110 protein-coding genes and 4 pseudogenes (1 of these 114 only partly in view) are annotated in these 113,682 nt (G+C 63.6%); 51 read left to right on the top strand and 63 right to left on the bottom strand.

All coding sequences use genetic code 11. From position 1 onward, the window contains the following. Nucleotides 1–498: the 5' portion of an MBL fold metallo-hydrolase gene (locus DCY11_RS13125; RefSeq protein WP_108683257.1), read on the bottom strand. The gene continues 246 nt to the left of window position 1, outside the view; only the first 498 of its 744 coding nucleotides appear in the window; its start codon is at nt 496–498; its stop codon lies beyond the left edge, outside the window. Nucleotides 499–762: 264 nt separating this feature from the next. Here DCY11_RS13125 and DCY11_RS13120 point away from each other — a divergent pair, with 264 nt between their 5' ends. The 9 genes from DCY11_RS13120 to DCY11_RS13085 all read left to right on the top strand — a co-directional run bounded on the left by DCY11_RS13120 (nt 763) and on the right by DCY11_RS13085 (nt 8,482). Beyond that, complete coding sequence (locus DCY11_RS13120; RefSeq protein WP_159080020.1) at nt 763–2,109, top strand: HAMP domain-containing sensor histidine kinase; 1,347 nt, start codon at nt 763–765, stop codon at nt 2,107–2,109. Nucleotides 2,110–2,147: 38 nt separating this feature from the next. Further along, a complete protein-coding gene (locus DCY11_RS15620; RefSeq protein ID WP_159080019.1) occupies nt 2,148–2,288 on the top strand; it encodes a hypothetical protein in 141 nt (46 codons plus the stop codon). Between the two features lie 88 nt (nt 2,289–2,376). Then, nucleotides 2,377–2,571, top strand: a complete 195-nt coding sequence (locus DCY11_RS13115; protein ID WP_108683845.1) for a DUF1289 domain-containing protein — start codon at nt 2,377–2,379, stop codon at nt 2,569–2,571. Next, nucleotides 2,568–3,269, top strand: coding sequence for a TIGR02281 family clan AA aspartic protease (locus DCY11_RS13110; protein ID WP_108683255.1), 702 nt, complete (start codon nt 2,568–2,570; stop codon nt 3,267–3,269). Before DCY11_RS13115 ends, DCY11_RS13110 begins: the two co-directional genes overlap by 4 nt. A gap of 65 nt (nt 3,270–3,334) precedes the next feature. Further along, complete coding sequence (locus DCY11_RS13105; RefSeq protein WP_108683254.1) at nt 3,335–3,889, top strand: TIGR02281 family clan AA aspartic protease; 555 nt, start codon at nt 3,335–3,337, stop codon at nt 3,887–3,889. A 144-nt stretch (nt 3,890–4,033) separates the two neighbouring features. Beyond that, nucleotides 4,034–5,536 (top strand): phosphomannomutase/phosphoglucomutase, encoded by a 1,503-nt coding sequence (locus tag DCY11_RS13100; protein ID WP_108683253.1) that lies wholly within the window; start codon nt 4,034–4,036, stop codon nt 5,534–5,536. 84 nt (nt 5,537–5,620) lie between these two features. Further along, nucleotides 5,621–6,244 carry an isoprenylcysteine carboxylmethyltransferase family protein gene (locus DCY11_RS13095; RefSeq protein ID WP_108683252.1) on the top strand — a complete coding sequence of 208 codons (624 nt, stop codon included), beginning with the start codon at nt 5,621–5,623 and terminating at the stop codon, nt 6,242–6,244. A gap of 242 nt (nt 6,245–6,486) precedes the next feature. Further along, nucleotides 6,487–7,425 (top strand): LysR substrate-binding domain-containing protein, encoded by a 939-nt coding sequence (locus DCY11_RS13090; RefSeq protein ID WP_159080018.1) that lies wholly within the window; start codon nt 6,487–6,489, stop codon nt 7,423–7,425. Nucleotides 7,426–7,462: 37 nt separating this feature from the next. Further along, on the top strand, nt 7,463–8,482 hold the full coding sequence (locus tag DCY11_RS13085; RefSeq protein ID WP_108683250.1) for a TerC family protein: 1,020 nt from the start codon (nt 7,463–7,465) through the stop codon (nt 8,480–8,482). Between the two features lie 39 nt (nt 8,483–8,521). Here the strand turns inward: DCY11_RS13085 and dusA are convergent, their stop codons facing one another. From dusA to DCY11_RS13060, 5 genes are all read right to left on the bottom strand, one after another. Continuing rightward, nucleotides 8,522–9,541 carry a tRNA dihydrouridine(20/20a) synthase DusA gene (gene dusA, locus DCY11_RS13080; RefSeq protein ID WP_108683249.1) on the bottom strand — a complete coding sequence of 340 codons (1,020 nt, stop codon included), beginning with the start codon at nt 9,539–9,541 and terminating at the stop codon, nt 8,522–8,524. 109 nt (nt 9,542–9,650) lie between these two features. Then, a complete protein-coding gene (gene arsH / locus DCY11_RS13075) occupies nt 9,651–10,328 on the bottom strand; it encodes an arsenical resistance protein ArsH (protein ID WP_108683844.1) in 678 nt (225 codons plus the stop codon). Between the two features lie 54 nt (nt 10,329–10,382). Continuing rightward, nucleotides 10,383–10,793, bottom strand: coding sequence for an arsenate reductase (glutaredoxin) (gene arsC, locus DCY11_RS13070; protein WP_045367977.1), 411 nt, complete (start codon nt 10,791–10,793; stop codon nt 10,383–10,385). Next, nucleotides 10,790–11,143 carry a helix-turn-helix transcriptional regulator gene (locus DCY11_RS13065; RefSeq protein ID WP_108683248.1) on the bottom strand — a complete coding sequence of 118 codons (354 nt, stop codon included), beginning with the start codon at nt 11,141–11,143 and terminating at the stop codon, nt 10,790–10,792. Before DCY11_RS13065 ends, arsC begins: the two co-directional genes overlap by 4 nt. Before the next feature lie 86 nt (nt 11,144–11,229). Beyond that, a complete protein-coding gene (locus tag DCY11_RS13060) occupies nt 11,230–12,186 on the bottom strand; it encodes a c-type cytochrome (protein WP_159080017.1) in 957 nt (318 codons plus the stop codon). A gap of 119 nt (nt 12,187–12,305) precedes the next feature. Between DCY11_RS13060 and DCY11_RS13055 the strand changes: the two genes are divergently transcribed. From DCY11_RS13055 to DCY11_RS13045, 3 genes are all read left to right on the top strand, one after another. Further along, nucleotides 12,306–14,636, top strand: coding sequence for a heavy metal translocating P-type ATPase (locus tag DCY11_RS13055; RefSeq protein WP_108683246.1), 2,331 nt, complete (start codon nt 12,306–12,308; stop codon nt 14,634–14,636). Between the two features lie 15 nt (nt 14,637–14,651). Then, entirely contained in the window at nt 14,652–17,303 is a 2,652-nt protein-coding gene (pepN, locus tag DCY11_RS13050) for an aminopeptidase N (protein WP_108683245.1), read from the top strand. A 256-nt stretch (nt 17,304–17,559) separates the two neighbouring features. Next, a complete protein-coding gene (locus tag DCY11_RS13045) occupies nt 17,560–19,743 on the top strand; it encodes a PAS domain-containing sensor histidine kinase (protein WP_159080016.1) in 2,184 nt (727 codons plus the stop codon). A gap of 7 nt (nt 19,744–19,750) precedes the next feature. Here the strand turns inward: DCY11_RS13045 and DCY11_RS13040 are convergent, their stop codons facing one another. The 22 genes and pseudogenes from DCY11_RS13040 to DCY11_RS12940 form a co-directional block, all read right to left on the bottom strand. After that, nucleotides 19,751–22,657, bottom strand: coding sequence for a bifunctional [glutamine synthetase] adenylyltransferase/[glutamine synthetase]-adenylyl-L-tyrosine phosphorylase (locus DCY11_RS13040; RefSeq protein ID WP_108683243.1), 2,907 nt, complete (start codon nt 22,655–22,657; stop codon nt 19,751–19,753). Continuing rightward, nucleotides 22,654–24,111, bottom strand: coding sequence for a HAMP domain-containing sensor histidine kinase (locus tag DCY11_RS13035; protein ID WP_108683242.1), 1,458 nt, complete (start codon nt 24,109–24,111; stop codon nt 22,654–22,656). Before DCY11_RS13035 ends, DCY11_RS13040 begins: the two co-directional genes overlap by 4 nt. Next, nucleotides 24,095–24,774: pseudogene (locus DCY11_RS13030) on the bottom strand (response regulator transcription factor). The gene DCY11_RS13035 and the pseudogene DCY11_RS13030 overlap by 17 nt, the downstream one beginning before the upstream one ends. Nucleotides 24,775–24,888: 114 nt before the next feature. After that, complete coding sequence (locus DCY11_RS13025) at nt 24,889–26,454, bottom strand: Do family serine endopeptidase (protein ID WP_108683241.1); 1,566 nt, start codon at nt 26,452–26,454, stop codon at nt 24,889–24,891. 168 nt (nt 26,455–26,622) lie between these two features. After that, nucleotides 26,623–27,120 carry a cytochrome c-type biogenesis protein gene (locus DCY11_RS13020; protein ID WP_108683240.1) on the bottom strand — a complete coding sequence of 166 codons (498 nt, stop codon included), beginning with the start codon at nt 27,118–27,120 and terminating at the stop codon, nt 26,623–26,625. 2 nt (nt 27,121–27,122) lie between these two features. Beyond that, the gene (locus tag DCY11_RS13015; protein WP_108683239.1) at nt 27,123–29,111 is read right to left on the bottom strand and encodes a heme lyase CcmF/NrfE family subunit; all 1,989 of its coding nucleotides are present in this window, start codon (nt 29,109–29,111) and stop codon (nt 27,123–27,125) included. Then, nucleotides 29,108–29,590: a cytochrome c maturation protein CcmE gene (gene ccmE, locus DCY11_RS13010; protein ID WP_108683238.1), complete on the bottom strand. Its 483-nt coding sequence runs from the start codon at nt 29,588–29,590 to the stop codon at nt 29,108–29,110. The genes DCY11_RS13015 and ccmE overlap by 4 nt, the downstream gene beginning before the upstream one ends. After that, nucleotides 29,587–30,738 carry a c-type cytochrome biogenesis protein CcmI gene (ccmI, locus tag DCY11_RS13005; RefSeq protein ID WP_159080014.1) on the bottom strand — a complete coding sequence of 384 codons (1,152 nt, stop codon included), beginning with the start codon at nt 30,736–30,738 and terminating at the stop codon, nt 29,587–29,589. Before ccmI ends, ccmE begins: the two co-directional genes overlap by 4 nt. 119 nt (nt 30,739–30,857) lie before the next feature. Continuing rightward, nucleotides 30,858–31,229 (bottom strand): hypothetical protein, encoded by a 372-nt coding sequence (locus DCY11_RS13000; protein WP_141702102.1) that lies wholly within the window; start codon nt 31,227–31,229, stop codon nt 30,858–30,860. A gap of 132 nt (nt 31,230–31,361) precedes the next feature. Next, nucleotides 31,362–32,726: an ATP-binding protein gene (locus tag DCY11_RS12995; RefSeq protein ID WP_108683236.1), complete on the bottom strand. Its 1,365-nt coding sequence runs from the start codon at nt 32,724–32,726 to the stop codon at nt 31,362–31,364. 4 nt (nt 32,727–32,730) lie between these two features. Next, the gene (locus DCY11_RS12990; RefSeq protein WP_108683235.1) at nt 32,731–33,402 is read right to left on the bottom strand and encodes a response regulator transcription factor; all 672 of its coding nucleotides are present in this window, start codon (nt 33,400–33,402) and stop codon (nt 32,731–32,733) included. Between the two features lie 107 nt (nt 33,403–33,509). Next, nucleotides 33,510–33,788 carry a PepSY domain-containing protein gene (locus DCY11_RS12985; protein WP_159080013.1) on the bottom strand — a complete coding sequence of 93 codons (279 nt, stop codon included), beginning with the start codon at nt 33,786–33,788 and terminating at the stop codon, nt 33,510–33,512. A gap of 90 nt (nt 33,789–33,878) precedes the next feature. Beyond that, entirely contained in the window at nt 33,879–34,130 is a 252-nt protein-coding gene (locus tag DCY11_RS12980; protein WP_108683233.1) for a hypothetical protein, read from the bottom strand. Between the two features lie 91 nt (nt 34,131–34,221). Then, entirely contained in the window at nt 34,222–34,524 is a 303-nt protein-coding gene (locus tag DCY11_RS12975) for a hypothetical protein (protein ID WP_159080012.1), read from the bottom strand. Nucleotides 34,525–34,558: 34 nt separating this feature from the next. Further along, nucleotides 34,559–34,732: a hypothetical protein gene (locus tag DCY11_RS15715; protein ID WP_174202123.1), complete on the bottom strand. Its 174-nt coding sequence runs from the start codon at nt 34,730–34,732 to the stop codon at nt 34,559–34,561. A 40-nt stretch (nt 34,733–34,772) separates the two neighbouring features. Next, a pseudogene (locus DCY11_RS16215) lies at nt 34,773–34,835 on the bottom strand (phage major tail protein, TP901-1 family); the annotation flags it as partial. 99 nt (nt 34,836–34,934) lie between these two features. Beyond that, a complete protein-coding gene (locus tag DCY11_RS12965; protein WP_108683231.1) occupies nt 34,935–35,399 on the bottom strand; it encodes a TerB family tellurite resistance protein in 465 nt (154 codons plus the stop codon). Between the two features lie 127 nt (nt 35,400–35,526). Further along, nucleotides 35,527–35,949, bottom strand: coding sequence for a DUF3168 domain-containing protein (locus tag DCY11_RS12960; RefSeq protein ID WP_108683843.1), 423 nt, complete (start codon nt 35,947–35,949; stop codon nt 35,527–35,529). A gap of 64 nt (nt 35,950–36,013) precedes the next feature. Then, complete coding sequence (locus DCY11_RS16210) at nt 36,014–36,364, bottom strand: HK97-gp10 family putative phage morphogenesis protein (protein WP_159080011.1); 351 nt, start codon at nt 36,362–36,364, stop codon at nt 36,014–36,016. Then, a complete protein-coding gene (locus DCY11_RS12950) occupies nt 36,361–36,684 on the bottom strand; it encodes a phage head closure protein (protein ID WP_108683230.1) in 324 nt (107 codons plus the stop codon). The genes DCY11_RS16210 and DCY11_RS12950 overlap by 4 nt, the downstream gene beginning before the upstream one ends. Then, entirely contained in the window at nt 36,681–37,286 is a 606-nt protein-coding gene (locus DCY11_RS12945) for a head-tail connector protein (RefSeq protein ID WP_159080010.1), read from the bottom strand. The genes DCY11_RS12950 and DCY11_RS12945 overlap by 4 nt, the downstream gene beginning before the upstream one ends. 303 nt (nt 37,287–37,589) lie before the next feature. Further along, entirely contained in the window at nt 37,590–38,870 is a 1,281-nt protein-coding gene (locus tag DCY11_RS12940) for a phage major capsid protein (RefSeq protein ID WP_108683841.1), read from the bottom strand. A 446-nt stretch (nt 38,871–39,316) separates the two neighbouring features. On the opposite strand from DCY11_RS12940, the gene DCY11_RS15615 reads away from it, so the two are divergent. The 3 genes from DCY11_RS15615 to DCY11_RS12930 all read left to right on the top strand — a co-directional run bounded on the left by DCY11_RS15615 (nt 39,317) and on the right by DCY11_RS12930 (nt 42,283). Further along, entirely contained in the window at nt 39,317–39,847 is a 531-nt protein-coding gene (locus DCY11_RS15615) for a hypothetical protein (RefSeq protein WP_159080009.1), read from the top strand. A gap of 843 nt (nt 39,848–40,690) precedes the next feature. After that, entirely contained in the window at nt 40,691–41,221 is a 531-nt protein-coding gene (locus DCY11_RS12935; protein WP_108683228.1) for a hypothetical protein, read from the top strand. Between the two features lie 171 nt (nt 41,222–41,392). After that, a complete protein-coding gene (locus tag DCY11_RS12930) occupies nt 41,393–42,283 on the top strand; it encodes a cation diffusion facilitator family transporter (RefSeq protein WP_108683840.1) in 891 nt (296 codons plus the stop codon). 33 nt (nt 42,284–42,316) lie between these two features. On the opposite strand, the gene DCY11_RS12925 is transcribed toward DCY11_RS12930, so the two are convergent. The 9 genes from DCY11_RS12925 to DCY11_RS12885 all read right to left on the bottom strand — a co-directional run bounded on the left by DCY11_RS12925 (nt 42,317) and on the right by DCY11_RS12885 (nt 50,061). Then, nucleotides 42,317–43,081, bottom strand: coding sequence for an SDR family NAD(P)-dependent oxidoreductase (locus DCY11_RS12925; RefSeq protein WP_108683227.1), 765 nt, complete (start codon nt 43,079–43,081; stop codon nt 42,317–42,319). A gap of 67 nt (nt 43,082–43,148) precedes the next feature. Beyond that, on the bottom strand, nt 43,149–43,745 hold the full coding sequence (locus DCY11_RS12920) for an HK97 family phage prohead protease (protein ID WP_108683226.1): 597 nt from the start codon (nt 43,743–43,745) through the stop codon (nt 43,149–43,151). 82 nt (nt 43,746–43,827) lie between these two features. Then, complete coding sequence (locus tag DCY11_RS12915) at nt 43,828–44,028, bottom strand: hypothetical protein (protein ID WP_108683225.1); 201 nt, start codon at nt 44,026–44,028, stop codon at nt 43,828–43,830. Between the two features lie 70 nt (nt 44,029–44,098). Next, on the bottom strand, nt 44,099–45,316 hold the full coding sequence (locus tag DCY11_RS12910; protein WP_108683224.1) for a phage portal protein: 1,218 nt from the start codon (nt 45,314–45,316) through the stop codon (nt 44,099–44,101). Nucleotides 45,317–45,427: 111 nt separating this feature from the next. Then, nucleotides 45,428–46,774, bottom strand: a complete 1,347-nt coding sequence (locus tag DCY11_RS12905) for a DNA-packaging protein (RefSeq protein ID WP_108683223.1) — start codon at nt 46,772–46,774, stop codon at nt 45,428–45,430. Continuing rightward, nucleotides 46,710–47,318: a hypothetical protein gene (locus tag DCY11_RS12900; RefSeq protein ID WP_108683222.1), complete on the bottom strand. Its 609-nt coding sequence runs from the start codon at nt 47,316–47,318 to the stop codon at nt 46,710–46,712. The genes DCY11_RS12905 and DCY11_RS12900 overlap by 65 nt, the downstream gene beginning before the upstream one ends. A gap of 228 nt (nt 47,319–47,546) precedes the next feature. Then, nucleotides 47,547–48,926: a hypothetical protein gene (locus DCY11_RS12895; protein WP_108683221.1), complete on the bottom strand. Its 1,380-nt coding sequence runs from the start codon at nt 48,924–48,926 to the stop codon at nt 47,547–47,549. Next, nucleotides 48,923–49,144 (bottom strand): RNA-binding protein, encoded by a 222-nt coding sequence (locus tag DCY11_RS12890; RefSeq protein WP_108683220.1) that lies wholly within the window; start codon nt 49,142–49,144, stop codon nt 48,923–48,925. The genes DCY11_RS12895 and DCY11_RS12890 overlap by 4 nt, the downstream gene beginning before the upstream one ends. A 539-nt stretch (nt 49,145–49,683) precedes the next feature. Beyond that, nucleotides 49,684–50,061 carry a hypothetical protein gene (locus tag DCY11_RS12885; RefSeq protein ID WP_108683219.1) on the bottom strand — a complete coding sequence of 126 codons (378 nt, stop codon included), beginning with the start codon at nt 50,059–50,061 and terminating at the stop codon, nt 49,684–49,686. A 539-nt stretch (nt 50,062–50,600) separates the two neighbouring features. Here DCY11_RS12885 and DCY11_RS12880 point away from each other — a divergent pair. The 4 genes from DCY11_RS12880 to DCY11_RS12865 all read left to right on the top strand — a co-directional run bounded on the left by DCY11_RS12880 (nt 50,601) and on the right by DCY11_RS12865 (nt 54,655). Then, nucleotides 50,601–50,885, top strand: coding sequence for a hypothetical protein (locus tag DCY11_RS12880; RefSeq protein WP_159080008.1), 285 nt, complete (start codon nt 50,601–50,603; stop codon nt 50,883–50,885). A gap of 186 nt (nt 50,886–51,071) precedes the next feature. Beyond that, complete coding sequence (locus DCY11_RS12875; RefSeq protein ID WP_245409371.1) at nt 51,072–53,342, top strand: transglycosylase domain-containing protein; 2,271 nt, start codon at nt 51,072–51,074, stop codon at nt 53,340–53,342. Nucleotides 53,343–53,381: 39 nt separating this feature from the next. Then, a complete protein-coding gene (locus DCY11_RS12870) occupies nt 53,382–54,050 on the top strand; it encodes a DUF1214 domain-containing protein (protein WP_159080007.1) in 669 nt (222 codons plus the stop codon). Further along, nucleotides 54,041–54,655 (top strand): DUF1254 domain-containing protein, encoded by a 615-nt coding sequence (locus DCY11_RS12865; protein ID WP_108683216.1) that lies wholly within the window; start codon nt 54,041–54,043, stop codon nt 54,653–54,655. The genes DCY11_RS12870 and DCY11_RS12865 overlap by 10 nt, the downstream gene beginning before the upstream one ends. On the opposite strand, the gene DCY11_RS12860 is transcribed toward DCY11_RS12865, so the two are convergent. The 4 genes from DCY11_RS12860 to DCY11_RS12845 form a co-directional block, all read right to left on the bottom strand. After that, nucleotides 54,644–54,835, bottom strand: a complete 192-nt coding sequence (locus tag DCY11_RS12860; protein ID WP_108683215.1) for a hypothetical protein — start codon at nt 54,833–54,835, stop codon at nt 54,644–54,646. The two genes, DCY11_RS12865 and DCY11_RS12860, sit on opposite strands and share 12 nt — an antisense overlap. Before the next feature lie 115 nt (nt 54,836–54,950). After that, nucleotides 54,951–55,298: a DUF1491 family protein gene (locus DCY11_RS12855; protein WP_108683214.1), complete on the bottom strand. Its 348-nt coding sequence runs from the start codon at nt 55,296–55,298 to the stop codon at nt 54,951–54,953. A gap of 41 nt (nt 55,299–55,339) precedes the next feature. Continuing rightward, on the bottom strand, nt 55,340–56,089 hold the full coding sequence (locus DCY11_RS12850; protein WP_108683213.1) for a peptidoglycan-binding domain-containing protein: 750 nt from the start codon (nt 56,087–56,089) through the stop codon (nt 55,340–55,342). Between the two features lie 117 nt (nt 56,090–56,206). Next, nucleotides 56,207–57,976 carry a PAS domain-containing sensor histidine kinase gene (locus DCY11_RS12845; RefSeq protein WP_159080005.1) on the bottom strand — a complete coding sequence of 590 codons (1,770 nt, stop codon included), beginning with the start codon at nt 57,974–57,976 and terminating at the stop codon, nt 56,207–56,209. 392 nt (nt 57,977–58,368) lie between these two features. Here DCY11_RS12845 and DCY11_RS12840 point away from each other — a divergent pair, with 392 nt between their 5' ends. Beyond that, nucleotides 58,369–58,812, top strand: a complete 444-nt coding sequence (locus DCY11_RS12840; protein WP_108683211.1) for a DUF5330 domain-containing protein — start codon at nt 58,369–58,371, stop codon at nt 58,810–58,812. A gap of 183 nt (nt 58,813–58,995) precedes the next feature. Next, entirely contained in the window at nt 58,996–59,445 is a 450-nt protein-coding gene (locus DCY11_RS12835) for a SufE family protein (RefSeq protein WP_108683210.1), read from the top strand. 15 nt (nt 59,446–59,460) lie between these two features. On the opposite strand, the gene DCY11_RS12830 is transcribed toward DCY11_RS12835, so the two are convergent. The 4 genes from DCY11_RS12830 to DCY11_RS12815 form a co-directional block, all read right to left on the bottom strand. Further along, nucleotides 59,461–60,321 carry a DUF6456 domain-containing protein gene (locus tag DCY11_RS12830; RefSeq protein WP_108683209.1) on the bottom strand — a complete coding sequence of 287 codons (861 nt, stop codon included), beginning with the start codon at nt 60,319–60,321 and terminating at the stop codon, nt 59,461–59,463. Beyond that, nucleotides 60,318–60,707 carry a helix-turn-helix domain-containing protein gene (locus DCY11_RS12825; RefSeq protein ID WP_108683838.1) on the bottom strand — a complete coding sequence of 130 codons (390 nt, stop codon included), beginning with the start codon at nt 60,705–60,707 and terminating at the stop codon, nt 60,318–60,320. The genes DCY11_RS12830 and DCY11_RS12825 overlap by 4 nt, the downstream gene beginning before the upstream one ends. A 161-nt stretch (nt 60,708–60,868) precedes the next feature. Continuing rightward, nucleotides 60,869–61,399, bottom strand: a complete 531-nt coding sequence (locus DCY11_RS12820; RefSeq protein WP_108683208.1) for a PAS domain-containing protein — start codon at nt 61,397–61,399, stop codon at nt 60,869–60,871. Between the two features lie 260 nt (nt 61,400–61,659). Continuing rightward, a complete protein-coding gene (locus DCY11_RS12815; RefSeq protein WP_069443399.1) occupies nt 61,660–62,067 on the bottom strand; it encodes a MucR family transcriptional regulator in 408 nt (135 codons plus the stop codon). Nucleotides 62,068–62,520: 453 nt separating this feature from the next. Between DCY11_RS12815 and msrB the strand changes: the two genes are divergently transcribed. The 6 genes from msrB to yecR all read left to right on the top strand — a co-directional run bounded on the left by msrB (nt 62,521) and on the right by yecR (nt 68,025). Further along, nucleotides 62,521–62,976: a peptide-methionine (R)-S-oxide reductase MsrB gene (gene msrB, locus DCY11_RS12810; RefSeq protein WP_108683207.1), complete on the top strand. Its 456-nt coding sequence runs from the start codon at nt 62,521–62,523 to the stop codon at nt 62,974–62,976. 82 nt (nt 62,977–63,058) lie between these two features. After that, the gene (locus tag DCY11_RS12805) at nt 63,059–65,149 is read left to right on the top strand and encodes a S9 family peptidase (protein WP_108683206.1); all 2,091 of its coding nucleotides are present in this window, start codon (nt 63,059–63,061) and stop codon (nt 65,147–65,149) included. Nucleotides 65,150–65,215: 66 nt separating this feature from the next. Beyond that, on the top strand, nt 65,216–65,926 hold the full coding sequence (locus DCY11_RS12800) for a DUF599 domain-containing protein (RefSeq protein ID WP_108683205.1): 711 nt from the start codon (nt 65,216–65,218) through the stop codon (nt 65,924–65,926). 73 nt (nt 65,927–65,999) lie between these two features. Then, nucleotides 66,000–66,554, top strand: coding sequence for an isochorismatase family protein (locus DCY11_RS12795; protein ID WP_108683204.1), 555 nt, complete (start codon nt 66,000–66,002; stop codon nt 66,552–66,554). Between the two features lie 333 nt (nt 66,555–66,887). After that, nucleotides 66,888–67,493 carry a superoxide dismutase gene (locus DCY11_RS12790; RefSeq protein WP_069443394.1) on the top strand — a complete coding sequence of 202 codons (606 nt, stop codon included), beginning with the start codon at nt 66,888–66,890 and terminating at the stop codon, nt 67,491–67,493. A gap of 205 nt (nt 67,494–67,698) precedes the next feature. Further along, the gene (gene yecR / locus DCY11_RS16205; RefSeq protein WP_108683203.1) at nt 67,699–68,025 is read left to right on the top strand and encodes a YecR family lipoprotein; all 327 of its coding nucleotides are present in this window, start codon (nt 67,699–67,701) and stop codon (nt 68,023–68,025) included. A gap of 93 nt (nt 68,026–68,118) precedes the next feature. On the opposite strand, the gene DCY11_RS12780 is transcribed toward yecR, so the two are convergent. Beyond that, nucleotides 68,119–70,023: an ABC-F family ATP-binding cassette domain-containing protein gene (locus DCY11_RS12780; RefSeq protein ID WP_108683202.1), complete on the bottom strand. Its 1,905-nt coding sequence runs from the start codon at nt 70,021–70,023 to the stop codon at nt 68,119–68,121. Between the two features lie 68 nt (nt 70,024–70,091). Continuing rightward, on the bottom strand, nt 70,092–71,672 hold the full coding sequence (locus DCY11_RS12775; protein ID WP_108683201.1) for a helicase HerA-like domain-containing protein: 1,581 nt from the start codon (nt 71,670–71,672) through the stop codon (nt 70,092–70,094). A gap of 186 nt (nt 71,673–71,858) precedes the next feature. Between DCY11_RS12775 and DCY11_RS12770 the strand changes: the two genes are divergently transcribed. From DCY11_RS12770 to DCY11_RS12750, 5 genes are all read left to right on the top strand, one after another. Beyond that, on the top strand, nt 71,859–73,694 hold the full coding sequence (locus DCY11_RS12770; RefSeq protein WP_108683200.1) for a methylmalonyl-CoA mutase family protein: 1,836 nt from the start codon (nt 71,859–71,861) through the stop codon (nt 73,692–73,694). Continuing rightward, the gene (scpA, locus tag DCY11_RS12765) at nt 73,695–75,845 is read left to right on the top strand and encodes a methylmalonyl-CoA mutase (RefSeq protein WP_108683199.1); all 2,151 of its coding nucleotides are present in this window, start codon (nt 73,695–73,697) and stop codon (nt 75,843–75,845) included. Between the two features lie 33 nt (nt 75,846–75,878). Next, nucleotides 75,879–76,880 carry a methylmalonyl Co-A mutase-associated GTPase MeaB gene (meaB, locus tag DCY11_RS12760; RefSeq protein WP_245409370.1) on the top strand — a complete coding sequence of 334 codons (1,002 nt, stop codon included), beginning with the start codon at nt 75,879–75,881 and terminating at the stop codon, nt 76,878–76,880. An 84-nt stretch (nt 76,881–76,964) separates the two neighbouring features. Continuing rightward, complete coding sequence (locus tag DCY11_RS12755; RefSeq protein WP_108683197.1) at nt 76,965–77,645, top strand: pyroglutamyl-peptidase I; 681 nt, start codon at nt 76,965–76,967, stop codon at nt 77,643–77,645. Continuing rightward, nucleotides 77,642–79,018, top strand: a complete 1,377-nt coding sequence (locus DCY11_RS12750) for a TIGR03808 family TAT-translocated repetitive protein (RefSeq protein ID WP_108683196.1) — start codon at nt 77,642–77,644, stop codon at nt 79,016–79,018. Before DCY11_RS12755 ends, DCY11_RS12750 begins: the two co-directional genes overlap by 4 nt. Here DCY11_RS12750 and DCY11_RS12745 read toward each other — a convergent pair. Then, nucleotides 79,015–79,524 carry an Lrp/AsnC family transcriptional regulator gene (locus tag DCY11_RS12745; protein ID WP_108683195.1) on the bottom strand — a complete coding sequence of 170 codons (510 nt, stop codon included), beginning with the start codon at nt 79,522–79,524 and terminating at the stop codon, nt 79,015–79,017. The two genes, DCY11_RS12750 and DCY11_RS12745, sit on opposite strands and share 4 nt — an antisense overlap. Before the next feature lie 177 nt (nt 79,525–79,701). Between DCY11_RS12745 and DCY11_RS12740 the strand changes: the two genes are divergently transcribed. Then, nucleotides 79,702–80,667 carry a mitochondrial fission ELM1 family protein gene (locus DCY11_RS12740; protein ID WP_108683194.1) on the top strand — a complete coding sequence of 322 codons (966 nt, stop codon included), beginning with the start codon at nt 79,702–79,704 and terminating at the stop codon, nt 80,665–80,667. Between the two features lie 102 nt (nt 80,668–80,769). After that, the gene (gene trxB, locus DCY11_RS12735; RefSeq protein ID WP_108683193.1) at nt 80,770–81,732 is read left to right on the top strand and encodes a thioredoxin-disulfide reductase; all 963 of its coding nucleotides are present in this window, start codon (nt 80,770–80,772) and stop codon (nt 81,730–81,732) included. 16 nt (nt 81,733–81,748) lie between these two features. Here trxB and DCY11_RS12730 read toward each other — a convergent pair whose 3' ends face one another. Further along, nucleotides 81,749–83,506: an OPT family oligopeptide transporter gene (locus DCY11_RS12730; protein ID WP_108683192.1), complete on the bottom strand. Its 1,758-nt coding sequence runs from the start codon at nt 83,504–83,506 to the stop codon at nt 81,749–81,751. Between the two features lie 218 nt (nt 83,507–83,724). Between DCY11_RS12730 and DCY11_RS12725 the strand changes: the two genes are divergently transcribed. The 3 genes from DCY11_RS12725 to DCY11_RS12715 all read left to right on the top strand — a co-directional run bounded on the left by DCY11_RS12725 (nt 83,725) and on the right by DCY11_RS12715 (nt 85,827). Further along, nucleotides 83,725–84,108, top strand: a complete 384-nt coding sequence (locus tag DCY11_RS12725; protein WP_069443387.1) for a phasin family protein — start codon at nt 83,725–83,727, stop codon at nt 84,106–84,108. A 310-nt stretch (nt 84,109–84,418) separates the two neighbouring features. Continuing rightward, the gene (locus tag DCY11_RS12720) at nt 84,419–85,225 is read left to right on the top strand and encodes a lytic transglycosylase domain-containing protein (protein ID WP_108683190.1); all 807 of its coding nucleotides are present in this window, start codon (nt 84,419–84,421) and stop codon (nt 85,223–85,225) included. 62 nt (nt 85,226–85,287) lie between these two features. Then, nucleotides 85,288–85,827 carry a thermonuclease family protein gene (locus tag DCY11_RS12715; protein ID WP_245409369.1) on the top strand — a complete coding sequence of 180 codons (540 nt, stop codon included), beginning with the start codon at nt 85,288–85,290 and terminating at the stop codon, nt 85,825–85,827. A gap of 33 nt (nt 85,828–85,860) precedes the next feature. Here the strand turns inward: DCY11_RS12715 and DCY11_RS12710 are convergent, their stop codons facing one another. The 3 genes from DCY11_RS12710 to DCY11_RS12700 all read right to left on the bottom strand — a co-directional run bounded on the left by DCY11_RS12710 (nt 85,861) and on the right by DCY11_RS12700 (nt 91,363). Then, a complete protein-coding gene (locus DCY11_RS12710) occupies nt 85,861–87,879 on the bottom strand; it encodes an alpha/beta fold hydrolase (protein ID WP_108683189.1) in 2,019 nt (672 codons plus the stop codon). Between the two features lie 42 nt (nt 87,880–87,921). Then, nucleotides 87,922–89,151, bottom strand: coding sequence for an aminotransferase class V-fold PLP-dependent enzyme (locus tag DCY11_RS12705; RefSeq protein ID WP_069443384.1), 1,230 nt, complete (start codon nt 89,149–89,151; stop codon nt 87,922–87,924). Nucleotides 89,152–89,314: 163 nt separating this feature from the next. Next, a complete protein-coding gene (locus DCY11_RS12700) occupies nt 89,315–91,363 on the bottom strand; it encodes an elongation factor G (RefSeq protein WP_108683188.1) in 2,049 nt (682 codons plus the stop codon). Nucleotides 91,364–91,566: 203 nt separating this feature from the next. Here DCY11_RS12700 and DCY11_RS12695 point away from each other — a divergent pair, with 203 nt between their 5' ends. Further along, the gene (locus tag DCY11_RS12695) at nt 91,567–92,115 is read left to right on the top strand and encodes a hypothetical protein (protein ID WP_108683187.1); all 549 of its coding nucleotides are present in this window, start codon (nt 91,567–91,569) and stop codon (nt 92,113–92,115) included. 4 nt (nt 92,116–92,119) lie between these two features. Here the strand turns inward: DCY11_RS12695 and DCY11_RS12690 are convergent, their stop codons facing one another. From DCY11_RS12690 to DCY11_RS12675, 4 genes are all read right to left on the bottom strand, one after another. Next, nucleotides 92,120–92,539, bottom strand: coding sequence for a VOC family protein (locus DCY11_RS12690; protein WP_108683186.1), 420 nt, complete (start codon nt 92,537–92,539; stop codon nt 92,120–92,122). Nucleotides 92,540–92,587: 48 nt separating this feature from the next. Then, nucleotides 92,588–93,526 carry an alpha/beta fold hydrolase gene (locus tag DCY11_RS12685; RefSeq protein WP_108683185.1) on the bottom strand — a complete coding sequence of 313 codons (939 nt, stop codon included), beginning with the start codon at nt 93,524–93,526 and terminating at the stop codon, nt 92,588–92,590. A gap of 104 nt (nt 93,527–93,630) precedes the next feature. Then, on the bottom strand, nt 93,631–93,867 hold the full coding sequence (locus DCY11_RS12680) for a molybdopterin-binding protein (RefSeq protein ID WP_208430469.1): 237 nt from the start codon (nt 93,865–93,867) through the stop codon (nt 93,631–93,633). A 46-nt stretch (nt 93,868–93,913) separates the two neighbouring features. Beyond that, nucleotides 93,914–95,116 (bottom strand): pyridoxal phosphate-dependent aminotransferase, encoded by a 1,203-nt coding sequence (locus DCY11_RS12675; RefSeq protein WP_108683183.1) that lies wholly within the window; start codon nt 95,114–95,116, stop codon nt 93,914–93,916. 602 nt (nt 95,117–95,718) lie between these two features. On the opposite strand from DCY11_RS12675, the gene DCY11_RS12670 reads away from it, so the two are divergent. Further along, complete coding sequence (locus DCY11_RS12670; RefSeq protein ID WP_159080003.1) at nt 95,719–96,375, top strand: hypothetical protein; 657 nt, start codon at nt 95,719–95,721, stop codon at nt 96,373–96,375. Nucleotides 96,376–96,462: 87 nt separating this feature from the next. Here DCY11_RS12670 and DCY11_RS12665 read toward each other — a convergent pair whose 3' ends face one another. Continuing rightward, entirely contained in the window at nt 96,463–97,146 is a 684-nt protein-coding gene (locus DCY11_RS12665; protein ID WP_108683181.1) for an SRPBCC family protein, read from the bottom strand. Between the two features lie 135 nt (nt 97,147–97,281). Between DCY11_RS12665 and DCY11_RS15710 the strand changes: the two genes are divergently transcribed. Then, nucleotides 97,282–97,452 (top strand): hypothetical protein, encoded by a 171-nt coding sequence (locus DCY11_RS15710; protein ID WP_174202122.1) that lies wholly within the window; start codon nt 97,282–97,284, stop codon nt 97,450–97,452. Between the two features lie 266 nt (nt 97,453–97,718). Continuing rightward, a pseudogene (locus DCY11_RS16200) lies at nt 97,719–98,273 on the top strand (hypothetical protein); the annotation flags it as partial. Between the two features lie 242 nt (nt 98,274–98,515). On the opposite strand, the pseudogene DCY11_RS16195 reads toward DCY11_RS16200, so the two are convergent. After that, nucleotides 98,516–98,878 (bottom strand): annotated as a pseudogene (locus DCY11_RS16195) (histone H1-like repetitive region-containing protein); the annotation flags it as partial. 372 nt (nt 98,879–99,250) lie between these two features. Continuing rightward, the gene (locus tag DCY11_RS12650; RefSeq protein ID WP_159080001.1) at nt 99,251–100,051 is read right to left on the bottom strand and encodes a DUF4239 domain-containing protein; all 801 of its coding nucleotides are present in this window, start codon (nt 100,049–100,051) and stop codon (nt 99,251–99,253) included. Between the two features lie 94 nt (nt 100,052–100,145). Between DCY11_RS12650 and DCY11_RS12645 the strand changes: the two genes are divergently transcribed. The 3 genes from DCY11_RS12645 (at nt 100,146) to DCY11_RS12635 (ending at nt 102,649) form a co-directional block, all read left to right on the top strand. Then, nucleotides 100,146–100,994: a formate/nitrite transporter family protein gene (locus tag DCY11_RS12645; RefSeq protein ID WP_108683178.1), complete on the top strand. Its 849-nt coding sequence runs from the start codon at nt 100,146–100,148 to the stop codon at nt 100,992–100,994. Nucleotides 100,995–101,193: 199 nt separating this feature from the next. Continuing rightward, nucleotides 101,194–102,102, top strand: a complete 909-nt coding sequence (locus DCY11_RS12640; RefSeq protein ID WP_108683177.1) for a 2Fe-2S iron-sulfur cluster-binding protein — start codon at nt 101,194–101,196, stop codon at nt 102,100–102,102. Between the two features lie 52 nt (nt 102,103–102,154). Beyond that, nucleotides 102,155–102,649, top strand: coding sequence for a ferritin family protein (locus tag DCY11_RS12635; RefSeq protein WP_069443428.1), 495 nt, complete (start codon nt 102,155–102,157; stop codon nt 102,647–102,649). Between the two features lie 42 nt (nt 102,650–102,691). Here DCY11_RS12635 and DCY11_RS12630 read toward each other — a convergent pair whose 3' ends face one another. Then, nucleotides 102,692–103,150 carry a hypothetical protein gene (locus DCY11_RS12630; protein ID WP_159080000.1) on the bottom strand — a complete coding sequence of 153 codons (459 nt, stop codon included), beginning with the start codon at nt 103,148–103,150 and terminating at the stop codon, nt 102,692–102,694. Between the two features lie 193 nt (nt 103,151–103,343). On the opposite strand from DCY11_RS12630, the gene uvrB reads away from it, so the two are divergent. After that, the gene (uvrB, locus tag DCY11_RS12625; protein ID WP_108683175.1) at nt 103,344–105,749 is read left to right on the top strand and encodes an excinuclease ABC subunit UvrB; all 2,406 of its coding nucleotides are present in this window, start codon (nt 103,344–103,346) and stop codon (nt 105,747–105,749) included. 740 nt (nt 105,750–106,489) lie between these two features. Continuing rightward, on the top strand, nt 106,490–106,927 hold the full coding sequence (locus DCY11_RS12620; RefSeq protein WP_208430468.1) for a DoxX family protein: 438 nt from the start codon (nt 106,490–106,492) through the stop codon (nt 106,925–106,927). Between the two features lie 45 nt (nt 106,928–106,972). Here the strand turns inward: DCY11_RS12620 and DCY11_RS12615 are convergent, their stop codons facing one another. Together DCY11_RS12615 and DCY11_RS12610 are read right to left on the bottom strand one after the other, a co-directional pair. Then, a complete protein-coding gene (locus tag DCY11_RS12615) occupies nt 106,973–108,205 on the bottom strand; it encodes a lytic murein transglycosylase (protein WP_108683174.1) in 1,233 nt (410 codons plus the stop codon). Between the two features lie 189 nt (nt 108,206–108,394). Beyond that, complete coding sequence (locus DCY11_RS12610) at nt 108,395–108,583, bottom strand: DUF3072 domain-containing protein (protein ID WP_245409368.1); 189 nt, start codon at nt 108,581–108,583, stop codon at nt 108,395–108,397. A gap of 496 nt (nt 108,584–109,079) precedes the next feature. Here DCY11_RS12610 and DCY11_RS12605 point away from each other — a divergent pair, with 496 nt between their 5' ends. The 5 genes from DCY11_RS12605 to DCY11_RS12585 all read left to right on the top strand — a co-directional run bounded on the left by DCY11_RS12605 (nt 109,080) and on the right by DCY11_RS12585 (nt 112,731). Continuing rightward, nucleotides 109,080–109,439, top strand: coding sequence for a septal ring lytic transglycosylase RlpA family protein (locus DCY11_RS12605; RefSeq protein WP_108683172.1), 360 nt, complete (start codon nt 109,080–109,082; stop codon nt 109,437–109,439). 286 nt (nt 109,440–109,725) lie between these two features. Then, complete coding sequence (locus DCY11_RS12600; protein WP_069443367.1) at nt 109,726–110,025, top strand: hypothetical protein; 300 nt, start codon at nt 109,726–109,728, stop codon at nt 110,023–110,025. Nucleotides 110,026–110,251: 226 nt separating this feature from the next. Next, nucleotides 110,252–110,467 carry a cold-shock protein gene (locus DCY11_RS12595; RefSeq protein WP_045368101.1) on the top strand — a complete coding sequence of 72 codons (216 nt, stop codon included), beginning with the start codon at nt 110,252–110,254 and terminating at the stop codon, nt 110,465–110,467. 121 nt (nt 110,468–110,588) lie between these two features. Then, nucleotides 110,589–112,037, top strand: coding sequence for a M20/M25/M40 family metallo-hydrolase (locus DCY11_RS12590; RefSeq protein WP_108683835.1), 1,449 nt, complete (start codon nt 110,589–110,591; stop codon nt 112,035–112,037). Beyond that, complete coding sequence (locus DCY11_RS12585) at nt 112,024–112,731, top strand: ribonuclease T (protein ID WP_159079999.1); 708 nt, start codon at nt 112,024–112,026, stop codon at nt 112,729–112,731. Before DCY11_RS12590 ends, DCY11_RS12585 begins: the two co-directional genes overlap by 14 nt. Here DCY11_RS12585 and DCY11_RS12580 read toward each other — a convergent pair. After that, entirely contained in the window at nt 112,715–113,401 is a 687-nt protein-coding gene (locus DCY11_RS12580; RefSeq protein WP_108683170.1) for an outer membrane protein, read from the bottom strand. The two genes, DCY11_RS12585 and DCY11_RS12580, sit on opposite strands and share 17 nt — an antisense overlap. Between the last annotated feature and the right edge of the window lie 281 nt (nt 113,402–113,682).

Here is a 113,682-nt window from a genome sequence, read left to right as displayed (position 1 = left end):
ATCGCCGGTAAAGGACACGGTCTTACCGTCGATGCCGAACCGCATCGCGTAAGGCGGCGCACCGGAGGGATGGTGCACTTCGAACGGCGTGACCGAGACGCCATTCATTTCTACAGGGACTTGTTCTTCATGCTCGACGAAAACGAGATCGAAGTTGACACCGCTGGCCAGCGTGCCGGGATAGACAGCTTCGGTCAGCGTGATGAAACGCTCTTCCGTCGTCTTGGGGCCGACGATCACAAGGGGCCGCGTTCGCAAGCCGACATACTTGGCATGGATCAGGAGCCACGGAAGGCCGCCGATGTGATCTCCGTGCAGATGTGACACATACACTGTGTCAATATCGTTCGGCGACAAGCCCAGCCGGCTCAGACCGATCAGCGTCGTCGCACCACAGTCGATCAGAAAAGTCGACGTTTCCGAGCGGACAAAATAACAGGTTTGCAGCCGGTTTCCGGCGCCAAACGCATCGCCGCACCCGACCACGGTCAGTTGCATCGTGTTCCCATTTGCTCCCCCTCCCCCAGCCTGGGGTATCGGTTTCATGTGGTCTCTCAATCCTCCACTTCAAGACCGGTGCCAGGGCGGTGCGGGGGTAAACGGCTCATTAGGATTTTCGACAGATACTACTTGTTAAGCCTAACGTCGGGGGACGGGGTGGATGCGGTCGCGCATCCACGGGACCCCCCGTGTGTGTTCTTGTTTGCGGTCAGGGTGCGGGTTCCTGAAGAAATGTTGAGTGGTGCGTCAGTGGAAGCCCCCGTGGCTGGTCCTAGCTCGTTGAGCGGGCAGAAGCGGCGTGCATTCCGGAGCGTCCAAGAAGCGCGCGAAAAACTCTCCTACAAATCCGCCGGCAAGCCCGAGTTCGACTACGAACTCCTGATGATGTTCGTCAGGAACGAACTGTCGGCCGCCATCACCACGCCGCTGCTTGCCGTCGTCGTCGCCATGGGCGCGATGTTCTGGTCTTCACCCCGCCAACTGCTCCTTTGGCTGTGCTGCATCTTCGTCACCAAGGGCATCCTCGTAGGGATCTGCCGGCAATTCTCCAAGGAACCGCGAGACGGGATGAACGTCGCATCGTGGCGGTCGAAAATCACTGCCGCGGAATTCCTGTACGGGGTCACTTGGGCATCGGTAGTTTTCGTCAGCCCACTGACGGAAGACATTGCCGGCTACACGTTCATTTTCGCGGCCGTGCTGGTCGTGATTTCGATGCGCATGCTGTTCGCCTCGACCGTCATGCCCATCGTCTACGCGGGCACTTTGCCGATGACGGCGGCGATCGTCATCCGCTTCGCGCTGCTCAACGATCCGTTCTATTGGGCCATGGCCATGATGGCCGTGGCGGTCCACCTCTACTTCCTGTGGCTGATGAACGGCTTCAACAGCACCGTGGTCTCCATGCTGGAGTTCCGCGCGGAAAAAGATGCGTTGATCGGCGAGCTCGAGCAATCGAAGGCGATTTCCGACGAAGCGCGATTGCGCGCTGAAGAAGCCAACCTCGCCAAGTCGCGTTTCCTGGCCACGATGAGCCATGAACTGAGAACGCCTCTCAACGCCATTCTCGGCTTCTCCGAGATCATGCGCGACGAGGCTTTCGGTCCGCATGCCAATCCCACGTACAAAGAGTACGCGAGCGACATCCACGACAGTGGCCAGCACCTTCTGACCCTCATCGACGAAATTCTCGACATCAGCCGCATCGAGGCGGGCCGCTACGAGCTCCACGAAGCCCCCATCTCGCTGACCGCCATCGCCGAGGAGTGCCACCACTTGATGCGCGTCCGGGCCGACAACAAGGGGCTGAAGATCAACCAGACCTTCGAGGAAAACCTGCCGAACGTCTGGGCGGACGAGCGCGCGATGCGGCAGATTTGCCTCAACCTCCTCTCCAACGCGATCAAGTTCACGCCCTCCAACGGGACCATCACACTGAAAGTGGCGCGGTCGAGCGCGGGCGGGCTGGCCCTCACCGTCAAGGACACAGGCCCCGGCATTCCGGACGACGAGATACCCCGTGTCCTGCGCAGTTTCGGGCAAGGCTCGCTGGCGCATCAGACGGCGGAAGGCGGAACCGGCCTGGGCCTTCCATCACGAAGGGACTGACCGAGCTCCACGGCGGCAGCTTCGAGCTCAAGAGCAAGTTGCGTTACGGGACCGAAGTCACCGTGACGCTGCCCCCGGGCCGCATCATGGAGGCTTTGCCGAGGCTCGCCGAGCCGGGCGAACAGGAGCCGGAAGAGAAGTCCAAGACTCAGGCCCTTTGGGAGAAACGGGCGAGCTAGCCCCAAAGGTGCGGCGACCTGCGCCGATTGCCCTCCCACACCCCAGGGACTACATAGAAAGCTCGTGCTTCAAAACAGCGAGGGCCGCTTGGAAACGCCTTGCATCAATGTCTGCATGCTCGACGATAAGTCGGGCCTTTGCGTCGGCTGCGGCCGCAGCGGAGACGAAATCGCCGCCTGGGTCGATATGAGTCCCGCCGAACGGCGCGCCATCATGGCGGCGCTGCCTGAGCGGCTGCTACAGCTGGAGCGTGAGACCGCAGAGGGCGAGACCGCGTCATGACCACCTGGGTCGCCCTGTTCGTCCTCGCACTCGGCGGCATGCTGCTCGTCGGCAACGACTCGGGGATGATCGCAGGGGTCGACGAGACCACGTTCGGCTACGGCGTTTTCCTGCTGGCGCTGCTCATCTACCTGGGCGGTGGAGTGCTCGGCCGCTATGGCGGAGGCGCGGCAACGATCGCCCGCGACGCGGTCACCTGGCTCGCGCTCGGCCTCGGCCTCGTGACGATCTATGCCTACAAGGATGAATTGACGCCGATCGCCGCGCGCGTTGTCGGCGAGCTTCTGCCCGGTACCGCCATGACCGTCGAGACGAGCACGGGCGGTCTCACCGAGGTCAAACTCAGGAAGCGCCTGAACGGCCACTTCACGGCCAATGTCGAGATCAACGGCGAGCCGGTTTCCATGATCGTGGATACCGGCGCCTCCTCGATCGTCCTGAGACCGGAAGATGCCCAGGCCGCGGGCATCGATGTCGAGGAGATGACCTTCCGGGTGCCTGTCCTGACCGCTAATGGCCGCACCATGGCCGCGCGGGTCTGGCTCGACGATGTCTCGGTCGGCCCCCTGGATCGCACCAGGGTCGAGGCGCTCATCGCCCAGCCGGGGGCGCTGTCCCAGAGCCTGCTCGGTATGAGTTTCTTAAGCCGCCTGCGCTCCTATGAATTCTCCGGGGACTACCTGACCTTGCGCGGCTGACTTGACCGGCCCGCAAGGCCCGCTGACAGCCCCCGGACCGGAGATCCGAGACGGCGAGGCGCGTTGTGCGGTCGGCGAACAAACACCTGCTACAAGAGGCGGCCCAGTGGATCCTGGTCGCTGCAGCCCTCTTTGTCGTCATCTATTTCTTTGAAGACATCAAGGCCTTGGTCGTCGCGTCCGATGGCGAGATGCCCCGCATCCTCACGTCGCGATCCGAGCCCGACGAGAAGACCGATACGGGATTTTCGGGCGTTGTCCGGCTGAAGGCAGACCGGCGCGGTCACTTCGTCTTCACGGGCAAGGTGGACGGACGCCCGGTGACGTTCATGGCCGATACCGGCGCGTCCATCGTCGCGCTGACCTATGAGGATGCGCGGCGTGCTGGCCTCTCGCCGGCTAATCTCGATTTCAGTGCGCGCGTTTCCACGGCCAACGGCATCGCCAAGGTCGCCCCGGTGACCCTGTCGCGGGTCCGCGTCGGAAGCATCACGCTCCGCGACGTCCCTGCCGCCGTCGCGGAGAAAGGCGCGCTCGACGTCAACTTGCTCGGCATGAGCTTTCTCGGGCGCCTGGAGAGCTTCAACCTGAGCGGCGACGAACTGGTTCTCAACCAATAGCCTTGAACCCACGGCCTTAGGTCCTTCCCGCGCACCGTCCCCCTCGGGACTGGTGGATGCAGGGGAAATTCTGCTATTGCCTTCCCAACCGGCCCGGTCACCAAGCCGCGCGCCCCCAAGCCCCATCATCCGCGAGGAGACAGAATGTTCCCGAAGCCACGCCAGGATCTCGTCCCCAACACCGCCGCGTTCGAGCGTCTTCCCCTCGTCAAAGCCACGGGCTTTCGGGAATACGACGCGCGCTGGCTCTTTCCGGATGAAATCAATCTCCTCGGCATGGAAGCGGTCGGGCTCGGGCTCACGACGCTGATGCGCGAACGGGGCGTCCCCTTGCGAATCGTCGTCGGCCACGACTTCAGGTCCTATTCGTCGGCCATCAAGGCCGCGCTCATGACAGGGCTCCTGGCCGGCGGGGCGGAAGTCCACGACATCGGCCTAGCGCTATCGCCGATGGCCTATTTCGCCCAGTTCGAGCTCGACGTGGAAGGCGTCGCCATGGTCACCGCCAGCCACAACGACAATGGCTGGACCGGCATCAAGATGGGCATAGACCGCCCGCTGACCTTCTCGCCGGATGATATGACCCGGCTGAAAGAGATCGTGATGAATGCCGAATTCGGCGAGTACGACGGAGGCGGACGGTACATCTACGTGCCCGATCTGCCGGAACGCTACATGGCCGATCTGCTGAAGCACCCCACATACACGCGCAAAATGAAGGTGGTCGTCTCGTGCGGCAACGGCACGGCGGCGGCCTTCGCGCCTGAGGTGCTGTCTAAGCTCGGCTGCGAGGTGATCCCGCTCAATTGCGAACTCGATCACAGCTTTCCGGCGCACAATCCCAACCCGGAAGACCTCGCAATGCTGAACGCCACGCGCGACGCGGTCCTGGAACACAAAGCCGATCTCGCCCTCGTCTTCGACGGCGACGGCGACCGCTGCGGTGTTGTCGACAATACGGGCGAGGCCATCTTCGCCGACAAGGTGGGCGTGATGCTCGCGCGGGATATTTCTGCGCTCCACAAGGACGCCCATTTCGTCGTCGACGTGAAATCCACCGGCCTGTTCAAGACCGACCCTGTTCTCCTCGAGAACGGGGCGCATACGGCCTATTGGAAAACCGGTCACTCCTACATCAAGCGCTACAGCCACGAGAACGGAGCGTTGGTCGGCTTTGAGAAGTCCGGGCACTTCTTCTTCAACAAGCCGATCGGGCGCGGCTACGACGACGGGCTGGTTTCAGCCATGGCGGTGCTCGACATGCTCGAGCGCAATCCCGGCAAGACTCTCGCTGAGTTGAAGGACGCCCTTCCCCGCACGTGGCAGTCTCCCACCATGTCGCCGCACTGCGCCGACGAGACCAAATACGGCGTGGTCGATGAGGTCGTGAAGCACTTCGAGGATGTCGCGGAACGCGGTGAAACGCTGGCGGGCCAGAAAATCCGTGAACTGATTACCGTGAACGGAATTCGCATCGTGCTCGAAGACGGCACGTGGGGACTTGTGCGCGCTTCATCGAACAAGCCCGAGCTCGTGGTCGTGGTCGAAAGCCCCACGTCGGAAGCCAACATGCGGGCCATCTTCGCCGAGATCGACAAGGAACTCGCCAATCATCCGGAAGTAGGCGAATATAATCAGAAGATCTAGAAAACGACCGCACGACAACGCAACAAAACCGTTAGCTGACTGTCGCAAATCTGCAATCCGACTCTGGTCTGGTCCGCGCTTGTCATGATCGATTTCAGTTACACACACGCCGTTTTCGTTGTGGGCCTCATCGTCGGCATCACGCTGAACTTCCTGATGCTGCGGACCCTGTTCTTCCCGCCCTTCCGGGTTTGGCCGACGCCCGGCCCGGGGACTTGGCAGAGTGTAACCTTCTGGACGTTGTTCCGCGCCGGCATGGTGCTGACCTTCGTCATGGGTATTCTGGATTGGAATAGCGCAGGCCTGGTCGATCTCAGTCGCCTCATCATTGGCCTTCCGCTGTTCCTTGTTGGCTTCGGCATCACGGTATTCGGCTACTTCAATCTCGGCCTCGGCAACACGTATTGCGGCGAGGACGGATTGATTAGCCACGGCCTCTACCGTTTCAGCCGCAACCCGCAATATGCCTCATCGATTCTCGGCCTGATCGGCACGGTCATCATGGCCGACTCCTGGCTCACTGTTCCCTTGGCCTTCTCTGCCAGCTGCGTCTACGTGCTGATGGCGCTGACCGAGGAGCAATGGCTCGAGGATCGCTACGGCGCGACCTATCTTGAGTACAAGAACCGCACGGCGCGTTTCTTCGACCTGCCGGGGTTCATCCAGTACCTAGTCGAGAAAACGCAGCCGTCCCGCCGCACCGGCTAGTCGGTGCCACCAAAAAACCGACTGTCTCCACCTAGAGTTCGGCTGATCGAGACTTCGTTGCCGACACTCGCACTGCAGTTTGCAGCGGTGCACCCGGACCCGCCCCAAAGGCCGAGTTTGCTTGTCTCAATGGCCGCCCGGGGTGGTCGATAGGAATTACACATCGTATCGATAGGAATTTCCTATGATTATTGCATAGGAAACGCAGTACCCTACATCGCAGTATGGAAGGGGAATCTGCCATGCCCACACTGAGACAATTGGAATATTTGGTTGCCGTCGCCGACAACCGTCACTTCGGACGGGCCGCGGAACGGGTCAATGTCACCCAACCGACGCTGAGCGAGCAGCTTCGCACGCTGGAGCAGCGACTGGGCGTCGAGCTTGTCGAGCGGTCCCGATCGAATGTGGTGGTCACTCCCCTCGGTTTTGAGGTCGTCGAGATCGCGCGCCGTATGCTCCAAGACGCTCAGCGCATCGTCGATATCACGGGGCATGCGGGCTCGGGCATCGCAGGCGTCGTGCGCCTCGGGCTGCCCTCCACGATCGGACCCTATCTTCTCCCGCGCGTCGACCCCACCCTTCACGCGACCTACCCCAAGCTCAAGCTCTACGCCCGCGAGGAGTTGCCTCATGCCCTTCCGCGGGAGCTGGCCGAGGGTATTCACGACGTGATCATAGCCCCCCTGCCCGTGAACCAGAACGGCCTGAAGGAGGCTGTCCTTTTTGAGGAACCGCTTTATCTCGCCGTCCCGATCGACCACGAGTTGGCCAACCGGTCCAGCATCAAGGCGGCCGACCTCGAGGGGGTCGACCTTCTGGCCCTTGGACCGGGCCACCAGCTCCGCGAACTGGTTGTGAACCTCGCGGCGGAATGCGGCGCGAATCTGCGCTACGACTACGAGGGCACCAGCCTGGATACGCTGCGTGAAATGATGGCCACGGGCCTCGGCGTGAGCCTGATGCCCGGGCTTTACGTCCGCAGCGTCGTCAGCAAAGACCCCCGTTTCAAGACCTTCGACATCGGCAGCCGTGGGTTGAGCCGGACCATTGGCATGCTCTGGCGCAAGACAAAGAACCCACAACATAATTTCGACAATCTAGCCGTATTGATCCGGAACATCGTAAAAGATGAATTCGGCTCCAGCCGTGTTAAGACACGGGCGGAGTCAGTCGCCTAGCGGCGCCACCACCACGATTTTCCGGAGTTTTTCTTACATGGCGTTCATCGACACCCTGGTCATGGGCAAGCCCGCTTGGATGTGGGCAATCTTCATGACCATCGTGGTCATTCTGCTTGCGGTCGATCTTGGACTGTTTCACCGCAAAGCCCGGGAAATCGGCGTCCGGGAAAGCCTGCTTCTCAGCGCCTTCTACATCACGATCGGCCTCGCCTTCGGCGCATGGGTCTGGATCAATATCGGGCCCACCAGCGGCAAGGAATACCTCACCGGGTTCCTCGTGGAGAAGACGTTGTCCATGGACAACATCTTCGTCATGTCGCTGATTTTCACCTATTTCGGAATTCCCCGGATTTATCAGCACCGGGTGCTGTTCTACGGCATCCTTGGGGTGATCCTGCTGCGCGGCATCGTCATCGCGTTGGGCGCCTGGCTCGTCGCGAGCTTCCACTGGGTCCTGTACATCTTCGCGCTGCTGCTGATCTTCACCGGCATCAAGATGCTGCTTCCAGGAGACGATGAGCCGGACATCGAAGAGAACTTCGCCCTGAGAATTATGCGGCGATTCTTGCGCATCACGCCCAAGCTGCACGGACAGCGCTTCTTCATCCGGCAGCCGGACGAGAAGACGGGCAAGATCCTCACATGGGTTACGCCGCTCTTCGTCGCGATGATCCTGATCGAGATCGTCGACGTGATCTTTGCCCTCGACAGCATTCCCGCCATCTTCGCGATTACCACGGACACGTTCGTGGTCTACACGTCCAACATCTTCGCGATCCTTGGCTTGCGCGCGCTCTATTTCGCGCTCGCCGCCGTGATCGATCGATTTTCCTACCTCAAGCCTGCCCTCGCCATGATCTTGGTGTTCATCGGCTCGAAAATATTCGTCGCCGACCTCGCAGGCTGGGAGAAGTTCCCCTCCTCGGTATCACTCAGCGTGACGATCGCGTTGATCGCCGGCGGGATCCTCTACTCGCTCTGGCGCACGCAACGCGATGACGAGCCGCCGAGCTCGAACAACAAGGTCCAGAACGCAAAACCTGGGGATGTCTAGGAGCGCCGTGGTCCGGCGCGACGAGCGGCTGCCGGACGCCTATGCGGCGGATCTGCTCTCTGCCGTCCGAATTTCCGGCGCCGCACCGCTGACAATGTCGCGGGCCTGCTCAAGCACCTCGTTGCCGGCGCCAGGCAAGTGCGCATTCTCGGCGATATGCCGCCGGAAGGCGCGCGCCCGCGGCTGTCCATGGAACAGGCCGAGGACATGCCGGGTCATCGCATTCAACCGCACACCGCGGTCGAGCTCGCCCCCGACATAATCGATAAAGCGGTCAAGCACCTCAAGGCGCGTGAGCGGCGCTTCCGCCTCGCCGTAGAGCGTCTGGTCCACGGCGGCCAGGAGATACGGATCCGCGTAAGCCGCGCGGCCCAGCATCACACCGTCCACGTGAACGAGATGCGGCGCCGCATGCGGCAGCGAGCCAAGACCGCCATTGATGACGATGGCAAGATCGCTGCGCCGGGTCTTCAGGCGATGCACACGGTCGTAGTCCAGAGGCGGAACGTCTCGGTTCTCTTTCGGGCTCAATCCGTCGAGCCAGGCCTTGCGCGCATGAACGATGAACATCATGCAGCCGGCATCCGCGACCGTATCGACAAACCGGTCGAGGCTTTCTTCCGTATCTTGATCGTCGATACCGATCCGGCATTTGACCGTCACCGGAACGTCGACGGCGTCCCTCATCGCGCTGACGCACTCCGCGACAAGTTTCGGCTCCGCCATGAGACAGGCGCCGAACCGGCCGGACTGCACCCGGTCCGACGGGCAGCCAATGTTCAGATTGATTTCGTCGTAACCCCAGTCGGCGCCGATCCGCGCGGCCTCGGCGAGACCTGCGGGATCGCTACCGCCGAGCTGCAGGCCGACGGGATGTTCGGCAGCGTTGAACCCAAGCACGCGAACGCGATCGCCATGGAGCACCGCATCGGCCGTCACCATCTCGGTGTACAGAAAGGCGCGCGCCGAAATCAGCCGCAAGAAGGTGCGGCAGTGGCGGTCGGTCCATTCCATCATCGGCGCGACGCAGAAACGGTGCGAATCTGGTTTCAAAGACATCTGCTCAACTTTGGGATTAGCCCTTAGTAAGTGGTGGCACAGTGCGGCAATCGCAAGGCGGTAATGAGCCACCGCCCGGCTATATGCGCAAGCCCATGCGAAGAACGTATTAAAGACTGCGCTGATTGACCCGTTTCGACAGTTCTTCCGCGCTCTCGACGCGTTCCGAATAACGATCGACGAGCGGCGCCGCGCGGCTGCGCACCATATAGGTGAACTTCACGAGCTCTTCGATAACATCCACGACCCGGTTGTAATAGGCCGAGGGCTTCATGCGATCATTGTCGTCGAACTCGAGAAAAGCTTTCGCCACGGAAGACTGGTTTGGGATCGTCACCATCCGCATCCAGCGTCCAAGCACGCGCATCTGGTTGACGGTGTTGAAGCTCTGCGAACCGCCGCAGACCTGCATCACGGCAAGCGTCTTGCCCTGTGTCGGACGCACGGCGCCGAGCGCCAGCGGAATCCAGTCGATCTGCGCTTTCATGATGCCGGACATCGCACCGTGCCGCTCCGGCGAAACCCAGACCATTCCTTCCGACCACGCCGCAAGCTCCCGCAACTCCTGAACCTTGGGGTGATCGATTTCCTCCGCGTCCGGCAACGGCAACCCGCGCGGATCGAAGATGCGGGTTTCGCAGCCATGCCACTTCAAGAGGCGCTCCGCCTCCAGAGCTAAAAGCTTCGAGAAGGAACGCGCCCGCAACGAACCATAGAGGATGAGAATGCGCGGCTTGTGATCCGGATCGTCGGGGCCGGCATAGTAGGCAGCATCGACCGGCTGCATGCACGCGAAGTCGATATTGGGAAGATCGTGTCCGTTCTGGTGGTCCGCCAAGCCTTACGCCCTCCCCGTGTCGATCTGCTCGCCGTCTTCCTTGGTGAAGACGCCGAAATGCGGATTCTCGAGGAGATCGAGCACAAGCTCGCTCGGACGGCACAGGCGAATGCCCTTGGGCGTCACGACGATCGGCCGATTGACCAGGATGGGATGCTCCAGCATGGCATCGAGGATTGCGTCATCGGATACAGACGGGTCGGTCAGCCCCAACTCTTCGGCCGGCGATTTGCTCACCCGCAACGCCGTGCGCGGCGTAAGCGACGCGCCCGCAAACAGGGCAATCAGCTGCGGCCGTGTCCATCCCGTTTCGAGATACTCGATGACACGGACGTCCTCGCCAGACGCTTCGATCATCTTGAGCGTGTTGCGCGACGTGCCGCAGTTGGGATTGTGGTGGATGACGGCGGTCACGATGCTCTTTCTCCTTCTCCGCACTCGCAGGCGATTTCGTCGAGAACGGTCTTGCACAGCTCGGCATTGCCGCCGCAGCAGTCTTCCATCAGGAACGCGAGCAGGCCCCGGATGCCGTCGATATTTGCGTAATAGCGGATGGTTCGGCCCTCGCGCACGTTGCGGATCAGACCTGCGCGCACGAGCACACTCAAATTGGCCGACATCGTGTTTTGCCGGACATTCAAGGCGTCGCTGATTTCTCCGGCTTGCATGCCGCGATCGCCGGCCCGGATCAGAAGTCGAAAGACCTCCAGCCGCGTCTCCTGGCCAAGCGCCGAGAGCGCGATCAGGCTCTGATTAAAATCCATATATCGAGAATAATGGAAGTATACGCAGGCGCAAGGTCTTGCGACTACCCACGCGCCGTATGCGACATCGAGCCGCTGCGTAAATGCTAAGGCGCGCGGGGCGGGGGCGGCGGAGCGGTGAGGTCGGGCACGAGTTCCTGCCCCGGCAGGGCCGCATTGGCATCCGCCGGCGCCGGAATCGGAAGCTCTTCGATGATCATCGGCGCGACGGGCTGCCGTGCCGGCGCCATCGGCCGCGGATGCACGATCATGTAGGCCGCAACGTCCCAGGCATCCTGCACGCTCAGGACCGGGTTCTCGTGGTCCACCCCGATGGGCATGTTGGCGCGGATATACGAGGCGGCATACGCGATCTGGCCCATGCCCGCCCCGCCATTGAAGCTGTCCTCACCCCAAAGCGGCGGCACGTAGTAGCCGACCTCGGGCGGCAGCCTCGGCGCGCCCTGCCCGTCCTGGCCGTGACAACTCAGGCAGTGCTGCGCATAAACCGTCTCGCCGCGCCGGGCACTCGGCACGTCGCGGGGAACCGCAATCGGCATCAATCCCGAGCCCGGCAGGCGCACGCCCTCCGGCGTGTCCTTGCCCACGAATTCGAGATAGGCGATCAAGGCCAACATCTCGCGGCTGTCCTCCGGCAACGGCTTCCCGTTCAGTCCGAGCCTCATGCACGAGTTGATGCGATCGGGCAGCGTGATGACCTTGTTGTCCACAAGCATCGGGAATGTCGCGGCGGTCGAGACGAAGGGCGCGGCGAAGGGCTTCAGTCCAGCATTCAAATGGCAACTCTGGCAGGACAAATTGTTGCCGCCAAAGGCCATTGCGGGATTCTGTGCACTCTTGCCAATGAAACGCGGCGTGTCTTCGACAAGATCCCGGCCATACCGGATCAGGTCGGTCTTGGGCCCTGGGTCCAGCGCGTCGATCTTTTGCGGCACGTTCGAAGGATAACGAACCGTGGTGCCGCCTTCCGTGAGCAGGTACCCTGCGCCAACCCCCGCAACCGCCGCCAAGGCGATGCACAATTCCCATGCAACTGTTCTCAAGCCGAATGGTCCCCTCTCACCCCGAATGACCAGCGCGTCGCATCCTCACTTCCGCGTAGCAGATGCGAAGCAGCGCGTGAACGAGTATATGAGCCTAACGTGATCACGATCCTGAAAGCATGACAGACAAAACGCTCCAGCCTTCCGAAACCGCCGTCGACCCTGTCTGCGGCATGACCGTCGACCTCACCGCCGGCAAGCCGAGCACGGTGCACGACGGCAAAGACTATCACTTCTGCTCGAAGGGCTGCCTCGCGAAGTTTACCGCCGATCCCGAGCGCTACCTGAACGGCGCCCCCGAGCCGGAGCCCGCCCCGCCGGGCACGCTCTACACGTGCCCCATGCACCCGGAGATTGTCCAAGAGGGCCCCGGCGCATGCCCCATCTGCGGCATGGCCTTGGAGCCCATGGGGATCCCGGCGGAGGACGCGCCTAACGAAGAACTCATCGATTTCACGCGGCGCCTCTGGATCGCGGCGCCGCTCGCGCTGATCGTGGCCGCTATCGAGATGAGCGGGCATCTGTTCGGGCTCGACGTGTTGCCGTTCCTGGAGCCGCACGCCAAGCAATGGCTCCTGTTCGCCCTGGCGACACCCGTGGTGCTGTGGTGCGGCTGGCCGTTCTTCATGCGCGGTGTGCAGTCCTTACGCACCGGCCATCTCAACATGTTCACCCTGATCGGCCTCGGCACGGGCGCAGCCTATCTCTACAGCGTCGTCGGGACGTTCGCGCCGGGCCTCTTTCCCGAATCCATGCGCGACGCACATGGGCTGGTCCCGGTCTATTTCGAGGCGGCAGCTGTCATCGTCGCGCTGGTGCTGCTCGGGCAAGTCCTCGAGCTGCGCGCCCGCGAAAAGACCGGCGGCGCCATCCGCGCCTTGCTCGACCTTGCGCCCAAGACGGCGTTGCGCGTTGGTGCCGACGGCGACACCGAGACCATCCCGCTCGCCGACGTGCAGGTCGGCGACATCCTGCGGGTTCGTCCGGGGGATCAGGTTCCCATCGACGGCACCGTCATCGACGGGCGAAGCCAAGTCGACGAGTCGATGTTGACCGGCGAACCCGTCCCCGTCACCAAGGGGCAGAACGACACGGTCACGGGCGGCACCCTCAACGGCACGGGGTCGTTCGACATGCGCGTGGACCGAACGGGCGCCGAAACGACGCTGTCCCAGGTCGTGCACATGGTCGCCGAGGCGCAACGCTCCCGCGCGCCGATCCAGCGTCTTGCCGATAGCGTCGCGGGCTACTTCGTCCCCGCCGTCATTGCCGTCGCCGTGATCGCCTTCATCGCTTGGCTGCTCGTCGGCCCGGCCCCGCAGCTTGCTTATGCTCTCGTGGCCGCGGTCAGCGTGTTGATCATCGCTTGCCCCTGCGCACTGGGTCTTGCGACGCCGATCTCGATCATGGTCGCGACGGGCCGCGGCGCACAGGCCGGCGTCCTTATTCGCAATGCCGCCGGGCTGGAGCGCCTCGCCAAGGTCGACACCATCGTCGTGGACAAGACCGGCACCCTCACCGAGGGCAAACCCGCCCTGACTGACATCGAGGCCGTGAACGGCTTTACCGACGCCAAGGTGCTCGGCATTGCCGCCGCGCTCGAGAGCGGCAGCGAACACCCTCTCGCCGTCGCGATCCTGAAAGGCGCGTCCGACAAAGGCGTGAAGGTCGAGAAGGCGCGGGACTTCGAGGCAGTGACCGGACAAGGCGTCATCGGCCGGGTCGGCGGGAACATCGGCGGGCACGCGGCGCGGCTGGGCAACAGCCAGTTGATGGACGAACACCGGATCAACATCCTCGACGTCAAGGATACGGTGACGCGGCTCCGCAAGGAGGGAAAGACCGTCGTCTATCTCGCGGTCGACAACCGGCTGGCCGGCATCGTCGCCGTGGCCGATCCCATCCGGGAGAGCGCAAAGGACTCCATCGCCACCCTTCACGGCTTGGGCTTGCGCATCGTGATGGCGACCGGCGACAACATCACGACTGCCAGGTCGGTCGCCGACCAGCTCGGGGTCGACGAGGTTCACGCCGGCATGACGCCGGGCGAGAAGCTGGAACTCGTGGAAGAGCTCGAGAAGCAGGGCGCGGTCGTGGCCATGGCGGGCGACGGCATCAACGACGCGCCCGCGCTTGCCAAGGCCGACGTCGGCATCGCCATGGGCACGGGCGCGGACGTCGCTGTCGAGAGCGCGGATATGACCCTGCTCAAGAGCGATCTGCGCGGCGTCGCGCGCGGCGTGAAACTGGCGCGCGCCACCATGCGCAATATCAAGCAGAACCTGTTCTTCGCGTTCTGCTACAACGCGATTGGCGTCCCCATCGCGGCCGGCGTGCTCTACCCTGTCGCCGGAATCGTGCTGTCGCCCATGATCGCGGCCGCGGCCATGAGCCTGTCGTCCGTTTCCGTCGTCGGGAACGCGCTACGCCTGCGCCGTGTTGACCTGTAACCGGAGGCCCCAAGGATGAACGACCAGAGCCGCACCACGAAGTTCCTCAAGGACTATGCGCCGCCGGAGTACCTGATCAAGGACGTCGCGCTCGACGTAGACCTGGCGCCGAAGGGTGCACGCGTCTCCTCGAGGCTCTCCATCGAACCCAACGCGGGAACCGTGGCCGGAACTCCGCTGGTTCTGGATGGCGAGGCGCTGACACTCGAAAGCATCGCGCTCAACGGCCAGGAGCTCGAGGCCGGCCGCTACACACTGTCGCCCGGCAAACTCACCATCGCCAACCCGCCCGTCGGATCCTTCATTCTCGACATCGTCACGCGGTGCGATCCGGAAGCGAACTTGGAACTGTCGGGACTGTACCTTTCCAGCGGCACCTATTGCACGCAGTGCGAGCCAGAAGGCTTCCGGCGCATCACGTATTTCATCGACCGTCCCGATGTGCTCGCGACATACACCGTGCGCCTCGAGGCGGACCGCAAGTCCGTGCCTGTACTGCTGTCGAACGGCAACCCCGTAGATTCGGGAGAGATCGAAGGGACCGGGCGGCACTACGCCATCTGGCACGATCCCCATCCGAAGCCCTCCTATCTCTTCGCGCTGGTCGGCGGGAACCTTGCGTCGATCCACGACACCTTCACCACCGCCTCGGGCCGCGAGGTCGCGCTCGGCATCTATGTCGAGCCCGGTAAGGAGGACCGCTGCGACTGGGCGATGGAGTCGCTGAAGCGCGCGATGCGCTGGGACGAGGAACGCTTCGGCCTCGAATACGATCTCGATGTGTTCAACATCGTCGCCGTGTCCGACTTCAACATGGGCGCGATGGAGAACAAGGGCCTCAATATCTTCAACGACAAGCTTGTGCTCGCCCGGCCCGATACGGCGAGCGACGCGGACTACACCTCTATCGAGAGCGTGATCGCGCACGAGTATTTCCACAACTGGACCGGCAACCGGGTCACCTGCCGGGACTGGTTCCAGCTTTGCCTGAAAGAAGGTCTGACGGTCTTCCGCGATCAGGAGTTCACGGACGATGTCCGCATGGGACCTGTCATGCGCATTCTCACCGCGCGTCTCCTCAAGGCTCGTCAGTTCCCGGAGGATGCCGGCCCCCTCGCCCATCCGGTGCGCCCCGCCTCCTACATCGAGATCAATAATTTCTACACGGCGACGGTCTACGAGAAGGGCGCGGAACTCTGCCGGATGCTGCAAACACTTATCGGCAAAGACGCCTTCCGCCAGGGCATCGCGCTGTACTTCGAGCGCAATGACGGCACCGCGGCGACCGTCGAAGACTTCGTCTCGGCCATGGCCGATGCCTCCGGCCGCGACCTCACCCAGTTCATGCGCTGGTATACGCAGAGCGGAACGCCGGAGATCGCGTGTAGCCTCGACTACGATCCGCACGCCAAGACGGCGCGGCTGAAAGTGAACCAGGTCGTCCCGCCGACGCCGGGCCAAAGCAGCAAGGAGCCGATGCATATCCCGCTCAAAGTGGGTCTGATCGGCGCCAATGGCGACGAACTGCCCCTCAAGCTCAACGGCGAAACCGTACCGGGCGGCTTACTCGAAGTCACCGAACGGGAACAGGTCTTCGAGTTCGAGGACATCCCTGCCCCGCCCACGCCCTCGATCTTGCGTGATTTCTCCGCGCCGGTGCGGGTAACCACCAGCCTGAAGCCGGAGCAGATCGAGTTCCTGATGATCCACGATGCCGATCCGTTCAACCGCTGGCAGGCTGCCCAGACCTACGCCACGGATCTGATTGCCACGGCGGCGCGTGACGGGCTCGACCTTGGACCCGTCAGCGGACCACAGGCCGCACGACTTGCGCAGGCACTGGAACCGGGCCTGCGCGACGAGACCTTGGCGCCGACCTATCGCGCGGAAACGCTGAAGCTGCCGAGCGAGTCCGACATCGCCCGCGAGCTCGGGCGCAACGTCGACACGGATGCGATCTTGGCGGCCCGCGACACGCTGCGGAAGACTCTCAGCGAGGCCATGGCAGACACGTTGTCGGCAATCTACGAGGCCACCGCGACGGACGAGGACTTCTCACCCGATCCGGACAGCGCCGGACGGCGCGCGCTCCGCAATGCCGCGCTCGATTTGATGACGGCCACGGGCACGCAAGAAGCCATCGATCGCGCCCTGCGGCACTATCGCAACGCCACCAACATGACCGACTCCATCATGGCCCTGTCGGTCCTGTCGCATATCCCTTCGGACGAGTGCGACGAAGCGCTCGACGACTTCTACACGCGCTGGCAGGGCGATGCGCTTGTGCTCGACAAATGGTTCGCGGTGCAGGCGCGCGCCGCAAGACCTGACTCGGTCGCTACCGTGCACCGTCTACTCGGCCATCCGAAGTTCTCTTTGAAGAACCCGAACCGCGTTCGGGCGCTGATCGGCTCATTCGCCATGGGCAATCCGTCCGGCTTCAACCGGGCCGATGGCGCCGGCTACGCGTTCCTCGCCGAGCAAGCCCTCAAGATCGATGGCTTCAACCCGCATGTCGCCGCGCGCCTGCTCGGCGCTTTCGAGAGCTGGAAAACTCTCGAGCCTGGGCGGCAAGCCCATGCCAAGAAAGCCCTTCAGGGCCTCGCCGATGCAGAGCTTTCCACGGACGCCTACGAGATCGTCACCAAGACGCTGGGCAGCGCCTAGAATCGGCCTTCTCCTGTCAACGACTTGTTAACGTAATTTCCACAGGTTTTTACTAGACAGAAGCTTCAGTCAACGATTCCATGGACTGAAGCGATTCGGAGATGCGGCAACTTCTCCGGGACGGTGACTAGGAGAAGAGGGGGACCGAATGGCGCGGGCTCGTCCTGCGCGAGGTGCGGGAATCTATTCCATCGCGGGGCCACGATGGCAGGACATCCGCTCGCTCGTTGACCAATACCTCCCATCGCCGGAGAGGTTGAGGCAGCTTGTCCCGGTTTTCCTCGTCGGTTTCGTGATCGTCGCCGCCCTCGGCTTCTATTATCAAATCAGCGCCGGAAAAGAGTCGGACCTGACCTCGGCCCGGCGGCAGCTGGCCCTGAACGCCGATGTCGCTTCTCTGAAGCTTAGCGCCGACGTCTTGGCCTCCAGCGCGGACTGGCAAGGAGAGTTGGCGCGCAGCATGCCCCTCAGCGCCACGCGCGAGGGCCGCGTCGTGCTGCTGTCCGATGCCGAAGGCAGCATCCAGGCCCGTGTGCCCATCGGCAGCGACTACCAAGGAAATCTGCTGACCGTTCTCGGCCCCGGACAGCCCCTGACCATCATGGGCGCCGACGCCGGCGTCATGCGCGTCACGCTGAACGACGGCACCGATGCTCTGGTGACCGTGCGCAACGTGCCGCGGACCGATGCGCAACTGACCCTCATTCAGCCCGTCGCCAGCGCGCTTGCCGGATGGCGCAGCAGTGCCGTGATCGAAATAGTCCTGCTCGTTTGTGGCGGACTGGTTCTCGCACTGTTCGCGGGTGCGTTCTGGTATCTGACCCCGTTTGGGAAAACACGGGACTCGGACTCGCTCACGCGCGAACTGACCCAAGCCCTCCCCGGCTGCGGTGTCTGGCGCTGGAATCTGGCGCGCGGCCACGTGCAATGGTCCCCGCCAATGTATGCCCTCTTAGGCCTGGAGCCTTCGTCCGAGATTGTCTCCTACGGGATGCTCGCCGAACGGCTGCATCGAGAGGATGACCTGCGCGCCGAACTCGACCGTCTCATGCGCGAGGGCATCGACCTGTTCGACCAGTGCTTCCGGCTCCGCCATGCCGACGGCCACTGGGCAACGATCCGCCTGCGCGGCCACATCACCCGCGATACAGCAACTGGCGAGCCCTACCTCACGGGCATGGCGGTGCTTGCCGATCCGAACGCCGTCCCGGGCGCTGCCGATGCGAACGCGCGCCTGCGCGACGCCGTCGAGACCATCTCCGAAGCCTTTGTGCTGTGGGACAATCACAACAAGCTGGTGATGTGCAACACCAAATACCAGCAGTTCCACGGACTTGCCGACGACATCGTGCAGCCGGGCAGTTCCTACGACGAGGTCATCGCCTCGGCCTCCGAGCCCATCGTCTCCAAACGCTATGCCGTGGCGGGCAGAAACGACCGCCAGTCCCGCACCTACGAAGCTCAGCTGGAAGACGGCCGCTGGCTGCGCATCAATGAGCGCCGCACCCGCGATGGCGGCTATGTGAGCGTCGGTACGGACATCACCGACCTCAAGCAGAGCCAAACCAAGAATGCGGAGAGCGAGCAACAGCTTCGCGCCTCCGTCGCCGAACTGCGCCTATCGCGGCGCGAACTTGAGCATCAGAAGCAGCAGCTCGTCGACTTGGCTGAAAAATACGCATTGGAGAAGAACCGCGCGGAAGCAGCGAACCGGGCCAAATCCGAATTCCTCGCCAATATCAGCCACGAATTGCGGACTCCGCTGAACGCGATCATCGGATTCTCGGAAGTCATGCAGCAATCGCTGTTCGGTCCGCTCGGACACGAGAAGTATGGGGAGTATGCGCGCGACATCTATTCAAGCGGCGCCTACCTTCTCGAGGTCATCAACGACATTCTCGACATGTCGAAGATCGAGGCGGGGCGCATGACCCTCGACCTCGGCAGTGTGGATGTCGCCGAGATCGTCGAAGACAGCATGAAGGTCGTGAGCCAGGCCGCGGCCGAACGCGACATCGCGCTCGAACGTCACGGGCCGGAGCGCTTCCCCATCCAGGCCGACCGCCGCTACCTGAAACAGGTCTTCCTCAATCTGCTGTCCAACGCCGTGAAGTTTTCGCGCGACGGCGGCCGCGTCGACGTCAAGCTGACGCGCAGTAACGGCCAGCTGAGGATCGCCATCAAGGATACGGGGATCGGCATCGCCGAAGCCCACATCACGAAACTCGGCACGCCCTTCGAGCAGGTCGAGAACCAGTTCTCCAAGAGCCATCAAGGCAGCGGCCTAGGCCTTGCCATCTCCCGCGCGTTGGTGGAGCTCCATGGGGGCACGCTCGAGATCAAGAGTCGCGAAGGCTACGGCACGACGGTGACATGTTCTTTGCCGATCCGCACACCACGTCCGGCCGATGTTGAGGAACCGCTGGCGCAGAGCGCCTGAGCTGACCTCACGACACGAGCCGGTTGAACGCGCCTTGCACACGCGCCAGCGTATCCTTCAGCGTCGCTTCCAACATCGAGAAATCCGGCATGTCGGCAGACCGCGCCAACAGATCCCGCAAAGCTTGCGGCGCGTCGTGGGCGGTGAAGGTCTCGTCGAGACAGAGCCGCAGGATCTGCGTGAGCGATTGATAGAGCCGCGCCGCCGGAATGAGAAGTTCCGCGTCCGCAGGCTCCAGAATCCCCGCGGCCGCAAGCTTGGACAAGGCTCCCTCGGTGTTCTGATCCAGCACGTCGGGCCGTTCGGCCGCGCTGACGAGCTGGAGGAACTGCGTGATGAACTCCAGATCCACGATGCCGCCCCGGACCTGTTTCAGATTCCAGATGTCCGTCGTCCCCTTCTCTGCGGCAATCTTCCGGCGCATCTCGTGGACTTCGCCAGCAACAGCCGCGCGGTCGCGCGGTCTGGTCAACACCTCGCGGATCGTCGTCTCGATCGTCTCGCGCATTGAATCGGGGCCCGACACCACCCGGGCACGGGTCAGCGCCAAATGCTCCCAGACCCACGCGGAGTGCTCTTGATAGTCGATGAAGCCCGAGAGCTTGGTGGAGACTGGACCTTGGCTGCCGGACGGGCGCAAACGCATGTCGACTTCGTAGAGAGCCCCCTCCGCCGTCTGCGCCGATAGCGCCGAGATCAGCCGCTGCGTGAACCGCGTGTAGTATTGAGGACCGGGAAGGCTTCGGGCGCCATCGGACTTCGCATCGTCGCCCGCATAGTCGTAGACGGTGATGAGGTCGAGATCGGACGCGGCGGTCATCTCCTGGCCCCCGAGCTTACCCATTGCCAGCACCGCGATCATGCCGTCCGGCAGAAGGCCGTGCTGCGCGACAAGTTCTTCGCCGACGCGGTCCGACAACGCCTGGATCAGCGTGTCCGCAAGCACAGCATAGGCCTCGCCCGCGAGTTCCGCCGAGATCGTGCCGGATATCACCCGAACGCCGATGAGGAAGCTCTGCTCACGGCCCACGATCCGCGCGCGGTCGAGCGCGTCCTCGTAGTCTGTCGCAAGCGCCAACGTGCTGCCCACGACGTCCTTGAGCTGCGCCGTGGTGGGCACATCGCCGAAGAACCCGGGGTCGAGCACCGCGTCCAAGAGCAGAGGACGGCGCGCGAGGATCTTTGCGAGGCGAGGCGCCGTCCCCATGATGTCGGCGACGAGACGCAACAGGCTGGGATTGGCGGCGAGAAGCGAAAAGAGCTGCAACCCCGCCGGCATGTTGGCCATCACCTTGTCGAAGGTCGACAGGGCGAGATCGGGCTGAGCAGTGCGGCTGAAGGCTTCGAGAAGGTTGGGGAGGAAGTCGGTGAGACGCTCGCGCGCCTTGGCGCTGCGCGTGGCCGGATAGCGGCCGGCCTGCCAGGCCTTGATCGCTTCGATGGCCGCGCCCGGATTCTCGAAACCAAGCTCCTGGAGCGCGGAGACGGATTCCGGTTCGGCCTCGTCCCCGACGAGAAGTCCGGAAACCGAGGATGGCGGCTGGGGAAGCTTCTCGAACAAGGCGCCGTAATGCTTTTCGACACACGTGAACCGCGCGATCAGCGCATCGCCAAAGGCGTCCGTGTCGGCGAAACCGCACAGCCTCGCGAGCCTCTCGAGTTCTTGCGGATCGGCGGGAATGATATGCGTCTGCTGATCGCCCACCATCTGAATTCGGTTTTCGACCCGGCGCAGGAAAAGATAGGCCTCGGAGAGTTCCTGTGCAGCCCCGGGATCGATCCATGCACCTTCGGCAAGCCGGGCAAGCGTCTGCAGTGTCCCGCGCGTCCGCAGTTCCGGATGGCGTCCGCCCGCGATCAGCTGCTGTGTCTGGGTAAAGAACTCGATGTCCCTGATTCCGCCCCGCCCCAGCTTGATGTCGTGGCCGCTTACCGCAATGGCCCCGTGCCCTTTGAAGGCATGCACCCGGCGCTTCATGGCGTGGATGTCGGCCACGGCGGCGAAGTCCAGATATTTCCGCCAAATGAACGGCGAAAGCTGCTCGAGAAAGTCCTGCCCGAGCGTCTCGTCTCCGGCAGCAATGCGCGCCTTGATCAGCGCCGCCCGCTCCCAATTCTGACCGAAGCTCTCGTAGTAGGTCAGCCCTGCGTCGATCGAGAGCGCGATCTGCGTCGCACCTGGATCGGGACGGAGCCGCAAGTCCGTCCGGTACACATAGCCGTCCTTGGTCTGTTCCTGCAGCAGCCGCACCACGTCGCGCGTCAGCTTCACGAAGAAAGCCGACGGTTCTGTTGTCTCGGCCAGATGCGCCCGCTCGGGATCGTAGAACACGATGAAGTCGACGTCGGAGGAATAGTTCAACTCCATGGCGCCGAGCTTGCCCATGGCGATCAGGAAATAGCCGTCCGTGTCTGCCGATGTCAGCTTGCCGGCCTCATGCGCCTTGCGGAACAGATAGCGGACGGCGGTCCGGACTGAAATGTCGGCCGCATCGCTCAAGCCGGTCAGGGTCTCGGCCGTCGTCCAAACACCACCGAGATCGGCGAGCGCCGTCAGCAATGCGCTCCGCTTCTTGAAGCCGCGCAGCAGGGCCAAGGCTTCGCCTTCGGACGCGGCCTCCGCCATGCCGGCCTCGAGGTCCGCGCCGGCCCGGGACAGATGAACGTCGGGGTCCTCCGTCAGACACGCCGCAAGGAGGTCCGGGTTGCGTTCCGACAGCGCTGCAAGAAAAGGCGAACCGGAGAAGACGGCCGTGAGAAACGCAGCCACCTGCGGCGAGTCCAGAAACTCGACCGCGCGCGCAGCACTTGGGTCTTCGGCCAAGGCTTTCCGCACCGACGCAAGAACGTCGGCGCCGCGCTTGGCATCGAAGACTTCCGGGCTTTCGCAAATCCGCTCGGCGAACGCCGTCACGTCGGCCTCAGTTCTCCTCCTGGCGACGGTCTATCAGCCGTCTTCGCTCCCTGCGCGCCGTTCTCCAGCGGAAGGCTGAGAATAACGCGGAGGCCGGGTTCGTTGTCCTCGAGCCTCAGGGTCCCACCATGCAGTCTTGCCACCGCCGCGACAAGGCTCAATCCAAGACCGCTGCCCGGTTCCGAACGGCTGGCCTCGAGGCGCACGAAACGACTCAACACGCGTTCCCGTTCGGACTCCGGAACGCCCGGCCCGCGGTCGCACACGGCGATCTCCGCGAGCCCGTCATGGGCCGACGTGCGGACGACAACTTCCGAAGCGTGACCATTGGCTTGGGATGGAGGGACCAGACCGTATTTCAGCGCATTGTCGATGAGATTGGCGATGGCCTGCCCCAGAAGCTGCCGGTTTCCGCGCACGGGAACGTTGTCCGCCAAATCCACCTTGAGGGCGATGCCCCGTTCCTCCGCCACGGGCTCGTAGAGCTCGGCCGCGTCGCCCACGACCGCCGACAGATCGAGGCTGTCGCGATCGTCACCACCCGCGCCCGCTTCGAGCCGCGCGATGGAGAGCAGCGCGTTGAACGTCTTCATGAGGCCGTCGGCTTCTTCGATCGTTCGTTCCAGGGCCGCGCGATAAGTTGTCTCGTCGGGCGGCTCGCGCAGCGCTTCCTCCACGCGGTTGCGCAGCCGGTTGAGAGGCGTCTTCAGATCGTGCGCGATGTTGTCCGAGACTTCGCGCATGCCGGCCATGAGCTGCTCGATCCGTCCGAGCATCGAGTTGAGACTTTGCGCCAAGCGATCCAGCTCGTCGCCCGATCCACTCACGGGGAGCCGCCTAGAGAGATCGCCCGCCATGATCGTACGGGTGGTGGCCGAGAGATTGTCGACACGCGCAAGCAATCGCCGGCTGACCCAGTAGCCACCGCCGATGCCCACCAGCGCCATGACGCCGAGACCCCACAACATCGTCGAGCGGATCAGCCGCGACAGCTCCCGGCGGTCCTCGATGTCACGGCCGACGATCAGGCGATCGCCGCCCGGGAGCCGGAACACATTCGCGAAGGCCAGCCGTTGCTCCATACCGCCGGGCGCGGGCCGGCTATAGAAAAACTCGACAGGGCCGACGCTGTCCCAAAGCTGCGGCGAGACGGCACTGAGATTGCCGGCGAGCTGCTTTTCGTTCCGGTCGGCGACGAGGTAGAGGCTATTGCCCGGCGTGCGGCTGCGCTGCGCGACGATCCTGACAAGCTGATCGCGCCCGCCTGCCCGGTACTGCTCCGCAAGTCCCTTGAGCTCCGCATCGATCGTCTGGTTGAGCTGACGCGACAGCAGAACCGTCGTGTTCCAGTAGAGGTAGACGATGGCGATGATGGCGGCCGCACTGAACAGCGCGAAATAAGTCAGCGACAGGCGGAATGTCGTCGTGCGGAAGAGTTTAGTGAGCGCTGTCACGGATCGTGTAACCGGCGCCGCGAACCGTATGAAGGAGCGGCTGTTCGAAGTTCTTATCGATCTTCGACCGGAGCCTCGAAATGTGGACGTCAATGACATTGGTCTGTGGGTCGAAATGATAGTCCCACACGTTCTCGAGCAGCATGGTGCGTGTGACCACCTGCCCCGCGTGCTTCATCAAATATTCGAGCAGGCGAAACTCCCGCGGCTGCAGCAAGATGGCCTCGCCCGCGCGCGTCACCTTGTGGGACAGACGGTCCAACACCAGATCGCCGACCGAAAGCCGCGTCGCCCCCTCTTCGGGAGAGGTGCGCCGTGCCAGCACCTCAATGCGGGCCAGGAGCTCGCTGAAGGCATAGGGCTTGGTGAGATAATCGTCGCCGCCGGCCCGCAATCCTTTGACCCGGTCGTCGACCTCCCCAGCGCCGACAGGATCAGCGCCGGCGTATGGATTTCGTCCGTCCGCAGCGCCCTGATGACATCGAGGCCGTCCAGTTTCGGCAGCATGCGGTCGACGATGAGCACGTCATAGGCATTGGCTTTGGCGAACTCGAGGCCGGCCTCGCCATCGGCGGCATGCTCGGCCATATGTCCCGACTCTTTGAGCGCCCGCTTGAGAAAGGCCGCCGTTTCTTGGTCGTCCTCGATAACCAGGACCCGCATATCGCCTCAGCTCGTTGTTCGCCGCGGAAAGACTTAAGAGAGAATACTCAAAAAAAGGCGGGCGGCGCAGTTTGGGGGGAAAACCGCACCGCCCTCCGACAGAAGAAGGAGACGTTATCCCTTCTTCTGGGTAAGCGCGACAAAGCGGGACTGGTCGCCGGTCTTGACCTGCATCAGGACCTTGACCTTGTCCTTGTCTCCTTTGGCGGACTCGGTCGCCTTGGCGAGGCCTTTCGCGACATCGCCCGGCGTCGAGACGTCCACGCCTGCGACCTGAAGAATGATGTCGCCCGGCTTCAAGCCCTTGTCGGCGGCATCGCTGTCGGAGTCGACCTCCGTAATCACGACACCCTCCTTGCCCGCACCCGGAATGGTGGCTGCCGGTGCGAGCGATAGGCCGAGCTTCTCCATCTGCTCGCTCTGATCGGCGGGCTCTTCCTTCTGGAGCGAGGCCAGCTTCTTGGCGCTCGGGAACGAGCCAAGCGTCATGTCGACTTCACGCTTGTCGCCGTAACGGACGATCGCGAGTTTCACGCTGGAGTCGGGTTCGAGATCAGCGATCTTGCGGGCGAGGTCGCGCGAGTCCTTCACCTCGCTGCCATTCACTTCGATGATGACGTCGCCGGCCTTGATGTCCTCCTTGGACGCAGGACCGTCTTCGGTCACCTTGGTGATCATGGCGCCCTTCGGCTCAGTCAGTCCGACCGAGTCCGCAATGTCGTCGTTCACGTTCTGAATAACGACACCGAGCCAGCCGCGATCGACGCTGCCGTCGTCCTGCAGATCTTGGACCACCTGCTTCACGAGAGCGGCCGGAACGGCAAACGCAATACCAACATTGCCGCCGGACGGCGAGAAGATCGCCGTGTTCACACCGATCACATTGCCATCGAGGTCGAAGCTCGGGCCTCCGGAATTGCCGCGGTTCACGGCGGCATCGATCTGGAGGTAATCATACGGCCCCGAACCGATGTCGCGGTTGTGCGCCGAGATAATGCCGGCCGTCACAGTGCCGCCAAGGCCAAACGGATTGCCGACCGCAAGCACCCAATCGCCAACGCGCGGATCCTTCTCGGACAGATTGACGTAAGGGAACTTCTTGTCCGTATCCTCCGTCACCTTGACGAGTGCAAGGTCCGTGCGCGGATCGGTTCCGATCAGCTTCGCTTCGAACTTTTCGCCGTCTTCCATCGTGACGGTGATGTCGTCGGCATCCTCGACAACGTGATTGTTGGTGACGATGAAACCGTCCTCGGAAATGAAGAAGCCGGAACCCTGAGCAAGGCTCGGGCTATGCTTGGACGGCGGCTTCGGCATGCCCTTGCGGAACTGATTGAAGAAGTCGTGCAAAGGATTGTCTTCCGGCACGTCCGGAAGGCCGGGAATGGGGGAATCGTCGTTATCCGCGGTGGTGATCTCGCCCTTCACGTTGATGCTGACAACGGCGGGCTTCACCTTCTGCACGAGATCGGCAAAGGAGAGCGGCGCCCGGCCATAGGGCGTCTCGATCGTCTGCTGCGTCTGAGCGGTCTCTGCAACCGCCAGCGGCACACTCGGGTTGAACGAAAGGCCGATCGCCCCTGCGGCGACCAGCGCGGTTGCGGCGAGGAGCACAGGCCTCCGAGCGAGTTTCCGCGGCCGCTTGCTCTCGTTCGCTGCTGGGTTCGTATCAGGTGTCATTCGTTTCCCCTCTCCTGGGACGGCAAAAGTGTTCGGGCGATGCTCGGACAGGCCGAAGCGATCATGTGAGAGTCGGAATATAGGGAGCCGCCAATTACGCCGCGGTTTCGACGGCATTAAATTTCCGTAAGGTGCAGGCCCGCCGGCAGGCCTTGAAAACCAAGGCGGTTACGGCTTATCGGCCGCTTTCGGTGCGTCCGCATCCAGGAGCCGGTCCAACTGCTCCTGCTCGCTCTTGGTCAGGTCCGGCGGCGCGGCCGACGTCGTGGCCCGGCGGATGTAGCCGTAGAGGATCCCGACGATGGCGAGGAGCAGCACAAACGGCGTCGCGAGCCACAACAGCCAGGTGTGAGGCGTGAAGCGGGGTTTCAGCAGCACGAACTCACCGTAACGCGACACCACGAAGGCGATGATCTCGTCATCGCTGTCTCCCGCCTTGAGCCGTTCGCGCACCAGCACGCGAAGATCCTTGGCCAAGGGCGCATCGGAATCGTCGATCGACTGATTCTGGCAGACGAGGCAGCGCAAGCCTGCCGACAGCGCCCGCGCCCGCGCTTCCAGTGCCGGATCGTCGAGAACCTCGTCTGGCTGCACCGCGTGGAGGCTCGGCACGCCCAGTGCGAAAAGGGCGAAGAACGCGGCAAGCAAAGAGGCCCGGAAACGCATCGTCACTCGCCCGCCGCCACGGCCGGCCCTGTCTTCGCCTTGGCCCGTTTCGGAGCCCCGACACGCAAGCGGCGGTCAGACAGCGAGACGCCACCGCCGAAGAACATCAACAAGGAGCCGAGCCAGATCAGCCGAACCATCGGATTGAAATAGACGCGCACGCTGAACGCGCCGTCCTTCAGCGGATCACCGAGCACCAGATAGAGATCGCCACGCCAGCTATTGTGGATACCGGCTTCCGTCGTCGCGCTCTTCTCGACCGCGTAGGCCCGCTTGGAGGGGATCAGCGTCGTGACGGGCTCCCCGCCCCGCGTCACCTGAAACACGCCGACGAGTTCCGAATAGTTCGGCCCCTGCCGTTCCTTGACGCCCTCGAAGGCGAGCGAATAGCCGGCGATCTCCACGGTGTCACCGGGCGCCAGTGCCTCGATGCGCTCGCTGCGCCACGCCGTCGTCGCGACGAGCCCGAGCACCATCACGCCCAGCCCCGCATGAGCGAGCGCCGTGCCATAGGCAGCGCGCGGCAGGTTGCGCATGCGCCGCCAGCTTTCGGACCAGCGCGCTTCGAAGAGCTTCGAGCGCGTGGCGATTTCAGTCGCGGCGCCGACGATGAGCCACAACCCAAGGCCGATCCCAAGCGGCGCGAGCCACGGCCCGCTTTGGTGCATGGCAAGCACGATGATGATCGCGGCAACGCTGACGATGGCCGCGACCATGAGCCGTTGCGCGGCGGCCAGCAGGTCCCCGCGTTTCCAGGCAAGCAGCGGCCCGAACGGCACGGCGATGAGGAGCGGCACGATCAGCGGCACGAAGGTCAAGTTGAAGAACGGCGCGCCGACGGAAATCTTCTCGCCGGTGACCGATTCCAAGGCGAGCGGATAGAGCGTGCCGACGAACACGGCCGCGCAGGCCACGGTCAGCAGAAGGTTGTTGAGGACTAGCGCGCCTTCGCGGCTGATCGGCGCGAACAATCCGCCTTGCGACAGAAGCGGCGCGCGCCAGGCGAACAGCGCGAACGACCCGCCGATGAAGATCGCCATGATGCCGAGGATGAAAACGCCGCGCGCGGGGTCCACCGCGAAGGCGTGGACGGATGTCAGCACGCCCGACCGCACCAGGAACGTGCCCATGAGGCTCAAGGAGAAGGTGATGATGGCCAACAGGACCGTCCAGACCTTCAGCGCGTCACGCTTTTCCATTACCAGCGCGGAGTGCAACAGCGCGGTGCCGGCAAGCCAAGGCATGAAGGACGCATTCTCGACCGGGTCCCAGAACCAGAACCCGCCCCAGCCCAGTTCGTAATACGCCCACCACGAACCCATCGCGATCCCGAGCGTCAGGCACATCCAGGCTGCGAGGGTCCACGGCCGCACCCAGCGCGCCCAGGCCGCATCGATACGCCCGTCGATGAGCGCGGCGACCGCAAACGAGAACGCCATCGAGAACCCGACATAGCCCGCGTAGAGGAACGGCGGATGGAAGGCGAGCGCGGGATCCTGCAGGACAGGGTTCAATCCGTTGCCGTCGAACGGCGCGGGATCGACCCGCAGGAATGGATTCGACGTCGTGACGATGAAGAGCAGGAAGGCCACGGCGATCGAGCCCTGCACCGCAAGCACGTTCGCCTGCAACCGGCGGGGAAGATTCGAGCCGAAGGTGGCGACCGCGGCACCGAACAGGGCCAGGATCAGGACCCACAGGACCATCGAGCCTTCGTGGTTCCCCCACACGCCCGAGATCTTGTAGAGCATCGGCTTGGCCGAATGCGAATTCTGCCACACGTTCAGGACCGAAAAGTCGGACGTGACATACGCGGTCGTCAGGGCCGCGAAGGCGATGCAGACGAGCAGAAACTGGATCTGCGCTGCGGGGACGGAAACCGCGGCTAGGCGTGGATCATTCAAACGCGTGCCGATGACCGGCAATACCATCTGAACGATGGCGACGCCGAGCGCGAGAATGAGAGCGTAATGTCCTGTCTCCGCGATCATTGCGTCGTCACCTTCCCACTGCCGGTCCCATTGGCAGCGCCGGCATCGCCCTCCCGCCAGACACCTTGTTCTTTCAGCTTCGCGGCGACCTCGGGCGGCATGTAGTTCTCGTCATGCTTGGCGAGCACGTTGTCGGCCTTGAAGGTTCCATCCGGCTGAACCCAGCCTTCGGTCACGACACCCTGGCCTTCGCGAAACAGGTCCGGCAGCACGCCGGTATAGGTCACGGGCATGACCTTGGCGCCGTCCGTCACGGAGAAATGGACCGTCGTGCCCTGGTCCCGTTTCACGCTCCCGGTTTCCACGAGTCCGCCGAGCCGGATGCGCTGGCCCGGTCCGATCTCCATCTTCGTGATGTCACTCGGGCTGTAGAAGAAAACGATCGAGTCCCGCATGGCGTACAGCACGAGCCCCACGGCCACACCCAGGACCACAAGGCACGTTCCGATCAAAACACCTCTGCGCTGTTTCCGCGTCATGACGTCAATCCTAGATCCGCTGCGAGCGTGTCGAGTTTCTCGATCGCTTGCTCATTGCCCGCGAACTGTTTCTTGGCCCGGGCCAAGGCTTCCTTCGCATCATCGCTTCTCCCGAGGACCGTATACGCCCGCACCAGACGGAGCCAGCCGGGCAAATCGTCTCCGTTCTCCTCGAGCCGCGCCGCGAGCCGCGTGACCATCTGATCGACCATGGCTTGGCGCTCGTCGGGGCTCATGCTCTGCGCGGCGGCGATATCGGCCGCCGACGGTCCCGGCTGTGGTACAGGCTTGGCCTCGGCGACAGGCGCCTCACCGGACAGTCGGGCTTGCGCGCGCGCGATCCGGTCCTCGATCATGGACGTCCAGCGCGCATCGTCTTTTCTGACCTCCAGCAGGCCCTGCCAATCCGCAAGCGCGCCTTCGAAATTGCCGTCCTGCTCCTTTGCGATCGCGAGGAGAATGCGCGGCTCGACCAGGGTTGCGTCGCGCTTCACCGCCTCATCGAGGGCAAGGCGCGCGGGCTCGGTGACGAGCCCCTTCTGCTCGAGGACAAGCGCTTGTCCAAGACCCGAAAGACGTTTCGCCGACGGTCCCAAGATGCGGATGGCCTGACGATAGGCCTCGGCGGCATCCGCATAGCGCTGGCCGCCGAGATAGATCGGCGCGATCGCATCCCACCCCGCGCCCTCCTCCGGATGCGCACGCAGACGCGCTTCGACGCGGGCGACGAGAACACCGACGTCTTTTTCCTTGGCGGGATCGGTGAGCCGCGCGGTCAAAGGCTGGTCCGGCAGGCGCGGTGAACCGTAGAAGAGATAGGCGCCCAGCACCGCCAGCGGCAGGCAGGCGGCGACTACGATAAGGGCTGCGCGCGGCAAGGCATTGCGCGATTGCGCTTCGGCGGCATCCGCAGCTTTTTCGTCGGCCGCGAGCAACCGGCGGGCGACTTCCAGCCGCGCGGCCTCGGCCTCCGCCTCGCCGATCAGCCCGCGCGCGCGATCCGCCTCGATCTCATCGAGCTGATCCCGATAGACCGCGGCATCGAACGCGTCGCGCTCGTCCACGTCCTCGCGTCCGCCGACAAGCGGGTACAGCAAGAAGGACAAGACGACGGCGGTGAGAGCCGCCAGGATGACCCAAAGCAGCACGAACAGGTCCCTAACCTTCAGAATTCAAACGGTCGCTAGGCATAGGACAAGGGTGCTTGCCAGAGCAAGGCGAAGGCGCTGCAGAAAGATGAAATCGCGGCAATGTTTCGCCGGCAGGCCTAGCCCACCTGGTTCCAGCGCCCGTCGGGCTGCCGGCAGGCCGTCCCGTTGGTGGTCTGAGGCGCACCGTTGATGAACATGGTGTGGGTGAACGGCCGGCAGAAGGAACTGCCCTTCTTGTAGGGCGTACCGGGCACGATCTGCCCGTTGTGCTGGTTGGCCGGGTTGCTCCACGACGTCGCTTGACCGGCTTGACCGAATTCCAAAGCCTTTTGCTGCGCTTCCGCGGCGAGCTGCTGGTCCTGCTGATCGAGCCCCGGACCGGAATTACCCGTCATCGAGCCCCAAAGAGCGTCGGTGCCAAGATTTCCTCCGGTTCCGCAGGCAGCAAGCCCAAGCGGCAACAAGGCAATTGCAAGAATGGATCTCATCGGTCCTTCCCCAGCTCAGAAGGACCTGACCGTCCCCCTGCGAGAGGCTGATACATAAGTGTAACCTCTCATCGGAGTGTTAAGAATAGAAAATCGGGCCAAATTAGGTTGCCCGTCTGTCGGACAAAAAACTTAAGCCGCTGGAAGAGTTAGCCTCGCGCTGAGCCCGCCGTCGCGCGCATCCTCCAGCGTGAAGTGCCCTTTGTAGAGATGGGCCAAATCCGCGACGATGGACAGGCCAAGACCCGACCCCGGCTTGCTCTCATCGAGGCGCTGACCCCGTTGTACGGCCTTCTCGCGCTCGGCCCGCGTGAGACCGGGCCCGTCGTCGTCGACCATGACGGAAAGTGTGTCCTCGCTCAAACGCCTTGCCGTGACGGTCACCGAGCGCTTGGCCCATTTGCAGGCATTGTCGATCAGATTGCCGGTCATTTCCTCGAAATCCTGCTTTTCGCCTTGGAATTTGAGGCCGGGATCGATGGAGACGGTCAGGGAAATCCCCTTCTCCCCATAGATGCGGTCCAGCGCTCGTTTCAAAGCCATCAGCGTCGGCTCGACCTCGGTCACACCGCCGACGACCCCGGAACGGGCGGCCACCCGCGCCCGGTCGAGATGGTGCGTGATCTGGGTCCGCATGAGTTCGGCCTGCTCGATGACCTTGCCGGAGAGCGCCCCGTCATGGGCGCGGGCTTCGTTGCTGATGACGCTGAGCGGCGTCTTCAACGCATGAGCCAGGTTGCCCACATGGGTTCTGGCCCGCTCCACCACGTCGCGATTGGACTGAATGAGGGCGTTGAGTTCGGTCTGCAGGGGCTGGATCTCGTCGGGAAGTTCCCCCTCCAGCTTCTCCGCGTCGCCCGAGCGGATGGCCGCCAGGTCGTGGCGGATCGCGCGTAAGGGCAGAAGCCCGAACCGGACCTGGAAGAAGGTCGCGACGGTGAGGCCCACGCCGAGAATGACCAACGCCAGCACCAGCATCGTCGTGAATTGGGCGAGATCGTCGTCGATCTCCGCCGCATTACCGCCGACGGCGTAGGAATAGGCCGTGTCACCGTCGTGGCCCGGCCTGATCTCCCGCTCCTCGATGCGCAGGTTCTCGTCGTCCGGACCGGTCACATAGCTGCGCCGGGTCAACGTCTCGTCCGCAGGGACGTCGTCCTTGCTCGGGAGGTCCAGCTCTTGATCGAGGAGCGAGCCGGACACGAACAGCGGACGTTCTTGTCCACCGTCCAAAGCCTTGATCTGCCAGTACCAACCGGAGAATGGAATATCGAAAATCGGGGCGCCGAGACTCTCGGGCGATTCCGGCGTATCGCCGCCTTCGGCCGTGCTCGCCGCGATCAGGCTCGTCATGTAGACGTTGAGCCGCGCGTCGAAATTGCGTTCGATGCTCTGGCGGTAGAGCGACGTCAGCAATATCGCGGCGATCGGAATCACCACGAGCACCCATGCCGCGGCGGAGACGAACAGTCGGAAGGCGAGTGATTTCGGCCCCATCGGGCTAGGCCCCGTCGGGATTGTCCGTGAGACGATAGCCGAGGCCGCGCACGGTCTTGATCAGATCCACGGGCAGCTTCTTGCGCAAGCGTCCGATGAACACTTCGACGGTGTTCGAATCCCGGTCGAAGTCCTGCTCATACAGATGCTCGACCAGTTCGGTTCGGGACACGACCCGGTCGCGCTGCATCATCAGATAGTGCAGCACGCGATATTCGTGCGAGGTGAGTTTGATGGCTTGCCCATCGACCGTGACGCGTGCCGCTTTCGTATCGAGAACGAGCGGTCCGCAGGTGAGATCGTTGCTGGCATGTCCCGCCGAGCGGCGCAGGAGAGCCCGCAAGCGCGCCAGCACCTCCTCCATGTGGAAGGGTTTGGCGACATAGTCGTCGGCGCCCGCATCCATGCCTGCGACCTTGTCGCTCCAGCGTTCGCGGGCGGTCAGGATGAGCACCGGCATCTTGCGGTCGTCGCGCCGCCATTCTTCGAGCACGGAAAGCCCGTCCTTCTTCGGCAGGCCAATGTCCAGGACGACGGCGTCGTAAGGCTCCGTGTCACCGAGGAAATGACCTTCCTCGCCATCGAAAGCGGTATCGACCGCGTAGCCTGCCTCGCCAAGCGCGGTGGCAAGCTGCCGGTTCAGATCTGGATCGTCCTCGACGACGAGTAGCCTCAAAGAACTGCCCTCCCTTGGCGTCTTCGTTGCAGCAATGTCAGTAACGTGTGCATCCGAGTCGTGGCGATTCTTGGAACGGCTGCATCCCTGCCATTCGGACGAAAGCGCTACTGCCCCGTCTTGGCATTCACCGTGACGTTCTTGACGTCACCCTTGTTGCTGAGGACGGTGGCCCGATAGACAAAACTGTTTCCGTTCTGGCAAAGCACAATCTTGATCACTTTGCCGCCGCCCTTGGCCTGGGCCTTGTTCACCGCAGCTTTTCCCGGGATCAGCCCGTTCTTCGAAATCAGCCCGCCGGCCGAGCCCAACGGCATGCATCCCGCATAGGCCGGCGCCACTGCCGCCACGCTGGCGAACGCGGCAATGCCAATGGCCGCGACCATTTTGAACCCATGACAGGTCATGTCAGCCCCACAGTTCTCATCATGGACGCCACCCTATGGCAGTGCCCATGAACGGCGCCTGAACGCTGCCTAGGCCGGCCCGCGGGTTTCGCGATCGTCCGGGTGCGGCGCGCTCTTCGCGGTAGCATCGTCCACCTTGGCACCGAGCGCCGCAAGCCCCAAGCCGCCCAGAATCACCGGAATCTCGCTGAGAAGCTGGGCCAAGGTCAGATCTCCGACGGCCCAGAGCCCTACGGCCGAGAGAGCAGCCGTGATCCCCAGAATCTGCGTGCGGTAGCCTTTGGCGAAACCGCCCATCAGCAGCCAAGCGAAAGTGGTCATGTGTGGTCTCCTTTTGTCAGTGGGTGGCGTTTGGATCTGTTGAAACAGGGGTGCGCGAACGCGCGGACCAGAGCCGATACGGAAACGGCGATCAGAAGGGCCGCGATGGAGCGGGACGAAGAGCGGACTTGGAGGGGCGCTGATCCAACTTGGCTTCGATGCGCTGGAGGATGCGGCGCACCTCGCGCATCTCGGCTTCGAGACTGATGACCCGATCGCCGGCATCGATGGACCGGACAGCCTTCGTCTCCAGCTCGGAGACGCGGCTCGTCAGCGCGCCGACCCACATGAACAGCCCGGCGGACTGGAGCACGATGGACAGGATGAGCGCCACGGGAACGCGCCGGTCCAGCGTCCAATGAGAGCTGCTGTCTGCTGGGGTCATCTCCGTCACCGTACCTCTCCGCCGATCCATGCGAGGACCGGCGCTAACTTCCCATCGCCATCCAGTAACCGCCGAGCCCGGACGCCGCGCCGGTACTCGCGATGGTCGTCTCAATCGTGAAGCCCGCATTCGTCACCGAGACGGGCACCGCGAGACGGTCCGCCACGCGGGCGGACACCGTGACCGAGTAGACGGCCGTGGGGAAGACCAGCGGCATTGAAGGCGAGCGATCGCGCCCGCAAGCCGCCCACGGTGACGAACGTGCCGCCGCCGTCCGAGTCCACTTTCAATAAGAGGTCCTTGCCCTTCTGCGCCGTCATGGTCGTTCCTCGTGTTGAGACAAACAAAAAGAGCGGCCCCGAAGGACCGCTCTTGAAAAGCTTCGTGCAGTTGGTGGTGCTCCGCGCTAGCTCGCCCTATCAGCCCGCTATGCGCGCCTCGACCATCTTGCGCAGGACCACGCGGTCACGGGTGGAGACGCCGATCAGCTCGGCGACGCGCCAGACGAGATTGGATTCGAACTCGTCCACGACACCGTCGGCCATGACCACTTCCCACAGCATCTCGACGATGCGCTTGCGGCCATCTTGATCGAGCTCGCGGCACAGCACCTTGGTGAAACGATAGAGATCCACCGCGTCGCGCTCTTCCGCACTCGCCTCTTGGAACAGTTGCTTCAGCTCGTCGGGCTTGAGGTCGAAGCGCCGCTGGAGCAGCGCCTTCACCTTCTGCTTCTCGTTGCTGTCGAACTTGCCGTCGATACTGCCGGCGTTGATCAGCAGCGCGGCCGAGGCGATGCGCAGCTCCTCCTCGTGGAGATCCTTGAGTTGCGTCTCCTCGTCGACCCCTTCGACGAAATTCACCAGCTTGGTCCAAAGCGACATACAAATCCCTTCCGGCCAGATCCTTTTCCGGCCCCCTCCGGGGGCGCATTCCGTTCCCGCACACCCCTAATAAACAACAATGGCCGGGACAAGCCCGGCCATTTCGGAATTCATGTGATTGTGAAGTCTACGCGGCGGCCTGCTGCTGCGGCTCCGTCACGGCGCGGTAGCGCACGATGCCGTGCATGGTCTCGCCGTCCGGATCGATCCGCGCCTCGGCGAACTCGTGGCGCAGATTGACCAGATAGTGATCGTCGAGGCTGAGCGGCTGATCGTGCAGGAGCGCCCTCACCGCCTCCATGATCTCTTGGACCTCTTCGGCGCTGTCCGCGCGGGTCCAGACATGGAGTGTCAGATCGTGCTCGGTGCCGGGTTCGGTGCCGGTGCTCCAGTCCAGGGTCACCGTCTGACCGAGCGTGATGTAGGGCAGCGCCTGACCCTGCGGCGCCTTGCTGTAAATCCGGTCTCCGCCGAGCCGGTCCGTCAGAGCGGTCGCGCTGGAAAGGGTCTGATAAATGCTGCGTTGGAGAGCCCAACTCGCGGCTGCCATGCTGTCCTCCACCAAAACGTTGACGGGCATTTAGGGACGCCGGCGCCGAATGCAATGGAATGCCTCAGTGCTTGGCCCAACGCGCCCGTAGAGTATTTGTGAGTTCTTGCTTAACGCGGGGTAAACGCGCGCGGAAAACCGGCCAAAGAAAAGGCCTTGCGCGCATTTTCCGCGTCCCGAATTCCAGGAACCGCGCGGCCCTGTGCCGCGTCCCGATGGCGAAGAGCGGCCGGTCGCCGGCGCTCTCGTCGAGCGTCTCGAGGGTTCCGCCGAGACTGCCGGGGGCGCCTCGCGCCGCCTCGGCTCGAATAGCCTCCGCCTGGCCGGCCAGGGTCTTGCGAACCTCTCGCTCGAGCCCCCTCGCCGCCAAGCGCCGGCGCAGGGCTTCGAGGCCTTTGACACTCGCCGCGATCACAGGTCGCGCTCCTCGCACAGACAGCGCAGCCAGCAGCGGCGCTCGCCGACGTCTACAGCGGTCAGGATCTCGAAAACACGTGTGCCGAAGACAAAGCGCATGGCCGGACGGACGCCGTCCCGGTAGCGCAGCATGACCTCGTAGGCGCGCTTGCCCGCGAGCCGCCCGGCTTCGACCCCCTCGGACCCGCCGACCGGCGTCGCTTGCGCCCACACATGGGCCACGTCGGCCCAACTCGTCGTCGCGCCGCCTGCCCCGTCGCTGACACGCTGCACCTCCTGCAGCGTCAAACGGTGGCGCAGATCACCCGCGGCCGTCACAACCGCACCCGGCGATAGGGTTGCAACAGCCCCGCCGCGATGGCCGGGACGCCCTGCGGACCGGAGCCGAGCTCCACCGGCTCGCGCCGCTCAAACCAATGGGCCACCAGCAGGAGAAGCGCCTGGCGGATCGGCTGCGGGACATCCGCGGCCGCATCGCCGAAGCCGGCAACGAACGCGATCTCGAACCCGTTGAAGGGCCGCAAACCCGCCGACGGCACCAATGCGGTCAGCACGACGCGGGCAGGATCGGACAGTACGTCGATATCGTAACTTCCCGCATCGACCGTGGACGTGCCGCCGTCGCCGTCATGCAGCCTCACCGCGCCCACCGACTGCACCGGCCCGAGTGGCAGGGCCACGCAACCACGCTGCGGCACCGCATCCAGGAAGTGCGACCACTCTTGCGTGATCAGCGCGAGACCCAGCGAGCGCTCGACGAGCATCCGCGCCGCGACGATGAGCGAGGAGATTAGCGTGTCCTCGTCGTCCGTATCGACGCGCAGATGCGCCTTGGCCTCGGCCAGGCTGATGGGCTCGGCGGCGGGCACCGCCGTCAACACATGCACCATGAGATGTCCTTCGAAGAATCCAGCCCTCAAGCAGGCCGCTAGGCGATAGGGCACAGAAAGAGTGGCGGCCGCTCACGCGAGGGAGGGGGTGGGCGCGCGAAGCGGCCGCCGGCCCGGCCGGGCACAACTGAGATCAGCGATGAAACGAGGCGCGCCGCCCCGTGTTGGTTAACGCGGCGCCTCGAAACCACAACATGTCGTAGGGAACAGCACGCGAAGATTTACGAACCCCTGATTCGTCGTCGCTCTGTTCACGGTGCGGCCTCGCGCGAAGCGCCCATGGCGCGGCCTCCTACACAAGATGTGGGAGGCCGCACCGATCGCTGGCGGAGCCTAAGACGTTCCGAACTTCAGAAGCTTGATGGCGTCGAAGTCCTGCACGCCGCCGCCCACGCGCTTGGTCGTGTAGAACAGCACGTAGGGCTTGGCCGAGAAGGGATCGCGCAGCACGCGAATGCCGGCCCGGTCGACCACGAGATAGCCGCGGCCGAAGTCGCCGAAGGCAACCGCGAAGCTGTCCGTGTCGATGTCGGGCATGTCTTCACTCTCGGCAATCGGATAGTTCATCAGCGTGGGCGACAGGTCCGCGCGCTCCGGCGGCTGCCAGAGATAGTTGCCGTCCGCGTCCTTGAACTTGCGGATCGTCGCCTGCGTGGCGCGGTTCATGACCCAATGGGCGTTGGCGCGATACTCGGACTTCAGCGTGTAGATGAAGTCGATCAGGTCGTCGCTCGGGTGCGAGGCGTCGAACGCGCCGTCATTGCCCGTGGCCACGTAGCCGATCTTGTCCCAGGCCCAGGAGCCGTTCTCGACCTTGGTGTAGTCGAGAAAGCCGCGGGGCTTGTTGTTGCCATCGCCGGACACGAAGGCCGCGCCTTCCTGTTGCGCGAAGGCCACCTGGATTTCCTCGGCCAGCCATTCGTCGATATTGACCGCAGAGTCGTCGAGCAGGCTCTGGGTTGCCGACGGCATTGCGTAGATCTCCATGGTCGGGAAGGTCAGCTCGGCCAGCGTCGGCGAATTGGTCTCGTCCCGCGTCGTGGTCTCGGCCACCCAGCCGGTCGCAGGACCCGTGACGGAGAACGGCTTCTTGTAGACGGATGCACTCACCGTGCGGTTGCCGGCAATGGCGCGAAGGGGCGAGATCTCCTTCACGCCGCGAAGCACTGCGGCCTCGACCTCCGACGGCACCAGATAGCCGCCGTCCGCGCCGTCATTGGTGCTGATCGCCAAGGCCTTCTGCTCGAGCGACAGAAGCCCCGACGTTTCGCCCCGGCGCATGTACCCGTCGAAGGCGGCCTTGTGCTGCAGGCCCGCGCTCGATGCATAGAGCGGCGAGGACGACAGGCGCGGCCGCGCGCCCTTCAGGGTCAGCCGATCCACAAGCGCCTTCTGCTCGTCCAGCGCCTGGTTGATGCGGTCGATCTTGTCGGTGGTGACGACGTCGACGGGCATGCCCTGCTGAAGCGCCCGGATCTTGTCGTCGTTCTCCTGCTTGAAGAGCTCGAAGTTCTGCAGGAATTGTTCGAAGGCGAGCGCCACGTCGTCGCCGGTGCCGCCCGGCGTCGTGGTCAACACGGTCGTGGCCGGCACGCCAGGGTCGACGCCATCCATCTTGCCGTAGCGGGCCTTTGTTTCGAGTTCATCGGGCGCAGTCGTATCGTGCTGTTCGTCCATCGTCAGTCCTCTGTTCTTTAGGGGCGGGAAAGCGCCCCATTGTTCGTTCAGGGGCGGAAGTACGCCCCATGCGGCAACGCCACGGCGCGATGCGCGCCACGGGCGAAACCGTCAGGGGCTGGTGGAAAGGAGCGTGCTTAAGCGGCGTGAAGTGCGCTGGGGCAAACAAGTAAGAATGCCCGGCTCAGGGCCGAGGAATACCTGTCGAGGCCCGCTGGATCGTATTGGGAGCTATTTACCGCTGAAATTTCGCCGCTTCGAGGTCAGCCACTCAACCCATGCATGGATCGGGCTTAGTTACTTGGTTCCTCGACTGCCAAGACACAATTGTCGTCAGATTAGCACAAGAGTGTTATCTTCGCGTGTTGGTTGAGCGAGGGGTTATGTACTGGCCTAAAGTCACCATTGACGGAACTGAGTATGACCTCAGCCATCTTGATCCTTACTCAATTGAAGTATCTCCAGCTGCTCCCGACGCTCCCACCTTCAAGGTCGGAGTTTCCTTTGGCTGCCATACTTTCACTAGGGAGAGGCAGGACGGCGACCCAATTAGCCACCATTTTGAGCATCGCGGTGACGTACGGACCTTTTGCCCAAAACGGTATGAACTATCCAAGCTATTGCCTGAACTCATCGGCAATCAGATAGGGCGTGTCTACTTTAGTCACGACAGCTATCTTATTGCGTATGCACTTGATGGATTGGCTTACCCATACGTGGTCGTTTTTAAGATGAGCAAAGCCAAAATCCCGGATCTCGATACAAGGATGTTTGTTACGACCGCCCATGAAAAGTCATCCATGGCCTCAAAGAGTCCCGCGATCACCTTCGCCACGCTCGTCGACAGTACGGCGAAAGGGCGCCGCATCACGCAGCCAAGAGAGCGAAGATCAATAACTTTGATAAAGAAATAGCCCCCTCCCAGAGGGGGCTATTTGAGAAAATGTGCGAGACTCCGTTACCTCCGCAATCCGCGAAACCCATCTCTGGGCGGCATCACCCTATTACACTCGCCTGTGGTGACAGCCCATACATAACAATCGAGCGTGAAAGTTTCAATAACGTATCGCGTCGACACAAACAAAACACGAACAAACAGCCCCCCTGAACGGCCCACGGCTGATCCTGCCGCATTGGGCGTGCTAGTCAAAAATCAACTGCGCAAAACATTATCAAGATAAAAGGTCAGTGAAATCAGCCTAAATTCTTGAGTTACTACTCGAAATATGCCAAAATGAGAGCTATTCGAACAGCATCGCGATTAGGAGCTTGGAGATGTCGTATAAGAAGTTTGCCAAAAGACCTACAAAGACTGAGAAAAATACTTTCTTTGTGAAGGCAACGTTGTTGCAGCGTAACGAAGAACTCGAAGGCAACCAACGCTGCAACAACGTTGCCTCGTAACACATTTCGCAATACTATTCAATACTCTCTGGTTCTTTCCTAACAATGGGCATTCCTGCTCCCACAACGTAGTTGACCGTCAGCACCGAGGCCGCCGCAGGGCGCGCCTCGTCGGAGGCGAGATAGAGCGTCGCCCCGACCTATACAGCCGACATGCCCAAGATGAATTTCGTAGCCAAGCTCGCGCTCGCGAGCGTTCCCGCGGCGATGTCTTCGGGACGTCCGAGCCGCTAGAAGGGCAGCCAGCGAAGCTGGCAAAAGTCCTACGGAACATGGCCATGCGCAGGCGTGCGCCGCCATGCCAAGCTCCGCACGCGCCAGCGAACCAGGCGCGGAAAGAGAGTGCATCCCGAATGGCTTCCCGAAGAACGCTGATCGTCGGCCTGGCAATTGCCGGCGCCGTCACCGCTGTTCTTGCGACTGCATACTGGGCGACTCAAGAAAGCCCGCCCCCGCCGGACCCGGAACATGTGGCGGCGCCGGCAGCGCCACCGCAGCTTCAATGTGTTTTCATCGGCTATACGGGCGCGCCGCGCGTGGCCTTCCTATTCGACATGAGCCGGGACGGAAACGAACCGCGGTTCGAGCAAACCTCTCTTACCGAGATCAGCGGCACGGGCCGCACGACCAAGAAGCCGCCCTTTCCGAAATGGCGCCTCGACACCGGCGTGGAGCCCGCGCGGCTGGAATCGGAGATCACCGTCATCGACAATACGGCAGCAGGCAAACACATCGAGCAGATCGCAATCGAGCTCTACAAATACAGCCCCGAGGGGAGCAACCCGGGCTTCATCGAAGCCGGCTTGAAGAACATCCACTATCAGAACCTGTCCGGCTCCTGTCAGCAGTCGCGTAGCCTACCGCTGACCGTTTCGAGCAATTAATGGAGTGAAATGCCCGGCGCCATGGCCACGTGCGGTTCGTCCCTCATCGCTCGTCTCCTCTAGATGCGAACCGTTGGCGGCTTGGGCGGGAGCGGGTTTGACCCGGCTAGCCCCGTGCGTTAGCGAAGGCGCCAGCGCCGCCGCAAACCCGATTCAGCCGACATGCCCAAGATGAAATTCGTAGCCAAGCTCGCCCTCGCGAGCATCGCCGTTGGGCTTCTCGTCCTCGGGTTGAAATGGGCTGCCTACCTTGTGACCGGCAGCATCGCGCTTTACTCCGACGCGCTCGAAAGCGTGATCAATGTCGCCACGGCGATCGCGGCGTTCCTCGCCGTCCGCCTCAGCGCCGTGCCGCCGGATGCGAACCACCCTTACGGCCACCAAAAGGTCGAGTATCTGTCCGCCGTCGTCGAGGGCGTCCTGATCGTGGTCGCCGCGCTGGCCATCCTCCGGAAAGCCTATTTCGGCCTGATGGACCCGCATCCATTCTCGGCCCCGCTGCCGGGCCTTGCCCTGAACGTCTTCGCAAGCGTCATCAATGCCGCCTGGTGCTTCGTGCTCATGCGCTACGGGCGCCGGCATCGCTCGCCCGCGCTCGTGGCCGACGCCAAGCACCTGCTCTCCGACGTGATCACGTCGGTCGGCGTCGTGGCCGGCGTCATTCTCGTGGTGCTGACCGGCTGGACCCCGCTCGATTCGATCGTCGCCGCCCTCGTCGCCCTCAACATCCTGTGGTGGGGCTGGTCGCTCATGCGCGAGTCCGTGGGCGGCTTGATGGATGAAGCGGTCTCGAACGAGATCCTGTCCGATATTCGCCTCGTGATCTCGCGCGAAGCCGAAGGCGCGATCGAAGCCCACGATCTGCGGACGCGCACCGCGGGCCCCACGGTGTTCATCGACTTCCACCTTGTCGTTCCCGGCTCGATGAGCGTCGAGGAGTCTCACGACATCTGCGACCGCATCGAAGCCGCGCTCAAGGAAGAGATGAACCACGCGGTCATCACGATCCACGTCGAGCCGGAAGACAAAGCCAAAATGGGCTCAGGCGTGCCGGTCCTCTAGAAGAGGCCCCCCAGACAACGACAGCCGCCGCCCCTACTGCGCGGTCCAGCCGCCGTCGACGGTCAGCACCGAGCCGACCGCGAAGCGCGCCTCGTCGGAAGCAAGATAGAGCGTCGCCGCCGCGATCTCCTCGGGCTTGCCCAGCCGCTTGATGGGCAGCCAGCCTTCGGCGTCCTTCCGACTCACTTTGTGATCGTCGATCCAGCGCAAAAACATGTCGTTCGGTATGTCGAAGGCGCAGGTCGCAATCGCGTTGATCGAGATGTTCTCGGCCGCCACTTGCAGCGCGGCGGATTTGGTCAGCCCGATGATGCCGCCCTTGGTCGCCGCATACAGGCCGTTGTCGGGGACGCCGGTCATGCTGCTGGTCACCGAGGCCTGGTTGACGATGGCCCCGCCGCCGTTCTTGCGCATCTGCGCGACCTCGTGCTTCAGGCAGTAATAGGTGCCCTTCAGATTGGTGTCGATCACCGTGCCGAAATCCTCCGACGGCAGATCGAGTGTCGGGCCGGAGATCTCCTTCGACGCATTGTTGATGGCGATGTCGAGCCGGCCGAAGCTCGTGACGGTCTCGGCCACGAAACGCGCCACATCGGCTTCGCTCGAAATGTCGGCGTGGCTGTAGAAGCCGTCGGCACCGATCGTCTTGACCGAGGCCAGCGTCTCCTCGCCGCCGGAATCGTTGATGTCGCACAAAGCGAGCTTCGCGCCACGCTCGGCGAAGGCCTCCGCCAGCACGCGACCGAAGCCTTGCGCCGCACCGGTGATCAAGACGACCTTGTCTTTGAAATCGAACATATCGTGTTGCGCCCTCTCCTTGTGCGGCGGTCGCATAGCGATAGCACAACTCTAGCGCGCTTTGGCGTTAGGATCCGCGCAAGCGCTTTGCCCCACGCCGCAAGGCCCGGGCGAAGGCGGGCAGATTGTCGGGCGCCCTAAACTGCGGACGCGCATCACGTGGGACAGCCGCTTGCCGTTTCACGGCGCTCACGCGCGCGTCCGGCAGCATGGGAAACGTCACCACGGAGATTTCCCACAGATCGATCTTGTCGAGACGGCGCACGCCGCTCGCCGGGTCCGTGCGCCCCTGCACGGTGCGGAAGCCTATGGAAAGCCCGTCGAGCGCGCCGGCCCGCATCAAGGACAGCACCTCGCGGGCGCGCGTCACCTCGGGCACCAAGCGGCCCTTGGCGAACAGACCGCGCGCATCCTCGGCCAGCTCCAGCCACACGCCGATGGGCTCGTTGGGATCGTGCTGAAACAGCAGCTTGACCCCACGGGCGCCGCGCGTGGCGAGGCTCTCCCGGAACGCGCGCGGCATGACGAGATCCTGGCCGAGATCCACCTGGCCGAACACGCTCGCATAGCCGGAGAACGTGCCGTCCGCTTCGACGGTCTGCAGGTTGACGGGCGCGAACTTGACCTCGCGCTCCGGCGCGAGCTCGCCAAAGCGTTGCAGCATCGTGATGGTCTTTCCCGTTGGGCACGGCCGCCCAAAGGGTTAGCCCGAAAAGGGAAACCTGAGGGGGACACGTGTGCTGGCGTCAGACGCCCTTCATCGCCACGCCCACGGTCAGCATGCCCCAACCGAGGATGGCTGCCCAAAACGCGAAATGCGAAATGGACGCGAAGCCACCGTCGATCACGCCGAGCACGCCGAGCAGATACAGCACAAGCGCGACGACCACGCAGACGATGGATAGATAGAAGACGTTCTTGGTCGGTGGTGTCAGACGAATTGCCATAGCCCCTCTCCTTGCCGATTCTCTTCAGGTCCCGGCGGAAGGCTAGCATGGGGCACGGCAACCGCCCAGCTTAGGGCGGCGGCGCGCCGGACAACGTATCGCCACCTTCGATGGCGCCATAGCCGACGGCCGCGCGCTTTTCGTTGACGGTCAAAAAGTCTGAGGCTTGCACGCGCGCCCACAGGGCCTCGCGTTCCGTGGAGAGCGCCTCCACCGCGTCGAGATCTGGCTTCAGTTCCAGCGCCGGCGCGTCCGGTCCAGCTGCAAGGTCGAAGCCCGGCGCGAGCCAGGCCGACAGGGCCTTCGCCGTCCGGGCCACCAGCGGCAGCACGGTCTGGCGCCAGAAGGAGCGGTTGGCCTCCGCATAGTTCGCATAGGTGTTATCGCCGGGAATGCCGAGCAGCATGGGCGGCACACCCAGTGCCAGGGCCACCTCCCGCGCGGCCACGTGCTTCGCCGAGATGAAATCCATGTCACGGGGACTGAGCCCCATGGCCTTCCAGTCAAGCCCGCCTTCCAGCAGTAACGGCCGGCCGGCATTGGCCGCGCCGGCGAAACCGTCCTCGAGTTCGGTCTTCAGCCGCTCGTATTGCTCCGGTGAAAGCTGCCCGTCTTTGGCGGTATAGACCAGCGCGCCCGAGGGGCAGGCGGAGTTGTCGAGCAGCGCCTTGTTCCAGACGCCGGCGGCGTTGTGCAGATCGAGACCGACAGCGGCAGGTTCCAGCGGGCTCATGCCGTAATGGTCGTTGAGCGGATGGAACAGCGCCATGTGCAGGATGGGCCGAACGCGCGAACCATCCTGGTCGAAACGCATGGTCTGCCCCGAGACGGCGTATTCATACGCCTCGGGCCAGCCGTTCGGACCCGGCACCACCTTCATGCGGTCGGGGCGGAGCGCGTGCAGCTCGCGCACGGTACCGTCCACCGCCACGGCCTCCAGATATGCGTTCCCCGCCACGATCAGATGGCCGAAGAAGGACTCGAGCAGATCGGGCCCGCACTCCATCGGGTTTGGCCGCTGCAGAAGCGCCAGCAGCGGATGCTCGTCGATCTCCTTCGCCCCGTCGAAAAGGTAGAGCGGCACGGAGGCCGCAGCCTCGGCGATCATGCGCACGGAGCGATAGACGATCGGGTTCTTCGTGAAGCCTTCGCGCGCCAGGCTCGCATAGTCGCGCGGGGTCCACACGGGATGCCCGCCCGTGGCCCAGGCGATCAGCTTCGCCGTCTGGCTCGCCTTGGCTTCGAGGCCGAACAATCGCCTCAACTGAGCCCGTAAACCCGTTGTCATGAATCACCTTTCACGAGTCGCAGAAGAGTCATAGGAACCGCGCTCAAGCAGGCCACCGCCCTCAAGTAGGCCGAAGGCCGGTAGGGCAAACAAGACGGCCGGTAGCGCAAACTAGAGAGTGCGAACGCGAGGCTCAGCGCTGCCGCGCAAACACAGATCCGTCAGGGCCCAGACCAGCGCGTCGACCCGGTCGGGACTTTCCCCGCCGGACAAGCCATCGAGGCCGAAGTCACACATCTCGTCTTCGAGCGCGGGCAGCGCGCCGACATGAGACACGCATGCGCGCTCGTAAAGAGCGGCCACAGGCTCGGCGCGCAGTACCTTGCCGCGCATGGCGCGCACGCTCCGCACCGGTACGGCCGGGTCCACCTGCCGCAACACAGTCTCGACCAGTTCGCCGCCCTGATTCACCTCGGCAACGATGCGGTCCGCCTCGAAGCGGCGGAAGGCGGCGATGACAGCGCGCGCCCAGTCGAGAGGCCGCACGCCCTGCACGGTCGCGTCCGCCAGCACATAAGCGCGTCCGTCTTCTCCGAGACCGGCGACGACGATCCCGCACGCATCGGCGCGCGGGCCGGAACTGGCCGGTGGATCAACCGCCACGACGACACGGGATAGCGGCGGCGGCGTGCCAACACGGTGCCGCTCGATGATCTCACGCGGCCACAGCGCGTCCGGCCGGTCTTCCAGCAGTTCCGCCTCGAGCTCTTGCCGCCCAAGCCGCGTGCCGCGATAGCGTCCGACAATGGTCTCCAAAAACGATGGCGCCAGGTTCGCGGCGTTGGCCGCGGTCGCGACGCGCGTGACGATCGCGCGCGCGTCCACGAGCAGCGCCTTGATCAACGGGATCGGCCGCGGCGTGGTGGTCACCAGCTGCCGGGGGGCCTCCCCCAGACGCAAACCGAACTGCAGCATGTCCCAGGTCTCTTGCGGCCGCCGCCACTTGGCGAGCTCGTCGCACCAGGCCGCGCTGAATTGCGGCCCGCGCAAACTCTCCGGGTCCTCCGCCGAGAAGAGCTGCGCCACGGCGCCACTCTCCCAGCGCACTTGCCGCTTGGACGGTTCGAACACGGGCCGGGCGCCCGGCGGATGCACCGCCAGCAGACCCGAGACGCCTTCGACCATCACGGCGCGGGCATCCGACAACGTTTCCCCGACGAGGGCGATGCGTGCATCGGATGCGCGGCGGGCTTGAGCGCGCACCCATTCGGCGCCCGCCCGAGTCTTGCCGGCCCCGCGCCCGCCCAGCATCAGCCAGGTGGTCCAAGACGATCCGCCCTCTGTCACTCCGTCATCGGAGGACACAGGCGGCAGCTGATCGTCCCGCGCCCAGACCTCGAAATCGTAGTGCAGCGCCGTTAGCTCATCCGGCGAAAGCCTTGAAAGGAATCGCTCAATCGTCTCCGGGCTGGATGCGCGCAAGGCGGCCCGCAAGGTCGCGGCGGAGTCTGTCCGCATCGGCACCGTCCTGTGTCTTCTTCCGGTCTTTGCCGCCGCGCGCGCCCTTGTCTTGCGCTGCTTTGGCCTCGTCCATCTCGACGAGCTTCGCGTAGAGCCGCGCCAGCGAATTGAGGTTACGCGCCTCGCGCTCCGCTTCGGCGGCGCTTTGGGGGCGCCCGTCGTTCTCGGCCATGCGCGTCTCGATCTCGCTCATCTTCGCATCCAGCAGATTGTAGAGCCGCTTTACGATCCGCCCACGGCGCTTCTCGGTGGGTGTGGGCGGCAAACCATTTCCAAGCGGCCGCCGACGCGTTGGCAGACGTACGAGCGGGGCCACGCGTTCCCAGCCCCGATCGTCCCGGCGCTTGGCGATATTGGCCGGCGTCGTCCCGTGTTTATCGGCGATCCGGCGCAGCGCCATCCCGCTGTGAAGAAAGTCGTGGTGCACCGCCTCCCAGTCGATGGTCGACGCGACGCGGTCGCCACGGAACGTGGGCGGGCTCACGCCGCTCCCATCAGCGCGCGCGGTCTCGCCGCGCTCGTCCGTGTCGGGCAGCGTCATGGGCACCTTGTCGATTGTGTTGAGGTGTGGAGACCGAGCGCCTCCTAGTGCGTCATGCCCGCGAAGGCGGGCATCCATCTGGACTCTCGGTGTCTCGGAGCCCTCAGCAACTTACCGTCAAGCCAAGTTTTTTACTTTATGACTTTTGCAGCTTCCCAAGTCAGTTTGCCAGCCTCAATTGCAGCGCGCATTCGTTCGCGTGTCTTTTCAACTGCCAACTCTAAGGCCCTATTGGCTGTTTTCGGCGCTTTTTCTTGTCTGGCCTCTCTTTCGAGCTGGCTTTCCTTTTCGAGGATTCCGACCATTGGCTTTTCTCCCTTGGCTTCGCATCCGTTCTGCCAGGCGCTCTCCATATCTCGGGTTAAACTCGGCTTCAAAATAATGCTTTCTTTTTATCCAAATAAAACCTTCCGATCGAGAAATAACTGCAACGTCAATTGGCTCACGAACTGTTTCCATCCCGCGTGATACACGCCTCTTTATGGACGTTAATTCCACTAATGCCTCAGCCATCCTCGCAACCTCAGGCTTTGGCATAAACTCTACGATGTCCTCGATTGCCTGCTTTGATTTATCTCTAATAGCCTTAAAGGCATCGGCCTTCAGGCCAGACACGAACTCGTCTTCCGCCCCTTTCACACTAGACGCAAACTGCTCCGCGCCATCGTCCGTAGCAAACTCCAGGTTAGGTCGAATAGTGTCTCCAATTGTTGAGATCGTTCTGCGCGCAAAACTAGTGATCTCGTCCACTATTTCATCGTCAAGACCGTACAAAAACCGATCGACCATTTCCTTTTGAGCAAATGGAATAACAGATGCTCGTTCGCCATCCCTATCAATGTCGCATCTATGGATGCTCTTTTTTTTGATGCGTCCGAGGGCAACTCCATCAACCTCGTAAGCAACTAATGTAGGAAATACGTCTTTGGTTCCAAAACCTGAGACCACTATGCCAGTGAGAGAACTAGATAGATAATCCGATAGAAGAACCTCCCTAAAAAGTCCAAGTATCTTATCTTTTTGCGCAGGCTTTAGGTTGCCAAAGTATTCATTAATGCCCGTAAGAACCTGTTTCTTGTGTTCATTTGTAAAATTGGGAGCGCCGTTGCCTACAAACTCTCCAGGTTGTGAGTTCTGCACGGCCGTTTCAAATGTGCGGACAACATCATCGAACGCTCGGTCCAAAATCTCGTCTGGCTCGACTTCTTTTTCCTCCAACAAATAACGTCGTATGGCCTCCTTGAACCGTTCGTCCATACGTTCGAGTAACGGGTCTATCACGCGCCTAAGGCTTGTTTCCTGAACGCGCGAGCTTGAAGTTCGGCCTAGTTCGTCCAGATATTGAAGGAACAAATCGGCTGCCTGCTCAACGTGGTCTACAGCAGTGCATTTATCTCGGAAGTCTTTTATAATTATTGGCAGCGGTATTTCGGCGAACTGTAGGTCGTTGTAGATCATGACACCAATTGGGTTTGCGCACGACAACTCGAATAGTTTATCGCCCGAATCGAAGATCTTCTCTTCTGTCTGACCAGCCGATATCGTGATCGCACTATCTGTGGCAAGCGCGACTGCGGTCTTGTTGAGGATTGCAATCTCAGCGGTCATACTTGGACCACCTCGCGGCACCGCCTCGCCTTAAGCTCTCTACCCTGTTCGAGTGTGAAGCAGCAAGCACGTGCTATGCCGCCCTTCTGCACATGCTCGCCTGAAAGCGTAGCCGCGTCGACGGCCTCAGCAAGCTCGCCGATCGCTATCTTCAGGACGGTGACACCAGCGCCAATGGTGCCGGCTGGTCTCTTCTCGCGTCTGGGCTCCTTTGGCATTCGATTCGCTCCTGCTTGCCGCTGAGCATACAGGAGACACGCCAAGCGTGTGCTGAAAAAGCGAACACGTGAGGATTAGCAAGCTGAGAGAGCCGCCAGATGTAGTTTCACTGCCCAAAGGGCCCCAAGGGTCGAGCGCGGGTACTAGAACAACAATGCGTCGCCGCGCTTGATTAGCCCTTCGATCAGCAAAGCGGTTGGGGCAAACCAAATGGCAGGTAGCACGAACAAACATGCGCTCAAGCAGGCCGCTAGGCCGATAGCGCAAATAAGAAAGCCCTCAAGCAGCCGCTAGGCGATAGGCCAACAAGAACTCTCCCCCTGAAACCAACAACGCCGCCCCATTTCTGGAAGCGGCGTTCTAAACGCGATCAGCGACTCGGAACTAGGAGGGAACGTCCCCCTCAAGGGGCCGTGCCCCTCGCCCAACTGTCGCGTTGTAGAGAAAACCTAGCCCATGAGCGTTACGCTGTCAAGGACTATTTTCCTATATTTTCGTCTTTGGGCTCAACTTTCCGACTCTGTGCGGGGCGGGCGCCTTACTCCGCCTTGGACTTGCAGGGAATGCCGTCGGCGAAGCACTTCGAATACAGCCCCTGGACGGCGCAGCTGAGATTGGAGTCCTTGGCGAGATCGAAATCCAACTCCGTGTCCGGGAAAACCTTCGCGGCCTTCTCCATCCAATTCTCGATGGCCACGGTCTCGGCCTCATCGCGGTCGGCCGTGAAGCCCGGACCGCTGCCGCTGAGCATCTCGGTGCCGCATTCGAGGTCGGCAAACTCATCGGCTCCCGCTCCGGCCTCCGGCTTCGGCACGGACAGATCGAACGCATCGTCTTGGGCGAACGCCAAGCTGCCCAGCGTCATCAGCCCTATCGCGGCGATCGCCCCAATCGTCTTCACGGCAAAGCTCTGCATGGCCGGCACACTCCCTCCCGGTGACCCATTGTTCTTTTGGATGTCTCTTCTGCGCAGGACTGTCTCGTTTTGGATGGTTCGTTGTCCCTCAGATGGAGGAGGCTTGCGTCGGATAGAAGAGACCTGCAGTCGGTGACGCCATTCTTTCCGGCCTTTCCGGGAGATTCAAGGTCGCCCGCACCCAGGCGCGCCAGCGCCCGGCAATGCCCGGGTCTCGCCCGCGCGCCTCACACAACTGTGATGGGCGAAGCCGGCAGCCGCCCGAGCCTGAGGCATTGGGACGCGCATATGTCCTTGATAACGCCTTTCTTTGCCGCAAATGTTGTTGGATAGGGTGGCGCTCGGGGGACTCGCCTGACACTAGATTGCTGTGGGCTCACGCCAAGAGGGCGGCTCTCCAGCCGCACCGGCATTAAGGCTGCGGGCTTTGAGAGACTTGCCGCCGGCGGGGTCGTTCAGGCAACGTGGCCGGCAGGTTCGTGGTTGCGTTAGGCGTGCGGCGTGTCCCGTGCGGAACGCCGAAGAGGGAATGTAGGATCGTGACGAGGCTTTGCGGGGCATTGTTGGTCACTGCCGTCGTGGCGCTGGCGCTTGGCGCCTGCAGCCGCAAGGGCCCGGCCCCCGACGTATCCTTTCTGCCGACCGCCGCCGTCGAGGCCGAGGACAAGAAGGCGGCCTTCGAGGCGGCCAAAGCCGTCTGCCTCGAGCAGGCGCAGCGCAAAGGGATATCCTCGGTAACCCGTATTCTTCTGTTCAAGGGCAAGGTCTCCGAATCCGACTACGTGGATTGCATGGAGGCAAAGGGCTTCGCGGAGCTCGAATAGGCTTGGGCAAGCCCTGAGGCGCCGGCGCCAGGCCCAGAGCAAGCCGCGCCGGATTTTCTGCCGTACACCCCGGCAAACCTCTATAAATGGCCGTATTCGGTGTATACTCAAGAATTCGGGTCGTCTCCCTTGGGGCGGCCAGCTTTTGTGTGGGCAGATCGCACTCTCTCAAGAGGTCCAAAGTCGTTGCGGGATATCCAGGGCAATAATCGCGGCAAGCTGATTGATTGGCTGAAGATCGATTCGTGGATCGATTCGGGCCTTTATTCCGCGCTGACCGGCTTCCGCGATTGGTGGGGCGCCTACTCGTCCTTTTTCGGCCGCTTCGAGATCAAGGGGTTCTGGCGGGCCTGCAACGAGTTGGTTTGCGACGGCCTCACGCTGAGCGTGGCCGGCCTGCTCGTGGTCCTTGCCTTTGCGCTGCCCTCGTTCGAAATCGCCCAGGGCAAGATCAACCTGTCGGACGAGTTCAGCGTCACCTTCCTCGACCGCTACGGCAACGAGATCGGCAAGCGCGGCCTCCTGCGCGACGACTCCGTGCCGCTCGAGGAAATCCCCGATCACATGATCAAGGCGACCCTCGCCACCGAGGACCGGCGCTTCTTCGATCATTTCGGCATCGACATCATGGGCACCTCACGTGCCCTGATCCAAAACGCCCGCGCCGACACGGTCGTCCAGGGTGGTAGTTCGCTCACCCAGCAGCTCGCCAAGAACATGTTCCTGTCGCCTGAGCGCGCCATCACGAGAAAGATCAAAGAGGCGTTCATCGCCATCTACCTCGAGAACCACTACACCAAGCCGGAACTGCTCAAGCTCTATTTCGACCGCGCCTATCTCGGCGGCGGTTCCTATGGCGTCGAGGCTGCGGCGCAGTACTACTTCAACAAGTCCATCCGCGACGTCACCTTGGCGGAGTCGGCCATGCTCGCGGGCATGTTCAAGGCGCCTACCCGCTATGCGCCCCATGTCAATCTCGCCGCCTCGCGCGCGCGCGCCAACGAAGTGCTGAGCAACATGGTCGAAGCCGGCTATCTCAGCGAGGGGCAGGTCTATGGCGCCCGGCTGAACCCGGCACGCATCGTCGAGCGCGGCGACTCGAACACGCCGGACTACTTCCTCGACTGGGCCTTCGAGGAGGTCCAGCGGATCATGGGCGGACGCCCTAACCGCATCGTCGTGGCACGTACGACGGTTGACCTGGGACTTCAGAAAACGGCCGAGACAGCCGTCGAAGACACGATCTCGAAATTCGGCCGCTCCCGGAACTTCAACGCCGGCGCCCTCGTCTCCATGGAGACCAACGGCGCCGTGCGCGCCATGGTCGGCGGCAAGGACTATGGCGTCAGCCAGTTCAACCGCGCGGCGCATGCCTATCGGCAGCCGGGTTCCTCATTCAAACCTTACGTCTACTTGAGCGCGATCGAGCATCTCGGCTACACGCCCAACAGAAGGGTGGTCGACGGCTATGTGAGCTGCGGCCGCTGGTCGCCGAAGAACTATTCCGGCGGTTACCGTGGCGCCATGACCTTGCGGACGGCGCTCGCGAAGTCGATCAATACGGTGGCCGTGAAGCTCTCGCTGGAAGTGGACCGCCAGACAGTGCTCGATGATCTCGCCAAGATGGGCGTCAAGCATTTGAAGAAGACCTGCTCGATGGCGCTCGGCGACAACGGCATGACGCCGCTTGAGCATGTGGGCGCCTGGGGTGTCTTCGCATCCGGCGGGCTGTCCATTCGCCCGTACGGCATCGAAGAAATCAGCACCATCGGCGGTCAGCTTCTTTACAACCACGACCGGGACGATCCAAAGCCGACCCAGATCTTCAAGCCTGAGGCTGTCGCAACGCTCAACAACATGCTGCAGACGGTCGTCGATGCGGGAACCGGCCGCCGCGCACGGCTCGACTACACCAATGCCGCCGGCAAGACCGGAACGAGCTCCAACTATCGCGATGCGTGGTTCATGGGTTTCACCGGCAAGTACGTCACCGGCGTTTGGTACGGCAACGACAACTTCTCGCCCATGGGCCGCGTGACAGGCGGCAGCTTCCCTGCCCAGACCTGGAAGACGTTCATGGACGCCGCCTATGATGGCGACAACATCCCCACGGCCCCGGGCGTCACGCCGCATCCGCGGCAGATCGCCGAGCGACAGCGGATTGCCGCGGTCATGTCGCAAAACACCTCCGCCGACCTGCCGGTGCCGCCGCCGGTCGACACGTCCAAGGACATGTCGAAAGCGACACGCCAGGTTCTTGGCAATATCGCGACGCTTCTGCAAAAGGCTCCTGCCGTGTCGCCGAACGGTGCCGATCGTCAAAGCCGGGCGACCCAGCCCGTCGGCAACAAGCCAAAATCGAACGTAGCGTCGGCCGAGGGTACAGGCGTCCCGCAGGCGGTCTCTAATCGTAATGCGGAGCGGGCGGCGCGCACAGCCAGCACCGACCGTCAGTAAGTCGCCCGCGTTGCGCCTAGATCGAAAGACGATGCTCGCGTGACAGCACTCCCCGACATGCCGCTCTCCGGAGCGCCGACGCATAACAGCCTTTGGCGCGACGAAGGCGGCACGTCCATGCGTGCGCTGGGCTACTTCATCGGCGCCTTTGCCGTCGCCCTGCTCTTAGGCATCGGATCGGCCTGGTACATGATCGAGCGTGGCTCCATGCTCACCACCACGCGCGTAGGACCGTGGACGAGTTGGCTCAGCGAAGGAAATCCCAACGCGGATCCGTACACGCGGGCCCATCTCGCCAGAAGCGGCCGCCTGCCACTGACGTCGACGGCGGCCCGGTATTTCGTGGCCCGCACGGACTCCGGTGGCAGCCACCTAAGTCCCCAATGCGAGTACCGCATCTCGGGCGGTCCCTTGAATGCCCGCTGGTGGTCGCTTGCGCTTTACGACTCGCAAGGGTCCATCATCCCCAATCCGTCCAACCGCTACAGCTTCAACAGTGAAGAAGCGATCCGCCGATCGGACGGGAGCTACGAAATTTATCTTTCGAAGAGCGCCCGCCCCGGCAACTGGCTGCCGAGCGGGACCGATCCGTACAGAGACCTCAAACTCCTGCTGCGCGTCTACGGCCCCCGCGAAACGGACGCCAACGGCATCGGGCAGATCCCCGATGAGAGCCTTCCAACGATCGAGCGTGTGCGATGCGAGTAAGATTGCCGGGACTGTATATCGCCTTGGCCGTCGTGCTCGCCGGCCTCATTCACGTGGTCGCCGTACTGACGTTGCCCGTACTTGCGCCGCGCGACGCCCATGCCCGGCTTGCCGCTCTCGGTCCCACCAACACCATCATTCAGCTTCCGCCGCTGAAGCCCGGACAACAGGTCATGCCGAACATGGCGCCGGACGTGCGCTACGCCATGTGCCTCTTCGATCTTTCCGACGGGCCCGTGCACCTGCGCGCGAACATTCCCGACGAGCTCTGGCTCATCGCCTTCTACACGCCGATCGGCGAGAATTTCTATACGGTGGTTGGTGCCGACATGAAGCGCGGCAATGTGGACCTCGTCGTCACGACCGGTGATCAATCCGTCGCGGACGCGACGGGCGATTCCCCGGAGGCCCTCGAGAACCTGTTGGTGGTCAATTCACCGGCGAACAAGGGCATTGCCTTGATCCGCGCACCGTTGGCCGGTCCAAGCCGCAGCTTCGAAGCCCAGCGCGCCCTTGAGGCTGCCTATTGCGGACAGCAGAGGGCCACGGCGGCACCCCCCGCAGCGGCAACGCCCCTACCCGCACCGGCGCCTTCAGGCCTGTGACTTTGTCCGGGCCTGCGCCGAATGCTCTACAGCGGCGGTAGACAGTGTCTGGTCGTGAGCACCATGGCGCTCGATACGCACACCCGGAAAGATGATGATCTCACCGAGCGCCCCGTCGGCCGGCGCTTCCTTTCGGGCGCCGTCGTGCTCCGTCACGCGGAATTCCAATATGGTCGCCATCTTAAGGTCTCCACGGCTTGCCTCACGCGATGCGCAAACAAAACCCGCGCGCAACGCGCCTTTCCCGGATTAGGACCCCGTTAAGGTTAACGAACCCCTAATGGATCTTTGACACTTAGGCTGCGATCAGGGCATCGCCGAGGAAGTGCCGCCCCTCTTTGTCCTCGACCGCGATCACCCAGAGGTCGGGGTCGAACTCCTGCTGTCGCTCAAGATAGGCGGCGACGGTGGGCGCATCCGCGGCGTCGCCTCCGAGACACGCCACCCAGAAGCGCTCGGCCTCCGTCGCGGACAGTCCGGCCGGCGCCGGCCCGTAAAGATTGAGCGTACCGTCCAGCCTGTCGACTTCAATGAAGATGGCGCCGGCTTCCTCGTGGCCACGTTTGACCACGACCGCCGGAACATTCTCGACGGCGCATCGGCGCAAGTAGGCGCTGACCCAGATCCCGCTCTTCAAACGCATGAGACGGCCTTCTTCATCGGGTCGAGGATACGGTGATCGGGCTAACGGTTGCTAGCCGCCGTTCTGGTGAGGTCGCGTCCCGTCACGCGCTGAAGCTCGGCGAGAAGTTCCGGCGTGATCGAGCCGGTGACGGCCATATTGCGGTCCTGCTGAAACGCACTGACGGCATCGGCAGTATTTTCGCCCCATTGGCCGTCAATGATCCCCGGTGCGTAACCGAGTTCGGCAAGCACTTGCTGCACGCGCAAGACGGTGCTGTCGTCGGCCGATTGCGCGGCAATGCTGTCGGCCGGCGGTACCGAGCCGGTCGCATCGGAGTTGGCGATCGTATCGCCGAGGAGAATCTGGCGCAGGACGTCGTCGCTCGGCAGGCCGGTGATGGCGAGCCCTTCGCGCATCTGAAACGCGGAAATGGCTTTGCGGGTCTTGTCCGACAATTGACCGTCGACGGTGCCCACGTCGTAGCCGCGCAACGAAAGCTCCCGCTGGATAGCCCGCACGACCAGCAGCGATTCCCCATCTCCGGGCGGCTGCGCCGGCAGGTCGGTCACGACCGGTGCCACGCCCCCACCGGAGTCCGGCGTCTTCTCGTACGTGCTGGCTGAGCTGTCGGCACTCACATTCGGGCTCGGTGGCTCGACGCCGATCACACGGGTGGTGCCGGAGCCCGCTGATCTCGCATCGGCCATGCCGTGCGGCGCGTGCTCCTGCAGGTAGAGAGCGTTGTAAATGATGGTCGCGGTCATGCCCAAAAAGGCCAAAAACAGAAGCCGCGCTGTGACTACGCCCATTATTCCCACAAATCGATTGTTGAGGTCTCGCCCACTCAAATCGAGAAGGACATCACGCCCCTCCCCTAACGCATCTTGGCGGCGGAAGCTAAAGAGTTACTAAACGCCGATCCGCGCTTAGGCAGCTGCCACCGATGCCCCGTGCTCTTCGTTGGCCGGGGGTTCTGCCTCAACTTCGAGGGGCAGAACGATACGCACGGTCGTGCCCTGGCCCAGCGTACTTTCGAGGTCCAGCGATCCCCCATGCAGCTGCGCGAGCCCCCGCACGACGGACAGGCCAAGGCCCGCGCCCTCGTAGCTGCGGTCATAAGAACTCGCGGCCTGCACGAATGGGTTGCCAAGGCGCGGCAGATCCTTCTCGGCGATGCCGATGCCGTTGTCGGACACGGCAAACACCATGTTCCCGTCCTCGACGGAGGCGGCAACTCTGACCCAACCGCCTTTCTCGGTGAACTTGACGGCATTCGAGATCACGTTGAGCAGCATTTGCTTGCAGGCGCGCTTGTCCGCTGCAAGTTCCGGCAAGCCGTCCGCGACCTGGGTCGTAAGCGTCAGCCCCTTGGTCTCGGCGGTATGACGCAGAACGTCGCAGCACGACTTCACCAAGTCGCCCACGCAGAAGGGCTCCCGCACGATGGAGAACTTGCCCGCTTCGATCTTCGACATGTCGAGGATGCCGTTGACCACACCCAGCAGGTGCTCACCGCTTTCATGGATCAGGCGCGCGTAATCGCGATAGCGCTTCTCACCCAGCTTGCCGAACAGCTCCCGCTCCAAAATCTCGGAGAAACCGATGATGGCGTTGAGCGGCGTCCGCAGCTCATGGCTCATGCTGGCGAGGAACTGGCTCTTCGCACGGCTCGCGCCTTCGGCCTCGCCGCGCGCCCGCAGGAGATTCGCCTCGTATTCCTTGTGTTGCGAGATGTCGCGCGTGATGGCAACGACAGCGGACTGGTCGAAGCCGTCGGTCTGGGGCATCGGCCGGCAGCGCATCTCAACCCAGGCGTAATAGGCATTGTCGCTCGAGCCGCCCCGGCGCAGGCGGAATTCGACCGATATCGGTTCATTGTTCGCACGGCACCGGTTGAGCGCCGAGAGAAAGGCCGGGCGATCGCCGACATGGACATGTTCGAAGAGGCCGTCGCCGAGCACGGCCGGCGCCGTGGCCCCGAGCAGCTGCCGCGCGGCTTGCGACGCGAACACCACACGTCCGCGGTGGTCATGCAGCGTGATCATGTCGTTCACGTTCTCGGCGAGCAGACGATAGCGCTCCTCGCTGGCTTCGATGGCGTATTCGGATTGCCGGTGAACGAGTTGAAGCGTCACGACCAGACCGGCCGCATAGGCCATCGCGCTCAAGGCGCCGATAAAGGCAAAGGCCGCTGGCGGGATCGGCAGGGTGAACGGCGTCGGGTCGATACCTCCGGCACCCAGCATCGCGAGCGCGACAAGTCCCGTGCCGGCGGCGCCGACGGCCCACGCAACGCTGCGCCTGTCAGTGCTGAGACCCGCCTCGAGCGGTACGGCGACGAGCCACGGCAACAGCGCCGAGGCGAGACCGCCGGTCAACCAGGCGCAATAGGTGACGAGACCGGCAAAATTGACCGCGGAGATCCGATGGGCCACGGCAAACCGGCCAGCCCGCGACAGATAGATCGCAATCGCGATCGGCGACATCAGCCAGAGAAAGGCGAAGGCGCTCAACAAAGAGGGCTTGCCCCCGACAACCAGATAGATGGGGAACACGCATAGCGCCAAGGCGCCGCCCAGGAGCCGCGAGGCAATAAAGGTCTGGTGCCGCGCCAAGGTCAGCGCGTCGCCGCGCGCCGACTCGTGGACAAGCGACCGGAAATAGGCTGACAGGCCGCGGATACTCTCTCGACTCAACACTCGCAACTCGGAGCGGCACGGGACCGCTGCGTCCTAGAATCCTCAGTTAGCGGTCCATTATTCCCGAGGCTCACTTAAAGAAAGCATAAGGCCGCGACACTTACCGCCGCCCCGATGGGACTTCGCTCCGTGTGGTGCGCCAAACTTCCAGCCGATTCCATTAAAACTTTAGTCAAGTTTCTTTCAAATGCATTTACAGAGATAAACAGTGTGTTTATTCGGCGCGCCGGGAAAAACCGTTAGAGGAGGTTGAGAGTTCGAGTAAAAATTTACAGGGTTTCGGGAAAGGACGTTATTTTCTTGAGCGTATAGTTCCCTCATCTGCGAAAAATCGCGGAGCACAGAGCGGCGAAAAAAACGGGGCCGCCATCGACAGAGAGGGCAGACAAATGATGTTCCTGATTAGATCGGCCTTTTGGCTGGTGGTGCTCATCCTCCTGATTCCGACGGACGGGGAGCAACAGAAGAAGATTTACGGCATGGCGCAGACGGCTGTGGCCGACATTCGCAGTTTCTGCGTGCGCAACCCCGAAACCTGCGATTCGGGCCAGTTCGCGATCAATGTGCTCGTGCAGAAGGCGCAGTATGGCGCCCACATGGTTCAGAGCCTCGTCAACGATCAGACGGGCACCTTCGCCCCGGCACGATATCCGGGTAACAGCCAACAGGCCGCTGCCAATCGGCCGTCGGCGCACCAAGCACCCGTCGACAACTCGGTGATGCCGGTACCGTCGGCCGTGCCGATCGAGCCGACGCCCTGGATCGACAGCGGCTCGCAGAACACGCTGAGCCCGGACGACCTCAAGACGGAGTGGAGCGGCCCGAACGTCTAACCGTCGGCTGCTTGCAGCGACGCAGGTTATCCGAACGCACTGAAGTTTCCCCGGCAGCCCCCCGCCTGCCACCAGACGCGCAAGCGGCCGGTCTCTCCCCTCGGGACCGTCCCTTGCGCGTTCCTTTGCCGCTCCCGGCCCTAAGCTCTCGCAGCCGGCAGCGAGCGGGCCTATAATCGGGCAATGGATACCGCAACAACCACAGACCGCCCCTCGTTCGAGGAGATCCTCGCCGACTTCGAACTGCTCGATGACTGGGAGGACCGCTACCGCTACGTCATCGAACTCGGCAAGAAACTGGACCCGCTGCCCGACGAGCTCCGCAACGCCGACACCAAGGTTCAAGGCTGCGTCAGCCAGGTCTGGCTTTCCACGACGGTCCATCCCGACGGCGTCCCGCGCCTCACTTTCGTCGGCGACAGCGATGCGCACATCGTCCGCGGGCTCGTCGCGATCCTGTTCGCCATCTATTCCGGTAAGACCGCCAGCGAGATTCTCGACATCGACGCCGCCAAGACCTTGGGCGAGCTGCACCTCAACGAGCACCTCACGCCGCAACGGTCCAACGGGCTGATGGCGATGGTGACGCGCATTCGCACCGACGCGGAGAAGGCGCGCACCGGCGCGGCCTAGGTCGCCCCTCAACCATCAGGCCTGATCGGCCCCGTCTGCACCGCCGTCGATGCGCGGCCGATAGCCGGGCCGACCCCATTTCCGGAGCTTGCGTTTGCGGTCATTGCCATCGGCGATGAGACCGTAGTGCTTCGCCAGACGTGTGAGGGCGATCTGGAGCACCACCTTGCCGGCGCGCTGCGGCCAGCCATTCTCCTTCTCGGCCTCCTCGAGCCCCTTCAGCTCGCAACAAATATCGACGAGAACACCGGAGATCTCGGGGCCCACGGCGGCCAGCGCGCGCATGGCCCGCTCTTTTGCCGCCAGGACCTCATCGCGAAGCGCCGCCGGGTCAGCTGGTGCCCCGCGCCGAGAACGGCTCGCAGGCTCCACCGAGGACCAATTGGCCGTCACGCGCGGGTTCATCTGTGCAAACCAATAGTCCGCCCGTAAACGCTCCCCGGCTTCGAATTGCTCCTGGCCGATCAGTGGCCGACCGGCACGATCCTTCCGGCTGCGAAGCCACCCCAGCGGACTTTCGCCGTCGTTCAAGAGTACCGGCTGACGGATGCCGCCGACCTCACGTACGTCTTGGCTTCGGCGTTCATGCTGCGCCCGGAACGGCTCTAGACCTTCGGCACCGCTTCGCCGGACACGCGCGTGACCCGCGTCGCTCAGTACCAAGCCGCGATCGGTGCGCTCCAGGAGGTCGGCAGCGAGGCACGCCATGACCACATCACGGTCCACGGATTTGAAGACGATGCGGCCCGCCTCCCTCAGAGCGAAGCCTCCCTTGTCGTCTTCGACGAGCACCGCACCGCCGGCGAGGCGCTGCAAGAGCCGTCTGTTTGACGTGGCAGTCGCCGTGTCCGGCCCGCGCAAGCGCCGCGCGCTCACTGGCCCCTCCCGCGCCACGAGAGCGCCCCGATCACCGCCGCGATGGCGCATTCGAGCCGTTCAACGCGGCCGTCCAGTTCGGGGTCGTCGCGCCGGTCCTCGACGACCTCGCAGGCATGGGCAACCGTCGTCCGGTCGCGCGAGAAGAGCGCTCCCACTTCCGTCATGCTCAACCCGCAGACGACATGCGTGAGATACATGGCCACCTGGCGGGCGAACGCCGCCCGCGGGGACCGGCGTGTCGCGGCGCCAAGCTCCATTGGGTCGACCTCGAACACCAGCGCCACGGCAGGATCGATGACCTGGCGCAGCGCACCCCGAGCGCCATGGCACTGCCCAATCCGCTCCCGCGTATCCTGAAACCGCTCACTCCCCAACGCACACATGAACTCGCTCCTCAGAACTCGATATAGGAATACTGTCCTATATACTCTAAGAGCGAACGCAATGACGGGGATAGAGAAGCTGCCCGGGAACGCGCTGAAAGAGCCCTTGTTCCCGCGAACCACCCGGCCTCGGAGGAACGGCCTGCGTTGAAGCCGGGACGCTACGCGCGCAGGGCCGCAGGTCCGTGCTGGCCGGAGCAATAGGCCGTGAATTCAGCGGTTTGGTCGGCCTCCGTGTCGGGACACCGGGTGTCATGGCAGAGGATGCGATCGACCCGGATGCCGTCATCGGAGAACGGTAACCGCAGCCAGTATAGCACCACATGATCCCGGCCCTCGGCGGGGCCATGGGCAATGCCTTGGGCGCATACGGCTTCCGTCGCGATCCTCGAATGAACAGCGTGCCACGGCTCGGCGCGGCGGCCCGAGAACACCTCCGGCAGAGTCAGACCCGTGATCTCGCGTCCGTAGATCTCCCGCAAGCGCGTGCCCGCCAAGCGGAAATGGCCGCGTTCGAAACCATCGCGCAAGTCGATCAAACCGAGATTCGGGAGGAGTTCGGGGAACTTGAGCGGATCAAAATCCGCGCGGGCCGGCATCGGTCGCCCACGAGCGATGTCGCTCCAGTAGTCGAAAAGCACACGCTGTTCCGGCAGCGCCAACTGTGCCCTGAAGGCGCAATCGGACAGCATCACATCCCCTCGCAAAATCGAATCGGCCCGCACCCCGACTATGGGGGTTTCACGCCGTCACATTCAAGAGAGGTGCGAAGTTTTGCCTGATATCACAAGGGGTTGTGTCGATACGGCAAGCGCACACCGGATATTGCGCTTGCAGCCAGGCGGTGCAGTCTGACCGCCGGATGCCGGCACCAACGATGGTGGTGAAAATGACGGACACGCAGCCCAAAATGCGGTGTCCGTGAGCGGGCCAGCGCCCGCTTGCGCGTGCCTTAGCGGCGGCGCTGTCCGAGACCCATGCGCTTCGCAAGATCCGACCGGGCCGCGGCGTAGTTCGGCGCAACCATCGGGTAGTCGTGCGGCAGGCCCCACTTCTCGCGGTACTCTTCCGGCGACAAGTCGTAATGAGTCCGCAGATGGCGCTTGAGCGACTTGAACTTTTTGCCGTCCTCCAAGCAGATGATGTATTCGGACGTCACGGACTTCTTGACCGGAACCGCGGGCCGAAGCTCTTCCTTGGCCGGCTGCGCACCGGTACTGGAGGCCTTCTTCAGCGCGTCGAATACGTTGTTGATCAGGGCCGGCAGATCCGTGGCCACAACAGTGTTGTTGGTGACATAGGCCGAAACGATCTCAGCCGTCAGTTCAACAAGCTCGTCCTTTTCCACCACTGCGTCCATGATTTGGCTCCTTTAGCCGCGAGCGTTTCTATTCGAACGCTGGAAACGGCGATTCAGCGACTCAATTCGCATTCCACATAATCTAGCGCCCTTGAAAGTCATCAAATTGCGCCGTTTTTGTGGCTTGAAACTATCGAACTTTGGAAACTAACAGCCTTTGAGTACGTTTAGTTCCATCAATTTGCTTCGTATAGCACCCTGCGACGGAATCGCAACGCACTTCTGCTCGCGAAGACTGTGGAAAACGGACGTGGGCTCTGTTGGTTCTCGATTTTCTCTGCGTTGAAACATCGCAGAGTTTATCTGCATTGCCGGAAATCTCTCGTTTACCGAGCAGAAGCGAGATCACGGTTGTACGTTGCTGGATCAAGCTTGCGTGACACCGCTTAGGGACCTGACAGGGGCATCCTATATTCTGTAGTGAACACCAAGACGACGGATAGAAGGTAAGCCATGAACACCACGCACAAGAAGACAGGCACCCCGATCCCGGCAACGAAGGGCGACTGGCGCGAGCAGCTCACACCGGAGCAGTTCCATGTGATGCGCGAGCATGGGACGGAGCGCGCCTTCAGCCATCCCTATCACCAGGAGAAGCGCACCGGCATGTATCGCTGTGCCGGTTGCGGGGCGGCCCTGTTCAGCTCGGACACCAAGTTCGATTCCGGCACGGGCTGGCCGAGCTTCACCGATGTGGCCGCCGCCGAAACCGTGACGAAACACGAGGACAGCAGCTACGGCATGCGCCGTGTCGAGGTCCGCTGCGCCAATTGCGAAGCCCATCTCGGGCACGTGTTCCCGGACGGACCGGGGGATACCGGCCTGCGCTACTGCATCAACGGCTGTGCCCTCGACCTTGACACCGGTGACCTTGACAGCGGCGGCGCGGACGGCAACACGTCGGGCTAGTCTCCGAGCGTGGGATGGCTCCATATTGAGGCCCATCCCATGCTCAACCATGGTCCTATTACGCCTCAACTAGGCCTCACGAATGAACAAACCCGATCTTCCGGCGCGCGGCCCCGTAGCCCCGCGCCGCTCCTCCCAGTCGCACCATCACGGCATCGATCGCGAAGACGACTACGCCTGGCTCCGAGCCGACAACTGGCAGGCCGTGATGCGCGACCCTGCCGTTCTCCCCCGAGATATCCGCGCGCATTTGGAGGCGGAAAACGCCTACACGAAGGCCGCGATGGGGGATACGGAGGCGCTTCAAGAAGCGCTGTTCGCGGAGATGAAGGGCCGGATCAAGGAAGACGATTCATCGGTGCCGGCCCCCGACGGACCGTTCGACTACTACACCCGCTTCATCACGGGCGGGCAGCAGCCGCTGTTCTGCCGGCGCCCGCGCGGCGGCGGCGAGGAGACGATCCTGATCGACGGCAACGCACTAGCCGAGGGCCACGCCTATTTCCGCATCGCTCAGGTGGCGCACAGCCCCGACCACAAACGCATCGCTTACGCGGTAGACACCAAAGGCTCTGAATATTTCACCGCCAAAATAATCGACGCAGAGACCGGCGCGGTCGTTGAGGAAGCGATCACGGATGCCTGCGGCGGCCTTGAATGGGCCATGGACAGCGAGACGCTGCTCTATGTGTGGCTCGACGAGGAACACCGGCCGCGCAAGCTCTTCGCGCACAAGATCGGCGATACGGGCGAGGACCGCTTGGTCCACGATCAAACCGATCCGGGCCTGTTCCTCGACATCAGCCTGACCCAGGACGGCAAGTACCTTCTGCTCGGCACCCATGACCACGAGACCACCGAAGTCAGCCTGATCGATGCGGCCGACCCGTACGCAGAGCCCCGTCTCGTTGCGCCGAGAGAAGCCGAGCACGAATACTCTGTGTGCCACCACGAAGGCCGGCTGATCATCCTGACCAATTCCGGCGGCGCGGAAGATTTCCGCATCGTCGAAGCGCCCGCCGACAACCCCTCGCCCGCCAACTGGACCGAGATCGAACCGCACCGGCCCGGACGGCTGATCCTCGACATCATCGCCTTCAAGGACTTCCTCGTGCGGCTCGAACGCGAGAACGGCTTACCGCGCATCGTCATTCGCCGTTTCGCGGACGGCGAAGAGCACGAGATCGCCTTCGACGAAGAGGCCTACGCGCTCGGCATGAGCGCGGGCTACGAGTACGACACGACGACCTTGCGCTTCACCTATTCGTCCATGACGACGCCCTCGCAGACCTACGACTACGACATGGCGACGCGCGAGCGGACCTTGCGTAAGACGCAAGAGATCCCGAGCGGCCACGACCCGAGCCAATACGTCACGCGCCGCGTCTTCGCCCCGGCGAAGGACGGCGAGACCGTGCCCGTCACCCTGCTCTACCGGAAGGACACGAAGCTCGACGGCACAGCGCCGCTGCTTCTCTACGGCTATGGCTCTTACGGCATCACCATTCCGGCGAGCTTCATGACGAATGCGCTGAGCCTCGTCGACCGTGGCTTCGTCTATGCCATCGCGCATATCCGCGGCGGCAAGGACAAGGGCTTCGCCTGGTACAAGAACGGCAAGCGCGCCAAGAAGACGAACACCTTCACGGATTTCATCGCCGCAGGCGAATATCTCGCGGCGGAGAAGTTCACGTCACGAGGGCGCATCGTGGCCCAAGGCGGCAGCGCGGGCGGCATGCTCATGGGCGCGATCGCCAACATGGCGCCGGACCTGTTCCTCGGCATCATAGCCGAGGTGCCGTTCGTGGACGTGCTAACGACCATGCTCGACGCAAGCCTGCCGCTCACCCCGCCCGAATGGCCCGAATGGGGCAACCCGATCGAGAGCGCCGAGGACTACAAGACCATCGCCGCCTACTCGCCCTACGACAATGTGAGTGCGCAAGCCTATCCCAACATCCTCGCGCTCGCCGGCCTCACCGATCCGCGCGTGACCTATTGGGAACCGGCCAAGTGGATCGCCAAACTGCGCGAGACCGGCACCGGCAACAATCTCATCCTCCTGAAGACGAACATGGAGGCCGGCCACGCCGGCGCGTCCGGCCGCTTCGACCGCCTGAAGGAAGTCGCGCTGTCATATGCCTTCGCGCTGAAGCTGACAGATCGCGTCTAGGACTCTCCCGACAGCGACCAACACACGTAGAAGGAGGCTTGCAGGCCCCGGCATCTTGAACTCAAGATGGACGAACTTCAGTCGACGGATCGGCGCCGAAACATGAGCCTTCTCGACATCTTGGCCTTTGCCTGGTTTTGCCTGTGCTATTTCGGCTATGCCTGGGCCGTGCAGTATGGCCCGCTGAAATCGCGCCGCGGGCTCGTCGCCGCCGTCAACGACCGGCGTGTGCAGTGGATGGAGACGGCGCTGAGGCGCGACATCCGCATTATGGACGCCCAACTCCTCACCTCGCTGTCGAGCGGGAACGCCTTCTTTGCGTCCACGTCCGTGCTGGTGCTCGGCGGACTGACGGCGATGCTCGGGGCCGCGGACAATGTGAAGGACCGCCTGGAACAACTGCCCTTCATCTCCGACGCCCCCATCGTCATGTGGGAGTTCAAGATCCTGTTCCTCATGGTGCTGATGATCATTGCCTTCTTCGCCTTCGCCTGGGCGTTTCGCCTCACGCATTATGTGGGCACCATGTTCGGGGCCCTGCCGCTCCAAACCGAGGCGAACACGGCCGAGGCGCGCGCCCACGCACGCAAGACCGCCCAGCTCGTCGGTCTGTCGGGGCGTCATCTCAACGCGGGTCTCCGGACCATCTATTTCGCGATCGCCGGCCTCGCCTGGTTCGTGAGCCCGATCCTTTTTGCGCTCGCCTGCGCCCTCGTGACGTTCATCGTTTATCGACGCGAATACCGGTCCGAGGCCTTCACCGTCCTCGACCGCTAGGGCGCGCCTCGCCGGCAAATAGCCGGAGACTGCCCCTGGCCGAAGCCGCGCCACCTATGCCACAGTGCCGCCCATGCTGCTCTCCCGCGAAAAATCCCAAGTCCTCATCGTCGACGTCCAGGACAAGCTGCTGAACGCCATTTCGACCGCGGACAAGGTGATCGACCGCTGCGTGCGTCTCGTCATCGCCGCCCGCAAGCTCGGCATTCCCATCACCATGTCGGAGCAATATCCCCAAGGGCTGGGGCCGACCCACGATTCCGTGCGCGATGCCTTCGCCAATGACGGCTTCGTGGCCGACAAGACGGAGTTTTCGTGCATGCGCAACGAGTTGTTGCGGGACCGGCTCCATGCACTGCGCCGCGAGGGGCGCTCGCAGGTCGTGATCGGCGGCATCGAAGCCCATGTCTGCGTGGCGCAAACCGCCATGGATCTCGAATCGCAAGGGTTCGAAGCCTTCGTGGTCGCCGATGCCGTGGGGTCGCGCGCCAAAAGCAGCTACAAGCTCGCGCTATCGCGTCTGCAGAAATCCAGCGTCGACATCGTGGACAGCGAGATGGTGCTGTTCGAATGGATGGAGCGCGCCGGAACCCCGGAATTCAAGGCCCTCCAGGCCCTCGTCAAGTAGCCCTCACCCCGCGGCTCTACCCCAAAATTTCAATGAACCGGCCCTGCAGGATCGGTTCATGTTGGGTTCAGGTGGAAAATCGCACTCTCCAAAGCGTCAGATCCCTGTACCTGATTGTAGCGAACCTTCCTCGGCACCGGGCGTGGAGTTCAGGGGCTCCACGCCCACCCGATTTCTCCGGAACAATTAGGACACTTGCGGTATTATCTACCGCACCCCGCATCGCCGCGCCGCCCGGGCCCTTCGACGCGCCCCGGTTGCTTCGGCATGGCCGACGCATTAGCTTCGCGCCGGACAGTGTTCTTTCCACCCCCTAGTTCGCGGAGACCCAAAGTGGCATTCGAACTCGAACCCCTCCCCTACGCATACGATTCCCTGCAGCCCTATATGTCTGCCGAAACGCTGGAGTATCACCACGACAAGCACCACAAGGCTTACGTGGACAATCTCAACAAGCTGATCGAAGGCACCGATTACGAGGGCAAGGACCTCGAGACCATCATCAAGGAAAGCTTCGGCAAGGACGCCGGCGTCTTCAACAACGCCGCGCAGAACTTCAATCACATTCACTTCTGGCCCTGGATGACCAAGGACGGCGGCGGCAAGAAAGTGCCGGGCGCAGTTCTGGCGCTGATCGACCGCGACCTTGGCGGCATGGACAAGTTCAAAGCGGACTTCCTGCAGGCCGGCGCGACCCAGTTCGGTTCGGGTTGGGCCTGGCTGACGTTGAAAGACGGCAAGCTGGAAGTGACGAAGACGCCCAACGGCGAGAACCCGCTGGTCCATGGCGGCTGGCCGCTACTCGGCTGCGATGTGTGGGAGCACTCCTATTACATCGACTACCGCAACGCGCGTCCGAAATACCTGGAAGCCTGGTTCGACAATCTCATCAACTGGGAGCATGTCGAAGAGATGTACGCCCGGGCGCCGTCTTCCTAAGAGCGCCTCGCGCGTAAGCGCATCGCAGTCATTTCAGAAACGGGCGTCCTGCGGGGCGCCCGTTTTGTTTGGGCATTTGTCCCAGTGGAGGTGTCGGATTCAAAGTTTCACCCAGCATTACTAGTCAGTGTTCTCATTCGCACGTTAGTTGTATAGTCCGTCGACGGTGCGCTAGATCGAGTGCACCTCTGGGGGAGCGTTTTATATGCAACGAGTATTCTGGGTAACTGCGATTACGGCTGCTCTGGCCGTAGGGGGCTGTTCAACAAACAAGACTCTTACGCCGACAGGCGGTAGCCGGTCAGATGGCACGGTCGAGATGAGTTACGAGGTTACATATCTAGAGAAGGCAGAGATAAACATGGAGCAGGGACGCACCGCGGCTAAGGAGCGGTGCCGCGCGTGGGGCTACTCCGATGCTCAAGCCTTTGGAGGCGAAAAGCGTACGTGCCAGGAAAGCAATTCGTACGGCTGCCTCAGATACTTCGTTTCGGTCACTTATCAATGTCTCGGGGGCGGGCGCCCAAGCTAACCAGCAGACGTGGCGCCAACGTAATTACAGCGACAATACTGACGAGGCTTTCACAAAATGGCCTACGACACGCCTTCTCGCTCACACGGGATGTTAGGCGTCGGCCTCGGCCATGGCTGTTTCGACCGCTTCGCTCGCTTCGAGCCAACGGGCCTCGGCCTCTTCGATCTCGCGGGTGAGCTGCCCGCGCTGCTTCATGAGATCGCTGGCTTCCGCCGGCGTCGCGTCGATCAGCTTGGCGTCCACCGCCTCGCGCTTCACCGTCAGCTTCTTCATGTCGGCTTCCGCATCGGCGATGGCCTTGCGTAAGGGTTTGGCGCGCTCGCGGGCGTCGGCTGCGGCTTTGCGCTTCTCCTTGCGCTCGGCCTTCGACAGCGTCTCCTTCGGTGCCTCTCCCTGCCGCTTGCCCTTGCCCGACCGGGCCGTGCTCAGGATGCTGTCGCGATAATCGTCGAGCGTGCCGTCGAACTCGTGCACGCGGCCCCCATCCACCAGCAACAGCCGGTCGGCGATGAGGCCCAGCAGATGCCGGTCATGGCTGACCACGATGACGGCGCCGCCGAAACCGGCGAGCGCCTGCACCAAGGCCTCGCGCGCATCCACGTCGAGATGGTTGGTGGGCTCGTCGAGGATCAGAATGTGCGGCGCATCGCGCGTCACCAGCGCGAGCGACAGCCGCGCCCTCTCTCCACCCGACAGGGCGCTGACCTGAACGCCGACCTTGTCGCCGGAAAAGCCGAACCGGGCGAGATGGTTCCGCACCTCGCCGGGCTTCGCATTCGGCATCATGCGCTCCATGTGCTGGAACGGCGTGTCCTCCGGCACAAGCTCTTCGATCTGATGCTGCGCAAAATAGCCGACGTTGAGCTTGCCGCTCGCCTTGATGTGCCCCTCCATAATCTGCACGCCATTGGCCGCGAGCTGTCCCGCCAGGGCGCGCGCCAAGGTCGTCTTGCCGTTGCCATTGCGCCCCACCAGGGCGATGCGGTCGTCGGGGTCGATGCGCAAGTCGATATGCGACAGCACGGGCTTGCCGGGCACATAGCCCACGGCCACATCGTCCAGCATCATGAGCGGCGGCTTCACCTCCTTCGGCGAGGGAAAGTCGAACACGAGCGAGGAATCGTCGAAGATCTCGGCTTCCGGCGCCATGCGCTGCAGCGCCTTCAGCCGGCTCTGCGCCTGGCGGGCCGTGTGGGCCTTGTAGCGCCAGCGATCCACATAGGCCTGCAGCTTCTGGCGCTTGGCTTCCTGCTTGGCGCGCATCGCCGCGTCCTGCGCCTGGCGTTCGTGCCGCTGCCGCTCGAACTGATCGTAATTGCCCACGTAGAGCGTCGTCTTGCCGTGGTCCACATGCACGATATGGCTCACGACGTTGTTGAGCATGTCGCGCTCGTGGCTCACCACGATCAGGCTGGCCGGATAGGCCCGCAGGAACGACTCCAGCCACAGCGCCGCCTCGAGGTCGAGATGGTTCGACGGCTCATCGAGCAGCAGGAGGTCGGGCTCGGAGAACAAGAGCGCCGCGAGCGCCACGCGCATGCGCCAGCCGCCGGAGAACTCGGTCAGCGGCCGGTGCTGGTCGTCCTCGGGAAAGCCGAGCCCCGCCAGGATGCGCGCGGCCCGCGACGGCGCCCCATGGGCATCGATGGCATTCAGCCGCTCGTGAATCTCGGCGATGCGATGCGCGTCCGTCGCCGTCTCCGCCTCATCGAGAAGCGCGGCCCGCTCCTCGGCGGCCGCCAGCACGGTTTCGAACGGCGTTCCGCTCCCGCCCGGCGCGTCCTGCTTAAGATAGCCGATTCTGGTCCCGGTGGGCGCCTCGATGCGCCCCTCGTCCGCCTCGTAGATCCCGGCGATCATCTTGAGCAGCGAGGATTTGCCCGCGCCGTTGCGGCCGACAAGCCCCACACGGGCTTTCGGCGGCATAGCGACGGAGGCGCGGTCCAAAATGACGTGACCGCCAAGGCGCAAGGTTATGGCATCGAGCGTGAACATGGCGCCCGTGTAGCACAGGGGCGGCGAATGCCACTAGCGACCGCGCGCGCGTCCCAATGCCACGAGCGCTACCGGCGGCGCTGACCCCCGAGTGCGTTCCGCCGAATGGCATCTTCCAGCACGCGCGTCGCCATGGGCACCACCGCGCGCACCACGGACTTGCCGAGCGCCGTCCAGAAGCCGTCGCCACGCGATCCGCCGGACGACTTCTTGGTGGTCTTGGACTTCTCCTCCGCGGCTTCCGCCTCGGCCGCGGCCTTCGCCCGCTCCTCGGTGCGCTTCGTCAGGATCTCATGAGCGGACTCGCGATCCACCGATTTGTCGTATTTTCCGGCGACCGGGTCCGTCTCCATGAGCGCCTTGCGCTCGTCCGCCGTGATGGGTCCCACTTGCGAGGACGGCGGCTTGACGAACGTATGCTGGACGATGCTGGGCTGGCCCTTCTCGTCGAGCGTCGAGACCAGCGCCTCGCCGATGCCCATGGACATGATCATCTGTTCGGTATCGAGATCCGGATTAGGCCGGAACGTCTCGGCAGCGGACTTCACGGCCTTCTGCTCGGCCGGCGTGAAGGCGCGCAAGGCATGCTGCACGCGATTGCCGAGCTGACGCGACACCGTGTCGGGCACATCGCGCGGGTTCTGCGTCACGAAATAGACGCCGACGCCCTTCGACCGGATTAGGCGCACCACCTGTTCCACCTTCTCCAGCAACGCCTTGGGCGCATCGCGGAACAGCAGATGCGCCTCGTCGAAGAAGAACACGAGCTTCGGTTTGTCGGGGTCGCCGATTTCGGGGAGTTCCTCGAACAGCTCCGACAGCAGGAACAGCAGGAACGTCGCGTAAAGCCGCGGGCTCTGCATCAGCTTGTCGGCGGCCAGAACGCCGATATAGCCGCGCCCCTCGTCGTCTGTGCGCATCAGGTCCTTGCCCACGTCCAGCGCGGGCTCGCCGAAGAAATGATCGCCGCCCTGCTGTTCCAGCACCAGGAGTTGCCGCTGGATGGCGCCGATGGAGCGCTTGCCCACATTGCCGTATCGCGTGGTGAGCTCGTTGGACCGCGCCGCGAGATCTTCGAGCAGCGACTGCAGATCCTTGAGGTCGAGCAGCGGCAGCTTTTCTTCGTCGGCGATGCGGAAGGCGATGTTCAGCACGCCTTCCTGCGCTTCGCTGAGGTCCATGAGGCGCGACAGCATCAGCGGGCCGAGCTCCGACACGGTCGTGCGCACCGGATGGCCCTGTTCGCCGAACAGGTCCCAGAAGATCACGGGATGGGCGGTGAACTTCACGTCGTAGCCGATCATGGCCGCGCGCTCTTTGATCCAGCCCTTCTCTTTGCCCATGGCGGCGACGCCGGACAGATCGCCCTTCACGTCGGCGCAGAACACCGGCACGCCCGCGTCGGAGAAACTCTCCGCAAGCCCCTGTAGGGTGACCGTCTTACCCGTACCCGTGGCCCCGGTGATGAGGCCGTGCCGGTTGGCGAGCTTGAGGAGGATGTATTCGGGCTTGGTGCTCTTGCCGATGAAGACCCAATCGTCGGGAATCTCGATCGGGTCGACGGCGGCGTTCCCGCTCTCCGCCGCCTTTGCCGGCTTATCCTCCTCGGTCGCCGCGTCCTTCTCCGACGCTTTCGTCCGCCTCGCCATCCCCCGAACTCCTCCATGCGCGCAAATCTGCCGTTGCGGCACTCTAGCCGCCGCGCGCGCCCGACACCAACAGGGCCGCGGTCCGCAAGTCGCAATAAGTCACCCCCACTGGTTGCTCGCCCGTGGGTTTCTTGCCGCGCTGGCTTCTGCTAGGAGAAAATCCAGAACCAATCTAGGCTTACACGCATGTCAGACTTGTCACTCGTATCCGCATTTCCCAAGGCCGAAGAGACCGCTTGGAAAGAGCTCGTTGAGAAAGCCCTGAAGGGCGCTCCATTTTCCGTACTTGAATCAAAGACGTACGATGGCATCGTCGTCGAGCCGCTCTATCCGCCGGCCGAAGCCGGCGCCGTCATTCCCGGCCGCGATCCGGGGGCGCCCTGGGAGATCACCCAGCGCTTGGACCTCACAGATCCGGGGACCGCGAACGGCCAGATTCTGGAGGATCTGAACAACGGGGCTTCGGGGATCGCGCTCGTGTTTCAGGGGGCCGTTGGCGAATGCGGCTATGCGCTCCCGGCCGATGCGGATGCGATTGGCGCCGCGCTCGAAGGCGTGCACCTGGAATGGGGCGTCCCGCTCGAGCTTCAGCTCGGCGCGAATGCGGCGGCAATCGCCAACATGGTCGCCGACCTCGTCGACGCGCGCGGCCTGCCCGCGAACCACACCAATATCCGCTTCGGCTTCGATCCCATCGGCGTTCTCGCCGCCAAGGGAGCGGCCGATGCGTCCCCCGAGGATGTGGCGGCGCTCGCCAAGGAGTTGTCCGCACGCGGCTTCAAGGGCCCCTTCGCCGCCGCCGACGGCCGCCTCGTGCACGACGCCGGCGGCACCGAGGCCCAGGAACTGGCCTTCGCTCTTGCCTCCGCTATTTGCTATCTGCGCGCCTTCGAGGCCGCTGGAATTCCGCTGGAGGAAGCCCGGAAGATGATCTTCTTCCGGCTTGCCGCCGATCAGAACCAGTTCCTCACCACCGCGAAGTTCCGCGCCTTACGTAAGCTGTGGTCGCGCGTGGAAGAGGCCTGCGGCCTCGATCCCGAGGTGGCCTTCGTGACCGGTGAAACCGCCTGGCGCATGATGACCAAGCGCCACGCGCAAGCCAACATTATCCGGGGAACCATCGCGACGCTCGCGGCCGCCGTGGGCGGGGCGAACGCCGTCACCGTTCTGCCCTACACAGCGGCGCTCGGCCTTGCCGAAGACTTTGCCCGTCGCGTGGCCCGCAACACCCAGACCGTGCTGCTGGAAGAATCCAACCTTTACCGCGTGGCCGACCCGGCCGCCGGCTCCGGCGCCTTGGAGGCCCTCACAGGCGATCTGTGCACGGCGGCCTGGCGCTTGTTCCAGAAATTCGAAGAGGCCGGCGGCGTGCTCAACGTGCTTGAGAGCGGGCTGTTCCAAGATGCCGTCGCGGAAACCCGGACGCGCCGCGAGACGGCCATGGCCAAGCGCAAAGAGTCGCTCATCGGCAGCAGCGAGTTTGCCGACCTCGGCGAAGATGACCTCGAGGTCATGGATGTCGCGCCCACGTCCGTTGAGCTCGGCACGCAGACCGTGAAGCCGCTGACGCCCATGCGGCTTAGCGCGCCTTTCGAAGCCTTGCGCGACCGCAGCGATGCCCTGCTCGCCAAGACCGGCACCCGGCCGAGAATCTTTCTGGCCTGCCTCGGGCGTCCCGCCGATTTCAACGGGCGGGCGTCCTTCGCCAAGAGCCTGTTCGAGGCCGGCGGCATCGAGGCCATTGCCGCGACCTCACAACAGACGCTCGATAAGACGCTGGAGGGCTTCCGGGAATCGGGCGCTTCGCTCGTGTGCCTATGCTCCTCGGACAAGGTTTATGCGGCGGAAGGCGCCGAGGCTGCCAAAGCGCTCCGGGACGCCGGCGCCGCGCATGTCTACCTCGCCGGAAAGCCGGGCGACCTCGAAGCCGCGCTCCGTGACGCAGGCGTCGAGAGCTTCGTCGCGGCGGGCGACAACGCGCTGGAAACGCTGACCGGCGCCTACGAACATTTGGGGGCTTAAGTGACAGGCATTCCGAAATTTTCCGAGATTGCGTATTCCGAGCCGCAGGAGCCTGCACTCGGCCCGGCGGCCGATGATTGGGACACCCCGGAAGGCATCCCCGTCAAGCCGGTCTACGGCAAGGAAGACCGCGACGGCCTCGACTTCGTCGACGGGCTGCCGGGCCTGCCGCCGTACCTGCGCGGTCCCTATCCGACGATGTATGTGCAGCGCCCTTGGACAGTCCGTCAGTATGCGGGCTTTTCCACGGCCGAAGACTCGAACGCCTTCTATCGCCGCAACCTCGCGGCCGGCCAGCAAGGCGTCTCCGTCGCCTTCGACCTCGCCACCCACCGCGGCTACGATTCCGATCATCCGCGCGTAACGGGCGATGTGGGTATGGCGGGCGTCGCCATCGACTCCATCTACGACATGCGCGTTCTGTTCGACGGCATTCCGCTCGATCAGGTCTCCGTGTCCATGACCATGAATGGCGCGGTGCTGCCGGTGCTCGCGCTCTTCATCGTGGCGGGCGAGGAGCAAGGCGTCGGCCACGACCAGCTCTCCGGCACGATCCAGAACGACATCCTCAAAGAGTTCATGGTGCGGAACACCTATATCTATCCGCCCGAACCCTCGATGCGCGCCATCGCGGACATCATCGGCTACACGTCGAAGGAGATGCCGCGCTTCAACTCGATCTCGATTTCCGGCTATCACATGCAGGAAGCCGGCGCGACGGCGGACCTGGAGCTCGGCTACACGCTCGCCGACGGCATCGAATATGTGCGCGCGGCGATCGCCTCGGGACTCGACGTGGACACGTTTGCCCCACGGCTGTCGTTCTTCTGGGCCATCGGCATGAACTACTACATGGAGATCGCCAAAATGCGCGCGGGCCGCATCCTCTGGGCGAAGCTCATGCAGGACGAGTTCGCGCCGAAGAATACCAAGTCGCTCGCGCTGCGGACTCATAGCCAGACCAGCGGCTGGAGCCTGTCGGCGCAGGACGTCTACAACAACGTGGTCCGCACTTGCGTCGAGGCCATGGCCGCCACACAAGGCCATACGCAGTCGCTGCATACGAACGGCCTCGACGAGGCGCTTGCGCTGCCCACGGACTTTTCCGCGCGTATCGCGCGCAACACGCAGCTCATGCTGCAGAAGGAAAGCGGCACGACGCAGATCATAGATCCGTGGAGTGGCAGCTACTATGTGGAGCGCCTGACCCACGACCTCGCCGCGAAAGCGATGGGCCATATCAAGGAGATCAGCGACTTTGGCGGCATGGCCAAGGCCATCGAGGCCGGCATCCCCAAACGCATGATCGAGCAGGCGGCCACGGCCACGCAAGGCCGCATCGACTCCGGCCGTCAAACCATCGTTGGCGTAAACAAATATCGCTCCGAGAAGGATGCGGACATCAAGCTTCTCAAGGTCGACAACCGCTCGGTGCGCGAACAACAGCTCGCGAAGCTTAAGCGGCTGAGAGAAGAGCGCGACGAAGCCGCCGTCACCGAGGCGCTCGACGCCCTCACCCAATATGCCGAAACCGGCAAAGGCAATCTGCTTGAAGGCGCCGTGGCCGCCGCACGCGTGATGGCGACGGTCGGCGAGATTTCCTATGCGATGGAGAAGGTGTACGGTCGCCATCAAGCGAGCATCACGGCAGTCACCGGCGTGTACAAATCCGAGATGAAGAAAGACGGGAACATGGCCCGCGTGGCCGACATGATCGACGCCTTCGAGGCCGAACACGGCAGACGGCCGCGTATCCTCGTGGCCAAGATGGGCCAGGACGGCCACGACCGCGGCCAGAAGGTCATCTCGTCGGCCTTCGCCGATCTCGGCTTCGACGTGGATATCGGTCCCCTCTTCCAGACGCCGGAAGAAGCGGCCCGCCAGGCCATCGAGAACGACGTACACATCCTTGGCGTGTCCTCACTCACCGCCGGCCATCTGACGCTGGTGCCGGCCTTGCGCCAGGCGCTGGAGGAGCAGGGACGCGGCGATATCATGATCGTTGTGGGCGGCGTGATCCCGCCGCAGGACTATCCCGAGCTCTTCGAGGCGGGTGCCAAAGCGATCTTCGGTCCCGGCACGCCCATCGCCAACGCGGCCATCGATATTCTCGGCAAGCTCGGCGTGGCTCCCAAAGCCGCCGCGGAATAAATGACTGCGACAGCTTCAAGCAGCCCGGGCGCTGTGACCGCCAAACCCCAGCAGAGCATCGACGAGATCGCCGCCGCCATTCGTGGAGGGGACAGGGTGGCGCTGGGCCGCGCCATCACCTTGATCGAGAGCACGCGGCCCGAGGATCAAGTCCGGGCGCGGGAGCTGCTGAAGACGCTGCTGCCGGACACGGGCAAGGCGATCCGCATCGGCATCAGCGGCGTGCCGGGCGCAGGCAAGTCCACGCTCATCGATCAGTTCGGCCTGAATCTGATCGAGGCGGGACACAAAGTAGCCGTCCTCGCCGTGGACCCCACCTCGTCGCGCACGGGCGGCTCCATCCTCGGCGACAAGACGCGCATGGGACGGCTGGCCTCGGAGACGGACGCCTTTATTCGCCCCTCGCCCGCCGGGACCAGCCTCGGCGGCGTCACCAAGACCACCCGCGAGACCATCGCCATCGCCGAGGCCGCCGGGTTCGACGTGGTGCTGGTGGAGACCGTCGGCGTCGGCCAATCGGAGACGGCCGTCTCCAACATGGTCGACGTGTTCGTGGTCGTGGCCATTCCGGGCGCGGGCGACGAGCTGCAAGGCATCAAACGCGGCCTTCTGGAGCTTGCCGACATCATCGCCGTGAACAAGGCCGACAGCGACAACGTGGAACGCGCGAACCGCGCGGCCGCGGAGTATCGCGCGGCGCTGCACATTCTCGCCTCCGGCAACATCGCCTGGCAGCCGGCCGTGCTCACCATGTCGGCGCGCGACAACACCGGCCTCGATACGCTGTGGGAGAAGATCGGCGAATGCCGCAGCTCGCTCGCCAAGGCCGGCGTGCTCGACGAACGGCGCGCCGAGCAGGCCGCCACCTGGATGCGCGAGATCTTCGAGCAGCGCCTGCTCGCCGCCTTTAAGGGCGGCCGCCGCGCCGCGCGCGAGTATCAGGACATTGAGGACCAGGTGCGCGCGGGCACCATGAGCCCGGCCGAAGGGGCCGATGCGCTCGCCGGGCTCGTGGGGCTGAAGGACACCGAATAGCCGCAAGGCGGCTCAGCCGCTCGGGTCAACCACAAGTCCGATAAGCCCTTCCCTCAAGGGCTAAGCGGGGCTAAGCCTTCAGTCATGGCAGACGTCTCGTCAGACCCTTTGGCGCACGATTCGGCACGGCCACGCGTCCTCGTTACGGGCTTTGGCCCGTTTCCCGGCGTCGCCGAAAACCCTTCCGGCTGGCTGGCCGAACGGGTGGCCGCAACCGCACCCCCCACGGACTGCATGCTCTATCGCGCGGTGCTGCCGACCGAATGGACCGCGGTCGCGAGCCGCGCCGCCTATTTCCACCAGGCCATCCGGCCGCGCCTCATGATCCATTTCGGCGTCCAGACGCAAGCGTCGGAAATTCAGTTGGAGTGCAAGGCCCATAACGTGACCGAGCAGCGCCCGGACGCCGCCGGCGCCCATCCCGGACGCCCCGACGTGATTTCCGGCGGCGGCGACATGCTCGAAACCTGGCTGCCCGTCGATGCGCTCGTCGCGCGGCTGCAAGCCGAGAAATTCCCGGCCAGCGTCTCTCAGTCTTGCGGCCGTTATATCTGCAACGATCTCTATTTCCGCTCGCTCCATTGGGCGGAGCAGAACGGCAGCGACGCGCTCTTCGTGCACGTGCCGCAAACCCATGTCCTGAGCCTACACACTCTGCTGCAGGCGGCGGAAATGATCCTGCAGGAGGCGCTGCAGGCCGTGCAGCTGCAGAGCAAGTTCGAGGCGGGGCCGTTGGACACCCTGCCGCCGACGGACACGCCATGACCAACGCTCGGAAACCCGCCGGCCCCGGCGGCGACCTCCAGATCGGACGGCGGGACGCGCTGCTGGCAGGCCTCGGGACGGGTGTCGGCGCCGGCCTCGGCATGGTGGGCCCGCACGCGGCGCTGGCATACGATGGCTCCAGCAGCCGCGGCATCGTCCCGGCGGGCGGCGCGGTCTCGCAAACCGCAACGCTGCAACAGGCTGTCAACGATGCGGCCGCGAACGGCGAACCACTGTTCCTGCCCGCAGGCACCTACAAGACCGGCACGCTGACGCTTCCAGCCGGGACCCATGTGCATGGCGTTCCGGGACGGACGATTTTGAAATCGGACGGCGTACCGATCCTTGTCATGGAAGACGCCGACAATGTGCGCCTGTCGGGCCTGGTGCTTGACGGCGGCGGCGCACCGCTCGGCGACGACGGCGCGCTGATGACGGCGACCGGCGCGACCGGGCTCGATGTCTCCGCATGCCGCTTCCTCAATAGCGGTGGCGGCGGCGTGACCTTGCGCAAAACCTCGGGCCGCGTTTCGAACTGCACGTTCGGCAACATCACGAGCGCAGCCCTCTTCAGCGAAGACGCGGCCGGCCTCGAGATCAGCAGCAATCACATCCACGATTGCGGCGACAACGGCATCCTCGTCTGGCGCTCGGAGAAGGGCGACGACGGCACGCTCGTCACCGACAACCGCATCGAACGTATCGCCGCCAAGAGCGGGGGCAGCGGCCAGAACGGCAATGGCGTCAACGTGTTCCGGGCAGGCTCCGTACTCGTGACGCAGAACCGTATTTCCGACTGTGCCTATTCGGCCATCCGCAGCAATGCCGGTTCGAACTGCCAGATGGTGGCCAATTCCTGCTCACGGCTCGGGGAAGTCGCGCTCTACGCCGAGTTCGGGTTCGAAGGAGCGCTGATCGCCAACAACATCGTGGACACGGCCGCCACCGGCATCTCGGTGACCAATTTCAACGAGGGCGGCCGCCTCGCCGTGGTCCAGGGCAATATCGTCCGTAATCTGTTCTTCCGGAAGACGGGCGAAGCCCGAGGCAGCGGCATTGCCGTCGAGGCCGATACGACGGTCACCGCGAATGTCGTTGAGGGTGCGCCGGCCTACGGCATCATCGTGGGCTGGGGCGAGTACATGCGCGACGTGACCGTGACCGCCAACGTGGTGCGCAAGAGCCATATCGGGATCGGCGTCGCGGCAAGCGCCGGCGCAGGGGCCGCGCTCATCACCGATAACCTCATCGACGGCGCCCAGGACGGCGCCATCCGCGCCATGAAAGGCCCGACGCCGGTCGGCCCGGACCTCGCTTTGGAAAGCGCGGAATCCTACCCGAACCTCGCCGTGTACTCGAATGTCGTGCGCTAATCGGCGTGCCGTTCGGGCTCTGCCGCTTGGGACATCAATTCGGTGGGAACACCAGGCGCCTGCTTGGACGTCCGGATCACGAGCGAGGTCTTGACGCTCTCCACATTGGGCGCCGCCGTAAGATCGTGAATGATGAAGTCCTGAAACATCGTCAGGTCCGGCGCCACGCAGCGCAGCAGGAAGTCGATCTCGCCCGAAAGCATGTGACAGTCGCGAACCACGGGGCTGGCGGCGACCCACTTCTCGAAGGCGATCAGATCCGCCTCGGCCTGGCTGTGAAGCTTGATCATGGCGAAGGCGGACACGTCGAAGCCGAGCGCCCGATCGTTGAGCAGGACCGTAAAGCCCTTGATGATGCCCGCCTCTTCCAGCGCCCGGACACGGCGCAGGCAGGGCGGCGCGGAAATACCCACTTTGCGCGCCAGTTCGATGTTCGTGATGCGGCCGTCAGCCTGCAATTCACGCAAAATCAGCCAATCCGTGGAATCGAGGCGGGCGGCACGCATCGGGCCCCATGCTCCCTAGACGATCGCGGGCCCATCGCGGTAGAAGGCGCGATGGCAGGTCACTGACGTTCAGTTGGGAAGTTTTGCATACTTTTATGCCTCCCACACAATGGAATCGAAAAGAATTTGAGCATTTTCCATTCTGGAAATTCTCGTGAGCAGGATTTAAGGAAACCCATGCCGGAAACCTGGATCGTCACGGACGGCGCGGTGGGCATGGAGGCACAAGGCATTGCCGTCGCTGAAGCGGTAGGCCTGCCCTATGTCCTGAAGCGCGTGAAGCCCACCGGGCCGATGCAGCTGATTCCGACCCGTTTCCAGCACCTTGTGCCCGCGAAGGGCCGGATTTCAGCCTCGCAGTCGAACAGCCCGCTTGCCCCGCCCTGGCCGCGTCTGGTCATTTCGATCGGGCGGCGCAGCGTGCCGCTGGCCCTCGCCATCAAGCAGCTCGGCGGCGCCTACGGCGTCCACATCCAGAACCCCAAGGTCCCGGCACACTTCTTCGACCTCGTCGCCGCGCCCGTGCATGACGATTTCGAGGGGCCCAACGTGATCACCACCTTTGGGGCCGTCCACAGGGTGACCGCGGACAAGCTGGCCGAGGCCGGCGCGGGCTACGCACCGCGCATCGCCGACCTGCCCCACCCCCGCATCACCGTGCTTCTGGGCGGCGAGAGCCGCGCCTTCAGCTTCCCGCCCGAGGCAGGCGCACGATTTGGGGAGGTTTTGGCAGCGGCCGCCCGGGAAACCGGCGGATGCCTTCTGATCACGCCCTCGCGCCGCACGCGCCCCGACACACTGCGTGCCGTCGCCGACGCGGTCAAGGACGTGCCGCACGTGGTCTGGGACGGGACCGGCGAGAATCCCTATCTCGCATTTCTGTCGCTGGCGGATGCGATCGTCGTCACCGAGGACTCGGTCAACATGGTCACGGAGGCCACGGGTACGGGCAAGCCCGTCTACATTCAGCCTATGTCCGGACGCTCCGCGCGGCTGTCCCGATTCCATGTGTTGATGCGCGAACGCGGCGCCACCCGCCCCTTCGAAGGCCACGTCGACCCGTTCGACTATGCACCGGTCAACGACACCGAGGCCGTCGCCGCCCCGATCCGCGCGGTGCTCGGTCTTGATTCCAGAGGATAAAGACGTTGTGACACGGCACGGGTTGCGCCCGGGCGCGCAACTGCTTACCTCTCCCCTCCAACGCGACAAGCAGAGCCACAGCACATCCGAAAGGCAAAGCCCATGGGATCCCGCCACGAGAAGCTGATCATCATCGGCGCCGGTCCGGCCGGCTACACCGCGGCCATTTATGCGGCCCGCGCCATGCTGAAGCCGCTGCTGATCGAAGGCATCCAGCCCGGCGGGCAGATGACCATCACCACCGATGTGGAGAACTACCCGGGCTTCGCCGATGTGATCCAGGGACCCTGGCTCATGGAGCAGATGCGGGCGCAAGCCGAGCATGTAGGCACGGAGATCATTTCCGACATGGTGGTCGAGGCGGATCTGTCACAGCGCCCCTTTCGGCTGAAGGGCGACAGCGGCGAGGAGTACCTGGCCGACGCGCTCATCATTGCCACGGGCGCGAAAGCCCGGTGGCTCGGCCTTCCCTCCGAGGACAAGTTCCAGGGCTTCGGCGTTTCGGCCTGCGCCACCTGCGACGGCTTCTTCTATCGGGGCAAGAACGTCATCGTGGTCGGCGGCGGCAATACGGCCGTCGAGGAAGCGCTCTATCTCGCCAACCTCGCAGACAAGGTGACGCTCGTGCATCGCCGCGATGAGCTGCGGGCCGAGAAGATCCTGCAGGAGCGCCTGTTCAAGAACCCGAAGATCGACGTGCTTTGGGACCACAATCTGGTCGAGGTCATCGGCGCCGACGATCCTCTTGGTGTGACGCACGCTAAGCTCGCCAACGTCAAGACCGGCGATGAGACGACGATGGACATCGACGGCATCTTCATCGCCATCGGACACTCGCCCCAGACCGAGTTGTTCAAAGGCCAGTTGGAGCTGAAGACCGGCGGCTATATCCAGACCGCGCCCGGGTCCACGGCGACCAGCGTCGAGGGCGTGTTCGCGGCCGGTGACGTCACGGACGACGTGTACCGCCAGGCGGTGACGGCTGCCGGGATGGGATGCATGGCCGCGCTCGACGTGGAGCGGTACCTCGCGAGCGTCGAGGCCCACGCCGAAGCCGCCGAGTAACGGCTCTCAAGCGTTCTCAGAACCACACCGAAGCGACGCCGAACAGGCTCTCGCCCGCCACCAATCCTGCGGCCACGCTCAAGAGGAAACGCGCGGCCCAGTGGGGTGCGAATTTATGCGCGAGGGCGGCCAGCCCTGCGCCCGCGAACAGCATCAGCGATGTGCTCGCCGGGATCACGAAGGCGAGGCCCAGCGCCGCCCCGCTCGGCACGAAGATCAGACGTTTGGGATCCAGCCGGCGCTCGAGCAGCGCCAGCACCACGCCGAGCACCCCGCCGACGGCCATGGCCCAAAGCGCGGACGGGGCGATCCCGCCAAGTCCGTCGCTGAGGGCCTCCGCCACGGCCTTCCAAACGGCGACGGCGGGCGCGGGCCATTCCGGCGTGAACAGTTGCGTGGTCGGGTCCGGGATCAGCATGAGGTAGACGAGGCTACTGACGATGCTGCCGACCACAACGCCCGCGCACTGGGCCACGACCTGGCGCGCCGGATGCGCGCCGACCTCGTGACCCGCGCGAAAATCGTTGAGAAGGTCGGCCGACTGCCCCGCCGACCCGCCCGCCACATTGGCGGTCATGAGATTGGTGACGGGCTGGCCCGGCGCCATAGCCCCAAAGGTCAGCTGCGAGACCTTGCCGATCGCCCCGATCGGCGCGACCGACGTCTCCCCCACCACGCGCGCCGCCACCGTGGCCAACACGAAGGCCACGGGGATGGACGCAAGCGCCATGGTCCAATGCACCTCGAACAGGATCACCTGGAGCACGATGGCGAGCGCGGCCGCGACGGCAAACCCGGCGACCTGAAACCAGCCGTTCCCGGATGCGCGTGCGCGCGCCTGACCGTGCGGATGGTGCTTCGAGAACGCGAACAGCGAAGCGGCGAAACTTGTGAGACTGGCCGCGACCATCACGGCGACACCCGGCCAGAGTAGCCAGCCGACCAGCGGCTCGAACCAGCTTACCTGGCTTTCCGAGACCTGAACGATGCCGTGATCGATCAACACGGGCCCGATCAGCCCCCACGCGAGCAGCGCGCCGATCAGCAAGCCGAGTCCCGCCCGCAAGCCGATGATGCCGCCGAAGCCCAGCAGCAGCAGCGACGGGTCGAATACGAAGGTCAGCTTCGAAGCGGTCAGGGTGGGACCCATCCTCGGGATTTGCCAGACCAGCTTATCGAGCACGTTGAACAGGATCGCGCCCACCAGAGACGACATCAGGACCTTGACCCGCGACATCGCCTCGTCCGCATGGGCGAACATATCGCGCATGGTCTGCGCCGCCGCCATGCCGGCGGGAAACACGAGATCGGACTGCTCGATCATGCGCGGTCGCAGAAACCAGCCGATCCACACGCCGAGGAAGCTCACCGAGAACACCCAGACGATCAAAGGTAGCCAGGGCAGGTTCTCGCCCGTCATCGCCGCCAGTGCCGGGATCGGCGCGACAAGGCCGCTCGACGTGATGGCCGCGGCGGCCGAGGCGGTGGTCTGGTTGATGTTGCTTTCGAGCATGCCCCAGGACGGCCGCCGGAGAAGCCGCGTCACGGGCGCCCAAAACGCGAAGGCCAGCAGCAAGGCCGTGATCGACATGTTGAACGACCAGCCGATCTTCAGCCCTGAATAGACATTGCAGGGAGCCAGGAGCGCGCCGAGGATCAGGCCTGTGGCCAGCGCCCTTGGCGTTAGCTCTCTGGGTGCAGGCTCCCTCTGGGAGGAAGCGGCATCCGCCTTGGGCGCCGCACCCGCCGTCAAGCTGTCGTGAATCCCCGCCATTACTTCAGCTAACTGCCACGATCAGTTCACCATACCAAGCGAGAACCGGCCCGGAGGGCCCCAAAAGCGCGGTTTACGGGCCTTTGGAGGGGCCGCCCGGCAAGCGTTCCTTAAGGCCCCTGACATAGCTTTCGTGGCCGAATATGCTGTAATCTATGTCCTGTATCGCGTTGGGCTCAGGGCCCTTTGAAGAAGAGAGCCGGGCTGAAAGGGAACCCATGAATAAGAAACAAATGTTCGAATTTCCGACAGACATGCGTGACTTGGCTGAGAAGAACGTGGAGCAAGCGCGCGTGGCTTATGGCCAGTTCATGGAGTTCATGAGCCAAGCGATGAACGCTTGGTCCGCGTCCGGCGTGCCAGAGGCGAAGAACTTCAAGACGATTCAGGATCGCGCGATTGGCTTCGCCAAGGAAAACGCCGAGCGCTCGTTTGCGCTGGCGAGCGACATGGCCAAGGCCCACGATCTGCAGGAGGTCATGACGCTGCAGAGCCGCTACGTGCAAACGCAGATGCAGACCTTCGGCATCCAGGCGCAGCAATTGTCGTGGCTGATGGCGGACGCCCTGCAGAACATGCAGACGGGACGCCCGAAGCGCTAAGCGACACCGAACGCGCACATGGCCCCCTCGTGCGCCATGCCACGGCGCGGATGGTCACCCCCAATCCAAGGGTCTCCTACGTGCATGGCGCATCGGCCATGCACGCGCTGTCGTGCGCGCAAAATAACGCGCTGGAGACATCAGGCGCCGATTGCCAAGCGGCGAATCCGCACGCTACAACGGCTGCCGCGGGGAACGGAGCTTTGCTTGATAGGCTTGGGCGAATCGAGAACGCTCAGGCGGAGGACACTCAAGGACGGTGGCTCGGGACGGCTCTCGCCCGGTGCCTCCTGAACGATGGAAGGCCCTGATGGCGTACACCCGACTGATCGCGCTCGCGAGCGCCCTTCTTATTCTGGCCACCGCCCCGGCGCTCGCCGCGCGCTGCGGCAACAACGCCAACGGTTTCGAAGCGTGGAAACGATCCTTCGCACAGGAAGCCAAGGCCAACGGCATTGGCCAGCGCGGCATCAATGCGCTCATGGGCACCCGTTACGCCTACGGCACCATCAAGGCCGATCGCGGCCAGCACAGCTTCAAGCTGTCCCTGGACCAGTTCATGAAGAAGCGCGGCGCCTCCGCCATCGCTTCGCAAGGCAAGCGCTACAAGGCCTCGAACGCGGCCCTCTTCAATGCAATCGAGCGCCGGTACGGCGTACCGCCCGGACCGTTGATCGCGATCTGGGGCATGGAGACGGGCTTTGGACGCTACATGGGCCGCCAGAACACGATCTCGGCGGTCGCCACCCTCGCCTATGACTGCCGGCGTCCCGATTTCTTCCGCCCGCATCTTTACGCCGCCCTGCAGCTCGTCGACCGGGGCGCCTTGAGCCCGAGCCAGGTCGGCGCCATGCATGGCGAAGTGGGCCACACGCAGTTTCTGCCGCGCAACGTCCTACTCTATGGGGTCGACGGCAGTGGTGACGGCCGCGTCGATCTCAACAACAAGGCCGACGCGCTGGCCTCCACCGCCAACTTCCTGCGCGGTCACGGCTGGCGGCCCGGCGCCGGCTATCAGCCCGGTCAGCCGAACTATCGGGCGATCCAGGGCTGGAATGCCGCTGGCGTCTACCAACAGACGATCGCGATCGTCGGCGCCCAGATCGACGGCGGCTGATGGCCCGGAAGACGACTTCCAAGACCCGGAGTAGTTCGTCGACCCGCCGTCGGCCGACGCAGATGACGCGGCGGACGCTCATCAATCAGCTGGGGCGCGCAATCGCCCTGCTGCTCGTGCTGGGGCTGGTCTTGCTGCTCAACCGCTATTGCGGGATGGAGTCCGAGATGATCGGTCCGGGCGCGAAGCTCGTCGCCGTCGACGGGGACTCGTTGCGCGCCAGCAATGGTGAGGAGTATCGGATCTTCGCCATCGACGCGCCGGAGCTCCACCAGACCTGCACCGATGCCAAGGGCAAGGAATGGGCGTGCGGCCGCGCCGCGAAGACCGAACTCGCCAAGCTCATCAAGGGCGGCGAGGTCTCCTGCATCGAGAAGTCCACGGACAAATACGGCCGCAACATCGCCCAATGCAGCGCCAAGGGTGTACCGGATGTGGGCGAGGCCATGGTGCGCGAAGGACTTGCCATCGATCTCGGCCGGCAAACGGGCTTCGCCTATGCCGGTGCGGAAAGCGAGGCCCGCGCGGCCGGCAAGGGCATCTGGGCCGGCACCTTCCAGCGCCCCGGCGAATGGCGCGAGCAAAACCCGCGCACGAACTGACACCTGTCTCTGACGCGGACCGGGCGTGGCCACCTATGGCGTGGCGGCCGGCTTTGGCTTTTCCGTGAAGGTCCAGTAGCGCCCGCCATCGGTTTTCACCGGCGCGAGACGCGAACGCTTGTCCGGGCGTTTGCCTTCGAGAATGAGATCACGCAGATCGCCGAGCACCGTGTCGGAGTCCCCGTAATAGCCGTGGCCGACGAAGTCGGTGCGGATGGCGCTCGCATCGATCGTGTCGACGCCCGGCGCGATGATCACGCCGTCGGCCGTATCGCCCGCGCGCGGGTAGCCGGCAAAGGTCTTCGACGCCAGCAGCGCGTAGTCGCCCGAGGAGGCATAGAGCGTCGTCCCGCCCTCGCCTGCCAGGATCTTCGGCGCGATATCGCGCTTGAACGTGTCGGCGTCGATGTCGGGCGCCGCAAGAATGATCTCGTCGAACTTCTCGCGGATGCTCGGGTCTTCCAGCACGAGTTCCTTCAACGCGCCGGTCAGGACGCGCGTCCCCATGCTGTGGGCGATGAGATAGATGTGCTCCGCTCCGGACTGCGCGACGAAGTCCTTCAGGAAGTTCTTGAAGTCGAGCCGCGCCCACTCGGCGTTGGTCTCGTCCACCTTGTACGAGGCGTAGCTCGCTTGTGACGGCCAGCTGTAGAGCACCGGCGCCCCGCCGAAGCCGAGGTCGTAGGTGATCTGCGCTGTCCGCCGCGCGGCATCGACAAAGGCCACGTTATAGCCGTGCACGAAGACGAAGGCTGACTTTCGGTCCGAACTCTTCACGCGGGCCGCGACGTCTTCGAAGAATTTGGTCTTGTCGACCTCGTCCACCGAAAGCAGCACCACGAACTGGTCCGGATCGTTGCACCATTCCAGCCGCCAGATCGACGGCGTTTCGACCACGCCGACCTGATGACTGCGCGGAATGCTGACCGCCGCGACGCCGAATGTCAGCGGGCCCCTGTCGCCGCCATAGACGGAGGCCGGATCGGTTTTGCCGGTGTTCTTGCGGTCGGTGGCATAGAAGACCTTCACCACCGCGTAGGAGGTCTCCTGGCGCATATAGGCGTAGCGCCGCTTCTTCTTGCCTTCGAGCTTGCGCGCGGCGGCGAACGTCTTCTCCCCCTCCTTGGTGCGGCCCGCGGCCATGTAGACACCGGCCAGCGCCTCCATGGTCGCGATGGACTTTTCGTTGCGGGCGCCGTACGCGGCTTGCCGGATGGACAGCGCGCGCTTCATGGCACGCACGGCATCCTTGTAGCGCTTGGCGCTCTGATAGAGGTAGGCAAGCTGCTCGGCGCTGTCGGCCACCTCGACGCTGCGCGGGCCGAACGCGGCGACGCGGATCGCGAGAGCCTTTTTCAGCAGGGCCTCCGCCTTGCCGAGCTTGCCCTGCTGCTGGAACACGAACGCAGCTTCGACCAGCGCCGGCACCACGCCCGGCTGATCGGCGCCGTAGCGCTCCTTGGCCAGCGCGACGTAATGGTCGGCCAGACGGGCAGCTTCCGCATCCTTGCCCTTCGCTTGAAGCTCCTGAATTTCGAGCGGCAGCGCCTCAAGCATGCCGCGCCCGACCGCCTTGGCGCGGATGGCCTCCACCCGCAGCAGGAGCGGCTCGGCGTCCGCGAAACGGTCCTGCTGCTCGTAGAGCCCTACGAGATTGTTCAGGCTGGTCGCGACGAGGGGATGGTTAGGCCCATAGGCTTTCTCGCGGATCGCAAGCGCCTGCTTGAGCAGGGGCTCGGCGTCGGCGTAGCGCTGTTGCTGTTTATAGACCCAGCCGAGCCAGGTGAGCGCCGTGGCGTATTCGGGACTGTCCTTGCCGGTCTCAGCGCCCGCGTCCACCACATAGCGCTCAGCCAGCGCCTCGGCCTCATCCATCTTGGCACGGTCGGCGAGCGCAGGAATTTCGCGGCTGATCCCGGAAAAGTCCTCAGGCTCGCCCGCTTGCGCGGAGGTGCCTGAAGCGAAGAGGAAGGAAAGCGCGATCAGCGCCACGGCCAGGGGCACGGGCGCTGATCGCAGTGTTCTAGCAATCCGGCGGCTTAGCAAAGCCATTCAACTCTCCCAACCGGGAAGAGGATCGCCGGGCTGATCGTCTTACGCGGCTTTGGCGTAGTAGGACTTCAGCTGGTTCAACACGGTCGCCTTGTCGAACTCGGCGCCCATGGCGAGCATGGAGTCGGCGAAACGGCTGACGATCTCGGTGATCTGCTCCGGCGAAAGCTGGTTGAGGATACCGATACGGACCTGAACCGGCTCGGACAGGGTCGGCCAGATGCCGAAGCCCTGCGCACGTGCGCCCTGGACCAGCTCCTTCTCGCGACCGGCCAGCTTGCCCGGCAGGTTCAGCACCACGAGGCTCGGCATGTTCGACGTGACCTCGCAGCCCATGGCCTCGACGGCCTGGCGCAGCGCAGCCTCGTGATACTTGTAGTCCGACGCCTTACGGGCGCGGCCGTAGCCCAGGATGATGCGGAGCGCTTCATGGAACGCGGCAACCGCATAACCCGAATGGGTCTGGTGGTAGACGGGGGTGTCGACGTCCTTGCCGTCGATGATGCCCCAGTGACGCGCGTCCAGAATCGGATGATGGACGAAAGTGCGGCAGCCCCGCTTCTTGACCATCTCGATCGCCTTGTCGGTGAAGCTGACCGGCGCGTAAGTCAACGGCAGGGACAGCACGCCCTTCTGCGGACAAGACGCCCAGGCCACCACGCCCGGATAGTCGTCGATATTGAAATCGCCGACACCAAGGCTCGACACGGCATCGACGATACCCATGACACCGTGCTTCACGCAGGCGTCGGAGAAGCCCTTGAGGTCGTTGACGCGGCCCGAGCCCGTCTCCCAATGCGCCATGAAGGCCCACATGGGCTTGTGCTCGGCGAGCGCCTTGTCGATGGTTTCGGCGGAGATCGACTGGCCGTGCGGCGTATCGATGATCTTCACGCTGGCCGGCTTCGGGTCGAGCGAATTCTCGGCGAGTTCCTCCTGGGTGGCGGCCTTCATGCGAATGGTCAGGCCGTCGATGCTGGAGAACGTACCGTTGACGAACGCCACGACCTCGTCACCCGGAAGGATCAGGCTGTGTACGCAATCCAGACCGTCCCAGCCCGTGCCCGCAACGCCAAAGGTGTAGACATTCTTGGTGCCCCACAATTCGCGGAGCATCAGCTTCGCCTCCTTCATGCCGCGCAGCACGTCGGCTTGCATGTGGTCGGCGACGCCGGTCTTGGCGAAAGCCTCGAGCACGCGGGGATCCGTGTTGCCGGGCCCGGGGCCTGCGGCAAGTGTCTCCGGGATTACGAGAGCTGGAAATACAGTCATGGGATTACCCTCTGGAAGCTAACTGACATCAGACGAAAGTATAAGGCACCATCGTCTACCGGTATGGGAGACGCGGGGCAAGGCCCGGGGCCAAAATTTGGTAGCTCCAACCCTACCAGACGACCCAGAACGAATCACCCCGCCCGCCCTTGATTCAGCGCGATCAGGCGGCCTGATCGCGCCGGTGGGAGAGGACCTGATCGGCGGCTTTGCCCACCAATTCGGCCAAATGATCGTGCCGGGCCTGGAACGTCCCCACGCCCGCCGTCGCCGACCGCAATTCCACGATCAGGGTCTGGATTTCGGCTTCGGGGATATGGGCCTGGACCACATCCCAGCCCGGCCAGCCCGGACGGGCGTCGAAGCCGAGAATCTGGCCGCGGTGCGAGGAGACGATGGAATTGACCCTTGGGGTCGCCTCCGATGGAACCGCGATCTCCACGGCCATGATCGGCTCCAGCAGCACCGGCTGGCACTGCGGCATCCCCTCGGCCATCGCCAGCCGGCCGGCCTGGCGGAACGCCATGTCGGAGCTGTCGACCGAGTGGTAGGAGCCGTCCACCAGGCACACCGCCACGTCAACCACCTGGAACCCCAGCGGCCCCGTGTGCAGATAGTCGCGCACACCGTGTTCGACGGACGGGATGTAGTTCTTCGGTACCACGCCGCCGGTGATGGTCTCGGCGAAGGTGAAACCGCTCCCGCGCGGTTGCGGCTTGATGTCGAGCACCACGTCGCCGAACTGGCCGTGGCCGCCCGACTGCTTCTTGTGGCGCCCGCGCACCTGCGCCGGCTTCCGGATCGACTCCTTGTAGGGAACCTCCCGCGGATAGGTCGAGGCCGCCGCCCCGTATTTGCGGATCAGGCGTTCCAGGGCGACGCGCAAATGCATCTCCCCCTGCCCCCACAAGATCATCTGACCCATGTCCTGATCGTGGGCGACGGAGATCGACGGATCCTCCTCGACGATCTTGGCGAGGCCCGTGGTCAACTTCACCTCGTCCTTCTTCTCCTTGGCCACGAGTGCCAAGCCGAAAACGGGCTCGGGCATGACCGCCCGGTCGATCGACGGGACTGCGGCCTTGTCGGTCGACAAGGTGTCGCCGGTCTGCACGCTTTCGAGCCGCCCGAAGGCGACTGTGTCACCCGGCTTACCCGGCCCGCGCTTGACCGGCTCCTGACCCAGAACATCGAAGGTCCCGGCGATACGCTCCTCGGCCGCGCCGCCGAAGACCGCGTCCCCGTCGGCGAAGGTGCCGGCGAGAATCCGCGCGAGCGACAGCTTGCCCGCATGAGCCGTATGGATCGTCTTCATCACGAATGCGCAGGACGCCGCATCCGCGACGCCGAGCCGGGCCGCCGCGACGTCGACGAACGGCACCTCGTGGCGAAGCGCCTTGAGGAGCCGGGCAATCCCGTTGCCGTTCTCCGCCGACCCCAACAGCACGGGACAGATCACGCCTTCGCGCAGGTCTTCCGCCAAGTCGTCGAAGACCTTGTCGCGCGGCGGCGGCACATCCTCGAGAAGCTGCTCCATCAGCTCGTCGTCGTAATCGGCAAGCTGCTCCAGCATCGAGAAGCGCGCCTCCTGCTCCCGGTCGGTGAGCGCGTCAGGGATGTCGACCACCTTGGACGGTGCGTGCTCCCGATAGACGTGAGCGCGCTCCAGGGCGAGATCGATGAAGCCCGTGACGATGCCGCTCTCCCAGATCGGCACCTGGCGCAGCACCAGCGGCGCGGTCGACGCGGGCTGCAGCATCGGCACGATGTCGCGCACGCGCGTCTCGGCCTTGTCGATCTTGTTCAGGAACAGGAAGTGGGGGATGCCCCGGTCCTCGAGCTGCTTCAGGATCAGCTGCAGGGCCGGTACCTTCTTCTCGTCCGGCTCGCACACCACGACCGCCGCATCGCAGGCGCTAAGCACATTGGCGGCATCGGCCTGGAACTCGATCGAGCCCGGGCAGTCGAGAAATGTGAATGTGTCGCCGAGAAATTCGACTGTGGCGGCGTTGAGCTCCACGCTCATGCCGTGATGGCGGGCCTCTTCCGAGGCGTCTCCGACCGTGTTGCCGGCCGCCGCCGAACCTTGCCTCTTGATGGCGTCGGTCCGCGCCAGAATGGCTTCAAGAAGTGTTGTTTTTCCGCTGAGATAGGGGCCAACCAGTGCGATGCAGCGAGCGCTGCGGGCTGGTTGGCCCTGCGCTTGGCCCATATCTTCCTCCCTTGGCAAAACGCGCAAGGTGGGCCGATTTTTTCCGGCCCTTCGTCCTTCCGCGAGCCTTCACGACGCCATCGTGACAAGGGAAATCCGGTCTGGCAAGGGCCCCGTCTTCAACTCCCCCAAATGACCCCTCGCCTCTTCTGATCCACTCGCTGAGACAGTATGGTGTCGCCGAAAGCTGCCGGGAGTTCCTCATGCGTCTTGTCACCGCCTTCGTGCTGTTGATTGTTCTCTGGTTGTCGCCGCTCTTCACCGGCCAGGACCGGGCCGCGGCCTTCTCCGCGCCGTCCCAGCCGGGCAAAACCCTTGTCCAACGGGCGAAGATCGTGTGCGGCGACGACGGCACAGGATATCGCTGCCGCAGCGAAGGCGGCGCCATCCGGCGCGGGAAGATGCCGGACATTCCGGACAGCGGCAAACCGAGCGCGCCGAGCAGCGGATCGTCCGGCGGCCTGTGGGGCGGTGGCGGCCTGTTGGGCGGCGGATCGCTCTGGGGCGGCAACAAAAACGAGGCCCCGGCAGCCGCGCCATCCGGCGGTGCGGGCAGCGCGGCGGCAGGCGGCTGCCCTCCGAACTCCGAAATGCTCGGCGGCCATTGCATCCCCTACAAGCAAACCTGCAGCCGCGGACTGGCCGCGAACGCCCCGCCGCAGTCCTGCCGCAGCGCGCAGGAGAAGCTCGTGTGCGATTTCCGCGCCGACGGGCTGAAGGACTGCTGCTGCCGCATCTACAGCCAGAACTGACGGCTCACCCCTGCTCCGAGACTGCATGCGGCCCGAGCGGCTGCCCGTACGAGAACTCGACGATGTAACCGGTGGGGTCCTTGACCCCGCAAAGATAGCCGGTGGGCGGCGCGTATTCGTGCGGCTCCCAGTGAAGGCAACCATCGTCCCGGGCAAGGGCCGCAATCCGGTCCACCTCTTCGCGCGTCGCAACCCCGAACCCGTAATGGGTCATGTCGCTTTCTTCTTGTTCCCGCAAGGCGCCGCCGCCGAGAAGAACGAGAACGAACCGGTCGCCCGCGCCGGGGCTCGCCAGCCAGACCACACGCTTGTCGTCCTCACCGTGCTCCTTGACGATCTCCATGCCGCAATAGCGCGCATAGAAGTCGATGGACTTGTCGAGGTCCGCCGCCTGAAGGGCGCAATGGGTGAAGGCCACGGTCATCACGACCGTATTGGACCACAGACGGGAGGGGAGACGTAAGTCCCGGCGCTACGGCGCGGGTGGCGCTGCGCGGCTGCGGCGCGGCGGTTTTGTCCGGATCCTGTCCAGGATGCGCTCGAACGACCCGAAGAGCCAGTAGTGCCCCATGCCCTCGATGACTTCGAGCCGGCAATTCGGCAGCACCTCCGCAAGACGATACGCCGCCTCGGGCGGCACAATCGTGTCTTCACTACCCTGCCAGATCGTAACCGGCGTCTCCAACTTGTGCAGGTTCAAGCCCCAAGGATGGCAGTAGAGGCGCAAATCCTGGACGGCGCCCTCGACCGAATGGCTCAGACCTTCGCGCATGCTGGTGCCCAAGGAGTGGCGGAGACCGTACTGATCCAAAATGGCGCGGTCCGTCTCGGTCGCGTACTGGGTCACCAGATATTCGGCGCTGTGCGGGAACCACGTGACCATCGAACGCACACCCTCGAAATAGACGCGCGCCGCAGTCTCGGAATGCCCCAGATAGGAGAAGATGAAGTGCTGCAGGCTGGTCATGGAAACGCGTTCGGCATCGGCAACGAGCCCGACTGGCGAAATCAGGGCAACCTGCTGGATCCGGTCTCGCATGAGAAGCGCCGCCGCCAAGGCATGGGGACCGCCGCCGGAGAAACCGACCAGGAAGAAGCGGTTGATGCCCAGACCGTTCACCAAGGCTTGGATATCGTAGGCCGTATCCTTCAGGGTCGCGTGGTGGTGCGGATCCGACAGGCCATAGCCTGCCCGGTCGAGCGCAACGATCCTGAAACCCATTTTACGCGCAACGGAGTCGGTGCTTTCGAACAGCATCCGCGACCCCGGCGTGCCGTGCAGCACAACGACCGGCAGCCCCTCGGGCGCCCCGTACTCCGCAAACCCGATGTGACGTCCCTTTTCCAGCCGCAGCACGCACGCGGTGCGGTCAACAATTGTATGGGGTTCGTCCAAGACGAGCTTGTCCATGGCCTTGCGGGGTTGGTCTTGCTTCGAGACTCGATGCAATAGCTGTGCCGTGTGCCCTGCTTCGGACGGCGCCAGCCGTCAAAGGCACGGATGGACGTCCAGCGCTATTCGCAACCGATCATGATGTCGACGGGGTTGACGATCAACGTGACCGCCTTGCCCTCGTAAAGCTTGAGCGTCTCGAGCGAGGCGATCGTCACGCTGACTTCCACCAACGTATCGCCGGCAATCTGCACGTAAACGATGGCCGTCACGGCCCCTTTGCGGATCTCCATGATCTTGCCCGCGAACTGGTTCGCGGTGCTGAGCTTGGAGAGCTTCATCTTTGGTTCGTCTGACATCTTCCCCGCCTCTTCATTCGTTTTTTGTTTTGTCAGTGTCGCGCGCTCACGTGAGACTAGCGCAGAAGCGCTGAATGCGCATGCACGCCTCTTTCAGCGCCTCGATCCCGGTCGCATAGGAAATACGGAAGAAGGGCGACAGCCCGAAGGCCTCGCCATGCACGACGGCAACGCCTTCTTCCTGCAAGAGCAACTCGGCGAAGTCGCCGTCGTTCCCGATGACATCGCCCTTCGGGGTCTTCTTGCCGATCGTGCCTGCACACGACGGATAGACATAGAACGCGCCTTCGGGCGTCGCGCAGGTGATGCCTTCCGCCTCGTTGAGCATGGACACGACGACGTCGCGGCGTTCCTGGAACGCCTTGACCCAATCGGCCAGGAAGTCCTGAGAGCCGCGCAGAGCCTCGACGGCCGCCCACTGGCTGATCGAACACGGGTTCGACGTGGACTGCGACTGCAGCTTGCCGATGGCCTTGATGAGTGCGGCCGGGCCGCCCGCATAGCCGATGCGCCAGCCGGTCATCGAATAGGCCTTGGACACGCCGTTCAGCGTCAAGGTGCGATCCTTGAGCTTGGGCTCGACCTGCGCCGGCGTCGAAAATTCGAAGCCGTCATAGACGAGGTGCTCATAGATGTCGTCGGACAGGATCCACACCCGCTCGTGGCGCAGCAGCACGTCGGTCAGCGCCTTGATCTCGTCGCGCGTATAGGCCGAACCGGTCGGGTTGGACGGCGAATTGAAGATGAACCACTTGGTCTTCGGCGTGATCGCCTTTTCGAGGGCGTCCGGCGTCAGCTTGAAGCCGTCCTCGAGCTTCGTCTCAACGATGACAGGCTCGGCGCCGGCCAGAAGCACGATGTCGGGATAGCTCACCCAATACGGCGCCGGGATCACGACCTCGTCGCCGGGATCGAGCGTGGCCAGGAGCGCGTTGTACAGGACGTGCTTGCCGCCGCTGCCGACCGTCACTTCGGCGGGCTGGTACTCGAGGCCGTTCTCCCGCGCGAACTTCTCGCAGATCGCCTGCTTCAGCTCCGGGATGCCGTCGACGGCAGTGTACTTCGTCTCGCCCCTGTTGATCGCCTCGATTGCGGCCGCCTTGATGTTGTCCGGCGTATCGAAATCGGGCTCCCCGGCGCCAAGGCCGATAACGTCAAAACCGGCGGCCTTCATCTCACGAGCCTTGTTCGTGATGGCCATTGTCGGTGAGGGCTTGACCCGTTCAAGCGTGCGGGAAACCAGTCCCATGAGGTGCTCCTGACGATTTCAGAGGGCTGCAAAAGCGCAGTCACTGCGGAAAAATCTCGGCAACCCTATGCGTGCGCCTGTTCTGCCGCAAGTGCATTGCACCATAGATTTTCGGAGGAGACGAAACCGGGAACGGAACGGCCCCGGAGGGGCCAAATGGGGCGCCATCGCGCGCGGCGGCGCGCGCAAAACGGCACAAATCGCCCCGCCAGGGCTCACGCTTCCGTGTGGTAAGCGGGACTCCAGTCCGCTCGCGTGAGACCGAATAGGCCGATCTGCAGCGCACCAAACCATTGAAATATAACGGTTTAGAAGGGGTCAGCCCCGAATCCCTACTTGAGTACCGGGCTGTGGGCGCCAGAGTCTGGACGCTGGCACGTCCATCAGCCCTCTTTCCGAGGCGCTACTCTGTGGTAATGTCTCCGGCCATACGGGAATCGGCCCGGTTTGGGACCGACGAAAGTGACGGGACCTTTGGGAATGCTGGAAGCCTTGGCAGTGTGTGTTGTTCTGCTCGGAACGCTGGGCTTTGTTGCGCTGCAGATGCGGCAGCAGCCCGCCCGCGCGAAGGCCGCGCCGCGGCGCAGCCGGAGGAGCGTCTGATGCGAAAGCAGACTTTGAAGCCGTCTTCCATGCCGGCGCCGCGCCGGCGGCTCGCTGCAAAGGCATGCCTGGCCGCCTCCGCCGCGCTGGTCGCGTTGTTCGCAGCGTCCAACATGCGCGACGCCTTTCCCACCATGAACGAGGACGGGCTCGCGCAGTCCTTGCGTCAGAGCGCGTGGACCAAGGCTCTCTCCGATCAATCGGCCGCCGAGGCGTGGCCGTGGCAGAACGTTTCGCAGCACATGTCGGCGTTGCCGTCGGCGAAGGTGCGCCGGCTGGGACTGAGCGCCTCCTTCCGTGACATGACGGAAGTCGCCGCCGAGCCCGGCCGCGACGCCGCCCCGTCCCTGGCCAGCCAGAAATCCAGCCCGCGTTCCGCGCAAGGCGACGTGGCGCTCGGCGATGTCGGCTCCGGCACGGTGGGCATCGGCGACAGCATCACCTTTACCGCGGACGACGGCGCGACGTGCGTCTATCGCGTCACGGGGCGCCCGGTCGTGGATCCGCACCTCGACTCGCGCCAAGCCGAAGGCGCCAAGGGTGAAGCCGGACTGTTCGATTGCAGCCCGCTCGACAATTTGATCATGCGCGCAACGCAAGCGGCCCCAAAGGCCGCACCCGAAGCGCACGCGATCGAGCACCAGCGCAAACTCTAGATCTCTGACGGCAATTAGGCTTAAGCCCGCACGACGCAGGCCCGCTTGCGGCCGCGCTCAGTGCTGCCCGGCAAAACGCTCGGGCGTTTAAGGCTGCTCCGCGGGGGCCTCGGCGGCCGGGGCGTCGGGCGCCGGCGTCTGTTCCGGGATGACCGATTCACCGCCTTCCGGCGTTGCGGCCTCGGGGGTTTCCGCTGGCGCCGCAGGCGCCACCGGCGCGGGCTGCGGCCTCGCCTGTGCTCGTGTGGACTCGACGGTCTGCTTCAGCTTCTCCAGGCCGTCCTCGTAGACCTCGCCGATATAGCCGTCGAGCATCAAGCCCTTCCAGCGCTTGATCGGGCTGGAGCCGGATTCGAATTCAAACGACCAGGTGACTTTGGATCCGGCGCCGTCGGGCACCAGCTGGAAATTGCTCGTCCCCTGAACGCCTTTGACATCCGCAGCCAGCGTCAGGCTGTGAGGCGGATCGGACTCGACGATCTGGATGCTGCCGTCACCCACGGAGGCGACGTCGCTCTCCCACTGAACCTTTGCACCGTTACCCTCGGGCGGCCCCGAATAGGTCATCTTGATATTCTCGTCCTTGACCGCCCACGGAGCCCATTCCTTCTGGTTCCGCAGATTGTTCAAGTACGGATAGATCACGTATTCCGGTGCGTTGATGACCACCGACCGCGTGGCTGTGACATAGGCCGGGAGCCCGAGCGCGACCGCCGAAAGAATCAGAACAAGTACACCAAGCCCAAGGATGAGCCGCATCATCGGCGCCATACCCACGTCTCCTGTATTCTCGGCGATGAGCCCCTGCAAACGGCCGCCACTGTGGCACGAGCGCCACGGTTCCGCGCTCGCAAAGTCACAGAAAACGATTACAGTTTCAACGTCAACATGAGGGAGGGTTTGACAATGAATCTATCTCCGCCAACCACCATGGTCTTCGTCATTTCGATCGTTCTGGCGATTTTGGCGGTGCTCAGCACGTTCATGCCGCTGCCAATCATCGGCGAGTACAGGTTCTGGGTGGCGATTGCCGCCTACGTGATCCTTGCGGTCGGCAATATCTTCAGGGGCGTCTAGGGGCCGGTCCCACCCGGCTCGGACTGACGGCGGAAAAAAACCCGCCGCGTACCGTCCGTGGACGGACGCCGCAACTGCTTGAGAGCGCACAAGACTTGAAGGCGCACAAAATAAGAAGGGCCAGCATCGCTGCTGGCCCTTCGTGTTTTCATCGACAACCGGTCTAGTCGTCGTCCCGCGCCCAGGAAGGCCGATAAGGCATCGGCGTGGGCGCCGGACCCGGCGTCGTTCCGGGCATCGGCGGGCGTGGCGGCGTGTACCCGGGTATGGCGCTTCCGGGACCACCCGGCCGCGATGGGGCACTGCCCAATCCGGGCGACGACGGCTGCGACGGTGACGGCTGTGCCAATGGCGGCCGTTGTACCGGCTGGGCCACAGGCGGCCTTGGTGCCGGCCGCGCCATCGGAGGCGCAGCAGGCTTCGGCGCCGGTGCCACGGTCTTTGGCGCCACGGCCTTCGGGGCTGCCTTCTTCGGGGCGACCTTCTTCGGGGCAGCTCTTTTCGAAGCGGCCTTTTTCGGCGCCGCTTTCTTCGCGACCGTCTTCTTCTTCGCGACGGTTTTCTTGGCTGCCGTCTTACGCGCTGGGGCCTTCTTCTTCTTCGCGGCCGCCTTCTTCACTGCCGACTTTTTGGCGACAGTTTTCTTCTTAGCGGCCGACTTCTTGGCTGGCGCTTTCCGAGCGGAAGCCTTTCGCGCCGACTTCTTGGCCGCGGATTTCTTGGCCGCGGACTTTCGTGCCGTGCCCCTCCGGGCCGCACTCTTCCGAGCCGTCGATTTCCGCGCTGTCGATTTGCGCGCGGCAGACTTTCGTGCGGTCGACTTGCGCGCAGTGGATTTGCGAGCCGTCGATTTCCGCGCCGCCGTCTTGCGAGCAGCCGTCTTGCGGGCGGGGCTTCTCCGAGCCGCCGTCTTCCGGGCCGCACTCTTACGTGCGGTCGACTTCCGAGCGGTCTTCCGCGCTGCCGTCTTACGAGCGGCTGTCTTGCGAGCTGACGTCTTGCGCGCCGGGCTCTTCCGGGCCGCCGTCTTCCGAGCCGCACTCTTACGTGCAGTCGACTTCCGTGCGGTCTTCCGCGCCGCGGTTTTGCGGGCGGCTGTCTTACGCGCCGGGCTCTTCCGAGCCGCCGTCTTCCGGGCTGCGCTCTTCCGCGCCGTCGATTTGCGTGCGGTTGATTTCCGCGCCGTCTTACGAGCGGCTGTCTTACGAGCGGCTGTTTTGCGAGCGGCCGTCTTGCGCGTTGCAGTCTTCCTTGCAGGCGACTTACGCGCAGTGCTCTTGCGCGCGGTGGTCTTACGGGCAGCCGTCTTCCGGGCTGCCGTCTTGCGAGCGGCCGGCCTACGCGCCGCCGTTCGTCGTGCCGCCGTACGGCGGGCTGGTGACTTCTTACTCGCTGTACGTTTCTTCCCAGTTGTTCTCGTAGCCATTGGTTTGCTCCGATGCTGTTTGGTGTCGCTCAGCGACCCGTTCACGAGGACGCGTACTCCAGTTACGCTTCACTAGTGCTCCAGGCTTGCCGCACCACATGGCAAGTGAACTCTTTTTATTTGGTATACGCACATATAATGCGCATTGTGGCAATTCAACAGATCACACCGTTGAACTGCAACAAGCGAATCTTTCACAGCGCGCTCCACGATACAGCCGTTCGTGCCTCACGGACACCAACCGATTCGCTTTGTGCAGAGGAAACGCCGCAATCATATTGCAGTGCAAGACGCCTTCCGAACCTCTGTGCCAACCGGTTGGACCGTATACGTCTTTTCACGCAAACGCGACGCTAGGTGCGCGCCGCGGACTTACTCCATCTGCAGCAAGGCGTCGGCGAATGGCCCTCGTGAAATGTGCGGATCGCCCGTGAACGGAAAGTCGAAGGCGATGCCGAGAAACAGCGTCAACGCCAGCAGCGCCGCCAGTGAGCCGGTCATGAGAACCTGCGCGTCCAAATTGGACGACGCGAAGAAGGCGGGATAGCCGAGCGTGATCAAGCCGCCGACGATGAGCACGAACCAGAGCACCCCCGGCACCGACCCGTTCGCGCTGTCCAGCCGTTCGTTGCGGTTGTCCGTGATCAGCGTCAGCAAGTCGAGCGCTTGCTGAAACAGCACCTGCTCCTTGCGGCTCGAGGGTTCCAGGTCGAGTATCGCCTGGTTAAGTGCGACGAGGTTGCGGCCGACGGCCTCGCTTCTTCCGCCGAGCGCCATAGAGTCCCACGAAGTGTCGTAGACGCTCTTCGTGTAGCGCAGAACCGCCTCACGGACATTGCTGCCCTCGTCCGGCAACGCCAACGCGACGTGATAGAGGTCGATGGTTGCCTTGGCCTCGTCGCGTACCGAGTCCTCCGTATGCGTGTAGTCCTCCCAGACGGCGATGACGACGAATGCCAGCAGCACGGCGTACAAAACACCGACCACGGCGTATTTGAAGCCTGCGACCTCGTTGTTCTCCTTCAGACGGTCGGCGCCGTAGTGAAAGCGCGTGAGCAGCATGAGCCCGACCGCGTAACCCACCACCACGACCGTCACGACGGCGCCGATCGCCCACAGGGGCGTGTCTCGCATCAAGCTGAGAAAGGCGATCGGGGGAGCGGCGTCTACCATGAGGCGGCAATCCTCGCGTCGGCGGTGTTGGGCGCGTCCGGCGGTGTCCGCTAGACTTCGCCGGCACTCAAAGCGATTCGGGACACAGAAACCTATGGCCGACAAAGGTTCAAGCTCAAACGAACCCCAGCCGCAAGAGGGGCTGACACGGCGGGAAAGCAAGGAGGCGAAGGAGCGCCGCCGGCTTCGCGCCGCCGTGGTGTACGAGATCATACGCCTGGAGGGCGAAGCGGAACTGTCGCGCAGGTTCAACGCCCTGTGGTGGTCCGCCCTCGCCGCAGGGCTGTCGATCGGTTTCTCCGTCCTCTCGCAGGCGCTGCTCGAAGCCTATCTGCAGCCCTTCCCGAGCGCGGCCATCATCGCCGATTTCGGCTATTGCGTCGGCTTCCTGATCGTCATCCTCGCCCGGCAGCAGCTCTTCACGGAGAACACGCTCACCGCTGTCCTGCCCGTCATGGTGCGAAAGGACTGGAGCGCCGTATGGGACGTGCTGCGCCTGTGGGGCATCGTTCTCGGCGGCAACCTTGTCGGCTGCTTCTTCTTCGCTGCCTTCCTCGCCTATTCGGGCGCGTTCTCCGACACCACGCAACACGCGATCACCGAGATCGGGCGGCATCTGATGGCCAACAGCCCGACCGAAATGTTCATGAAGGGCATCATGGCCGGTTGGCTGATCGCCGCGCTCGTGTGGATGCTGCCCTCCTCCGAAGGAACCGAGATATTCATCATCACGCTGATCACCTACATCATCGCGCTCGGCGACTTCACCCACATCATCGCCGGCTCGGTGGAGGCGATCTACATGGTCCTCATCGGCGAGGTGGGCTTCTGGCAGGCGTTCGGCGGCTTCTTCATACCGACGCTCCTGGGCAATGTGGCGGGCGGCACCGTCCTCTTCGCCATGATCAGCTACGCGCAAGTCCGGCAGGAACTGGAAGGCTAGGTCTTCGGCCGACTTCCGCCATTTCTTGATCTGGCTCAAGCAATCGTGCGGCGATTGTCGGTTTCCCCTCAAACGGGGGCGCCGAGAGGTGAGCGCGTGTCCTGAAATCGGGCCGTTTTTCTCGTGGCATGGCGATTGCTTTTCGATGCGGGAGGCCAAGAGGCCTCGCTGGGCAAACTGTCAGGATCGGAGGCACGCCGTGGCCAACGTCACCTTCTCCTCGCCGAAGCTGGCGAAGGACGTCACCGTTTACGCGATCGCCGGAGATCGCGGGACCATTCTCTCTCTGGCCAAGGCGCACAAAGTGCCCATCCCGTTCGATTGTCAGGACGGTGAATGCGGCTCGTGCCTCGTGGAGGTCAGCCATCTCAGCCCGACGACCAAGAACGCGATCGCGCTGACGGAAAAGGAGAAGGAACTCCTCAAGCAGCTCGGCAAGATCACCAAGGACGAGATCTACGACGCGGAGGTCAACGACATGCCGCCGCGCTACCGGCTCGCCTGCCAGTGCTTCGTGCGGCACGAGGACATCGTCGTCACCTTCCAAGGGGACGACACGGTGCCCGATCAAGGCCCCTACATCACCCCTGCGGCCAAGGTCTTCGCCGGCGGATTGCAGATCGCCACGGTGGATGAGTTCCTCAGCTACGCGGTCAAGGTCGAGGAAGATGCCGCCGACCATTACAACCAGCTGGCCAAGGACATGGGCGCCTGTGGCGACTCCGAGCTCAAGAGCCTGTTTGAGCAGCTGGCAGACTCGGCGCGGATGCATCTTGGCGAAGCGAGAGCACGCGCCGGAAGCATCGACGACGGCAAGTCGGTTCCCCCCGACTACGTCTGGCCCGAACAGGTTGGGCCGGAGCAGAGTTCGTCTTTCGCGGGCGATTCAGCACTGAGAAGGCTGGGCGTGCTCCGCGTCGCTCTGCAAGGCGCAACGCGCGCCTACGAGTTCTATGTCTCGGTAACGGCGACGACCAAGAACCCCGAGGTCGCGTCGGTGGCCAGGGACTTCGTCGCCCACAAGGCGGAGCGGCTCAAAGTCATCGAGGCCTGGATCACGCGTGAGGAATGGGCGGAGAAGAGCGCAAAGCAACCCGCCACCGTTTAGGCGGTCTTACAGCGACCGGCTGGGCAACAGCGAACCCGTGGAGGAACCCGCTATGGAGAGTGTGGAGGAGTTTCTTGCCTACGCTATGAACCTGGAACGCGAGGCGGCCGAACGTTTCGGCCAGCTCGCGGACGCCATGGACGCATCTGGCAATCGAAACGTCGGTAAGCTATTCCGGCAATTGTCGGAATATTCGAGGCTCCACTACGGCGAGGCAAAAGCCCGCTCTGGGTTCCGTGAAATCCCCGATTTGAAACCGGGGGACTTCAGCTGGCCCGAGCTCGAGAGCCCCGAGACAGCCGCGATCTGGGCCGCGGACCCCATGATCGGCCGCGACGCGGCGCTGGAAATTGCGTTGGACGCCGAGACCGCAGGCTTCGATTTTTACAAGACCGTTCTCGACACCACCAAGGACCCGGAGATCAAGGCGCTGGCCAAGGAGTTCGTCGAGGAAGAGCGCGGGCATGTCACGGAACTGAAGCGGTGGATAGCGGCCCATAAGGCCGGCAAGCCGCTGCCCGTGGACATCGTCCTGACCGCCCCCTAGCCGGCTAGGCAGCCTCTACCCGGTAGCGCTGCCTGTGGCGCGTCAGAGTTCGTAACTGTATGTCGCGCATGGTTCGGATGTGGCCGTCGGCGCGTCTTCGCCGGTGAACACCCCCAAGACCATCTCATCGCCTTTCGGATTGGGTGCGATCATCACATAGGTCACGGGCTGGTCGGGCATACCGCAGAGCTTGTTGCCGTTGAGAAGTTCCGGATCGGCCGGGCTCTCGAGCTTGTAGATTTCCCCGTCGCCACCCGAGCCGCTGCTGAAAATCGCCCAAGGGGCCGGCCCATTGGTCACGGCGGTCATCGCCAGCGAGGTACCGTTGGCAAAGGTCAGGCTGTTGGGGAGATACACCACGTCTCCCGTGATGGAGTCTGCCGTCTTGCTGGTGGCATGCCAGGTCACGGGCTCGCCCGGCGCGGGCTGTTCCTTCGCAACAGCCTGAGCAGACAGGGCCAAAACGGCGACTCCGGCCAACAAGTACGTCCGACGCGTCATCTGAAGCACCTTTCTCATGAGTTCGACACCCTCACTGTGTGCATACCCTGCCCAAGAAACCATGAAGACAATCGTTAGAACTGGCATGGCAACAACGCGTGACGAGAGCCGCTGCGCGCCGCAACTCGGCCCCGTCCGAAGAGCGACCTCTCGCCCCTAGCCAACGCCCTTCCCGGTCGCCATATTCGCGAGCATGCCCCCTCGCCCACCCAAGACTTTCGGATCCCGCGCTGAGCCCCGCGCCGTCACCGGCGAAGCGGCGGGCATGCCCGTGTCCGGCGACCGGCGCGACCCCGGTTTCGGCGAAGCGTCCCAACCCCTGATCCAGGACCACCCGCTCGTCACGGGCGCGGCCATGGAGTTTACGCCCCACCGTCCCGCGCGCCCCGAGAAATCCGAAGGCGGCATCGAGCTCAACCTCCAGACGGAGATGGAGCCGAAAGGCGACCAGCCCCAGGCCATCGCCGAACTCGTGGCCCAGGCGGATGCGCAGGAGCGCGATCAGGTGCTGCTCGGGGTCACCGGCTCGGGCAAGACCTTCACCATGGCTCAGGTCATCGCGCGCACCCAGCGGCCTGCTCTCATTCTGGCGCCCAACAAGACGCTGGCCGCCCAGCTCTACGGGGAGTTCAAGAGCTTCTTCCCCGACAACGCGGTGGAGTATTTCGTCTCCTATTACGACTACTACCAGCCGGAAGCCTACATCCCGCGCACGGACACCTATATCGAGAAGGACTCGTCCATCAACGAGCAGATCGACCGTATGCGCCATGCGGCCACGCGCGCGGTCATGGAGCGGGACGACGTGGTGATCGTCGCCAGCGTGTCCTGCATCTACGGTATCGGCTCGGTCGAGACCTACACGGCCATGACGTTCAGCCTGAAGCGCGGCGACCGCATCGAGCAGCGGCAGCTGATGGCGGACCTCGTGGCGCTGCAGTACCGGCGTAACGACGTGAATTTCGCGCGCGGGTCTTTCCGGGTGCGCGGCGACACGATCGAGCTGTGGCCGGCCCATCTGGACGACCGGGCCTGGCGTATCTCGCTGTTCGGCGACGAGATCGAAGCCATCGTTGAGTTCGATCCCCTGACTGGTGCCAAGACCGACGAATTCGCCATCGTGAAGATCTACGCCAACTCGCACTACGTGACGCCGAAGCCCACGCTGAAACAGGCCGTGCGCGGCATCAAGGAGGAGTTGAAGCAGCGCCTTATCGAGTTGAACGGCGCCGGGCGTCTTCTGGAGGCGCAGCGCCTTGAGCAACGGACCCTGTTCGATCTGGAGATGATCGAGGCCACCGGGTCCTGCGCCGGCATCGAGAACTATTCGCGCTACCTCACCGGACGCAAGCCCGGCGAGCCGCCGCCGACCCTGTTCGAGTATCTGCCCGACAACGCGCTCGTCTTCGTCGACGAAAGCCACGTCACCGTGCCCCAGATCGGCGCCATGTTCCGCGGCGACTACAAGCGCAAGTCCACACTCGCGGAATACGGTTTCCGCCTGCCCTCCTGCATGGACAATCGTCCGTTGCGCTTCGAGGAGTGGGACGCCATGCGCCCGCAGACCGTCTACGTGTCGGCCACGCCGGGCGGCTGGGAACTGGATCAGACCGGCGGCGTGTTCGCCGAGCAGGTCATCCGGCCCACGGGGCTCGTGGACCCGCCGGTCGAAATCCGCCCCGCCACCACCCAGGTGGACGACCTCATCGACGAGACCCGCAAAGTGGTGGCCAACGGCTACCGCGTGCTCGTCACCACACTGACGAAGCGCATGGCCGAGGACCTGACCGAATACATGCACGAGCAAGGCTTGCGCGTGCGCTACATGCATTCGGACGTGGAGACGCTGGAGCGCATCGAGATCATCCGTGACCTTCGGCTCGGCGCCTTCGACGTGCTGATCGGCATCAATCTGTTGCGCGAGGGCCTGGATATTCCCGAGTGCGCGCTCGTCGCCATTCTCGATGCGGACAAGGAAGGCTTCCTGCGCTCCGAGACCTCGCTCGTCCAAACCATCGGCCGCGCTGCCCGCAACGTGGACGGCAAGGTGATCCTCTATGCGGACGGCATAACCGGCTCCATGGAGCGCGCCATGGCCGAGACCTCGCGGCGGCGTGAAAAGCAGGTCGCCTGGAACGAGGCCAACGGCATCACGCCGGAAAGCGTGAAGAAGAACATTGGCGACATCCTCTCAAGCGTATACGAGCGCGACCACGTGCTGGTGGACGCGGGCGCCGGCTTCGCCGAGGACGGCCAAACGCCGATCGAAGGCACGGTCGGCCACAATATCGAGAGCGTTATCCAAGACATGGAGAAACGCATGCGCACCGCCGCCGCCGACCTCGAATTCGAGGAGGCCGCCCGCCTGCGCGACGAGGTCAAACGGCTGCGCCAGATGGAGCTCGCCATCGCCAACGATCCGCTGGCCCGGCAATCGGAGCTGGAACGCTCGGCGGCATCGACCGACATCTCCCGCCCGCACAAGCCGAGCCTCGACGAGATGGGACCGCACAACCGCGAGATCCCGTTGCGCAAAGCCAAACCCCGCTCACGCTCCGGCAAGCCCGGCACGCGGACGTTCAAGACAAACCGCACCTAGGCAGGTTCTGACAAACATCAGAACTTCCAACGACTTGCACTTGATCCAACGCAAGGCCCGCGGCCGCGCGTTGCGCCACGCTTCGTTCAGGGTGGAGAGACGAGCCGCGCCATGACGTCTCCTGCCGCATGTCCTTGAGGATCCGGCGAACGCATCCACAAGGACATGGCTCTTCACCCCCAACTCCTCGTGCCACAAGCGAGGGGAAGCCTATCGACCCGGAAGCCTGGCGCTCGCGCCGGGCTTCTCGGTTATTGGGCCCAGCAACGCCGCGGAAAACGGGCCGTTCCAAACCGATCCCCCCTTTAACGCTTTTTCAAGCCTATGAAGCGAAAGTGGTTGCGTACCGATTTGAGTACGCAACGCGTAGAGGGAATCAGTTATGCGCACCATCATCGCTCTTGCGGTCGTTACCGCGACGCTCGCCCTTGGCGGGTGTTTCCATTTGCACCAGCAGGCTGTTGTCACGGAGCTTCCCCCGGCCCCCGTGCCGTACAAGTAGTCTGTTGTCGTCGTAAGCCTTCCCGGTTTCGCCTCCCCTCGTCTGCGCCTGCCCGCGTGGACAGTCCCCGGAGACCGGAAAGCCAAAGTTTTGCGTCGAAAAGCTCGGCCACCGCGCCGGGCTTTTTCGCGCGCGCCACCTCGCGAAGCGGTCAAGCGCTTGTGAGGAGATATGAGCCTTACGTGACGGCAAGGTCGGCTAGCTTGGCTGCACATCAAATTGGCAGCAGGGAGTCGAAATGTCCGCACTCGTCCGTTTACTGAAGACCGGCCGGAACTTGGCCGAAGGAATCCCCTATAGCCTGGTCGCGCTGATCGCGCGTCTGTCCGTGGCCTCCGTGTTCTGGCGCTCGGGCCTGACAAAGGTAGACGAGACCTTTCAGGTGAAGAGCACCACGTTCTTCCTCTTCAAGGAGGAATACAAGGTGCCCGTCATTCCGCCGGAGATCTTGGCCTATCTCGCCACCTACCAGGAGCTCATCGGTGCCGTTCTGCTGGTGATCGGCTTGGCGACCCGCCTCACGGCGCTGGCCTTTATGGGCATGGTCGCCGTCATCCAGGTCTTCGTCTATCCGCAGGGCTGGCCCGACCACATCCTGTGGTTCGCGCTGCTGTTCCTCCTCGTCGCGCGCGGCCCCGGGCGATCTCGATCGATCACCTCATCTGGCGGCGCGTGACGTAAGGAAGGGTTGTGTCTGCGTGAAACGCGGGCCGGCCGGCGCTTAGCCGCCGGCCTGCAATTTCCGCAACAGTGCGTGGCTCGGATAGCCGTCCGCAGGCAGCCCGTATTGAAGCTGCATGGCGCGGATCGAATCCCGGGTCGCCGCGCCGATCACGCCGTCGATCTTGCCGACATCGTAGCCGCGCTGCACGAGGAGCCGTTGCAGCTGCTTGCTCTCCTCACCGCTGAAGGGTTCGGGGTTGCCGGTACGAAGCGGCGGCGCGCCCGCGAGCCGCGTGGCGAAGTAGCCGGCGGCCGTCGAGTAGACCAGCGAATTGTTCCAGTCGAGGTAGACATTGATGAAGTTGGGATAGGCGAGGAAGGCCGGTCCGTTGCGTCCCATCGGCAGGAGCAGCGCGGCGGGCGTCGCGTCCGCCGGCACGGGCTGGCCGTTGCGATACTTCACCCCGTACTTGGACCAGAACAGCCGCGGCCGCTGGATGGTCACGTCGGCCTGGTCCCACGGCAGGTTCTGCGGCACAATCACCTCTTCCAGCCAGGGCTGACCGGCCTGCCAGCCCTTCGAGGCTATGTAGTTCGCCGCCGAGGCGAGCGAGTCCGGCACGCTCTTCACGAGATCGCGGCGCCCGTCGCCATCGTAGTCGACGGCGAAGTTGTAGTAGGTGCTGGGCTGGAACTGGAACTGCCCCACCTCACCGTGGGTCGGCCCGCGCATTTGCGAACGGTGAAGGTCGCCCCGGTCGAGCACCTTCAAGGCATCCATCAGCTGCTCGCGAAATTCCTCGGGTCGGCGGCAGTCGTAGCTCAGCGTCGCCAGGGAGCGGATGCTGTCCATGTTGCCCATGAAGGCGCCGAAGTCGGTCTCCAGGCCCCAATAAGCCACCAGCACAGGACCGGGTACGCCGTATTGCTGTTCAATCCGCTTGAAGACCGGCGCGTACTTCTGAAGCCGCGCCCGGCCCGACGCCAAGCGGTTCTTGTTCACCATCCGATTGGTGAAGGTCAGGTAGTCCTGCGCGAACACACCTTGGGCGCGGTCCTTCGCGACGACCCGCGGATCGTAGGTGACGCCGTTCAGGGCAGTGGCCACTGTTTGCGGCGAGATCCCCTCGGCGATGGCTTCCTGTTTGAAGCCTTGCAGCCACTTACTGAAGCCTGCGGGGCCGGGGCACTTCTGCGCGAGCGCAGACGAAGCGGAACCGAACAGCACTGCCGCACACAGGCCAGCGAGCACTGAGAATCGAATGACGCGAGTCAGGGGGTGTGTAGACATGCGCGCCACTGAACCCAGTCGGACGGCATCCGTCAAGCAAAGAGGAATGAGTTCGAACAGATCGGCGAATGCTTGTCATGCCATTGTAAAATGGCCCGACCGCATAGAGGCCGTGTCCGGCAAATCAGAGTGGGAGGCGCGTGCGATACGCGCCGCCGCGTGTGGGAACGGGCCCCGCGAAAACCGATGCTAGTCGGTGTGCGGCGGGAGCTCCCAAATCCTGATCTTCTCTCGCAGCACGTCGATGCGCCGGGATGCCTCGCTGCGGCTCAGCCCCTGCTCGAAGGCCTTCGGTTCGTGCATCTGGTCGGCGAGTGTCTTGAGGTAAGTTGCCTGCGTCACAGTCATCGGCTCCAGTCCGTTGGCGTCCCCTGCCATGTACTGACTTTCCTGACCTTCAGGCACCCTCTTCTCTTGTTCCATCTCTCACGCGTCCTTGGCTTTCCCCATTGGAATCTGTTTGTACATAAGAGTGTTACAATAGGGACTAAAAAGGGCAAGCATTAGGTGATGTAAGTCAATGATTTGGGCACAGATTCGGACAGCCTAAACTGACGGCAGATACCCTCGAGACTTGCCGGCTCCAAGAACGGCCATCCGACCGCGAATGCTTGTGGCCATGCCGTGGTATCGCGCCACAGTACTTTCGGGCATCGCGCTGGCACAATTTGGCGCAAAAAGATAAGCTTTTGTAATATTTGATAAAAGCGTGGCTACGCCGTCAGCAAATGGCCTTCCAAAGACCGCGCGGCTGCCAGCTTTCCGCCGCCTTCTTCCATAAATTGCGATCCGCGCAGAACGAGCACTGCTGACTCGCGAACGACCGAGTCCCCAAGCTCGAACCCCTCCCAAGATTGAAGGAGATAAGAAACGCATGTTGAAAGTGTGCGTAAGACTGTTGTTGGTGGGACTTCTTTCGGCGCCGTTCCTGCTGCCGCTCAACGCCGCGAACGCCGCCCAGGTGGGTAACGCGTCTTGGTACGCCCTCCACTCGATGACTGCGAGTGGCGAGCGCATGAATCCCAACGCCCTCACCGCCGCCCACCGCTCGCTGCCTTTCGGCACCAAGGTGCGCGTGAAAAACCTGCACAACGGCCGCTCTGTGGTCGTGCGCATCAATGACCGCGGCCCCTTCACCGGCGGCCGGATCATCGATGTGTCCAAAGCTGCCGCCTCGAAGCTCGGCATGATCAGCTCGGGCACCGCAAAGGTGAGCCTGACCCGCCTGAACTAGCGGGCCGGCCAAATCTCTCGCCAAGAGGCGGGATCACATGCTGAGAGGGATGCCTGGGAGGACCGGGCGTCCCTCTTTTCGTTGAGAGGTCGGCGCGCAACACGCAGAAGATTTCCGACCGTTGCCCGGATGCCACAGGCACGGGCCGAAAAAGCCTCCATATTCCTTATTCGAAGGGTTTTCGAAGACATTGTCTTCGATCGTGCGTGCAAGTGACGCCCGAACCAAATACTGTGAGAATCGAACGACGGGCCATGCGGGCCCGGCCCGACCGGAGGCTACCCAAATGCTCACGCTAGCGGCTTTCTTCAGAGCGCTTCCCCTCGCGACCCTTATCGTCGCGACCTCTATTGGCCTTTCGGTCGAGACGGCCGAAGCCCAGAACGGCGCCCGCAGCGAACGCTCCGGCGGCCTCTTGCAGAAGCCCCATCGCGGACCGGCCATTGGCGGCACCTCCTGGACGTTGAGCGATGTCTGGGGCACGCCGGAAATGCCCGAGCCGTCCGTCGAAGCGCCTGGCTTCGATTACGGCGCCGGTGGTTACGAGCTCAATGGGCCGCCGAACCAGTCGCCCTACCCCAACTAAACGCCTCGTTTGTATTGCCCTAGCCTCGCCCAAGACCCACGTGGGGTCTTGCGCATGACTAGCAGACACAACTAGAGTGAGGCGCTTTATTGGGCAGACTGCGAACCAGGGTTGAGGCTGGCCGCTCACGCTCCGTGGGAAGTGACGTGGTTTCTTTTCCCGTTTCCTAGACTTGCCTATATTTCCCGCGCGCGCGGGACCTATTGGAGGGGGAAAGGAGCTTCCCATGCGTCAGACCGGTACGGTCAAGTTTTTCAATCACACGCGAGGCTTCGGCTTTATTACGCCAGACGACGGCGGAAAAGATGTGTTCTTGCATATCTCTTCTCTGCAGCGATCCGGTCTGCCGGCACTCGACGAAGGGGCACGGGTCTCGTTCGAGACGGAGCCGGACCGCCGGGGCAAGGGACCCCAGGCGATCAATGTCCAGCTCGGAGAATAACGTCCCGAATACCTGAAGTTGTTTACCCGCCGCGACTCTGGCGTCATTGGACGCTAATGTCGCCGGCGGGTTTTTATTGGCCGGTGGACGCAGCACGGCCAAATGCAAGACGAGCGAGTTCATGACGGTGCAGGACAACGGCGTGACGCAACGCGGGGCGGACCTTGCGCCCGACAGCGTTCTGGACACGCTCGAGAAAGATCAGGCGGACGCGCTCGCCCGCCTCACCGCGTTCCTGGCCATTCCCAGCATTTCGACCGACCCGGCCTACCACGATGCCTGCCTCGAGGCCGCCGGTTGGTGCGCGGAGACGCTGCGCGACATCGGCTTCGAAGCCGGCGTCGAGCCGACCGACGGCAAGCCCATGGTCGTGGCGCGGTGGCGCGGTGAACCGGACTGCCAGCCGCGCCCGCATGTCCTCTTCTACGGTCACTACGACGTGCAGCCGCCGGATCCGTTGGAGGCCTGGAACGCGCCGCCCTTCGACGCGCAGATCGTCGACGACCCGACCCACGGCAAGATCATCGTGGCGCGCGGCGCCTCCGACGACAAAGGCCAGGTGATGACCTTCATCGAGGCATGCCGCGCGTGGATGGACGCGACCGGCGCCCTTCCCGTGGATGTCACGGTGCTGCTCGAGGGCGAAGAGGAATCCGGAAGCCCGAGCCTGGAACCGTTTCTTCAAGCGCATGGAGACTCCCTGAAGGCCGACATCGCGCTCGTTTGCGACACGGGCCAATGGGATGCCGAGACGCCGGCGATCACCGCCTTCCTGCGCGGCTTGGCTTTTTCGGAAGTCACTTTGCGTGGGCCGTCGCGCGATCTGCATTCGGGCATCTACGGCGGCCCTGCTCAAAATCCCATTCGCGTTCTGGCCGAACTGATCGCGGGCCTGCACGACGACACCGGCCGCATCACCATCCCCGATTTCTACGACGGCGTGTCGGAGCCCTCGCAGGAACAACGTGACGCCTGGCGCGCGCTCAATTTCGACGGCGAAGGGTTCCTCGGCGAAGTCGGCCTTAGCGTGCCCGCCGGCGAAACGGATCGAAGCGTCGTCGAACAGCTCTGGAGCCGGCCGACCATCGAGGTGAACGGCATCCTCGGCGGTTACACGGGCCCCGGCACCAAGACGGTCATTCCCGCCGAAGCATCGGCGAAGTTCTCCTTCCGGCTCGTACCGGGCCAAGAGCCGAGCAAGGTCATCGAAGGCCTCCACCAATACATCGCGGCGCGCCTGCCCGCCGATGTCGACGTCACGTACAAGGGCGAAGGCGGATCCCCGGCCGTCGGCTTCGATACCAATGCGCCGGCCTTTCGCGCGACGGCGCAAGCGCTCGAGGCGGAATGGGGCAAGGCGCCGGTGATCGTCGGCTGCGGCGCCTCCATCCCTATTGTCGAGGCGTTTAGGACGCGGCTTGGCATGGACGCGCTGCTGGTCGGCTTCGCGTTGGAGGACGATGCAATTCATTCGCCGAACGAGAAATACAATCTCTCGAGTTTCGAAAAGGGGGCGCGGAGCTGGGTCCGCATCCTGGCTGCGCTCGGAGCTGCCAATGCCGCGGCGTAGCGCGTCTGTCTGCGCCCTCGCCCTCGCCCTCGCGATATCGCTCCTCGGCATCGCGCCGGCGTGCGCCGACAACGGCCCCGAACCGCATGCCTTCCGGCATGCCGATCCCGGCGACGTCGATTACTACGCTCTCGTTTTGAGTTGGTCCCCGACCCACTGCCTCACTGAAGGGCATGAACGCGGCGACGACCAATGCGACGAAGACCGGCAGGCCGACTTCGTCCTGCACGGCCTATGGCCGCAATACGATCTCGGCTGGCCGGAAGACTGTTACCATGGCGAACGTCCGTGGATTTCGTCGGACGTGATCCAGGAGATGCAGGGCATCATGCCCGACAAGGAAATCGTCATCCACGAGTACAAGACGCATGGGACGTGCACCGGCCTGTCGCCGTCCGCCTACTTCGCGAAGGCACGCAAGGCGTACGAACAGGTCACGATCCCCGGCCCGCTCGATGATCCGCAGACGCAACGCTTCCTGTCGCCCGAGAAGATCGAGAGCGAGTTCCAGGCCGCCAACGACTGGCTGCAACCGGACATGATCGCGGTGAGCTGCCGGCGCGGCAATCTCTTCGACGTGCGGATTTGCTTCAGCACGGACCTGACGCCGCAGGCCTGCGGCGCCAACATCGATCAGAAACGGTTATGCCCGCTTCAACGCATCACAGTGCCGGTTTCTAGAAGCGATAGATGACCGAGCCGCGGAACGAGTTCGAATCCGGATCGAAGGTCTGCTTGTTGCCGCCCTGGAATTTGACGGACTCTTCGCCAAAATCCGTGAACTGATAATCGAGGCGCAGGCTCCAGTCCTTTTGAAACGCGTATTCGGCGCCACCGCCCGCGCTCCAACCGGTGAACGAGGTTTCGCGGAAGCCGCCGCCAGGTCCGCTCATATACACATCGGCGCCGGCCCAAGCACCACCCAAGGTGCCGAACAGCAGCAGGTTCGGCGTGATGGTGTAGCCCAAGCGCATGCGCAGATCGGCGAGATTGTCGAAACCGATCTTGGCCTTGTTGACCCCGTTGTTGATGCTGCCGCCGCCTTCGATATCGGCGCCCATATAGTCGCCCTCGAGGCCGATCACGAACGGGCCGTGCTGCCAACTGAAGCCGCCGATGACACCGCCGATGAAGCCGTCGGAATCGACCGAACCAGGCGAGGTGCTGTAGCTGACGGTGGAACCGCCGATCGTCGCGCCAAGCCACCACCCCTCGAACGTCGAGTCAGAGCCCATCGTGCTTGAGCCGTAATACGACGTGCTGTCGTACAGTCCGTAGTCCTGCGCGCTGGCAGGCACGGAGGCCGTAGCACAAATGCCAAGAGCCGCGGAAAAGGCGATCGCCCGGTAAAATCCCGTACGCATTAGTCACTCCCTCAATGGATCGAGCGCCGGTTTCGTCCCAAATCCCGTTACGAAACCAGGCCTCACCCCCGAAGGATAGAGCCCGCCCCTAAACGTCTCTTAACGATGAAGGGCGGCAAAACTTCGTATGGTTAGTGGCGGGTTAAGGGCGTCAGCGCGGCGACGGCAGCGGCGCGATGCGCGATCCAAACCGTGCCGCGACCGGCCTGTCGCCGGAATGCAAACGCATCGACTTGGCGCCTGCACGTTGCCGCGCTAAGTCCCTTGCAATACCCCTTCGG

It is taken from the genome of Methyloceanibacter sp. wino2, from assembly GCF_003071365.1.
Taxonomy (GTDB): domain Bacteria; phylum Pseudomonadota; class Alphaproteobacteria; order Rhizobiales; family Methyloligellaceae; genus Methyloceanibacter.
This window is presented reverse-complemented; position numbering and strand designations above follow the sequence as displayed.

Coding starts and splice junctions, on each gene's coding strand:
- pepN (WP_108683245.1), top strand. CDS start 14,652: ATGAACGACCAGAGCCGCACCACGAAGTTCCTCAAGGACTATGCGCCG.
- DCY11_RS12705 (WP_069443384.1), bottom strand. CDS start 89,151: ATGACTGTATTTCCAGCTCTCGTAATCCCGGAGACACTTGCCGCAGGC.
- DCY11_RS12590 (WP_108683835.1), top strand. CDS start 110,589: ATGACGGTGCAGGACAACGGCGTGACGCAACGCGGGGCGGACCTTGCG.
- DCY11_RS13055 (WP_108683246.1), top strand. CDS start 12,306: ATGACAGACAAAACGCTCCAGCCTTCCGAAACCGCCGTCGACCCTGTC.
- DCY11_RS13085 (WP_108683250.1), top strand. CDS start 7,463: ATGGCGTTCATCGACACCCTGGTCATGGGCAAGCCCGCTTGGATGTGG.
- DCY11_RS12795 (WP_108683204.1), top strand. CDS start 66,000: ATGCTGCTCTCCCGCGAAAAATCCCAAGTCCTCATCGTCGACGTCCAG.
- DCY11_RS12860 (WP_108683215.1), bottom strand. CDS start 54,835: ATGGCGACCATATTGGAATTCCGCGTGACGGAGCACGACGGCGCCCGA.
- DCY11_RS12615 (WP_108683174.1), bottom strand. CDS start 108,205: ATGTCTACACACCCCCTGACTCGCGTCATTCGATTCTCAGTGCTCGCT.
- DCY11_RS12690 (WP_108683186.1), bottom strand. CDS start 92,539: ATGACCGTGGCCTTCACCCATTGCGCCCTTCAGGCGGCGGACCTCGAC.
- DCY11_RS15715 (WP_174202123.1), bottom strand. CDS start 34,732: ATGCCGCTGGTCTTCCCCACGGCCGTCTACTCGGTCACGGTGTCCGCC.
- DCY11_RS12905 (WP_108683223.1), bottom strand. CDS start 46,774: ATGCGGACAGACTCCGCCGCGACCTTGCGGGCCGCCTTGCGCGCATCC.
- DCY11_RS13015 (WP_108683239.1), bottom strand. CDS start 29,111: ATGATCGCGGAGACAGGACATTACGCTCTCATTCTCGCGCTCGGCGTC.
- DCY11_RS12645 (WP_108683178.1), top strand. CDS start 100,146: ATGGCCGACAAAGGTTCAAGCTCAAACGAACCCCAGCCGCAAGAGGGG.
- DCY11_RS12850 (WP_108683213.1), bottom strand. CDS start 56,089: ATGGGCGTAGTCACAGCGCGGCTTCTGTTTTTGGCCTTTTTGGGCATG.
- DCY11_RS12725 (WP_069443387.1), top strand. CDS start 83,725: ATGAATAAGAAACAAATGTTCGAATTTCCGACAGACATGCGTGACTTG.
- uvrB (WP_108683175.1), top strand. CDS start 103,344: ATGCCCCCTCGCCCACCCAAGACTTTCGGATCCCGCGCTGAGCCCCGC.
- DCY11_RS13095 (WP_108683252.1), top strand. CDS start 5,621: ATGATCGATTTCAGTTACACACACGCCGTTTTCGTTGTGGGCCTCATC.
- DCY11_RS12605 (WP_108683172.1), top strand. CDS start 109,080: ATGTTGAAAGTGTGCGTAAGACTGTTGTTGGTGGGACTTCTTTCGGCG.
- DCY11_RS12730 (WP_108683192.1), bottom strand. CDS start 83,506: ATGGCGGGGATTCACGACAGCTTGACGGCGGGTGCGGCGCCCAAGGCG.
- DCY11_RS12920 (WP_108683226.1), bottom strand. CDS start 43,745: ATGCTGCAACGCTTTGGCGAGCTCGCGCCGGAGCGCGAGGTCAAGTTC.
- dusA (WP_108683249.1), bottom strand. CDS start 9,541: ATGTCTTTGAAACCAGATTCGCACCGTTTCTGCGTCGCGCCGATGATG.
- DCY11_RS12985 (WP_159080013.1), bottom strand. CDS start 33,788: ATGGTCGCGGCCATTGGCATTGCCGCGTTCGCCAGCGTGGCGGCAGTG.
- DCY11_RS12700 (WP_108683188.1), bottom strand. CDS start 91,363: ATGGGCCAAGCGCAGGGCCAACCAGCCCGCAGCGCTCGCTGCATCGCA.
- DCY11_RS12630 (WP_159080000.1), bottom strand. CDS start 103,150: ATGACGCGTCGGACGTACTTGTTGGCCGGAGTCGCCGTTTTGGCCCTG.
- DCY11_RS13000 (WP_141702102.1), bottom strand. CDS start 31,229: ATGAGATCCATTCTTGCAATTGCCTTGTTGCCGCTTGGGCTTGCTGCC.
- DCY11_RS12995 (WP_108683236.1), bottom strand. CDS start 32,726: ATGGGGCCGAAATCACTCGCCTTCCGACTGTTCGTCTCCGCCGCGGCA.
- DCY11_RS12930 (WP_108683840.1), top strand. CDS start 41,393: ATGAAATTCGTAGCCAAGCTCGCCCTCGCGAGCATCGCCGTTGGGCTT.
- DCY11_RS12840 (WP_108683211.1), top strand. CDS start 58,369: ATGATGTTCCTGATTAGATCGGCCTTTTGGCTGGTGGTGCTCATCCTC.
- DCY11_RS12835 (WP_108683210.1), top strand. CDS start 58,996: ATGGATACCGCAACAACCACAGACCGCCCCTCGTTCGAGGAGATCCTC.
- msrB (WP_108683207.1), top strand. CDS start 62,521: ATGAACACCACGCACAAGAAGACAGGCACCCCGATCCCGGCAACGAAG.
- DCY11_RS12885 (WP_108683219.1), bottom strand. CDS start 50,061: ATGCAGAGCTTTGCCGTGAAGACGATTGGGGCGATCGCCGCGATAGGG.
- DCY11_RS13065 (WP_108683248.1), bottom strand. CDS start 11,143: ATGGATTTTAATCAGAGCCTGATCGCGCTCTCGGCGCTTGGCCAGGAG.
- DCY11_RS12865 (WP_108683216.1), top strand. CDS start 54,041: ATGCGAGTAAGATTGCCGGGACTGTATATCGCCTTGGCCGTCGTGCTC.
- DCY11_RS12670 (WP_159080003.1), top strand. CDS start 95,719: ATGCGAAAGCAGACTTTGAAGCCGTCTTCCATGCCGGCGCCGCGCCGG.
- DCY11_RS12940 (WP_108683841.1), bottom strand. CDS start 38,870: ATGGATGGCGTCGACCCTGGCGTGCCGGCCACGACCGTGTTGACCACG.
- DCY11_RS12720 (WP_108683190.1), top strand. CDS start 84,419: ATGGCGTACACCCGACTGATCGCGCTCGCGAGCGCCCTTCTTATTCTG.
- DCY11_RS12695 (WP_108683187.1), top strand. CDS start 91,567: ATGCGTCTTGTCACCGCCTTCGTGCTGTTGATTGTTCTCTGGTTGTCG.
- DCY11_RS12595 (WP_045368101.1), top strand. CDS start 110,252: ATGCGTCAGACCGGTACGGTCAAGTTTTTCAATCACACGCGAGGCTTC.
- DCY11_RS13025 (WP_108683241.1), bottom strand. CDS start 26,454: ATGACACCTGATACGAACCCAGCAGCGAACGAGAGCAAGCGGCCGCGG.
- DCY11_RS12650 (WP_159080001.1), bottom strand. CDS start 100,051: ATGGTAGACGCCGCTCCCCCGATCGCCTTTCTCAGCTTGATGCGAGAC.
- DCY11_RS12610 (WP_245409368.1), bottom strand. CDS start 108,583: ATGGCAGGGGACGCCAACGGACTGGAGCCGATGACTGTGACGCAGGCA.
- arsH (WP_108683844.1), bottom strand. CDS start 10,328: ATGCAGCCGGTCGATGCTGCCTACTATGCCGGCCCCGACGATCCGGAT.
- DCY11_RS12620 (WP_208430468.1), top strand. CDS start 106,490: ATGTCCGCACTCGTCCGTTTACTGAAGACCGGCCGGAACTTGGCCGAA.
- DCY11_RS12780 (WP_108683202.1), bottom strand. CDS start 70,023: ATGTTCACGCTCGATGCCATAACCTTGCGCCTTGGCGGTCACGTCATT.
- DCY11_RS12775 (WP_108683201.1), bottom strand. CDS start 71,672: ATGGCGAGGCGGACGAAAGCGTCGGAGAAGGACGCGGCGACCGAGGAG.
- DCY11_RS13090 (WP_159080018.1), top strand. CDS start 6,487: ATGCCCACACTGAGACAATTGGAATATTTGGTTGCCGTCGCCGACAAC.
- DCY11_RS12675 (WP_108683183.1), bottom strand. CDS start 95,116: ATGGGACTGGTTTCCCGCACGCTTGAACGGGTCAAGCCCTCACCGACA.
- DCY11_RS12585 (WP_159079999.1), top strand. CDS start 112,024: ATGCCGCGGCGTAGCGCGTCTGTCTGCGCCCTCGCCCTCGCCCTCGCG.
- DCY11_RS12715 (WP_245409369.1), top strand. CDS start 85,288: ATGACGCGGCGGACGCTCATCAATCAGCTGGGGCGCGCAATCGCCCTG.
- DCY11_RS12890 (WP_108683220.1), bottom strand. CDS start 49,144: ATGCCAAAGGAGCCCAGACGCGAGAAGAGACCAGCCGGCACCATTGGC.
- DCY11_RS12815 (WP_069443399.1), bottom strand. CDS start 62,067: ATGGACGCAGTGGTGGAAAAGGACGAGCTTGTTGAACTGACGGCTGAG.
- DCY11_RS12580 (WP_108683170.1), bottom strand. CDS start 113,401: ATGCGTACGGGATTTTACCGGGCGATCGCCTTTTCCGCGGCTCTTGGC.
- DCY11_RS12900 (WP_108683222.1), bottom strand. CDS start 47,318: ATGACGCTGCCCGACACGGACGAGCGCGGCGAGACCGCGCGCGCTGAT.
- DCY11_RS12910 (WP_108683224.1), bottom strand. CDS start 45,316: ATGACAACGGGTTTACGGGCTCAGTTGAGGCGATTGTTCGGCCTCGAA.
- DCY11_RS12635 (WP_069443428.1), top strand. CDS start 102,155: ATGGAGAGTGTGGAGGAGTTTCTTGCCTACGCTATGAACCTGGAACGC.
- DCY11_RS12925 (WP_108683227.1), bottom strand. CDS start 43,081: ATGTTCGATTTCAAAGACAAGGTCGTCTTGATCACCGGTGCGGCGCAA.
- ccmE (WP_108683238.1), bottom strand. CDS start 29,590: ATGACGCGGAAACAGCGCAGAGGTGTTTTGATCGGAACGTGCCTTGTG.
- DCY11_RS12770 (WP_108683200.1), top strand. CDS start 71,859: ATGTCAGACTTGTCACTCGTATCCGCATTTCCCAAGGCCGAAGAGACC.
- DCY11_RS12665 (WP_108683181.1), bottom strand. CDS start 97,146: ATGGCGCCGATGATGCGGCTCATCCTTGGGCTTGGTGTACTTGTTCTG.
- DCY11_RS12755 (WP_108683197.1), top strand. CDS start 76,965: ATGGCAGACGTCTCGTCAGACCCTTTGGCGCACGATTCGGCACGGCCA.
- DCY11_RS12740 (WP_108683194.1), top strand. CDS start 79,702: ATGCCGGAAACCTGGATCGTCACGGACGGCGCGGTGGGCATGGAGGCA.
- DCY11_RS12800 (WP_108683205.1), top strand. CDS start 65,216: ATGGACGAACTTCAGTCGACGGATCGGCGCCGAAACATGAGCCTTCTC.
- DCY11_RS12980 (WP_108683233.1), bottom strand. CDS start 34,130: ATGACCACTTTCGCTTGGCTGCTGATGGGCGGTTTCGCCAAAGGCTAC.
- DCY11_RS15615 (WP_159080009.1), top strand. CDS start 39,317: ATGTACTGGCCTAAAGTCACCATTGACGGAACTGAGTATGACCTCAGC.
- DCY11_RS12935 (WP_108683228.1), top strand. CDS start 40,691: ATGGCTTCCCGAAGAACGCTGATCGTCGGCCTGGCAATTGCCGGCGCC.
- DCY11_RS12680 (WP_208430469.1), bottom strand. CDS start 93,867: ATGTCAGACGAACCAAAGATGAAGCTCTCCAAGCTCAGCACCGCGAAC.
- DCY11_RS12825 (WP_108683838.1), bottom strand. CDS start 60,707: ATGTGTGCGTTGGGGAGTGAGCGGTTTCAGGATACGCGGGAGCGGATT.
- DCY11_RS12965 (WP_108683231.1), bottom strand. CDS start 35,399: ATGTCGCTTTGGACCAAGCTGGTGAATTTCGTCGAAGGGGTCGACGAG.
- DCY11_RS12745 (WP_108683195.1), bottom strand. CDS start 79,524: ATGCGTGCCGCCCGCCTCGATTCCACGGATTGGCTGATTTTGCGTGAA.
- trxB (WP_108683193.1), top strand. CDS start 80,770: ATGGGATCCCGCCACGAGAAGCTGATCATCATCGGCGCCGGTCCGGCC.
- DCY11_RS12600 (WP_069443367.1), top strand. CDS start 109,726: ATGCTCACGCTAGCGGCTTTCTTCAGAGCGCTTCCCCTCGCGACCCTT.
- DCY11_RS12805 (WP_108683206.1), top strand. CDS start 63,059: ATGAACAAACCCGATCTTCCGGCGCGCGGCCCCGTAGCCCCGCGCCGC.
- DCY11_RS15710 (WP_174202122.1), top strand. CDS start 97,282: ATGAATCTATCTCCGCCAACCACCATGGTCTTCGTCATTTCGATCGTT.
- DCY11_RS13110 (WP_108683255.1), top strand. CDS start 2,568: ATGACCACCTGGGTCGCCCTGTTCGTCCTCGCACTCGGCGGCATGCTG.
- yecR (WP_108683203.1), top strand. CDS start 67,699: ATGCAACGAGTATTCTGGGTAACTGCGATTACGGCTGCTCTGGCCGTA.
- DCY11_RS12895 (WP_108683221.1), bottom strand. CDS start 48,926: ATGACCGCTGAGATTGCAATCCTCAACAAGACCGCAGTCGCGCTTGCC.
- DCY11_RS12960 (WP_108683843.1), bottom strand. CDS start 35,949: ATGGCAGCCGCGAGTTGGGCTCTCCAACGCAGCATTTATCAGACCCTT.
- DCY11_RS12750 (WP_108683196.1), top strand. CDS start 77,642: ATGACCAACGCTCGGAAACCCGCCGGCCCCGGCGGCGACCTCCAGATC.
- DCY11_RS12915 (WP_108683225.1), bottom strand. CDS start 44,028: ATGGCAATTCGTCTGACACCACCGACCAAGAACGTCTTCTATCTATCC.
- DCY11_RS12820 (WP_108683208.1), bottom strand. CDS start 61,399: ATGCTGTCCGATTGCGCCTTCAGGGCACAGTTGGCGCTGCCGGAACAG.
- DCY11_RS12685 (WP_108683185.1), bottom strand. CDS start 93,526: ATGGACAAGCTCGTCTTGGACGAACCCCATACAATTGTTGACCGCACC.
- DCY11_RS13100 (WP_108683253.1), top strand. CDS start 4,034: ATGTTCCCGAAGCCACGCCAGGATCTCGTCCCCAACACCGCCGCGTTC.
- DCY11_RS12710 (WP_108683189.1), bottom strand. CDS start 87,879: ATGGCTTTGCTAAGCCGCCGGATTGCTAGAACACTGCGATCAGCGCCC.
- DCY11_RS13020 (WP_108683240.1), bottom strand. CDS start 27,120: ATGCGTTTCCGGGCCTCTTTGCTTGCCGCGTTCTTCGCCCTTTTCGCA.
- DCY11_RS12855 (WP_108683214.1), bottom strand. CDS start 55,298: ATGCGTTTGAAGAGCGGGATCTGGGTCAGCGCCTACTTGCGCCGATGC.